100 protein-coding genes, 1 tRNA gene, 1 pseudogene and 2 riboswitches (1 of these 104 running past the window's edge) are annotated in these 114,198 nt (G+C 64.5%); of the genes and pseudogenes, 44 read left to right on the top strand and 58 right to left on the bottom strand.

From position 1 onward, the window contains the following. Positions 1-14 precede the first annotated feature (14 nt). Positions 15-686 carry a GntR family transcriptional regulator gene (locus QRN51_RS09840; RefSeq protein ID WP_059388144.1) on the top strand — a complete coding sequence of 224 codons (672 nt, stop codon included), beginning with the start codon at positions 15-17 and terminating at the stop codon, positions 684-686. A 286-nt stretch (positions 687-972) separates the two neighbouring features. On the opposite strand, the gene QRN51_RS09835 is transcribed toward QRN51_RS09840, so the two are convergent. Next, positions 973-1,710, bottom strand: a complete 738-nt coding sequence (locus tag QRN51_RS09835) for a VOC family protein (RefSeq protein ID WP_284989679.1) — start codon at positions 1,708-1,710, stop codon at positions 973-975. A gap of 105 nt (positions 1,711-1,815) precedes the next feature. Between QRN51_RS09835 and QRN51_RS09830 the strand changes: the two genes are divergently transcribed. Beyond that, complete coding sequence (locus QRN51_RS09830) at positions 1,816-2,640, top strand: IclR family transcriptional regulator (protein WP_059390263.1); 825 nt, start codon at positions 1,816-1,818, stop codon at positions 2,638-2,640. Here the strand turns inward: QRN51_RS09830 and QRN51_RS09825 are convergent. Genes QRN51_RS09825 through QRN51_RS09810 form a run of 4 tightly spaced genes read right to left on the bottom strand, consistent with a single transcriptional unit; the run spans position 2,637 to position 6,801 of the window. Then, positions 2,637-3,278 (bottom strand): MBL fold metallo-hydrolase, encoded by a 642-nt coding sequence (locus tag QRN51_RS09825; RefSeq protein ID WP_284989678.1) that lies wholly within the window; start codon positions 3,276-3,278, stop codon positions 2,637-2,639. The genes QRN51_RS09830 and QRN51_RS09825 overlap by 4 nt on opposite strands. Next, positions 3,275-4,363, bottom strand: a complete 1,089-nt coding sequence (locus QRN51_RS09820; protein WP_284989677.1) for an S-(hydroxymethyl)mycothiol dehydrogenase — start codon at positions 4,361-4,363, stop codon at positions 3,275-3,277. Before QRN51_RS09820 ends, QRN51_RS09825 begins: the two co-directional genes overlap by 4 nt. A gap of 60 nt (positions 4,364-4,423) precedes the next feature. Further along, positions 4,424-5,560, bottom strand: coding sequence for an aromatic ring-hydroxylating oxygenase subunit alpha (locus QRN51_RS09815; RefSeq protein WP_284989676.1), 1,137 nt, complete (start codon positions 5,558-5,560; stop codon positions 4,424-4,426). Positions 5,561-5,604: 44 nt separating this feature from the next. Then, positions 5,605-6,801 carry an NAD(P)/FAD-dependent oxidoreductase gene (locus QRN51_RS09810; RefSeq protein ID WP_059388149.1) on the bottom strand — a complete coding sequence of 399 codons (1,197 nt, stop codon included), beginning with the start codon at positions 6,799-6,801 and terminating at the stop codon, positions 5,605-5,607. 232 nt (positions 6,802-7,033) lie between these two features. Here QRN51_RS09810 and QRN51_RS09805 point away from each other — a divergent pair, with 232 nt between their 5' ends. The 10 genes from QRN51_RS09805 to QRN51_RS09760 all read left to right on the top strand — a co-directional run bounded on the left by QRN51_RS09805 (position 7,034) and on the right by QRN51_RS09760 (position 21,300). Beyond that, positions 7,034-7,384, top strand: a complete 351-nt coding sequence (locus QRN51_RS09805) for a bifunctional 3-phenylpropionate/cinnamic acid dioxygenase ferredoxin subunit (protein WP_059388150.1) — start codon at positions 7,034-7,036, stop codon at positions 7,382-7,384. A 50-nt stretch (positions 7,385-7,434) separates the two neighbouring features. Continuing rightward, positions 7,435-9,942: a GcvT family protein gene (locus tag QRN51_RS09800; protein WP_284989675.1), complete on the top strand. Its 2,508-nt coding sequence runs from the start codon at positions 7,435-7,437 to the stop codon at positions 9,940-9,942. A 56-nt stretch (positions 9,943-9,998) separates the two neighbouring features. Next, entirely contained in the window at positions 9,999-11,747 is a 1,749-nt protein-coding gene (gene betA, locus QRN51_RS09795; RefSeq protein WP_084784710.1) for a choline dehydrogenase, read from the top strand. Next, the gene (locus QRN51_RS09790; protein WP_284989674.1) at positions 11,744-13,264 is read left to right on the top strand and encodes an aldehyde dehydrogenase family protein; all 1,521 of its coding nucleotides are present in this window, start codon (positions 11,744-11,746) and stop codon (positions 13,262-13,264) included. The genes betA and QRN51_RS09790 overlap by 4 nt, the downstream gene beginning before the upstream one ends. After that, on the top strand, positions 13,261-14,295 hold the full coding sequence (locus QRN51_RS09785; RefSeq protein ID WP_284989673.1) for a quaternary amine ABC transporter ATP-binding protein: 1,035 nt from the start codon (positions 13,261-13,263) through the stop codon (positions 14,293-14,295). Before QRN51_RS09790 ends, QRN51_RS09785 begins: the two co-directional genes overlap by 4 nt. Then, complete coding sequence (locus QRN51_RS09780; protein ID WP_284989672.1) at positions 14,295-16,328, top strand: ABC transporter permease; 2,034 nt, start codon at positions 14,295-14,297, stop codon at positions 16,326-16,328. Before QRN51_RS09785 ends, QRN51_RS09780 begins: the two co-directional genes overlap by 1 nt. Positions 16,329-16,366: 38 nt before the next feature. Then, positions 16,367-17,341 carry an ABC transporter substrate-binding protein gene (locus tag QRN51_RS09775; RefSeq protein ID WP_284989671.1) on the top strand — a complete coding sequence of 325 codons (975 nt, stop codon included), beginning with the start codon at positions 16,367-16,369 and terminating at the stop codon, positions 17,339-17,341. A 425-nt stretch (positions 17,342-17,766) separates the two neighbouring features. Next, positions 17,767-19,062: an MFS transporter gene (locus QRN51_RS09770; protein ID WP_284989734.1), complete on the top strand. Its 1,296-nt coding sequence runs from the start codon at positions 17,767-17,769 to the stop codon at positions 19,060-19,062. A 32-nt stretch (positions 19,063-19,094) separates the two neighbouring features. Next, on the top strand, positions 19,095-20,351 hold the full coding sequence (locus QRN51_RS09765) for an aminopeptidase P family protein (protein WP_284989670.1): 1,257 nt from the start codon (positions 19,095-19,097) through the stop codon (positions 20,349-20,351). Positions 20,352-20,472: 121 nt separating this feature from the next. Then, positions 20,473-21,300, top strand: a complete 828-nt coding sequence (locus QRN51_RS09760; RefSeq protein WP_284989669.1) for an IclR family transcriptional regulator — start codon at positions 20,473-20,475, stop codon at positions 21,298-21,300. A gap of 51 nt (positions 21,301-21,351) precedes the next feature. On the opposite strand, the gene QRN51_RS09755 is transcribed toward QRN51_RS09760, so the two are convergent. Beyond that, a complete protein-coding gene (locus QRN51_RS09755; RefSeq protein ID WP_284989668.1) occupies positions 21,352-22,485 on the bottom strand; it encodes an LOG family protein in 1,134 nt (377 codons plus the stop codon). A gap of 63 nt (positions 22,486-22,548) precedes the next feature. Between QRN51_RS09755 and QRN51_RS09750 the strand changes: the two genes are divergently transcribed. The 5 genes from QRN51_RS09750 to iolB all read left to right on the top strand — a co-directional run bounded on the left by QRN51_RS09750 (position 22,549) and on the right by iolB (position 26,147). Then, positions 22,549-23,328, top strand: coding sequence for a gamma-glutamyl-gamma-aminobutyrate hydrolase family protein (locus QRN51_RS09750; protein WP_059388158.1), 780 nt, complete (start codon positions 22,549-22,551; stop codon positions 23,326-23,328). A 127-nt stretch (positions 23,329-23,455) separates the two neighbouring features. Beyond that, the gene (locus tag QRN51_RS09745; protein WP_284989667.1) at positions 23,456-23,860 is read left to right on the top strand and encodes a cupredoxin domain-containing protein; all 405 of its coding nucleotides are present in this window, start codon (positions 23,456-23,458) and stop codon (positions 23,858-23,860) included. Positions 23,861-23,870: 10 nt separating this feature from the next. Continuing rightward, the gene (locus tag QRN51_RS09740; RefSeq protein ID WP_284989666.1) at positions 23,871-24,320 is read left to right on the top strand and encodes a hypothetical protein; all 450 of its coding nucleotides are present in this window, start codon (positions 23,871-23,873) and stop codon (positions 24,318-24,320) included. Between the two features lie 175 nt (positions 24,321-24,495). Next, positions 24,496-25,236, top strand: coding sequence for a GntR family transcriptional regulator (locus tag QRN51_RS09735; RefSeq protein ID WP_059388160.1), 741 nt, complete (start codon positions 24,496-24,498; stop codon positions 25,234-25,236). Positions 25,237-25,253: 17 nt separating this feature from the next. Next, positions 25,254-26,147, top strand: coding sequence for a 5-deoxy-glucuronate isomerase (iolB, locus tag QRN51_RS09730; protein ID WP_284989665.1), 894 nt, complete (start codon positions 25,254-25,256; stop codon positions 26,145-26,147). A gap of 114 nt (positions 26,148-26,261) precedes the next feature. Here iolB and QRN51_RS09725 read toward each other — a convergent pair whose 3' ends face one another. The 9 genes from QRN51_RS09725 to QRN51_RS09685 form a co-directional block, all read right to left on the bottom strand. Beyond that, positions 26,262-27,302 (bottom strand): Gfo/Idh/MocA family oxidoreductase, encoded by a 1,041-nt coding sequence (locus tag QRN51_RS09725; RefSeq protein ID WP_284989664.1) that lies wholly within the window; start codon positions 27,300-27,302, stop codon positions 26,262-26,264. Further along, positions 27,299-28,117 (bottom strand): TIM barrel protein, encoded by an 819-nt coding sequence (locus QRN51_RS09720; RefSeq protein ID WP_284989663.1) that lies wholly within the window; start codon positions 28,115-28,117, stop codon positions 27,299-27,301. The genes QRN51_RS09725 and QRN51_RS09720 overlap by 4 nt, the downstream gene beginning before the upstream one ends. Next, positions 28,117-29,220, bottom strand: a complete 1,104-nt coding sequence (locus tag QRN51_RS09715; RefSeq protein ID WP_284989662.1) for a Gfo/Idh/MocA family oxidoreductase — start codon at positions 29,218-29,220, stop codon at positions 28,117-28,119. Before QRN51_RS09715 ends, QRN51_RS09720 begins: the two co-directional genes overlap by 1 nt. 35 nt (positions 29,221-29,255) lie before the next feature. Beyond that, positions 29,256-30,296: a Gfo/Idh/MocA family protein gene (locus QRN51_RS09710; RefSeq protein ID WP_284989661.1), complete on the bottom strand. Its 1,041-nt coding sequence runs from the start codon at positions 30,294-30,296 to the stop codon at positions 29,256-29,258. Further along, positions 30,296-31,291, bottom strand: a complete 996-nt coding sequence (locus QRN51_RS09705) for a Gfo/Idh/MocA family oxidoreductase (RefSeq protein WP_284989660.1) — start codon at positions 31,289-31,291, stop codon at positions 30,296-30,298. The genes QRN51_RS09710 and QRN51_RS09705 overlap by 1 nt, the downstream gene beginning before the upstream one ends. A 111-nt stretch (positions 31,292-31,402) precedes the next feature. Beyond that, entirely contained in the window at positions 31,403-32,356 is a 954-nt protein-coding gene (locus QRN51_RS09700; protein ID WP_284989659.1) for an ATP-binding cassette domain-containing protein, read from the bottom strand. Between the two features lie 15 nt (positions 32,357-32,371). Continuing rightward, positions 32,372-33,430, bottom strand: coding sequence for an ABC transporter permease (locus QRN51_RS09695; protein ID WP_284989658.1), 1,059 nt, complete (start codon positions 33,428-33,430; stop codon positions 32,372-32,374). Positions 33,431-33,494: 64 nt separating this feature from the next. Next, the gene (locus QRN51_RS09690; protein WP_284989657.1) at positions 33,495-34,490 is read right to left on the bottom strand and encodes a substrate-binding domain-containing protein; all 996 of its coding nucleotides are present in this window, start codon (positions 34,488-34,490) and stop codon (positions 33,495-33,497) included. Positions 34,491-34,661: 171 nt separating this feature from the next. Beyond that, on the bottom strand, positions 34,662-35,672 hold the full coding sequence (locus tag QRN51_RS09685) for a LacI family DNA-binding transcriptional regulator (protein ID WP_284989656.1): 1,011 nt from the start codon (positions 35,670-35,672) through the stop codon (positions 34,662-34,664). 155 nt (positions 35,673-35,827) lie between these two features. Between QRN51_RS09685 and QRN51_RS09680 the strand changes: the two genes are divergently transcribed. The 4 genes from QRN51_RS09680 to QRN51_RS09665 all read left to right on the top strand — a co-directional run bounded on the left by QRN51_RS09680 (position 35,828) and on the right by QRN51_RS09665 (position 40,225). After that, positions 35,828-37,006, top strand: a complete 1,179-nt coding sequence (locus tag QRN51_RS09680) for a Gfo/Idh/MocA family protein (protein WP_284989655.1) — start codon at positions 35,828-35,830, stop codon at positions 37,004-37,006. Beyond that, positions 37,003-38,022 (top strand): sugar phosphate isomerase/epimerase family protein, encoded by a 1,020-nt coding sequence (locus QRN51_RS09675; protein WP_284989654.1) that lies wholly within the window; start codon positions 37,003-37,005, stop codon positions 38,020-38,022. The genes QRN51_RS09680 and QRN51_RS09675 overlap by 4 nt, the downstream gene beginning before the upstream one ends. A 167-nt stretch (positions 38,023-38,189) precedes the next feature. Further along, positions 38,190-38,570 (top strand): ArsR/SmtB family transcription factor, encoded by a 381-nt coding sequence (locus QRN51_RS09670; protein WP_284989653.1) that lies wholly within the window; start codon positions 38,190-38,192, stop codon positions 38,568-38,570. Further along, positions 38,567-40,225, top strand: coding sequence for a SulP family inorganic anion transporter (locus QRN51_RS09665; protein ID WP_284989652.1), 1,659 nt, complete (start codon positions 38,567-38,569; stop codon positions 40,223-40,225). The genes QRN51_RS09670 and QRN51_RS09665 overlap by 4 nt, the downstream gene beginning before the upstream one ends. 22 nt (positions 40,226-40,247) lie before the next feature. On the opposite strand, the gene QRN51_RS09660 is transcribed toward QRN51_RS09665, so the two are convergent. From QRN51_RS09660 to QRN51_RS09600, 13 genes and pseudogenes are all read right to left on the bottom strand, one after another. Further along, complete coding sequence (locus QRN51_RS09660) at positions 40,248-41,120, bottom strand: sugar phosphate isomerase/epimerase family protein (RefSeq protein WP_284989651.1); 873 nt, start codon at positions 41,118-41,120, stop codon at positions 40,248-40,250. An 8-nt stretch (positions 41,121-41,128) separates the two neighbouring features. After that, a complete protein-coding gene (locus tag QRN51_RS09655; protein WP_284989650.1) occupies positions 41,129-42,142 on the bottom strand; it encodes a Gfo/Idh/MocA family protein in 1,014 nt (337 codons plus the stop codon). Between the two features lie 38 nt (positions 42,143-42,180). After that, positions 42,181-43,092 (bottom strand): sugar phosphate isomerase/epimerase family protein, encoded by a 912-nt coding sequence (locus QRN51_RS09650; protein ID WP_284989649.1) that lies wholly within the window; start codon positions 43,090-43,092, stop codon positions 42,181-42,183. A 132-nt stretch (positions 43,093-43,224) separates the two neighbouring features. Further along, positions 43,225-44,736 carry a CoA-acylating methylmalonate-semialdehyde dehydrogenase gene (locus tag QRN51_RS09645; RefSeq protein WP_284989648.1) on the bottom strand — a complete coding sequence of 504 codons (1,512 nt, stop codon included), beginning with the start codon at positions 44,734-44,736 and terminating at the stop codon, positions 43,225-43,227. A 61-nt stretch (positions 44,737-44,797) separates the two neighbouring features. Further along, positions 44,798-46,726 carry a 3D-(3,5/4)-trihydroxycyclohexane-1,2-dione acylhydrolase (decyclizing) gene (gene iolD, locus QRN51_RS09640; protein WP_284989733.1) on the bottom strand — a complete coding sequence of 643 codons (1,929 nt, stop codon included), beginning with the start codon at positions 46,724-46,726 and terminating at the stop codon, positions 44,798-44,800. Between the two features lie 20 nt (positions 46,727-46,746). Then, positions 46,747-47,676 carry a Cgl0159 family (beta/alpha)8-fold protein gene (locus tag QRN51_RS09635; protein ID WP_284989647.1) on the bottom strand — a complete coding sequence of 310 codons (930 nt, stop codon included), beginning with the start codon at positions 47,674-47,676 and terminating at the stop codon, positions 46,747-46,749. Next, complete coding sequence (iolC, locus tag QRN51_RS09630; RefSeq protein ID WP_284989646.1) at positions 47,673-48,698, bottom strand: 5-dehydro-2-deoxygluconokinase; 1,026 nt, start codon at positions 48,696-48,698, stop codon at positions 47,673-47,675. The genes QRN51_RS09635 and iolC overlap by 4 nt, the downstream gene beginning before the upstream one ends. Positions 48,699-48,907: 209 nt before the next feature. Further along, a complete protein-coding gene (locus QRN51_RS09625) occupies positions 48,908-49,312 on the bottom strand; it encodes a tautomerase family protein (protein ID WP_284989732.1) in 405 nt (134 codons plus the stop codon). A 196-nt stretch (positions 49,313-49,508) separates the two neighbouring features. Further along, complete coding sequence (gene sucD, locus QRN51_RS09620; protein ID WP_284989645.1) at positions 49,509-50,411, bottom strand: succinate--CoA ligase subunit alpha; 903 nt, start codon at positions 50,409-50,411, stop codon at positions 49,509-49,511. Positions 50,412-50,425: 14 nt separating this feature from the next. Then, positions 50,426-51,595: an ADP-forming succinate--CoA ligase subunit beta gene (gene sucC / locus QRN51_RS09615; RefSeq protein WP_284989644.1), complete on the bottom strand. Its 1,170-nt coding sequence runs from the start codon at positions 51,593-51,595 to the stop codon at positions 50,426-50,428. Positions 51,596-51,845: 250 nt separating this feature from the next. Next, positions 51,846-54,377 (bottom strand): DNA helicase PcrA, encoded by a 2,532-nt coding sequence (gene pcrA, locus QRN51_RS09610; protein ID WP_284989643.1) that lies wholly within the window; start codon positions 54,375-54,377, stop codon positions 51,846-51,848. 156 nt (positions 54,378-54,533) lie between these two features. After that, positions 54,534-54,701: pseudogene (locus QRN51_RS09605) on the bottom strand (UDP-N-acetylglucosamine 2-epimerase); the annotation flags it as partial. A 66-nt stretch (positions 54,702-54,767) separates the two neighbouring features. Continuing rightward, positions 54,768-55,610 (bottom strand): inositol monophosphatase family protein, encoded by an 843-nt coding sequence (locus QRN51_RS09600; RefSeq protein WP_284989642.1) that lies wholly within the window; start codon positions 55,608-55,610, stop codon positions 54,768-54,770. 33 nt (positions 55,611-55,643) lie between these two features. Between QRN51_RS09600 and QRN51_RS09595 the strand changes: the two genes are divergently transcribed. Then, positions 55,644-56,270: a hypothetical protein gene (locus QRN51_RS09595; RefSeq protein WP_284989641.1), complete on the top strand. Its 627-nt coding sequence runs from the start codon at positions 55,644-55,646 to the stop codon at positions 56,268-56,270. Between the two features lie 63 nt (positions 56,271-56,333). Here the strand turns inward: QRN51_RS09595 and QRN51_RS09590 are convergent, their stop codons facing one another. Further along, positions 56,334-57,359 carry a hypothetical protein gene (locus QRN51_RS09590; RefSeq protein WP_284989640.1) on the bottom strand — a complete coding sequence of 342 codons (1,026 nt, stop codon included), beginning with the start codon at positions 57,357-57,359 and terminating at the stop codon, positions 56,334-56,336. Between the two features lie 171 nt (positions 57,360-57,530). Between QRN51_RS09590 and QRN51_RS09585 the strand changes: the two genes are divergently transcribed. Beyond that, positions 57,531-57,869, top strand: coding sequence for a hypothetical protein (locus tag QRN51_RS09585; protein WP_284989639.1), 339 nt, complete (start codon positions 57,531-57,533; stop codon positions 57,867-57,869). Between the two features lie 76 nt (positions 57,870-57,945). Here the strand turns inward: QRN51_RS09585 and QRN51_RS23465 are convergent, their stop codons facing one another. From QRN51_RS23465 to QRN51_RS09570, 3 genes are all read right to left on the bottom strand, one after another. Continuing rightward, positions 57,946-59,466 (bottom strand): putative bifunctional diguanylate cyclase/phosphodiesterase, encoded by a 1,521-nt coding sequence (locus QRN51_RS23465; protein ID WP_284989638.1) that lies wholly within the window; start codon positions 59,464-59,466, stop codon positions 57,946-57,948. After that, complete coding sequence (locus QRN51_RS09575) at positions 59,456-59,902, bottom strand: DUF7793 family protein (RefSeq protein ID WP_059388180.1); 447 nt, start codon at positions 59,900-59,902, stop codon at positions 59,456-59,458. The genes QRN51_RS23465 and QRN51_RS09575 overlap by 11 nt, the downstream gene beginning before the upstream one ends. A 277-nt stretch (positions 59,903-60,179) precedes the next feature. Continuing rightward, positions 60,180-60,944, bottom strand: a complete 765-nt coding sequence (locus QRN51_RS09570; RefSeq protein ID WP_284989637.1) for a DUF998 domain-containing protein — start codon at positions 60,942-60,944, stop codon at positions 60,180-60,182. Positions 60,945-61,112: 168 nt separating this feature from the next. On the opposite strand from QRN51_RS09570, the gene QRN51_RS09565 reads away from it, so the two are divergent. The 6 genes from QRN51_RS09565 (at position 61,113) to QRN51_RS09540 (ending at position 68,452) form a co-directional block, all read left to right on the top strand. Then, positions 61,113-61,185 (top strand) — tRNA-Arg (locus QRN51_RS09565). Position 61,186: 1 nt separating this feature from the next. Next, the gene (locus QRN51_RS09560; RefSeq protein WP_284989636.1) at positions 61,187-61,642 is read left to right on the top strand and encodes a DUF6314 family protein; all 456 of its coding nucleotides are present in this window, start codon (positions 61,187-61,189) and stop codon (positions 61,640-61,642) included. Then, the gene (locus QRN51_RS09555; RefSeq protein WP_059388181.1) at positions 61,639-62,055 is read left to right on the top strand and encodes an NUDIX hydrolase; all 417 of its coding nucleotides are present in this window, start codon (positions 61,639-61,641) and stop codon (positions 62,053-62,055) included. Before QRN51_RS09560 ends, QRN51_RS09555 begins: the two co-directional genes overlap by 4 nt. Positions 62,056-62,202: 147 nt before the next feature. Then, positions 62,203-64,212, top strand: coding sequence for a glycosyltransferase family 2 protein (locus tag QRN51_RS09550; protein ID WP_284989635.1), 2,010 nt, complete (start codon positions 62,203-62,205; stop codon positions 64,210-64,212). After that, positions 64,209-67,523, top strand: coding sequence for a PAS domain-containing hybrid sensor histidine kinase/response regulator (locus QRN51_RS09545; protein WP_059388184.1), 3,315 nt, complete (start codon positions 64,209-64,211; stop codon positions 67,521-67,523). Before QRN51_RS09550 ends, QRN51_RS09545 begins: the two co-directional genes overlap by 4 nt. Beyond that, the gene (locus tag QRN51_RS09540) at positions 67,520-68,452 is read left to right on the top strand and encodes a GGDEF domain-containing response regulator (protein ID WP_284989634.1); all 933 of its coding nucleotides are present in this window, start codon (positions 67,520-67,522) and stop codon (positions 68,450-68,452) included. Before QRN51_RS09545 ends, QRN51_RS09540 begins: the two co-directional genes overlap by 4 nt. Before the next feature lie 15 nt (positions 68,453-68,467). On the opposite strand, the gene QRN51_RS09535 is transcribed toward QRN51_RS09540, so the two are convergent. Next, positions 68,468-70,381, bottom strand: a complete 1,914-nt coding sequence (locus QRN51_RS09535; protein WP_284989633.1) for an ABC transporter ATP-binding protein — start codon at positions 70,379-70,381, stop codon at positions 68,468-68,470. Then, positions 70,378-72,048: an ABC-F family ATP-binding cassette domain-containing protein gene (locus QRN51_RS09530; RefSeq protein WP_284989632.1), complete on the bottom strand. Its 1,671-nt coding sequence runs from the start codon at positions 72,046-72,048 to the stop codon at positions 70,378-70,380. Before QRN51_RS09530 ends, QRN51_RS09535 begins: the two co-directional genes overlap by 4 nt. Positions 72,049-72,272: 224 nt before the next feature. On the opposite strand from QRN51_RS09530, the gene QRN51_RS09525 reads away from it, so the two are divergent. From QRN51_RS09525 to QRN51_RS09505, 5 genes are all read left to right on the top strand, one after another. Next, positions 72,273-72,998: a hypothetical protein gene (locus QRN51_RS09525; protein WP_284989631.1), complete on the top strand. Its 726-nt coding sequence runs from the start codon at positions 72,273-72,275 to the stop codon at positions 72,996-72,998. Beyond that, complete coding sequence (locus QRN51_RS09520; protein ID WP_284989630.1) at positions 72,995-73,702, top strand: hypothetical protein; 708 nt, start codon at positions 72,995-72,997, stop codon at positions 73,700-73,702. The genes QRN51_RS09525 and QRN51_RS09520 overlap by 4 nt, the downstream gene beginning before the upstream one ends. Positions 73,703-73,958: 256 nt before the next feature. Further along, a complete protein-coding gene (locus QRN51_RS09515) occupies positions 73,959-74,777 on the top strand; it encodes an amino acid ABC transporter substrate-binding protein (RefSeq protein ID WP_284989629.1) in 819 nt (272 codons plus the stop codon). A gap of 15 nt (positions 74,778-74,792) precedes the next feature. After that, the gene (locus QRN51_RS09510; RefSeq protein ID WP_059388188.1) at positions 74,793-75,458 is read left to right on the top strand and encodes an amino acid ABC transporter permease; all 666 of its coding nucleotides are present in this window, start codon (positions 74,793-74,795) and stop codon (positions 75,456-75,458) included. Beyond that, on the top strand, positions 75,445-76,272 hold the full coding sequence (locus QRN51_RS09505; RefSeq protein WP_284989628.1) for an amino acid ABC transporter ATP-binding protein: 828 nt from the start codon (positions 75,445-75,447) through the stop codon (positions 76,270-76,272). Before QRN51_RS09510 ends, QRN51_RS09505 begins: the two co-directional genes overlap by 14 nt. Positions 76,273-76,473: 201 nt before the next feature. Here QRN51_RS09505 and QRN51_RS09500 read toward each other — a convergent pair whose 3' ends face one another. The 10 genes from QRN51_RS09500 to QRN51_RS09455 all read right to left on the bottom strand — a co-directional run bounded on the left by QRN51_RS09500 (position 76,474) and on the right by QRN51_RS09455 (position 88,985). Then, the gene (locus QRN51_RS09500) at positions 76,474-79,500 is read right to left on the bottom strand and encodes an alpha-mannosidase (RefSeq protein ID WP_284989627.1); all 3,027 of its coding nucleotides are present in this window, start codon (positions 79,498-79,500) and stop codon (positions 76,474-76,476) included. 195 nt (positions 79,501-79,695) lie between these two features. Next, positions 79,696-80,595 carry a formate dehydrogenase accessory sulfurtransferase FdhD gene (fdhD, locus tag QRN51_RS09495; protein ID WP_284989626.1) on the bottom strand — a complete coding sequence of 300 codons (900 nt, stop codon included), beginning with the start codon at positions 80,593-80,595 and terminating at the stop codon, positions 79,696-79,698. Position 80,596: 1 nt separating this feature from the next. Next, positions 80,597-82,933, bottom strand: coding sequence for an FdhF/YdeP family oxidoreductase (locus QRN51_RS09490; RefSeq protein WP_284989625.1), 2,337 nt, complete (start codon positions 82,931-82,933; stop codon positions 80,597-80,599). 62 nt (positions 82,934-82,995) lie between these two features. After that, positions 82,996-84,321, bottom strand: a complete 1,326-nt coding sequence (locus tag QRN51_RS09485; protein WP_284989624.1) for a molybdopterin molybdotransferase MoeA — start codon at positions 84,319-84,321, stop codon at positions 82,996-82,998. Then, a complete protein-coding gene (locus QRN51_RS09480) occupies positions 84,318-84,605 on the bottom strand; it encodes a DUF6457 domain-containing protein (protein ID WP_059388193.1) in 288 nt (95 codons plus the stop codon). The genes QRN51_RS09485 and QRN51_RS09480 overlap by 4 nt, the downstream gene beginning before the upstream one ends. Before the next feature lie 31 nt (positions 84,606-84,636). Beyond that, positions 84,637-85,266: a molybdenum cofactor guanylyltransferase gene (gene mobA / locus QRN51_RS09475; RefSeq protein ID WP_284989623.1), complete on the bottom strand. Its 630-nt coding sequence runs from the start codon at positions 85,264-85,266 to the stop codon at positions 84,637-84,639. 37 nt (positions 85,267-85,303) lie between these two features. Beyond that, positions 85,304-85,804 (bottom strand): HNH endonuclease, encoded by a 501-nt coding sequence (locus QRN51_RS09470; RefSeq protein ID WP_028266173.1) that lies wholly within the window; start codon positions 85,802-85,804, stop codon positions 85,304-85,306. 250 nt (positions 85,805-86,054) lie between these two features. Further along, positions 86,055-86,819, bottom strand: coding sequence for an NlpC/P60 family protein (locus QRN51_RS09465; protein WP_059388194.1), 765 nt, complete (start codon positions 86,817-86,819; stop codon positions 86,055-86,057). A 5-nt stretch (positions 86,820-86,824) separates the two neighbouring features. Beyond that, positions 86,825-86,991: riboswitch (cyclic di-AMP (ydaO/yuaA leader) on the bottom strand. 145 nt (positions 86,992-87,136) lie between these two features. Beyond that, entirely contained in the window at positions 87,137-87,955 is an 819-nt protein-coding gene (locus QRN51_RS09460) for a M23 family metallopeptidase (protein WP_284989622.1), read from the bottom strand. Positions 87,956-87,957: 2 nt separating this feature from the next. After that, positions 87,958-88,165: riboswitch (cyclic di-AMP (ydaO/yuaA leader) on the bottom strand. Positions 88,166-88,289: 124 nt separating this feature from the next. Further along, a complete protein-coding gene (locus QRN51_RS09455; RefSeq protein ID WP_284989621.1) occupies positions 88,290-88,985 on the bottom strand; it encodes an iron-dependent transcriptional repressor DtxR in 696 nt (231 codons plus the stop codon). 271 nt (positions 88,986-89,256) lie between these two features. Here QRN51_RS09455 and serC point away from each other — a divergent pair, with 271 nt between their 5' ends. After that, positions 89,257-90,387 (top strand): phosphoserine transaminase, encoded by a 1,131-nt coding sequence (gene serC, locus QRN51_RS09450; protein ID WP_284989620.1) that lies wholly within the window; start codon positions 89,257-89,259, stop codon positions 90,385-90,387. A gap of 21 nt (positions 90,388-90,408) precedes the next feature. On the opposite strand, the gene QRN51_RS09445 is transcribed toward serC, so the two are convergent. The 3 genes from QRN51_RS09445 to QRN51_RS09435 are packed head-to-tail and all read right to left on the bottom strand — an operon-like array spanning position 90,409 to position 92,673. After that, positions 90,409-91,749 carry an MFS transporter gene (locus tag QRN51_RS09445; RefSeq protein ID WP_284989619.1) on the bottom strand — a complete coding sequence of 447 codons (1,341 nt, stop codon included), beginning with the start codon at positions 91,747-91,749 and terminating at the stop codon, positions 90,409-90,411. Positions 91,750-91,793: 44 nt separating this feature from the next. Next, complete coding sequence (locus tag QRN51_RS09440; protein WP_084784410.1) at positions 91,794-92,282, bottom strand: DUF3027 domain-containing protein; 489 nt, start codon at positions 92,280-92,282, stop codon at positions 91,794-91,796. Between the two features lie 7 nt (positions 92,283-92,289). Then, entirely contained in the window at positions 92,290-92,673 is a 384-nt protein-coding gene (locus tag QRN51_RS09435; RefSeq protein ID WP_059388199.1) for a cold-shock protein, read from the bottom strand. A 244-nt stretch (positions 92,674-92,917) separates the two neighbouring features. Here QRN51_RS09435 and QRN51_RS09430 point away from each other — a divergent pair, with 244 nt between their 5' ends. Genes QRN51_RS09430 through QRN51_RS09420 form a run of 3 tightly spaced genes read left to right on the top strand, consistent with a single transcriptional unit; the run spans position 92,918 to position 97,299 of the window. Then, the gene (locus QRN51_RS09430) at positions 92,918-93,133 is read left to right on the top strand and encodes a hypothetical protein (RefSeq protein ID WP_059388200.1); all 216 of its coding nucleotides are present in this window, start codon (positions 92,918-92,920) and stop codon (positions 93,131-93,133) included. A 49-nt stretch (positions 93,134-93,182) separates the two neighbouring features. Beyond that, positions 93,183-95,645, top strand: a complete 2,463-nt coding sequence (locus QRN51_RS09425; RefSeq protein ID WP_284989618.1) for a helicase-associated domain-containing protein — start codon at positions 93,183-93,185, stop codon at positions 95,643-95,645. A 10-nt stretch (positions 95,646-95,655) separates the two neighbouring features. Then, positions 95,656-97,299, top strand: coding sequence for a DNA repair helicase XPB (locus QRN51_RS09420; RefSeq protein ID WP_059388201.1), 1,644 nt, complete (start codon positions 95,656-95,658; stop codon positions 97,297-97,299). 19 nt (positions 97,300-97,318) lie between these two features. Here the strand turns inward: QRN51_RS09420 and QRN51_RS09415 are convergent, their stop codons facing one another. Next, positions 97,319-97,546 carry a hypothetical protein gene (locus tag QRN51_RS09415; RefSeq protein WP_059388202.1) on the bottom strand — a complete coding sequence of 76 codons (228 nt, stop codon included), beginning with the start codon at positions 97,544-97,546 and terminating at the stop codon, positions 97,319-97,321. Positions 97,547-97,638: 92 nt separating this feature from the next. Then, positions 97,639-98,547: a LysR family transcriptional regulator ArgP gene (locus QRN51_RS09410; RefSeq protein WP_284989617.1), complete on the bottom strand. Its 909-nt coding sequence runs from the start codon at positions 98,545-98,547 to the stop codon at positions 97,639-97,641. 69 nt (positions 98,548-98,616) lie between these two features. Between QRN51_RS09410 and QRN51_RS09405 the strand changes: the two genes are divergently transcribed. From QRN51_RS09405 to QRN51_RS09390, 4 genes are all read left to right on the top strand, one after another. Further along, on the top strand, positions 98,617-99,252 hold the full coding sequence (locus QRN51_RS09405; RefSeq protein ID WP_284989616.1) for a LysE/ArgO family amino acid transporter: 636 nt from the start codon (positions 98,617-98,619) through the stop codon (positions 99,250-99,252). An 84-nt stretch (positions 99,253-99,336) separates the two neighbouring features. Then, positions 99,337-100,047, top strand: coding sequence for a response regulator transcription factor (locus QRN51_RS09400; protein ID WP_059388206.1), 711 nt, complete (start codon positions 99,337-99,339; stop codon positions 100,045-100,047). Positions 100,048-100,049: 2 nt separating this feature from the next. Next, a complete protein-coding gene (locus tag QRN51_RS09395; RefSeq protein WP_284989615.1) occupies positions 100,050-101,531 on the top strand; it encodes a sensor histidine kinase in 1,482 nt (493 codons plus the stop codon). Between the two features lie 149 nt (positions 101,532-101,680). Further along, positions 101,681-101,971: a WXG100 family type VII secretion target gene (locus tag QRN51_RS09390; protein ID WP_059388207.1), complete on the top strand. Its 291-nt coding sequence runs from the start codon at positions 101,681-101,683 to the stop codon at positions 101,969-101,971. Between the two features lie 88 nt (positions 101,972-102,059). Here the strand turns inward: QRN51_RS09390 and QRN51_RS09385 are convergent, their stop codons facing one another. From QRN51_RS09385 to QRN51_RS09360, 6 genes are all read right to left on the bottom strand, one after another. Then, positions 102,060-103,163, bottom strand: a complete 1,104-nt coding sequence (locus QRN51_RS09385; RefSeq protein WP_284989614.1) for a ribonuclease HI family protein — start codon at positions 103,161-103,163, stop codon at positions 102,060-102,062. Between the two features lie 165 nt (positions 103,164-103,328). Then, the gene (gene groL, locus QRN51_RS09380) at positions 103,329-104,957 is read right to left on the bottom strand and encodes a chaperonin GroEL (protein WP_059388204.1); all 1,629 of its coding nucleotides are present in this window, start codon (positions 104,955-104,957) and stop codon (positions 103,329-103,331) included. A 295-nt stretch (positions 104,958-105,252) separates the two neighbouring features. Beyond that, a complete protein-coding gene (locus tag QRN51_RS09375; RefSeq protein ID WP_284989613.1) occupies positions 105,253-106,509 on the bottom strand; it encodes an ABC transporter substrate-binding protein in 1,257 nt (418 codons plus the stop codon). Between the two features lie 95 nt (positions 106,510-106,604). Next, a complete protein-coding gene (locus QRN51_RS09370; RefSeq protein WP_059388209.1) occupies positions 106,605-106,808 on the bottom strand; it encodes a cold-shock protein in 204 nt (67 codons plus the stop codon). A 139-nt stretch (positions 106,809-106,947) separates the two neighbouring features. Then, the gene (locus QRN51_RS09365; protein WP_059388210.1) at positions 106,948-107,571 is read right to left on the bottom strand and encodes a LytR C-terminal domain-containing protein; all 624 of its coding nucleotides are present in this window, start codon (positions 107,569-107,571) and stop codon (positions 106,948-106,950) included. A 49-nt stretch (positions 107,572-107,620) separates the two neighbouring features. Then, positions 107,621-107,956 (bottom strand): DUF3263 domain-containing protein, encoded by a 336-nt coding sequence (locus tag QRN51_RS09360; protein ID WP_059388211.1) that lies wholly within the window; start codon positions 107,954-107,956, stop codon positions 107,621-107,623. Between the two features lie 136 nt (positions 107,957-108,092). Between QRN51_RS09360 and QRN51_RS09355 the strand changes: the two genes are divergently transcribed. Beyond that, positions 108,093-108,860: a uracil-DNA glycosylase gene (locus QRN51_RS09355; protein ID WP_284989612.1), complete on the top strand. Its 768-nt coding sequence runs from the start codon at positions 108,093-108,095 to the stop codon at positions 108,858-108,860. A gap of 15 nt (positions 108,861-108,875) precedes the next feature. After that, a complete protein-coding gene (locus QRN51_RS09350; protein WP_284989611.1) occupies positions 108,876-109,715 on the top strand; it encodes a siderophore-interacting protein in 840 nt (279 codons plus the stop codon). 34 nt (positions 109,716-109,749) lie between these two features. Here QRN51_RS09350 and QRN51_RS09345 read toward each other — a convergent pair whose 3' ends face one another. The 3 genes from QRN51_RS09345 to QRN51_RS09335 form a co-directional block, all read right to left on the bottom strand. Continuing rightward, entirely contained in the window at positions 109,750-111,228 is a 1,479-nt protein-coding gene (locus tag QRN51_RS09345; RefSeq protein ID WP_284989610.1) for a threonine/serine exporter family protein, read from the bottom strand. A 96-nt stretch (positions 111,229-111,324) separates the two neighbouring features. Continuing rightward, positions 111,325-112,398 carry a lipid II:glycine glycyltransferase FemX gene (locus QRN51_RS09340; protein ID WP_284989609.1) on the bottom strand — a complete coding sequence of 358 codons (1,074 nt, stop codon included), beginning with the start codon at positions 112,396-112,398 and terminating at the stop codon, positions 111,325-111,327. A gap of 375 nt (positions 112,399-112,773) precedes the next feature. Next, positions 112,774-114,198 carry the 3' portion of an L-serine ammonia-lyase gene (locus tag QRN51_RS09335; protein WP_284989608.1) on the bottom strand. 6 nt of this gene lie beyond the right edge of the window, so only the last 1,425 of its 1,431 coding nucleotides appear in the window; its start codon lies beyond the right edge, outside the window; its stop codon occupies positions 112,774-112,776.

The following is a 114,198-nucleotide window of genomic DNA, read 5'->3' as shown; positions in this document are numbered from 1 at the left end:
AACGGGAGAGGCACATGAGCACTGCACTGGAAGCACCGGACACAGGCACGCAGGGAACGTCCTTGGCGGAAAACGCCTACCTGCTCCTGCGCGACCGGCTCATCATGCTGGACATCAAACCCGGAGACCCCATCAACGACGGGCAGGTCGCCGCGGAGCTCGGCATCGGACGGACACCCGTGCGCGAGGCCATCAAGCGGCTGGAAAGCGACCACCTTGTGGTCTCATATCCCCGCCGCGGAACCTTCGCCACCGGCGTCGACATCACCCAACTCGCGGACGTCTCCGAAATCCGCGAGCTGCTTGAGCCCTTGGCGTCACGGCGGGCTGCCCGCATGGCCAGCCCGAAGCTGAGGGAAGAACTGCGCGAGGTCGCCGCAGCCATCAGCGGCCTGGAGGCACACGACGCCGGCCAGCAGGACCTCATGCGCTACGACATCCAGGTGCACCGGCTCATCTACAGGGCCGCGGCCAATCCGCACCTCGAGGACGTGCTGATCCGCTACGACAACCTGGCAACCCGCATTTGGTGCCACATGCTGGACAAGATGCCTTCAGTGACGAGCCACGTCGCAGAGCACGCAGAACTGCTCAGTGCGATCGCCGACGGCGACGAGGACCGGGCGGCAGCGCTCGCCCTGCACCACGTGGCGAGTTTCGAAGAGTCGATCCGCAAGGTCCTCTAGGTCCGGCACCTACGCTGGCGCCTAGCCGTTCCTCTTCCAATGCTTGGGCCACTTCACGTTCAACAGCAGCAGCCCCAGCAAGAGCGCATCAACCGTCATCACTCCCGCCATGAAGTAAGCCCAACCGATGATCATGGCTCGATCACCACCAGTCGGCGGCCCGAGGTGCGGGGTTGCATCACAACACACATACCAATCTCCTGACCCGGATCCCCCAGTCAATCGATAGTCCACCAAGTGTGGCACGACGGCGCCCAAGAAGGAACGGCTCACAGCGGTTGACGAGTCAGCCGGGGCTGAGAACGCAGAACTCGTTGCCCTCCGTGTCGGCGAGGCACACCCATGGCACGTCGCCCTGGCCGACGTCGGCGTCCGTGGCGCCCAGGTCCCGCAACCGGGCCACCTCCGCCGCTTGATCATCTCCGGGGTACGGCCTCAGGTCGAGATGGACCCGGCCGCGCGCGGCATTCGCGGCGGGAGTCCGGACGAATTCCAAATACGGCCCAACGCCCTTGGCCGAACGCAGCCTCGCAAAATCATCAGTCTCCTCGTGCACAGTCCAGTCCATCGCCCCGCTCCAGAACCGCACCATGGCCCGCGGATCCGCACAACTGACCACCACCGCGGCGATCGGCCCGGTGTCCTGGTAGATCGGCCGAGGCTCCAACACGCAGAACACGTTGCCCTCCGGATCGGCCAGGACCGTCCACGGCACATCGCCCTGGCCGATATCGGCAGGCGTCGCGCCGAGCTTCACCAGGCGCGCCACAAGCTCCGCTTGATGGGCCTCAGAGGCGGTGGCGAGGTCGAGGTGGGCGCGATACCTCACCGTTTCGGGGTCAGGCACAGTGACGACATCGACGCAGACGGCGGCGGGGTCCGGCCCGGTGAAGCCCGCGGGTTCAACATTGCTCACACCGGGGCCTTCGCTGGAAATATCCCAACCAAGCGCCTCCGCCCAAAACCGGCCCAGAGCCGAGTCGTCCCGGGCCTTGAAATTCACTTGAACAAGTCGCAGTGCCATACCGCCCGATCCTATAACCAGGCAATACCCGGCTGAGCGGCAACATCCCAGGACACGCTGACCGGAGAGGCCGCGCATTTGACCGTGTTTGAGACGATGAACCACATGGACGCTGATGCTAGCCCTGCCAACGACCCCGATTCCGATCCGGGCGGTGCGCACCACGCGGGTGTGCAGTCCGTGGACCGGGCCATCACCGTGCTCGAAATCATCGCCCGCAACGGCGATGCCGGCGTGAGTGAGATCGCTGAGGAAATGGGCGTCCACAAGTCAACGGCATCGCGACTGCTGAGCGCCCTGGACGCCCGTGGCATGGTTCAGCAGAACCACGAGCGCGGAAAATACCAACTCGGATTCAACATCCTGCGCCTGGCCAGCGCCATTCCGGCCCGCCTCAGCTTGGTAAAGGAAGCCCGGGAAGATCTCGAAGCCCTTGCGGAGAAGTTCGCCGAGACCGCCAACCTGGCCGTGCTTCGGTCAAATTTCGCGGTCAACGTGGACCAGGCCATTGGCCCCAACACGCTTGGCACGCAGGACTGGATCGGCGGGCTCACCCCGCTCCACGCCACCTCCAGCGGCAAGGTCATGCTTGCAGCGCTGCCGCCTGGGACGCGTGACCGAGTTCTCAGGGAATCCGGCCAGGCACGATACACTCCGCAGACCATCACCGACCGCGACGAGCTGGAGCGGCAAATGCCGGTCATTGCGGAGGCCGGGTACGCCGCCACGTATGAAGAACTCGAGCGCGGACTCAACGCCGTCGCCGTTCCGATCCACAACCACAGCGGCATGGTGATCGGAGCCATCAGCCTTTCCGGGCCGGCCTTCCGTTTCGAGCCGGAAAAAATACCCGGCCTGCTCGATGCGCTCAAGCAAGCCGGGTATTCAATCAGCGTCAAGATGGGTTACACAGCAGCCGGCGGCGCCTAAGCGCCGTCGGCCTGGCGATCCAGCGCTGCCTGGGCGAGGTTTTCCGCCTCGGCTTTGATGGTGGTGTTGTCGCCGTGCCCGGTGCGGACCACGGTTTCCAGCGGAAGCGTCAGGAGGCGTTCCCGGATCGAGGCCAGGATGGTCGGGTGGTCGCTGTGCGACCTGCCCGTCGCCCCCGGGCCGCCGTTGAAGAGGGTGTCGCCAGTGAACACCGTGCCTTCGCTTTCCAGGTAGAAGCACGTGGAACCCGGTGAGTGGCCCGGCGTGTGGAAGGCGTGCAAAGCCGTGCCCGCCACTTCGAAGACGTCGCCGTCCGTGATGTAACGGTCCGGGCCGGCGTCCGGGTACACCTGCTCCCACAGGACCATGTCTGCCGGGTGAAGGTGGATCGGCGCGTTCACTGCCTTCGCGACGTCGAGCGCTGCTCCGATGTGGTCATTGTGCGCGTGGGTGAGCAGGATGGCGCGCACCTTCCGGCCACGGACCTGGCCGATGATTGCCTCCGCGTCGTGCGGCGAATCGATGATCACGCATTCGTCGTCATTGCCGACGATCCAGACATTGTTGTCCACGTCCCAGGTGCCGCCGTCGAGCGAAAACGTGCCCGAGGTGACGAGGTTCTCAATGGCGACACTCATCCGATTTCCACCACCGAACGGAGCACTTTGCCCTCGTGCATCTTGGCGAACGCCTCTTCCACCTGGTCGATGGTGATCCGCTCCGACACGAACGCGTCCAGGTCCAGGTTGCCTTGCTTGTAGTGCGCCACGAGCATCGGGAAGTCGCGGGACGGCAGGCAGTCCCCGTACCAGGAGGACTTCAGCGAACCGCCGCGGCCAAAGACATCCAGCAACGGCAGGTCGAGCAACATGCCCGGCGTCGGGACGCCCACCAGCACTACGCGGCCGGCGAGGTCGCGCGCGTAGAAGGCCTGCTTGTAGGTCTCCGGGCGCCCGACGGCGTCAATCACCACATCGGCACCGTTACCACCGGTCAGGGCCCGGATGGCCTCGACGGGGTCCTCCTGGCTGGAGTTGACACCGTGTGTGGCTCCCAAGGACATGGCCATCCCGATTTTGTTGGCGTCGATGTCCACGGCGATGATCGTCGTGGCGCCGGCCAGCTTTGCCCCGGCAATAGCGGCGATGCCGACGCCGCCGCAACCGATCACGGCCACGGACTCGCCCCGCTTGACCTCGCCGGTGTTGATGGCGGCACCGATTCCTGCCATCACGCCGCAGCCGAGCAGCCCGACGGCGGCGGGATCGACGTCGTCGTCCACTTTGGTGCACTGCCCGGCGGCTACGAGGGTCTTCTCCGCGAAGGCGCCGATCCCCAGTGCCGGGGTCAGTTCCGTGCCGTCCTCCAGGGTCATCTTCTGGGTGGCATTGTGCGTGTTGAAGCAGTACTGCGGCTGGCCCTTGGCACACGCCCGGCATTCCCCGCACACGGCGCGCCAGTTCAGGATGACCCTGTCCCCCGGCGCCACATCGGTGACGTCCGGGCCAACGGCGCTGACCACGCCGGTGGCTTCGTGGCCGAGCAGGATGGGGAAATCATCGGTGATGCCGCCCTGCTTGTAGTGCAGGTCGGTGTGGCAGACACCGCAGGTGAGGATGTCCACCAGCGCCTCCCCCGGACCAGGGTCCGGCACCAGGATGGTCTCCAGCGTGACCGGGGCGTTCTTTTCCTTGGCGATGACCGCTTTTACTTTATGAACCATTGGCTTGCGTCCCTTTCCTAGGTTCCGGGTTACTCGTTACGACGACAGACATTCCTCAGGCTAGCTGTCGGCGGGGACGTCGGCGATCTTGCTCGTGACCCAGCTGTGGAACGCCTCAATGTGGTGCTCGCTCGGTACCAGGACGCCGCCCTTGGCGTAGATCTTGGAGCCCATGGCCGGCTGGCAGCGTTCGCAGGCGTCGAAGTCCTGCTCGTTGACCCGGTGGAAGAGCTCCACCGAAGCGCTCACGTCCTTGCCGGATTCCACGACGCTGGGCAGGTACAGCCAGTCGCATTCGACGATCGTGTGGTCGGCAGCCAGCGGGAACATGCGGTGGATGATGACGTGGTCCGGAACAAGGTTGACGAAGACATTCGGCTTGATGGTCACTGCGTAGTACCGGCGGTCGTGGTCGTCGCCGACTCCGGGAATCCGATCCAGGCCTTCGGAACCATCAATCGTGAAGCCCTTGATGTCGTCACCGAACTCGGCGCCGTGGCCCACAAAATACTGCGCCGCCAGGCCGTCGGCGAACTCGGGCAGGACTTCGGTGAGTTCGGGGTGGATCGTGGCGCAGTGGTAGCACTCCATGAAGTTTTCGATGATGAGCTTCCAGTTGGCCTTCACGTCGTACTTGATGCGCCGGCCAAGGCTCAGGTTCGCGATGTCATAGTCGTCGACAGCCCTCAGATCCCCTAGGCGCTCCTCGATCGCGCCCATGACGTCTTCTTCGAACGACGGCGGCTCATCCGCGAGGCTGACCCAGACGTAGCCCATGTATTCCCGGACGTGGACCTTGACCAGCCCGTATTCGTTTCGATCGATATCCGGCATCTTGGTGAGGTTCGGGGCCGCGATGAGCTTCCCCTCAAGATCGTAGGTCCAGGCGTGGTACGGGCACTGGAACGAGCGGTTGGCCTCGCCGGACTCCTCCATGCACAGCTTCACGCCACGGTGCCGGCAGATGTTGTAGAACGCGCGGATCTCTCCCTTGCGGGTGCGGTTGATGAGTACGCTCTCACGGCCGATCTGCACGGTTTTGAACGAGCCGGCCTTTTCCAGGTCCGCGGTCCGCACAGCGCAGAACCACATTTGTTCGAAGATGTGTTCCTGCTCGGCACGGAAGATGTCTTCACTGACATAAGTGTGGCCGGGGAGAGTGGGGATCAGGCTGGGGGAAACAACTTCAGTGGTCATGCTGACTCCTATTCAGTGATGAACGTGGTTGGCGCTCGAGAGGACTAAGGGGTTGCCAGGACGCGCGGGGCATTGCGGGCGTTGAGTTGCCGGCGCCAACGGGTGAACAGTCGCGGCTGGTTCACACCTAGTACGCCCACTGGTTCCTCGCCCCGGTAGTACACGGCCAGGAAGCTGTGGTTCTCGAGCTGCCCTGCCTCAATTTCGACGCGCTCCGCGTCCCGCGCATGGCCGGCGAACTGGAGCGTTACTCCGTACTGGTCCGACCAGAAGTACGGCAGGTTGAGCGGTTGGGGTGCTGCTGAGTGATCCAAGAGCCCTGTCACGGCAAGGGCGGCACGTTCCTGGGCGCCGCTCCAATGCTCCACGCGATGGTGCTGCCCGCTGCGTTCGTCGTACCAGGCCGCGCAGTCTCCCACGGCGACCACGCCGGGGACGTTTGTCCGTCCCATCGAATCGCACGTGACGCCGTCGTCGATCGCCAGCCCCGAACCGGCCAGCCACCCGACGTTGGGGACCGCACCGATTCCGAGAAGTACGACGTCGGCGGAACGGTACTGTCCATCGCTGAGCCGGACGCCGGTCACATTTCCTTCGTAGCTGTAATACGAGTCGATTCCCGTGTCACAAATCAGTTCCACTCCATTGATCCCATGGAGCGTGGCCATGACGCCAGCCATCTCCGGACCGATCGGAGCGCTTAGCGGGATCGGGCTCTTGCAGATAATGGTCACGTCCATTCCCAGGCCCTTGGCCGTTGACGCCACTTCCGCGCCGATGAAGCCTGCGCCAACCACCAACAGGCGGCCGCCCGGAACGAGTTCCGGAGCCAGGTCCTGCGCATCCTCGAGAGTCCGCAGAGTAAAGACGTTGGATAGGCCCGCAAGTTCGGGCAGGGTGCGGGCCGAAGCTCCGGTGGCGATCACGACGCCGTCGGCCACCACCGTGCGTCCGTTGCCTAGGGTGATGGTCCTGCTGGCCGCGTCAAAGCTCTTCGCAGGCGAGCCCAACAGCCATTCAGCCTGCAGGGGATCCGCCATTCCCCCCTCTTCCGCTTCCAACATCAAGTGCTTGATGCCGATCTTTCCTGCCAGGAACTCCTTGGACAGGGGCGGACGGTCATAGGGCCGCTGCTGCTCATCTCCAATGATGATCAGCCGGCCACAAAAACCCTGCGCGCGGGCAGCGCGGGCGGCGGAAAGTCCAGCCAATGATGCGCCCACGATGGCCAATGTTTCCATGGCTTCCTCCTCGTTGAGCCGTTCGAAATTTTATTGCGCATTACGCAACGAACTTCGTTATGCGAAACAGTGTGACGGCCTTCACATCGCGTGTCAAGCAATCTGCGCAGTAATTTCCACCTCTTGACAAGCCCCTGTGAGGTCCATCACTCTGTTGCGTATTGTGATCTTCGTTGATCATGAAACAACCACCCGCAGGTTTTCGACCAATCCGGTGAAAGAGGTTCGTGAGATGCACAGTGCTTGTCCGCTTAGCTCGTTGGCTCCGGGGGACGCGATTCGACTCGAGACGTCTCCGCCGATTGCCGTATTCCACACCGAAGAAGGCGAACTCTTTGCCCTCGACGACACCTGCACGCACCAAGACGCCTCACTCGCCGACGGCTGGGTGGAGGACTGCTGGGTGGAGTGCCCCCTCCATGCTTCAAAGTTCAATCTCCGCACGGGAGCCGCCGATGCGCCTCCCGCCAAACTGCCCGTCAGGGTCCACGAAGTCCTGGTAGTGGACGGCCAGATCATGGTCAAGGAATCCGAGGACGAGCCCAACCTGCCGCCCGGGTTGACCGTCGACGGCCACGTCTAGCTTCCGGCGAGCCCCAAACTTCGATACGACTTACCTCAGGAGCAACACGCATGTCCACATCACCCCGCGTCGTCATTATCGGAGCCGGCATCGTCGGCGCCAATCTTGCGGATGAGCTGTCCACCCGCGGCTGGACCAACATCACCGTGGTCGAGCAGGGCCCGTTGACGTTGGCGGGTGGCTCAACCTCGCACGCCCCCGGCCTCGTGTTCCAGACCAACGCCTCCAAGGCCATGACCGAATTCGCTTCCTACACCGTGGACAAGCTGCTCTCCCTCAGCGATTCCGGCGTCTCCTGCTTCAACCAGGTGGGCGGCCTCGAGGTCGCCACCACGCCAGGGCGCCTGGAGGACCTCAAGCGCAAGCTGGGCTACGCGGCGTCGTGGGGTGTGGAAGGCCGGCTCATCGATCCGGACGAGTGCGCCAAGCACTACCCGCTGCTCAACCGGGAGAAAGTACTCGGCGGACTCTACGTCCCCTCCGACGGCCTGGCCTCCGCGGCCCGCGCCGTCGGCCTGCTCATCGCCAAGGCGAGCGCCGCAGGCGTCACGTTCCGCGGTTCCACTCCCGTCACCGGCATTGAACAGACAGGCGGCAAAGTCACGGGAGTCGAAACGCCCGACGGTGTGATCCCTGCGGACATCGTAGTTTCCTGCGCCGGGTTCTGGGGACCCAAGATCGGCGCCATGGTGGGCATGTCCGTGCCACTCCTCCCGCTGGCCCACCAATACGTCAAGACCACCTCCGTACCGGAGCTCGTGGGCCGGAACGATGCCTCGCGGCTGCTTGATCCCGCCAACGGCGCGTGGATGCCCATCCTTCGCCACCAGGACAAAGACCTCTATTACCGCGAGCACGGGGACCGGATGGGCATTGGCTCCTACGCCCACAAGCCCATGCCCGTGGACCTCCGGGAGCTCCCCGAGGTTGCTGCGGCGGACATGTCCGAGCACCGCATGCCATCCCGCCTGGCGTTCACCGAAGAGGACTTCCTGCCGAGTTGGGAGGACTCCAAGGAACTCCTTCCGGCACTTGCCGGCGCGGGGATTGCGGATGGCTTCAACGGCATCTTCTCCTTCACCCCCGACGGCGGTCCCTTGGTGGGCGAGTCCAAAGAGGTTGAAGGGTTCTTCGTTGCCGAGGCCGTGTGGGTGACGCACTCCGCCGGCGTGGCCAGGGCAGTGGCCGAGCTCTTGATCGAGGGCCAATCCCGGATTCCGCTCCACGAATGCGAAGTCTCCCGCTTCGAAGAGATCCAGACCGCGGAGAGCTACGTCAGCGAAACCTCCCAGCAGAACTTCGTAGAGATCTACGATGTCCTGCACCCGCTGCAGCCACGCGTCTCGCCCCGCGAACTGCGCGTGAGCCCATTCAATGCCCGGCAGAAGGAGCTCGGGGCGTTCTTCCTCGAAGCCCAGGGTTGGGAGCGCCCGCACTGGTTCGAGGCAAACCGCGGCTTGCTGGAGATCCTCCCGGAAGAATGGCGCGCACCTGAACGCGAACCGTGGGCCGCCATGTTCCATTCCCCCATTTCCGCTGCCGAAGCGTGGAAGACGCGCACCGCCGTCGCGCTCTATGACATGACACCGCTCAAGCGGCTGGAGGTTTCCGGCCCTGGCGCCGAAGCCCTCTTGCAGCGCCTCAGCGCCGGGAAGGTCGACAAGAAGCCGGGTGCGGTGACGTACTGCCTGCTCCTCAACGGCGACGGCGGCATCCGCAGCGACATTACGGTGGCCCGCCTCGACGAAACCACGTTCCAGGTAGGCGCGAACGGCAACATCGACTTCGCCTACCTCACCACCGAAGCCCGCAAACAGACCGCTGGGGACGTCACCCAGTGGGTCCAGGTCAGGGACATCACGGGTTCCACGTGTTGCGTGGGGCTTTGGGGGCCGCTCGCCCGCGAAATCATGGCCAAGGTGAGCGACGACGATTTCAGCAACGACGGATTGAAGTACTTCCGCACCAAGAAAGTCCGGATCGGCGGGATCCCTGTCACCGCGATGCGCCTGTCCTACGTAGGCGAGTTGGGCTGGGAGCTGTACACGACGGCGGAAAACGGTCAAAAGCTCTGGGACCTTTTGTTCGAGGCCGGCCAGGAGCAGGGCATCATCGCGGCCGGCCGCGGCGCGTTCAACAGCCTCCGCCTCGAGAAGGGCTACCGGCTGTGGGGCACCGACATGACCCCCGAGCATGAGCCCTTCCAAGCGGGCCTTGGCTTCTCCGTCGGCAAGGACAAGGAAGGATACATCGGTGCCGAGGCCCTCAAAGCCCGCCGCGAACTGCCCATCAACCGCCGCTTGCGTTGCCTGACGGTCGACGACGGCACGTCCGTTGTGTTGGGCAAGGAACCTGTCTATTTCAAGGGAGAGCCCGCCGGCTACGTCACAAGCGCCGCCTACGGCTACACCGTCCGAAAGCCCATCGCCTACGCTTGGCTGCCCGCCGAAGCGGGCGAGGGTGACACCGTCGAGATCGAATACTTCGGGAAGCGGATCCCGGCCACCATCTCTGCCGATCCCCTCGTGGATCCAACCATGGAAAAGCTACGGGGCTGACGCCCCTCCTGGCTACTCGACACAGCAATGGGGATCACTTCAAAGGAGTTCAAATAATGGCCAACGAAAAGTTTGACTACGTCATTGTGGGTGGGGGCAGCGCCGGATCGGTGCTGGCGGACAGGCTCAGCGCAGACCGCACCAAGACCGTCCTGGTCCTGGAGGCCGGCCGCAGCGACTACCCCTGGGACCTGTTCATCCAGATGCCCGCGGCGCTCACCTTCCCCAGCGGGAACAGGTTCTATGACTGGCGCTACCAATCCGACCCTGAGCCGCACATGCACGGACGCCGGATCGCCCACACCCGCGGCAAGGTCCTGGGCGGCTCCAGTTCCATCAACGGGATGATCTTCCAGCGCGGCAACCCCTTGGACTACGAACGCTGGGGAGCCGACGCCGGGATGGAGACCTGGGACTTCGCTCACTGCCTCCCCTACTTCAACCGCATGGAGACCGCGCTGGCCGCGGAACCCGACGATGAACTGCGCGGACACGACGGACCGCTGGTCCTTGAACGCGGTCCGGCGCGCAATCCCCTCTTCCAAGCCTTCTTCCGCGCGGCCCAACAAGCCGGATTCGCACGGACCAACGATGTCAACGGGTACCGGCAGGAGGGCTTCGGTCCCTTCGACCGCAATGTGCACAAGGGCCAGCGGCTCTCCGCCTCCAGGGCTTACTTGCGGCCGCACCTCAACCGGCCTAACCTCACGGTCAGGACCCGGGCCCTCGTCTCGAAAATCAACTTCGACGGCATTGGAACGTCCGATGTCAGGGCCACGGGCGTGAGCTATCGACGCAACGGCAAGCAGCACAGCGTGGATGCCCAGGAAGTAGTCCTGTGCGGAGGGGCCATCAACACCCCGCAGCTCCTGCAGTTGTCCGGCGTCGGGGACTCCACGCACCTCACGTCCCTCGGCATCAAACCCGTAGTTGACCTGCCCGGCGTCGGCGAAAACCTGCAGGACCACCTGGAGGTCTACATCCAGCACGCCTGCACCCAGCCGGTGTCCATGCAGCCGAGCCTGAGCCTGTGGCGCTACCCGTGGATCGGCCTGCAGTGGCTGTTCGGGCGCAAGGGACCTGCTGCCACCAACCACTTTGAGGGCGGCGGCTTTGTGCGCTCCAACGAGGACGTGGCCTACCCCAACCTCATGTTCCACTTCCTGCCGGTGGCCGTCCGCTACGACGGCCAGAAGGCCGATGCCAAGCATGGCTACCAAGTGCACATCGGGCCCATGTACTCCGATGCGCGCGGCAGCCTGAAGATCACCTCCACGGACCCCACCGTCCACCCGTCCATGAAATTCAACTACCTTTCCACGGAGCAGGACCGGCGCGAGTGGGTCGAAGCCATCCGGATTTCCCGGCAGATCCTCGAGCAGTCGGCCATGGCGCCTTTCGATGGCGGTGAGCTCTCCCCCGGTCCAACCGTCCAGACGGACGAGGAAATCCTCGACTGGGTAGCCCGCGACGCAGAAACCGCGCTGCACCCGTCCTGCACGGCCAAGATGGGCCCGGCCACCGATCCGATGTCCGTGGTGGACCCGCTCAGCATGAGGGTGCACGGCACCTCGGGCCTGCGGGTGGCTGACGCTTCGGCAATGCCCTACGTGACCAACGGCAACATCTACGCGCCGGTCATGATGCTGGCCGAGAAAGCCGCTGACCTCATCCAGGGCCGCGAACCCCTCGCTCCGATCGCCGCCGAGTTCTACCGGCACGGCAGCAGCCCGGTTCCGGACAGCTTGGAAGGCCTGGACAGCCGGCCGCAGGTCACTCCCGCGAGGAACCAAGGAGCGGCATGAACAGCCCACAACTTTCCCAGACCCACACGGTGCGCGGCAGCTACGTTGACGGCGGCTGGCGGCAGTCCGCCGGAGGAATCCGCAGCATCAACTGCCCGGCGGACGGAACGCACGTTGCCGACGTCGCGGAATGCACCTCGGCCGACGCCGAGGCAGCGGTGGCGAGTGCCCGGAAGGCGTTCGACGACGGCGGCTGGCCGGGCACTCCGGAACTGGAACGCGGCGCGATTCTGCTCCGCGTGGCCGGGCTGCTCCAGCGGGACAAAGCCGGCTACGCCGCGGCCGAAGCCCTCGACACCGGCAAGCGACTGGTCGAAGCCGAATACGACATCGACGACGTCATCGCCTGCTTCCGCTACTACGGCAGCGTCGCAGGCACGGACGCAGGCCGCGTGATCGATACCGGCCGGCCCGGCGCCATCAGCCGGGTCGTCCATGCACCCGTGGGCGTCTGCGGCCTCATCACGCCGTGGAACTATCCGCTTCTGCAGGCTTCGTGGAAGGTTGCGCCGGCACTGCTCGCCGGGAACACCTTTGTCCTCAAGCCCAGTGAGCTGACGCCTTCGACGTCGATCCTGCTCATGGACACGCTGCGCGAAGCCGGCGTGCCCGACGGCGTCGCGAACCTCGTGACGGGAACGGGACCGGAAGTGGGGGCTGTGCTCAGTTCGGATCCGCGGGTCGATCTGGTCTCCTTCACGGGCGGACTGGAGACCGGCAAGCGGATCATGGTGGCCGCGGCGGAGACGGTCAAGCGCGTGGCCCTCGAACTCGGCGGCAAGAACCCGAATGTGGTCTTTGCCGACGCTGACCGTGAGGCCGCCATCGACAACGCCCTGACGGCTGTCTTCCTGAACTCCGGCCAAGTTTGCTCGGCCGGGGCGCGGCTCATTGTCGAAGAGTCCATTCACGAAGAGTTCGTGGCCGAGGTGGTTCGCCGTGCACGCCAGATCCGGCTGGGCGGCCCCTTCGACCAGGAGGCCCAGACCGGCCCGCTGATCTCCACGGCCCACCGGGACAAGGTCCACGCCTACGTGCAGGCCGGGGTTGCGGAGGGCGCCCGGTTGCTGTGCGGAGGCTTCATTCCGGACACCCCGGAACTGGGGCGTGGCAGTTTCTACCCGCCCACCGTATTGGACGGGTGCAAGACCTCGATGCGCGTGGTCCAGGAGGAATCCTTTGGCCCCGTCATGACGGTGGAAACATTCACCACCGAGGAAGAGGCCGTCCGGCTGGCCAACGATACCGTCTACGGACTGGCCGGCGCCGTGTGGACGGCAGACGCCTCGAAGGCCCAGCGGGTCTCCGAAGCGCTGCGCCACGGGACGGTCTGGATCAACGACTACCACCCGTACGTTCCGCAAGCCGAATGGGGCGGCTTCGGGCAGTCAGGCAACGGCCGCGAATTGGGGCTCGCGGGCTTGGCCGAATACCGAGAAACAAAGCACATCTGGCAAAACATCAGCCCCGGGCCCAGCCATTGGTTCGAGCCGTCACAGGCAGGAGTACAGCAATGAGCAGTCCTGACATATCAGTGCGCAACCTCTGGAAGGTCTTCGGACCCGGAGGTGAAAAGATCCCCAAGAATCCCGAGCTGTCGAGCTTGAGCTCCGGCGAATTGCTTGAACGTACCGGCTGCAATGCTGCCGTGCGGGACATGAACTTCGACGTCGCCAAGGGCGAGGTGTTCGTCGTCATGGGCCTCTCCGGATCAGGAAAATCCACCCTGATCCGATGCCTCACCCGGTTGATCGAACCGACGTCGGGAAGCGTCCTGGTGGACGGAAAAGACGTGTTGGATGCGGGAACCACCGAACTTCGGGAACTGCGCCGGAGGAAGATGTCCATGGTCTTCCAGCACTTCGGCCTCCTACCGCACCGCACCGTGCTGGACAACGTGTCCTACGGCTTGCAGATCCGCGGGGCGCCGAAAAACGAGCGTTACGCCAAATCCCGCGAAATCATCGAACTGGTAGGCCTCAAGGGTTACGAGCAGCATTTCCCCGATCAGCTTTCCGGCGGAATGCAGCAGCGTGTTGGGCTTGGCCGCGCCTTGGCGGGCGATCCGGACACCATCCTCTTCGACGAGCCGTTCTCGGCCCTGGATCCCCTCATCCGGCGCGATATGCAGGCCGAAGTCATCCGGCTGCACAAAGAGATGGGCAAGACGATGGTGTTCGTTACCCACGACCTATCCGAAGCGCTCAAACTCGGCGACCGCATCCTGATCATGCGGAACGGCGAGACTGTCCAGTGCGGCACCGGCGATGATCTTGTCGGTTCGCCAGCGGACAAGTACATAGCCGACTTCGTCTCGGAAGTACCCCGCGCGGATGTCCTGACGCTCAAATGGATCACCGATCCGGTAGCTTTGGGCACTCCCGGGGATGCTCCCGTCCTGAGCGCAGGCACCATAATCCGCGACGCCATCCCCACGGTCATGAACTCGACGTGTCCCGTGCTCGTGGAAGAGTCCGGCAAAATCACGGGCCAAATCGACCGCGACAGCATCTTGTCGGTCATCCGCAGCACGGAAGTTGCGGCGTGATGTCCACTCTAGTTCGCGATCGCGCCCCGGTTCAGGCCAGCGCCAACACCCTCCGCCCGCCGCGCAAGCGGCTGAGTCGCCGAGTTTTGCTCCTGGGTGCCGCCGGAGTCCTCTGGCTCCTCGGTTTCTTGTTCCTGCACGGCACATCGACCCTCACGCTGCCGGCGTCGGAATTGACTGACCTGCACCGTTCGCTCAACCAATTCAATGCCTGGGTCGCATCGAACCGGGCGGACAATCCCGTTTTCCAGTACGTCTTCACTCCCTTCCGTTCCGCCGTCGATTCAGTCGCAAATCTGTTCACCAGCACTTTTGCCGCCAGCTCTACCGGGCTTCGCCTACCGGAAATCGGCTGGCTGGGAACTGTCGGCCTGCTCAGCTGGATCGCCTTTGCGGTCGGCAATGCCCGGGTGGGATTGCTGACGGCGGCCGCATTCACGTTCTTCGGGCTCCAGGGCCTGTTTACGGAAGCGGCTTACACCTTCGCCCTCGTCCTCACAGCCGTGCTGTTCAGCCTGCTGATCGGCATCCCGCTCGGAGTCTTGGCCGGGATCTCGGGCCGGGTTTCCCAAGTGATCACTCCGGTCCTCGACTTCATGCAAATCCTCCCCACGTTCGTCTATCTGGCTCCTTTGGCCCTCATCTTCCTGATCGGCCCTGCCTCCGCCGTCATCGCCACGGTGATCTACGCGGTGCCTCCTCTCATCCGACTGACGGCACACGGAATCCGGAACATCCCGGAGAACACCAGGGAAGCCTCCGATTCCTTGGGCACCACAGGGTTGCAGCGGCTTCTCACCCTGCAACTCCCCCTGGCACGGCGCACCATCGTGATGGGGATCAACCAAAGCACCATGGCTGCTTTGTCCATGGTCACCATCGCAGCGCTGATCGCGGCGCCGGGGCTGGGACAAGTGGTTGTGCGTGCCTTGCAATCGCTCGACGTTGGGACAGCAGTCAACGCCGGCCTGTCGATCGTCCTCCTGGCCATTGTGCTGGACCGGGTCACCACGGCCGCCAGCCGCCGGGCCGAACCCGGAGCAGCCCGCAAGCGCCGGATATCGCGGAAAAGCCGGTACATCCTGCTCGCCGCCAGCCTCGTCGTTGTCCTTGTCATGGTCCAGCTTTCCCGGACGATGCTCTGGGCCGCAGCCTTTCCGAAGAACCTCAACTTTGGCCCGGACATCGTCAGCGGAGTCAGCGCTGCCAGCGCATGGCTGCAGACAAATCTGTCCCTGTTTACGGTGTCGTTCCGCGAGGCCCTGACCAACGGAATCCTTAACCCGTTCCAATCCCTTCTGACCGAGACCCCCTTCTACCTCCTCGTCGCGGTTGTCCTTGTAGCGGCTTACGCACTTGGCGGTTGGAAACTGGCACTGGTCACCGCCTCATGCCTGGCTGCGATCATTTACCTGGGCCTGTGGAGCGATGCCATGGTCACCCTGGCCAGCACCCTTGTTGCCACGGCCGTGGTCATGGTGCTGGGCATCATCTTCGGTGTGGCGATGGGCAGGTCCAACAAGGTGGACCAGATCATGCGGCCCATGCTGGATGCGGGCCAGACCATGCCTGCCTTCGTCTACTTGGTTCCATTCCTAGGCCTCTTCGGCGCAACGAGATTCACGGCCATCGTCGCTGGAATTATCTACGCAGCGCCTGTGGCCATCAAGATCACGGCCGACGGCATCGCGGCGATCTCCCCGACCGTCATGGAGGCTGCGGTATCCAGCGGGTCAACCCCGTGGCAGGTCATCACCAAGGTCCAGCTCCCCATGGCCAGGAAATCCCTGGCCCTCGCCGCAAACCAAGGCTTGATCTACGTCTTGGCCATGGTAGTCGTCGGAGCCCTGGTCGGTGCAGGCGGCCTGGGATACGACGTCGTCGCCGGCTTTGTCCAGAGCTCGCTGTTCGGCAAGGGCCTCGCCGCCGGCCTGGCCATCGTCTTCCTCGGCATCCTGCTGGACCGCATCACCCAGGCTGCGGCAGCCGACCCGGTCCGCAAAATCCGCTCAGCAAAATCGAGCGCGCACTAGTCCTCCCCGTTCACCGCCCCAACAAGGAGACCCCAACCATGAGTAGAACCAGACAGCTTTTGAAACGAACACTTCCCGTACTGGCCGGAACCGTTACCGCAGCCCTCTTGCTAGCTGGCTGCGGAGGCGCTTCCGTGAACCAAGCGGCAGCCGCAGGCTCCTCGGAAACGCCCTGCGGAACCGTCAATGTCGCCCTCAACGCGTGGGTCGGTTACACGGCAAATGCGGCCGTCTACAGCTACGTAGCCCAAAACAAGCTCGGTTGCACAGTAGTCCAGAAGGACCTGTCGGAGCAGATCTCCTGGCAGGGCTTTGGTTCCGGTGAAGTCGATGTCATCCTCGAGAACTGGGGTCACGCCGACCTCACGAAGCAGTACATCACGGACCAAAAAGTGGCTGTGGACGCCGGCCCGACGGGCAACGAAGGGCACATCGGCTGGTACGTACCACCATGGATGGTCCAGAAGTACCCGGACATCCTGGACAGCAAGAACCTGAACAAGTACGCCTCACTCTTTGCCACCTCCGAATCAGGCGGCAAAGGCCAGGTCCTGGACGGCGACCCCGCCTTCGTGACCAACGACGAAGCCCTGGTCAAGAACCTTGGCCTCGACTACAAAGTGGTCTTCTCGGGCTCGGAAGCAGCTCTCATCCAGTCGTTCCGTACGGCCGAAAAGAACAAGACACCGCTGCTTGGCTACTTCTACGAACCGCAATGGTTCCTCTCCGAGGTCCCCCTCAAGAAGGTCAGCCTGCCCGCCTACACCCCGGGCTGCGATGCCGACGCCGAGAAGGTGGCCTGTGACTACCCCGACTACAAACTGAACAAAGTGATGGCCAAGAAGTTTGCGGACAGCGGTTCTCCCGCGGCGAAACTGCTCAAGGCCTTCTCGTGGACCAACGCCGACCAGGACTCGGTCGCAACGGACATCCAGGGCGGCATGAAGCCGGATGCCGCCGCCAAGAAATGGGTGGATGCCCACCCCGATGTGGTGGCTGCCTGGCTCAAATAGCCCCTGACGTTTGCTTTGAAGCTCCCCGGATCCTGCGATCCGGGGAGCTTCTTTTTTGCCTTTCCGGCCGGGGGCTTCATCCCCGTCGCGCCATTCTATGCAACCACGTTGCAGTGATTGCGCCATCCACCCCACCTAGCTCCCACCCACCCTCCCAACTAGCTAGCACTTGTTGTCGTTTAGCGCCCTCAAAACGACAACAAGTGCTAGTCAGTTGCGCGACAGCCGAAGACCCTTGACGGTGACGCGCAACACATCTATTCTGGTGCAACAGCGTTGCGTTGAATGCAACCCCAAAAGTTCTTGGTGGATTCATGAAAAACGAAACATCCTCCGTGGCAGCCATCCCGGGAAGCGCTCCTGCCGGATCCAAAGGCGGATCCGGCGACCTTCCCGACGAAGCAGCCATCCAAGGCGGCACATCGATGCCAGCCAATAGCCACACAGTCAGCAAAGACACCCGGCGACGGGTCATCACTGCAAGCTTCATCGGCAATTTCGTCGAATGGTTCGACTACGCCGTCTACGGCTACCTTGCCGGGATCATCTCGACCGTCTTCTTCCCCGCCTCGGACCGGCAGACCGCACTGCTCGCCACGTTTGGCGTCTTCGCCGTCTCCTTCTTTGTCCGTCCATTGGGCGGATTCATCTGGGGCCACATCGGTGACCGCCTCGGACGCAAACAAGCGCTCTCCCTCTCGATCGTGCTCATGTCCGTGGCTACGTTCTGCATCGCCCTCATCCCCGGCTACAACACCATCGGCGTCATAGCGCCGGTCCTCCTGCTGCTCGTCCGGGTTGTCCAGGGCTTTTCGGCGGCCGGCGAATACGCAGGTGCCTCAGCCTTCCTGGTGGAGTACGCGCCGGCCAATCGGCGCGGACTCTATGCCGCCGTCGTACCTGCCAGCACGGCGGCAGGCCTGCTGCTCGGTTCCCTTCTGGCGGCACTTCTCAGTTCGGTACTGAGCGCCGAGCAGCTCGGCGAATGGGGCTGGCGATTGCCCTTCCTCCTGGCCGCCCCGATGGGCCTGATTGGCCGCTACATCCGTACCAAACTCGAGGACACCCCGGCCTTCCGCGAAATGGCCGCGAAGGACACCGCAGTCAAGGCTCCGGCCTTCGCGATGTTCAAGACGTACCGCAAGCAGCTGATCATCGCGACGGGCGCGGTGCTGCTCAACGCCGTCGGCTTCTACGTGATCCTCAGCTACATGCCGACGTACCTTTCCGAGGAGCTTCATTTCGGTGCAGCCGAATCGTTCTTGGCCACCACCATTGCCCTCCTCAGCTACATCGGATTCATCTTCCTGACGGGTATCGCCTCGGACAGGTTCGGCCGCAAGCGCATGCTCATCACGGCTTCCGTACTGTTCGTGGTGCTGACCGTTCCGGCGTTCATGCTCCTCGACACCGGCAATTTCCTGGTCATTGTCCTGGTCCAGATCCTGCTGGGCGCCATGCTCACCCTCAACGACGGCACGCTGCCCAGCTTCCTTGCCGAGCTCTTCCCCACGAGGGTCCGCTACAGCGGCTTCGCCGTCAGCTTCAATCTCTCCAACGCCCTGTTCGGCGGCACCGCCCCGTTCATGGCAACACTCCTCATCGGCCTGACCCACAACCAGCTGGCCCCCGGCTGGTACCTCGTAGCAGCCTCCGTCATTTCCCTCATCGCGGTCCTCTTCGCTGTGGAGACTTCCAAGAAGCCCCTCCAGCAGGACTGAAAACAACCCACCCATTGAAAGGAACACCACCCATGACCATCACCGAGAATGAAGCCGTAAGCGACGTCGCCAAGCTTGAGCGCCTCAAGGTCCTCAACAACGGAGAGAAAGTCTCCCTGACGTTCTCCGACACAGAGTTTGAACGACGCCTCGCGGGTCTTCGCCGGATCATGGCCGAGAAGGATCTGGACGCCGTTGTCCTGACCAGCTACCACTCCATCAAGTACTACTCCGACTTCCTGTTCACCTACTTCGGCCGTTCCTACGCCATGGTGGTCACGGCCGACGACACCGTCACCGTTACCGCCAACATCGACGCCGGAATGCCGTGGCGCCGCAGCTACGGGGACAACCTTGTCTACACGGACTGGCGCCGGGACAACTACATCTTCGGTATCCAGGAAGTCCTGCGAACCCGCGGGATCACCGTCCGCCGCTTGGGTGTCGAGGACGATTCCCTTCCCCTGGACAACCGCAACAAGATCCAGGCCGCCTTCTCCGGGGCCACGCTGGTGGACGTCGCCCAGGCCGCCATGCGCCAGCGCATGATCAAATCGGCCGAAGAGATCGAGGTCATCAAGCACGGCGCCCGGATCGGCGACCTCGGCGGCGAGGCCATTCGCAACGCCATCACGGCAGGAATCACCGAGTACGAGGTTGCCCTGATCGGCACCGAAGCCATGGTGCACGAGATCGCCCGGACGTTCCCGGACTCCGAGATCCGCGACACCTGGGTGTGGTTCCAGTCCGGCATCAACACGGACGGCGCCCACAACTGGGCCACCACCCGCAAGATCCAGGAACACGACATCCTGTCCCTGAACTGCTTCCCCATGACCTCGGGCTACTACACGGCCCTGGAGCGCACCCTGTTCTACGGCGAACCCGATGCCCGCTCCCTGGAACTGTGGAACATCAACGTGGAGGTCCACAAGCGTGGCCTCGAGCTCATCAAGCCCGGGGCGGTCTGCAAGGACATCGCTGCTGAGCTCAACGAGATCTATGTTTCGCACGGTCTTCTCGCCAACCGCACCTTCGGCTACGGACACTCGTTCGGGGTCCTCTCGCACTATTACGGCCGTGAAGCCGGACTGGAACTGCGCGAGGACATCGACACGGTCCTGGAGCCCGGCATGGTGGTCTCCATGGAGCCGATGATCACCGTCCTCGATGGCCAGCCGGGTGCAGGCGGGTACCGGGAGCACGACATCCTAGTGGTCGGTGAAGACGGTGCCGAGAACATCACCAAGTTCCCGTTCGGCCCGGAATACAACATCATCGGCGCCTAACCCCCACTTCCCGTGGACATGCCCAGCCTTGCGCCCGAGCAATGGACATATGACTCATATGCTCATTGCTCTCGGCCAAGGCTGGGCATGTCCCCATTAAAAGAGCCATATAGTGACCATCATGACCCCAGCAGAACCGCGTGCAGAACCGCGTGCAACCACCAGCGAAACCCCGGCCAACGGCGATTCCAAAGGCGCTTCGGTACTCGAGAATGCCATTGCCGTGCTCCGCAGCTTCACCGCCGAAGAACCCTTGCTGGGAGTCACCGAGATCGCCGGCAGGATCGGCTTGCACAAGAGCACCGTGTCCCGGATCCTGGCAACCTTCGAACAAGAACATCTGGTGGAGCGCGACCCCGAGTCCCGCCGCTTCCGGCTCGGCTTGGGGATGATCGCCCTTGCCGGCCCCCTCCTTGCCGAACTGGAAGAGCGCCGCGTGGCCTATCCCGTGCTGCGTGAGCTGAGCGAACGGACAGGCGAGACGAGCGCGCTCATGGTGTGGAACGGGAGCGAATCCATGTGCGTAGAGCAAATCGCCAGCCGCCACCAGGTCAAGCACCTCGCCCCGCTGGGTGCCCGCTACAACGAGGCGCTCAGCTCCTCGGTGCAGGTCTTCCTCGCCGCCGAAGACGCCGACCGTGTCCGCAAGCTCCTCCGCAGCGGCTCCATTACATTGCCCGGTCTCGACGACGAAGCAATCGAGGCCTACCTGCTTCGGCTGCAGGAGTCCGTGACCCGGGGCTGGGCCTTCAATTTCGGCGAAACGTCCATCGAAGAAGTCGGCGTCGCATCGCCCGTCTTTGACCACCGCGGAGACATCGTTGCCTCCGTCCTGATCCCGGCGCCGAAGTTCCGGGTCTCGCAGGACACGCTCGCCAGCCTCGGCGAGGCATGCCAAGACGCAGCCCGCAAAGTCACCACGCGCCTGGGCGGCCGCGCCCCGCACTAACTCCCAAGTAGCTCGCATTTGTTGTCGTTATGAGCCACCATCACCAAGCAGTTAGCCCGCGACCACGGCGAGCGCTTCCTCGACGCTGTCCACCAGGAAGATCCGGCCCTCCATCACCTTCCCGGCAGCAAGGCTCTGCAACATGGGCCATGCGGGATACTTGTACTCCCAATGATCGCGCCCTACGAGCACCATGGGCGTGACGGTTTCCGGGGCGCCGTAGAAGTTCTCGCACGCGTCCTGGAAGATTTCCTGCACGGTGCCGGCTGAGCCCGGAAGGAACACGATCCCGCCGTTGCATAGCTCCAGCAGGATCGCTTCGCGCACGGAGTTGGCGAAGTACTTGGCGATGTGGGTGGCGAAGAGGTTGGGCGGCTCGTGTCCGTAGAACCAGGTGGGGATGCCCAGCGACGTCGTTCCGCTCGGATGGTGCCCGACGACGGCGGCCGCCGCCCGCGCCCACGCCGTCACCGAGGGACGGAAACCCGGCACCGCCGCGAGCGACTGCAGCGCGGAGGCGAAGTCGGCGTCGGGCAGTCCGCTCAAGTAGGCGCCCAAATTGGCGGCTTCCATGGCACCGGGCCCACCCCCGGTGGCTACCGTGAAGCCGGACAAGGCCAAGAGCCGGCCCAGGCGCGCCGCGTCGTCGAAGTCCTGTGTTCCGCGTTGCGCGACGTGGCCGCCCATGACTCCCACGATCTTGTTCCCCGCGAAATCCCCGTTGCCCAGGAGCTCGTCCAAGGCGTCCCCGATAGCGTGGTCGTGCAGGGCTGCGGCGAGGGTGGCGTCCAGGCTGGTCCGTTGCCCCGGCACGATGCTCCAGTGGTAGACCTGGGCATCCAAGGTGGCTTCGTATTCCGTGGAGTCAATGTCCTCGTACAGTTCGGCGGCGCTGTAGAGGCTGCCCCGGTACGGGTTGAACGGCACCCCGCGCAGCTTCGGAAAGATGAGTGCGCCGCGGCTCCGCAGGGAGTCCTCGACGCCGTCGTCGAAAGTACAGCCCAGGAAGATGGCGCCCTGGGGATCCAGCCGCTGCAGGTCGGCCCGTCGGCCCCGTAAGTCCAGCGACTGGGCGTGCCAACCGTGCATCGTTGCGGCACCGGAGCTCAGGAGCCTGTCGAAATGGGCCACGCTCTCAATGTCGAGCGTGCGGGGACTGGGAGTCAGTGCGCGCGACGGATTCATGGCATCAGCGTAAGCCCGCGGTTCCCGTTGCGCAGGAGTCTCCCGTCCAGTGCATCATGGAGCATGCAGACTTCCGAACAGCAGAGCAGCGTCCGGCCCCGGATCGGCATTCCCGTCCGCCTCAGCAGCTCCGAAAGCACGGATCCCCGCGTGGGAGAGGCGAATGAACTCTTCGACTTCATCGTCGAACTAGTGCGCGACTCCGGTGCCGAGCCTGTACTCCTGGACGCCTCCTTTACCGACGAAGCCGGTCCGCTGGCCGCCGAGCTTCGCTCCCTCAACGGGGTCCTGCTGCCCGGCGGCGGAGACCTGGATCCGCGACTCTATGGTGAAGAAGCGACTGACGCCTGCTACGACGTCAACCCTGACCAGGATCGCTTGGACTTGGCGGTGGCCCGTGGATCGCTCGACGCCGGCTTGCCCACCCTCGGAATCTGCCGCGGCCACCAACTCCTCAACGTGGTCTACGGCGGGACGCTCATCCAGGACATGCACCCCTCATCGGTCGAGCACAACGGCCTCAGCCCGGCGGAAGGCGAGCTCAGCGCCTGGGCGTGGCACGACGTCGAACTTTCACCGGAATCCAAAGTGGCTGGACTCTACAACGCACGGGGCTCGGTGCGGATTGCTTCGGGACATCACCAAGCCGTGGCCCGGATAGGCGATGGCTTGGTGGTGACGGCGGTCGCGGAGGACGGGACCGTGGAAGCCCTCGAGGATCCGCAGCGCTGGGTGGCATCCGTGCAATGGCATCCCGAGGCCTCGCAGCTGCCCGACGAGGAACGGCTCGCCCCGTTCAAGGCGTTCGTGGAGGTCTGCAGGACGCTGCGTCCGGTGGGGTGATGGAGCGGGACGCCCCCGCTCGCCGGAAACAATTTCCCGCGCCCGTGAACCTGACCGCTCCGGAATTCGTCTCATCAATGTGGCAAGCACCTTCGCGCCACCGGACACGAGAAGCGGGGAACCAAACATGAGGAGCAACCCCAAGGCCATGATGGTCATCGTTGGAGCGGCAGCCCTGATTGCCATGAGCGGTTGCGGGGCGTCCGGAACCGGCTACCAGGGCGCATCGTCGAGCCCACCTTCCGCCGCGTCGTCGACTGCTCCGCCGTCGGGGACCTCGCAATCGCTCACTATCACCATCAAGGACTTCGATTATCAAGGACCTGTCTCGGTCAGCCCGGGCGCCAAAATCACCGTGAAGAACGAGGACACGCAGGCCCACACGGTCACCTCGGACGACGGAAAGGCGTTCGACGCCGCCGTCGACGGCGCAGGCGGAACGGTCCAGTTCACGGCGCCCACCACACCGGGCAGCTACCCCTACCACTGCGCGTACCACTCCAACATGCACGGAACGCTGGTCGTGAAATGAGCACAGCAAAATGAGCACTCGTGAAGCGGCCCGCCGCAAGCCGGCGAGCCGCAAGCCAATGGACATTCTGTTGAGGCTGCTTGTGGCGGCAGCCCTGGTCGTCGACGCCGTGGTGCATTTCGACCTTGCCTCCGGTTACCAGTTGGGTGCCCCTGGCGGAATCGGTGAAGGCAATCTGTTCCGCCTTGAGGGCGCGGTCGCAATCCTCGTCGCCCTGTATGTCCTGGTCCGCGGCAGTCGGCCAGCCTACGCCGCCGGGGTGGTCGTCGCTGGAAGCGCCTTCATTGCGGTCCTCCTCTACCGCTATGTCGACATACCTGCCATCGGTCCGCTCCCGTCCATGTACGAGCCCGTATGGTTTTTCGAGAAGACCCTCAGCGCAGTCGCCGAGGGACTGGGCGCAGTCCTTGCCGGCGTCGGCTACGTCCGTCAACGCAGCAGCGCCCGACGCTCGTCCTGATGTCTGGACATGTCCCAAACAAGACCCCTGAAACGGCGCATTAAACGCGCCTCCAGCACCCTTGACCCGCGCAATGCTCCTGCTATCATCAGTAAAGCAGTATGTCCTATCAAGCGAACATGAGCGGACATGCTTGCAACTTCCAGGACGGTCCTGGAATGCGAGGGAGCATGCAATGGCGAATCAACTTGGCCTCACTATCGACCGTTCTTCCCCTGTGCCTTTGTACCACCAGGTGGTCCAGGGCATCGAGGCCGCCATCCACAGCGGAGTGCTGGAGCCCGGCAGCCGTTTGGACAACGAGATAGACCTCGCCGCCCAGCTCAACCTGTCCCGGCCCACCATGCGCAAGGCCATGGACGAGCTCGTCCGCTCGGGCCTGTTGGTCCGCAAGCGCGGCGTCGGCACACAGGTAGTGTCGAGCCAGGTCCGCCGGCCCCTGGAGCTCTCCAGCCTCTACGACGACCTGACCAACAACGGCAAGAAGCCCACAACGCAGGTCCTGAGCTTCTCGCACATGGAGGCGGACGCTGCGACGCTGACCGCCCTCCAGCTTCCGGCCGGTTCCAAGGTGTACCACTTCACCCGCTTGCGCAAAGTGGGCGGCAAGCCCCTGGCGCTCATGGAGAACTGGGTCCGCGACGACATCGCCACCATGGACGAGGCCATGCTCGCGGAAGAAGGCCTCTACGCCATCCTCCGCCGCGGCGGCGTCAATTTCCGGCTCGCTTCGCAGCGGATCGGCGCCATGATCGCAAATGACTACCAGGCACCGCTCTTGGAGGCGGAAGTCGGCTCGGCATTGGTCACGATGGAACGGACCGCCGTCGACGACACCGGACGCATGGTGGAAACCGGCCACCACGTGTACCGGGCCGATTCCTACAGCTTTGAAATGACACTCGTACAGCGCTAACGCAAGGACACAACTTCATGGCCAACTGGGTCTATCCACTGGGAACCGCCAACGACGGCGATTGGGACATCTCGCTCGGAACCTCCGATTCCGCGTTGACTGTGGACGGGTGGGCCCACACCGGGCTCAAGGTGGCCACGCTCGCCGCGGGCGCCGCCGTCGAACTCCCCGCCGCAACTGAGGAGCGGATCATTGTGCCGCTCAACGGCGCCTTCACGGTGACGGTCGACGACGTCGAGTATCCCCTCGCGGGGCGGGCGTCGGTTTTCCATGGCCCCAGCGATGTCCTGTATTCCGGCACGAACGCCGCGGTCACCATCAGTTCGCCCGACGGCGGCCGAGTCGCCGTCGCGACGGCCCCCGCCAACGCGTCGTACCCCACCAGGCTCGTGACCGCGGCCGAAACCCCTGTGGAGCTGCGCGGAGCAGGCAACTGCTCCCGCCAGGTCCACAACTTCGGCACTCCCGCCGCCCTTGAGGCCGACCGTTTCATCGTCTGCGAAGTGCTGACGCCCGCAGGCAACTGGTCCTCCTATCCTCCGCACAAGCATGACGAGGAAAAGGACGGCGAAACGGAGCTTGAGGAAATCTACTACTTCGAGACCCGCGTGGCTCAAGGCTCGGGCGCCCCTGCCGACGCCGATGCAATCGGCTATCAGCGTGTCTACGCCTCAGATGAACGGCCGATCGATGTGGCCGCGGAGGTTCGCACGGGCGACGTCGTTCTTGTTCCCTACGGCTGGCACGGCCCCGCCATGGCCGCTCCCGGCTACGACTTGTACTACCTGAACGTCATGGCCGGCCCGGGACCTGTGCGGGAATGGCTCATCAGCGACGACCCCCACCACGGGTGGGTGCGGCAGAGCTGGGACGGACAGGACATCGACCCCCGCCTGCCGTTCGGCGCCTAAGGAGCCGCACACCCAATCCCCACCGCCACCCTGGCGGCGTGGGCCCAAGCAGTTGTTGTCGTTCTGGGCCGTCAAAACGACAACAACTGCGAGCTAGTTGGGACCTGTAATCGCCTAACTCGCCTTCGCCCCCACTAGCGCCACTCTGACGGGAACTCCGCTTGCCAGCGACTCCTGCGCGGCATCCGCCACACGGGAAGCTGCGACGGCGTCCTCGGGGGTGCACGGGTTTTCCCGTTGGCCCAGGACCAGTTCAACGAAGGCCGCCATTTCCGAGCGGTAGGCCTGGTCGAAGCGTTCGGCGAAGGTCTTGTGGGGTTCTCCGGACGGGAAGGCGATCCCGGCCTCGGCTGATTCCATGGCTGTCTTGTCGTCCAGGCCAACCATGACGGAACGCTTGGAGCCCTGGATTTCGAGGCGGACGTCATGTCCCGCACCGTTGTAGCGGGTTGCCGAGACCGTGCCGACCGTCCCGTCGTCGAAGGTGATCAGAGCCAAGGCGGTGTCCACATCGCCCACTTCTCCGATGGCGGGATCGCCGTTGTTGGAACCCTTGGCATAGACCTCTACGATCTCGCGGCCGGTCAGCCAGCGCAGGATGTCGAAGTCGTGGACCGAGCAATCGCGGAACAACCCGCCGGACGTTGCCAGGAACTCCACGGCCGGCGGTGCCATGTCGCAGGTCACGGCGCGCAGTGAGTGGATCCAGCCGAGCTCCCCCGCTTGGTACGCACGCCTGGCTTCAAGGTAGCCGGCATCGAAGCGACGCTGGTGGCCGATCTGCACCACGCCATTGTTGGCACGGATATGTTCCAGGACAGGCAGCGAATCGGCCACATTCATGGCTACAGGCTTCTCGCAGAACACCGGGATACCGGCGTCCACCCCAGCTCGGATTAGTTCCGGGTGCGTACCCGTGCCGGTTGCGATCACCAGCCCATCCACGCCGGAGGCGATCAACGCCTCCACCGAGGGCAGGAACTCGGCGCCGAGACCAGCTGCGACTCGACGGGCGTGGTCTTCAGCCACGTCCGTGAGCCGCAACTCCACGTTGATGCCTTGTCCATTCAATTCCCCGTTGAGGGCCGCGATGTTGCTGGCATGCATGACGCCGATCCGCCCTACTCCAACCAGCCCGAGAACGACGTCCTTCATAGTGCTACCTCCGTTGAAAAAGCTGAGCTGTTGCGGGATTCCGCGGCCTCAACCGTGAACGCCCGCCGGAATGCCTCGAGCGCCTCCATGTCGTCTCCGCTGGCCCATGCCTCCATGCCGACGGTGCCTTCGTAGCCCGCGGCGACGAGCGCCCGAGCCACAGCCAGGTAATTGATTTCGCCGGTGCCGGGTTCACAGCGGCCGGGGACGTCCGCCACCTGGATCTCGCCGATGTGCGGCAAGGCGGTACGCACCAGTTCAATGAGGTTCCCCTCCCCCAATTGAGCGTGGTACAGGTCCAGCATCATCTTCACGTTGGGATGTCCGGCCGCCTCCACGAGCGCCAAAGTGTCCTTGGCCCGTGCGAGCGGAATTCCGGGGTGATCCAGCACGGTGTTGAGGTTTTCGAGGCAAAACGTCAGTCCGTGCTTTTCCCCGAGCGCGCCAAGGCGTTCAAGGGTCCGGGCACCCGTGATCCACATACTGCCGTTGGCCCGGTAGGCGGGACGGGCTGCTTTGCCGTCGATCAGCTCCGCCGAGTGCACCACCATGCGGCTGACGCCGAGTTCCAAAGCGGTCGGAACCAGCGTCTCGGCCGTCCTCACCACGTCATCGGCGGTGTCGGCGTCAACCAGGCTCCCGGAGGTGTACCCGGTCATGGAGGAAAAGACCGCGCCGCTCGACTTAAGCGCCGCAATGTCCTTGTTCCTCGAGTCCCAGAGTTCGACGTCGAATCCTGCCTCATGGATCCGACGTACCCGCTCGGCGAACGGCAGTTCCGTGAAGACCATTTCGGCGCAGACAGCCAGCCGCATCAGACACCGGCCTTGCTGTTGCTCGAAACTGCAGGTACCGCCACCGGTCCGCCTTGCTGGACCGATTCGATGCAGGCCAGCGCCACCGCGAGGGCGCGCCGCGCATCCGCGGCTCCCGGGGTGAGGGTGAAAGCGCCCGACGGCGGTTGCGTGCCATCGCGGCGCGCGCGGACTGCCGCCGCGAAGTCCACGAGCTCAGCGGTGTAGGCTTCGCGGAACAGTTCCACGTTGAGCCTCGGAGTCTCAGCGGAAAGGCCCTCTGCCGTGTACCTCAGGGCAGCCGTTTCAGTGGGCCGTCCGGCCTGCACCATGCCCTTGGAGCCGAAGACTTCGCCCCTGACGTCATAGCCGTACAGCGCACTGAAGTTGGCTTCCGCCACCGCCAGGGCGCCATTGCTGTAGCGGATGGTGACCACGGCGGTGTCCAGGAATCCCTGGTCACGAAGGCTCGGCTCAACCAGTGCGTCCGCGACGGCGTAGACCTCCACCGGTTCGGCGCCTTCGTTGAACCAGTTCAGAGTGTCGAAATCGTGGATGAGGGTTTCCAGGAAAATCGTCCAGGCCGGAATCCTGGCTGCATGTCCGATGCTCCCGGTACCCGGATCCCTTGTCAACGAGCGCAAGAGCTGCGGCTCCCCTACAATTCCTTCGGCCAGGTCCTTCTTCGCGGCTTGGAAGTCGGTGGCGTAACGGCGATTGAAGCCGATCTGGAAATGTACCCCGGCGGTTTCGACCGCGAGGAGGGCGGCGTCGAGCTCTTCGAGGCTCTGCGCGGCAGGCTTCTCGCAAAATACGTGCTTGCCGGCGGCCGCGGCCTGGGCGATCAGGGAAGCGTGAAAACGCGCCGGACTGGCGATGATGACGGCATCGATGTCAGGATCGGCCAGGATGTCCGCGGCGTCGGGGGTGACCTTCGCCGTACCAAGCTGGGAAGCCACGGACGCGGCGGAGTCCACGTTGGGATCGGCGACGGCGGCCAGGACCGCACCCGGAACCCTGCGAGCTATGCTTTCGCCGTGGAACGCTCCCATCCAGCCGGACCCTATGAGTCCAAGCCGCACAGGCGTGGGGAGACTGGAGGAGTGCTGTTCGATGTAGGCCATGGGCCCGTCCTTTCGATAGTCAGTACAACAATTGCTCAGGCGGCATTGCCTTCGCCCTGGAATTCAATGCCCACTTGGCGGCGGATTTCATCGGCAACATCCATCGTCCGGATGGAGGAGGCCAGGGGCCGTTGTTGGGTTTCCGTCTCACCCGCGGCGATGGCGCGGGCCACCGTTGCGGCTTCGAAGTGCAAGCCTTCCACATGCCCGCCCGCAGCCTCGTTGTGGCGAAGCCGCGTGCCGTCCGGGAAACGGAGCTCGAAACCGCCGGGCATATTGAAGGGGCCGTCGATGGTCAATGTGGCCTCGGAGCCAACGATCGTCGCCGCGGTGGGGGTGAAATTATGCAAGTGCGTATTCATCACGGCCTGGCCCCCGCCCGTGAATTGCATGATGGCGGAGAGTTGGGCGTTGACACCCGATTCGTGGGGCTCGCCGAAAGCGCTCAAGCGTTCCGGGGCGCCGAGGACTTCGGTGATGAGGGCCAGGGGGTAGGTGCCGAGGTCCAGCAATGGCCCGCCAGCCAGAGCGGGATCGAAGATGCGGTGGCCGCGTTCAAAGTGCTCACCGTATTCCGCCAGGACCGTCGTTACGGTACCCAGCGTCCCGGCGTCGAGCACTTGCCGGATCACGTCGAACTTCGGAAGGAAGAAGCTCCACATAGCCTCGGCGGCGAAAACGCCGGCTGCCTTGGCCCGCGCGGCGATATCCCGTGCCTGCGCGGCATTCAGGCCGATCGGTTTCTCGACCAGGACGTGTTTGCCGGCGTCGATGGCCATCAAAGCAGCCGCATGGTGGAAGTTGTGCGGAGTGCACACGTACACAATGTCTATGTCCGGAGCCGCGGCCAGCTCTTCGTAGCTTCCATAGGCGGCGGGCACGCCGAAAGCATCCGCGAACGCCTTGGAGCGGTCCAGGGAGCGGGAGCCGACGGCGGCGATCACTTGCGTTGAGTGGGCCTGCACCGATTCCGTGAAGCGTTCGGCAATCCACCCCGGACCCATGATCCCCCAGCGCAACGCCGGAGCGTCGCGCGAATCCGGCACCCTTGATACTGGCAGACCGGATGAAACCATCAGTAGATCACCTTTGTGTAGGCTCCGTCGCTGTGGAGCGAGCGGATCATCGCTTGTGCGAGCTGCGACGCGCGCAGGCCATCCTCACCCGTGGCGAGCGGCGCCGGCTCTCCCTTTTCGAGGGCGGAGATCCAGGCCTGAAGTTGCAGGCGGTACGCGTCGGCGAAACGTGGACGCCAGTCTGCGGGGATTTCGGAGCTGCGCTTCCCTTCCTGCCGGACATCGAGGGCGGCCGGTTCCGGGAGCGCGGCAGTGCCGAACTCCGAAACAACCTCGCACCGGGTGGTGTAACCGTACTGGGCGTTGAGGAAGAGTTCGAGCGTTGCCAGGGTGCCGTCGGCTGCGCGTAGGAGCATGAAGGCCGGGTCCCGCAGGTCACCCGTGCTGTACCGGGAGCTCCGCCCCGCTTGCCAGGACACCTCAGTGATGGGCGAATCCAACAGCCAGGGGATGATGTCCAGCTCGTGGATGGCCGAGTTGGTGATGGCGGACTCCGAGCTCGCGCCCGGTCCTGCGGATACGGTCCGGCTGGTGCAGTGGACCTGCAAAGGCTCGCCTTGCGTGCGTGCCCGGGTGGCTTCGCGCAAGGCGACATAGCCGGGATCGAAGCGCCTCATGAAGCCCATCGACAGCAGCCGCGCACCCGTTGCGGCCAAGAGGTCGGCTTCGGCCTCCACCACTTCGCGGCTTTCCAGGAGCGTGGGAGCCAACGGCTTTTCGCACAATACCGGGGTCATCGCTTCGAAGCATTCCAGCACCAGTCCCGCATGGGTGGAGTCATGGGAAGCGACGACGACGGCGTCAACGTCGCTGGAGTTGATCAGCTCGGAGGGGTCGGTGGTGATGCGTGCGGATGGCGGCGCCGCAGCTGCCGCACGTCCGGCGTCGAGGTCTGCCACGAAGGTGACTTCGGCCCCGCTGATGGTGGTGGAGAGGTTCCTGATGTGGTCTGCGCCCATGACACCGGCGCCGATAACGCCAACCCGGATCGGCATGCTGTCTTCCCGTCTACTACTTCGTGCACATTCCCGCAGTGGCATGGCGAGCGGGGGCCCGTCCGGTTTTCCGGCGGACCCCCCTCTCCGTCCGCGCTGTCTCCCCGCGCGCTAAGCGTGCCGCGGGCTGCTTTCCCTTGAATTGTCAGCTGCGCCCGCGACGTCGGTCACTTCGGATACCCCGGCGACTTCGGCTTGGACTTCCTTGAGGGCCTGGGTGTGTCCGCCGAGTTGTTCGAGTTCGTGGGCGAGTTCGGCCAGTTCCGCGCCGCCGGCCATCTGGGCGGTGAGTTCGTCCAGGGTGATGTCCTTCTTGTCGTAGTAGCCGATGGACTTGCCGCGCTTGAGCAGCAGGAAACGGTCCCCGACCGGGAAGGCGTGGTGCGGGTTGTGCGTGATGAAAATGACGCCCAGCCCGCGGTCGCGGGCCTGCAGGATGTAGCGGAGCACGACGCCGGACTGCTTCACGCCCAGCGCGGCGGTGGGTTCGTCCAGGATCAGCACCTTCGCCCCGAAGTACACGGCCCTCGCGATCGCCACGCACTGGCGTTCACCGCCGGAGAGCTGGCCGATGGGTTGTTCGACATCGCGCAGGTCGATGCCCATCTGGGCCAGTTCCTTGAGCGTGATGTCCTTCATCTTCTGGACATCCATGGACTTGAACGGGCCCCAGCCGGTGGTCAGTTCCGAGCCGAGGAAGAAGTTCCGCCAGATCGGCATCAACGGCACCACGGCCAGGTCCTGGTACACGGTGGCGATGCCGGCGTCCAGGGCGTCGCGGGGGGAGTTGAACTTCCGCTCCTCCCCCATGATCTTCAGCACCCCGGCGTCGTGCTGGTGCAGTCCGGCGATGATCTTGATCAGCGTGGACTTGCCCGCGCCGTTGTCCCCCAGCACGCAGGTGACGCGACCGTTGTCCACGGCCATGGTCACGTCCCGCAGGGCGATGATGTTCCCGTAGTGCTTGCCCACCGCGTCCAGGGAGAGCAGGTGCACGGGGGTGTGGGTCAGCGGGTCCTTTTCATCCCGGAGCAGGGTCTGCTGGTCGATCTGTTTGGCATTCATTCTCTTGCGCCCCTTCTACTTGAGCTCTGCGCGGCGTTTGACGATGAGGTTCACGATGGTGGCCAGCAGCAGCATCAGGCCCAGGAAGAACTTGAACCAGTCCGGGTTCCACTGCGCGTACACGATGCCCTTGTTCGCCATCCCGAAGATGAACGCACCGATCGCCCCGCCCACCGCGGAACCGTAACCGCCGGTGAGCAGGCAGCCGCCGATCACCGCGGCAATGATGTACAGGAACTCGTTGCCCACGCCCTCACCGGACTGCACCGCGTCGAACGCGAAGAGGTTGTGCATGCCCAGGACCCAGCCGCAGAACCCCACCGCCATGAACAAGCCGATCTTGGTCTTGGTCACCGGGACACCCACGGCGCGGGCAGCGTTCGCGTCACCGCCGGCGGCGAAGATCCAGTTGCCCACCTTCGTGCGCAGCAGCACCCAGGACGCGATCGCGACCAGGATGATCCAGAAGAACACCGTGATCTTCACCTCGACCCCGCCGATGCTGACCGACGACGCGAACACCGCATGCGCCGACTCGAACCCGTCCAGCTTGGAAATCGACGGCGAGGACACGGACCCGCCGATCAGCCGGGTCAGGGCCAGGTTCAGGCCCGTGAGCATCAGGAACGTCGCCAGCGTCACGATGAAGGACGGCAGCTTCGTCTTGACCAGGATCCAGCCATTGATGAAACCGATGCCGAGCGAAACGACGAGCGCCAGCACGACGCCGACCCACGCGTTCAGCGAGAAGTTCCAGCTGAACAGCGAGGCAGTCAGTGCCGAGGAGATCACGGCTACACCGGTGGAGAGGTCGAACTCGCCGCCGATCATCAACAGCGACACCCCCACCGCCATGATCCCGATCGTCGAAGAACCATACAGCACGGTCGCGAGCGCGTTCGGCTGCGTGAACGTCTGGGACACCGAAGCGAAGAAAATGAAGAGAACAACGGCCCCCACGAGGGCGCCGACTTCAGGCCTGCCCAGAAACTTCTGGACCGGGCTCCGGCGTCCGATCCGCTCATCGCCGGGGGCCGAAGCCGGTGCCGGCGGCAGGGTTGCTGTGTTTGCCATAGGAAGAACTCCTTGTTGGTCAGGCCGCGCGGCGGTCACCCGCCGCGCGGCCAGAATCCTGGATCTAGCGGACGCCCTGCTGGGCGAATTTGAGGACGTCGGAAGCGTTGGACTTGTCCACGATGGTGGGACCGGTCAGAACGGGCTGGCCGCCGCCGAGCTTGAAGCCGCCGCGCTTGGCCTGCCACAGGGAGTCAACGGACATGTAGCCCTGGAGCCACGGCTGCTGGTCCACGGTGAAGATCACAGAGCCGTCCACGATTTTCTGGGCGAGGTCCGCGTTCAGGTCGAAGCTGGCCACCTTTGCAGAGCTGCTGGCGTCCGTGACGGACTTGAGGAGCGTGAGGGTGATCGGCGCGCCCAAGCCGATGATGACATCTGCATCCTTGGCTGCCTGGAGCTTCGCAGTGGCGGTGGACTGGACCGCAGTCATGTCCTTGCCATCGACGTAAAGGATTTCCGTTCCAGGCACTTTCGCCTTGACACCGGCACACCGTGCCTCAAGGCCAACGTGGCCTTGCTGCTGGATCACGCAGACCGGGTGTTTGAAGCCTTGCGATGCAAGCTTGGTTCCGACGGCCTCGCCAGCGAGCTTCTCGTTCGAGCCGAAGTGGGTGAACGCGCCGAGCTGTGCCGAGACGCCTTCGCCGGCGTTGAGGCTCACTACGGGGATACCGGCATCGGTTGCTTTCTTAAGGACGTCCTTGAGGGCATCCGGCGTGGCGAGCGTGACGGCTATGCCGTCAACCTTTTGGTCGATAGCCTGCTGCACGAGCTGGGCCTGGCGGCCAGCTTCGGGGTCGCTTGTGTACAGGAGGTCAACATTGTCCTTCGCGGACGCTTCCTCAGCGCCCTTACGGACGATATCCCAGAATGTATCGCCTGCCGCCGCGTGGGTGATGAGGGCGACTTTCATACGCGGAGTGCTGACGGCTTGACCGCCGCCGGCGGCGTTACCGCTGTCAGCTGGCTTCCCGCCCGTGCTGGAACAAGCGCTTAGAGCCATCATCGGAACGACGGCCGCAACGAGTGCCGCCTTCCGCCAGGAAAACTTCTTCACGATTTATCTCCTTTGATTGGGGTTGTGGCCCTGCCACTCTGCAGGAGCTCAAAGCCCTCTACACAGATCATGGTGACTCGCCTCACAGATGTCAATACTTTGTCCTGACATTAGGATGTTTTTACGTGAGATGGTCACGTGATCTCCCGGGGAACACCGTTCAGATCGGGGCTACGGGGCGGGCCGAGACGTGGTGCTTCGCACCACCAGGACGGGATCAATCAGGGTGCGCTCGGGCTTGATGGCGGGGTCTTCAATCCTGGCGAGCAGCCTGTGCGCAGCATTAATGCCGACAACGTCGCTTCGGTTGTCGACGGAAGTGATGTCCAAGTACCTCGACTTGGCCAGCGGGGAATTGTCGTAGCCGATCACAGAAATGTCGTTGGGCACGCGAAGGCCCCTGGCCTTGAGGACGGCAAAGGCGCCCACGGCCATGGTGTCATTGGCCGCGAAGATCGCGGTGGTGTCCGGATGGTGGTCCAGGAGCCAGGAGGCTGCGGCATAGCCATCTTCCTCCGAAGTACCTTGGGACTCGGCAATCAGGAGGTCGACGCCGGCCTCCTGGATCCGCCGCCGGAAACCGGCGCGCCGATGGGCTGACGCGCCGTCGAACCCTGAGAGATGGCCGATGCGGGTATGGCCCAGCTCCAGCAAGTGGCTCGCGGCCAGGCCGCCTCCGCCGTCGTCGTCGTTGGTAATGAGGTCGGCGCCGCTCGGCACCCCCATGCGCCATCCGGCCACCACCGTGGGTACCCAGGTCCGCGCCAGCATAGGCTCGCTCGGTTCCGCCGCGATCACCAGCGCATCAATGTGCATGGCGAGGAGGCCGTCCGTGGCTTCTTTGATGCGGTGCTCGCCGGGCCGGGAGTCGGCCAGCATGACGTGGTATCCGAGATCGGAGAGGACGGATTCCATGCCCCTCAGCAGGTCCACGAACCAGAGGTTCCGGTAGTCGTCGATCACCAGGCCGATGCTCTTGGTCCGATTGCTCGCGAGGGTGGTCGCGGCCCGGCTGGGCCGGTAGCCCAACTCCGATATTGCGGCCTGGACGGCTTCGCGGCGCTTGTCACTGACCCTCGCCGGCGCTTGGAGGACCAAGGACACCAACGACGGCGAGACGCCGGCTAGCTTGGCAACGTCGTAGATGGTGGGGCGGCGGGTTTTTGGACTGCTGGCACTCATGGTTCGGGAACCTTTCTCCTCTGCTGTCAAGGGTATTCGCAAGACATTGACAGGACATACTCACATGATTACGCTGTAAGTCCAGTGCTAAATTGTAGCGCTCCAAAATGCCCCGGTGTGCTCGACACCCAGGCTGAATTTCGAAGGAGAAATCAATGGCTGAGAGCCTAGGGGTCGCCGTCATCGGCGCAGGAATGGCCGGCAAGGCACACGCGGCGGCCTACCGCACAGCGTCTGCCCTTTATAGCCCCGTGCTTCCGCCGGTGCGCCTCGTGTCGATCGGGGACGTGAACCCGGAGTTCGGGTCCCTCGCTGCCCGGCGTTTCGGCTACGAACGCAATGACACCTTATGGCAGGCGATCGCGGAAGCGGACGATATCGACGTCGTGAGTGTCGTCATCGCGAATTCCCTTCACCGCGAGGTGGTCGAGGGACTCCTGGCCGCAGGGAAGCACGTCCTCTGCGAGAAGCCGCTGAGCGACTCGATCGAGGACGCCCGGGCCATGGCGGACGCAGCCCGCAACGCTTCCAGCATCGCGCGCATCGGCTTCACGTTCCGCCGCACACCGGGCATCGCCTACATCCGCGACTTGATCCGCACCGGCGTCCTCGGCAAGGTGCTGCACTTCAGCGGCCGCTACTGGACCGACTACGGCTTCAGCCCTTCCGCTCCCATGAGCTGGCGCTACAAGGGGGGTCCCGGCTCCGGTGCGCTGGCCGACGTCGGAAGCCACCTGGCCTACGTCTCCGAGTTCCTGTGCGGCGACATCACGTCCATCAGCGGCGGTCGCCTGAGCACCGTCATCGACAAGCGCCCTGTGCCCCTTGGCGCGGTCATGGGCCACGACCACGCCGCTGTCAGCGACATCTTCGAGGCCGTAGAGAACGACGACTACGCTGCTTTCAACGCAGCATTCGAGAACGGCGCGGGCAGCTTCGAAGTGTCCCGCGTTGCAGCCGGCCACGCCAACAGCCTCAACTTCGAAGTGTTCTGCGAAAACGGTGCGGCGAAGTTCGACCAGCGCCGCCCCTCCGAAATCCAGCTCTTCCTCAACGATGGCTCCGGCAACGAGAACGGCTACCGCCAGGTCATCCTCGGCCCGGGCCACCCCTACATCGCCGGCGGCCTCGCCATGGACGCCCCCGAAGTGGGCTTCGGGCAGAACGACGCCTTCGGTTACCAGGCCCGGGCGTTCCTCGAGGAGGTCGCCGGACTTCCGGAATCCGAGTCACTCCCCCGCTGCGCCACGTTCGACGAAGGCGTCCGCAACATGGAACTGCTCGGCGCCGTCACCGAATCCGCACTCAACAACGGAAAGACCATCACGCTATGAAACTCGGCGTCTACAACGCAATCCTGCACGACAGGCCGCTTCCCGAGGCCTTGAAGGTCATCGCGGACCTGGGTCTGACGGGCATCGAGATCAACACCGGCGGCTTCCTCCCCGCGGTCCACGTCCCCACCTTCGACGACATTCTTGTCTCGGATGCCGCCCGCGACGACTACCTCGCGATCTTCGAGGGGACCGGCGTCGCGATCGCAGGACTGAACTGCAACGGCAACCCCTTGCACCCCAAACGCGAGATCGGCGAGAAGCATGCCGAGGACATCCGCCGCACCATCCGGCTTGCAGAGCGCCTCGGCCAGAACCGGGTAGTGACCATGTCCGGCCTGCCCGGGGGAGAGCCGGGAGCCACCACAGTGAACTGGGTGGTCAATGCCTGGAACTCGGCGGCCTTGGATGTACTGGACTACCAGTGGGACGTCGCGGCGAAGTTCTGGCGCGAGACAGACCGACTGGCCGCGGACCATGGCGTCAAGGTGGCCCTCGAGCTGCACCCGCAGAACATCGTGTTCAACACCGCAGATGTCCACAAGCTCATCGAGCTTACGGGCGCCACCCACGTCGGCGTCGAACTGGATGCCTCGCACCTGTTCTGGCAGCAGATGGATCCAGTAGCCGTGGTCCGCGAACTCGGACCCCTGGTCTTCCAGGCAGCCGCGAAAGACGTGCGCATCAACACCGCGAACGCAGCCCTCTACGGGGTGCTCGACAACAGCTTCCGCCGGCTCTCCCCGGAGGAAAGCCGCACCAACCTCGGCGGCGACGAATGGGCCAACGAGTGGCCCAAGAACTCCGCGTGGGACTTCGTTGCCCTCGGCCGCGGGCACGACACCGCCTACTGGACCGAGTTCCTGCGTGCCCTCTATGAAGTGGACCCGAACATGCTGGTCAACATCGAGCACGAAGACACTTCCCTCGGCCGGATCGAAGGACTCGAAGTGGCAGCCAAGGTCCTGCGGGATGCCGACGCAGCGCTGGAAGCGTCGCTGAAGGTGACGGCGTAGGGGGTTCCTCGCTAGCCGGTTCACCGAACCACAGAGGAGGGCCTCATCCGAGATGGGGCCCTCTTGTGTTGGCCTGCAGTGCTCTCTATTCCCACCCTTGTTACACTGGATGATGAATCCATAAAATAGTCAAGCAAAGACTCGTGGTGTGGGCCAGGGAGGCAATCATGGAAGAGTTCGCGGATTTCCGGGCACCGCTATACGAGGTGAAGGCCAATCTGTTCAAGGGGCTGGCCCACCCGGTCAGGATCCGGGTATTGGAGCTGCTGTCGGCCGCGCCCGAAGTGTCGGTGACAGAGCTTCTGGCCGCAACGGGCCTGGAGGCCTCGCACCTGTCCCAGCATCTGTCGGTGCTGCGCCGATACCACCTCGTCAAGGGAGAGCGACGGGCACTGCAGATGTTCTACACCCTCGCTTACCCGCAGGTTGCGGAACTCCTCTCCGTTGCCAGACTGCTGCTCAACGACATTCTGCACACCACCCGGGCGCAGCTTGAGTCCTCAGAGGCGACTGCATCCGCGTCAGCCGCAGCGGCCAGCACCCGGTGAAGCTACTGGTCGCGGTCCGCGCCTTGCTGCCCGGGCGGCAGGATTACGCGCTATTGCCCGGTACCTGGAAAGGAGACTTGGTTGCCGGGGTCACGGTCGGCATCGTCGCGCTGCCGCTGGCCCTGGCATTCGGTGTCAGCTCCGGCGCGGGTGCGGCCAGCGGATTGATCACCGCGGTGATCGCCGGCGTGATCGCGGCCGTCTTCGGTGGTTCCAACATCCAGGTCTCCGGACCCACCGGAGCCATGGTCGTGGTTCTGGGCCCCGTGATCGCGGCCCACGGGCTCGGTGCCCTGGCGGCGGTCTCGGTCCTTGCCGGGGTGATAGTGGTGGCCGCCGGGCTACTCAAACTCGGGCGGGTCGTGACGCTCCTACCGTGGCCGGTGATCGAGGGCTTCACCGTCGGAATCGCGGTGATCATCTTCCTTCAGCAGGTCCCTGCCGCGTTTGGCACCAAGCCGGGACCCAGCAGCAACGCCGTCATCTCTGCCGTCCAGGCCATCGGCACCGTGTCCCCTGCCTCGTTCCTTGCGCCGGTTGCCGTTGTGGCTCTGGTGGCGGTCATCATGATTGCGTCACCGCGGATCCACCCCCGGATCCCGGGCTCGCTCATCGCGATCATCATTGCCACTGTGGCCGCGCAGTTCCTCGACCTGCCTGTGACCCGGATCGGAGCCCTGCCCGATTCCCTGCCGGCCCCGATGATCCCCTCCCTGGACCTGGGGACGATCACCGCGCTGGCCGGGTCCGCGGCTACGATCGCAGCCCTGGCCGCGATCGAGTCGCTGCTCTCGGCACGGGTCGGGGCGTCGATCTCCGATACCGGCCCCTATGACGCGGACCGTGAGCTCCTGGGCCAGGGCCTCGCGTCCGTCGCGTCCGGATTCTTCGGCGGCATGCCGGCCACTGGTGCCATCGCCCGCACAGCGGTCAACATTCGTTCCGGGGGCCGGACACGCCTTGCCGCCATTACCCATGCGCTGGTCCTGCTTGCCGTGGTGTACCTGGCCACCGGCCCGGTTTCCCGCATCCCCCTTGCTGCCTTGGCCGGGGTCCTGATGGTCACCGCGACTCGCATGGTCTCCCTCAAGACGCTGCGCAGCGTGATCGGATCGACCCGCGCCGACACGGTCGTGTTCTTCGTCACCGCACTGATCACCGTTTCCTTCGACCTGATCGAGGCCGTGGAGATCGGGATCGCCGTCGCTGCATTCTTCGCCTTGCGTGCTTTGGTCCGGTCCAGCGGTGTGCACCGGGAAGAAATCCCCGGCCCGGTCCACGAAGGGGACGAGCACATCGCCGTGTTCCGGCTCGACGGGGCACTATTCTTCGCCGCTGCCGAGCGCGTCCTGGAGCGGGTCAGCGCCATCCGGAACGTCGACGTCGTGATCATCCGCATGTCGCAGCTGCAGATCCTGGACGCAACCGGTGCCAGAACCATCACAGACATCGTCCAGGCCCTGGAACGCCGCGGAATCACCGTGCTGATCAAAGGGATCCAGGAACGCCACCTTCGGCTCGTCACCCAGGTGGGGGTCCTGGACTCCCTTCGCCACCACAAACACCTCTTCACCGAACTGGGCCCAGCCGTCGAACACGCCCGAAGCCACGTCGCCCGCGCCGCCAGCGCACGCAACCCCGGCAAGACCCCGTAAACCGGTCCAGCCGCGGCCGCCCTTATTGGACCTTCGCGATGTATTTGCCCATGGTTTCCAGCTGGTAGCGGGACACCTCGTTGGCGTTGTCGTCCTCGGCGAAGACGCTGGACACCATGACGGTGTTGTCCTTGTCCAGGAAGCCGATTTCCTTGAGTCCGCCGAAGAACTCGTCCCAGTTGACGTCGCCGTCGCCGATCTTGAGGTGCTGGTGGACGCGCACGGCGTTTCCCGGCGGGTTGGTGATGTAGCGCAGCCCGTGGGAGGCGTGGTGGTCCATGGTGTCGGACACGTGGACCAAGCGCAGCTTGTCCCCCGCGGCCCGCATGATGTCGAGCGGCTTGTTGCCCATGTGAAACGTGTGGGAGGCAACGTAGACCATGCCGATGTTGGGCGAATTCACGCCACGGATGACACGCAGCGCGGCGAGTCCGTCCTCCACGAAGTCGTCCGGGTGCGGGTCGATGAGGACGTCCAGGCCTTCGCGCTCGATAATCGGCAGCAGCTCTTCCATGGAACGGTAGAAGGCCCTTTCGGACTCCTCCGCCTTTTCCGGGCGGCCGCTGAATTCGGTATTCATCGTCTGCACGCCAAGATCGACCGTGATCTGGATGGCGCGCTTCCAGTAACGGACAGCGGCCTCGCGGGCGTCTTCGTCCGGTCCGGACCAGCGCAGCACCGGGAGCACCGAGGCGATCTCGACGTCGGCGTCCTTGCAGGCTTTCTTCAGCTGGCCGACCAATTCGTCGTCGGCCTTCGGGTGGTTGAAGAACGGGATGAAGTCCGCGTGCGGGGTCAGCTGGAGGTAGTTATACCCGAGATCGGCGGCCAGCCGCGGAAACTCCAGCAGGCCGTGGCTGTGGTGGAACGGGGTGGGATCGAGGGCAATCTTCATGGCCACTCCTACTTGTACAGCTCAGGCTTGGTGTTGAGCTGTACCGCGACCTTCTCGCCCGACTTCTGGGCCTCAACGCCGGCTTCGCAGCACGCAGCGGTGGCATAGCCGTCCCAGGCGGTGGGGCCGCCGATTTCGCCGCGGCGGGCGGCGTCAACCCAAGCCTGGACCTCGACGTCGTACGCGGCACCGAAACGCTCTTCGAAACCTGGCGTGACCTTGCCGCCCCAGCGGCCGGCGCTGCGGACGTAAGGACCGCCGTCGCCACCGATGCTCACAATGCCGTCCTCGAAGGACGCCTGGGTGGCGACTTCGTAGCCGAACTTGGCGTTCACGTAAATTTCGACGTCGGCCAGGACACCGGACTCCGTCTCGATCAGGACGTGCTGCGGGTCGTGCTGGCCGTTCGGGGCGTTGCGCGTCGCCTTGCCCAGGCGGACCTGCACGGAGGTGATTTCCTCACCGGTGAAGAAGCGGATGGCATCGAATTCGTGGACCACGGAGTCGTTGATGAGCATCTCGTTGGTGAAGCCCTGAGGAGTGTCCGGGTTGCGGTGCTGGTGGTGGAGCATGAGCAGCTCGCCGAGTTCACGATCGCGGATCACGGAACCCAAGGCGGCGTATTCGGCGTCGAAGCGGCGCATGAAGCCCACCTGGATGCGCTTGTGGCCGGTTGCCGTTTCGGCCTGGACAACCTTCCAAGCGCTTTCGGCATCCGGGGTGAGCGGCTTCTCGCAGAGGATCGGGAAGTCCTTCTCCAGTGCCTTGTACAGGATTTCCTCGTGCAGGAAACCGGGCGTCGCGATCAGCACGGCGTTGACGTCGCCGTTGTTGAGGGCATCATCGGCGCTGGCGAGGGCGACGGCGCCGTCGATCCCTGCGATGGCGGCCTGCGCACGGGCGAGGTCGACGTCGACGACGGCGGCCACCTCGGCGCCGTGGATGCGGGTGCTGAGCCGCTTGATGTGGTCGGCGCCCATGCGGCCTGCGCCGATGACGGCCACGCGGAGAATGTCAGTCATTGTTTCTGTCCTTGGTTGTTTGTGCTTGAGAGGCAGCGTTAGTTGACAACCGTGCGGGAGCCGCACGAGAGCAGGTAGTTTCGGGTGCGCTTGGCGATGGGCATCGGGACGTCGAAGGCCACGGGGTACATGTCCTGTTCCACAATGCCAAAGATCGGGCGGTTAAGTCCTTCAACGGCTTCGATGACGGCGCGAAGATCCGGCAGTCCGTTCGGCGGTTCGGTCATGACGCCGGCCAGGTTTGCTGCCGCCCAGGTCATGTTTTCCTCATTGACCTTCTTCAGGACATCCGGGTTGATCTGCTTCAGGTGCAAGTAGCCGATGCGGTCCGGGTAATTCTTGATCAGTTCCAGGCTGGAGGCTCCGCAGTATTCCGCGTGCCCGGTGTCCAGGCACAGGTTCAGGTACTGGGGATCGGTCTCGGCGAGCAGGTGCTCGATATCCGACTGGGCGCCGACGTGGGAATCTGCGTGGGAGTGGAATTGCTGCTTGAGGCCGAAGTCTTCCAGCAACACCTTGCCCATGCGGTTGTGGCCGGCGAACAGATCGTTCCACTGATCCTGGGACAGCTCCCCGCTCTCCACGGCCTCGCCGGTGACGTCGTCGCGCCACATCGCCGGAATGACCACGATGTGTTCGCCGCCCATGGCTGCAGTCAGCTCAGCCACCTTGCGTGCCGGCTCCCAGGCTTCCTCGTACTGTGCGGCACCGCGATGGAAGGCCGTGAAGACCGTTCCCGCCGTGACCTTGAGGTCACGCTGCTTGAGCTCCTCGGCGAGGCGGGCAGGGTCGTTCGGCAAGTATCCGTAGGGGCCCAGCTCGATCCACTTGTAGCCGGACTCGGCCACTTCGTCCAGGAAGCGTTCCCACGGGGTCTGCTTGGGGTCATCCGCGAACCAGACGCCCCAGGAGTCCGGGGCCGTGCCGATGATGAGTTTGTTCTCTGTCATTGCTCAATCCTTAACGTTGATTGCTCCCCACCGGGGGCCGCAGCCCAACTAACTCGCATTTGTTGTCGTTATGAGGGCCCAAAACGACATCTATTGCGAGTCAGTTGGGTGGGAGAGGTCAGCGGGTGGCGACTAGTTGGAGGGGAAGTTGTAGGAGGCGCCGGAGGCGTGGGTGGGTTCGGGCCAGCGGGAGGTGATGACCTTGCCGCGGGTGTAGAAGGAGACGCCTTCGGGTCCGTAGATGTGCTTGTCGCCGAAGAGCGAGGCTTTCCAGCCGCCGAAGGAGTGGTAGGCCACGGGTACCGGCAGGGGCACGTTGATGCCGACCATGCCCACGGTGACGGAGCGCTGGAACGTGCGGGCGTTGGCGCCGGAGGAGGTGAAGATCGCGGTGCCGTTGCCGTAGGGGTTGGAGTTGATCAGCTTGATGCCTTCATCGAGGTCCTCGACGCGGACGACGACGAGGACGGGTCCGAAGATTTCCTCCGTGTATGCGGTCATTTCGGTCTTGACGTGGTCGATCACGGTGGGGCCGACCCAGAAGCCTTCTTCGTGGCCGGAGACCACGAGATCTCGCCCGTCCACGACCATCGCCGCGCCGGCGGCTTCGGCTTCGGTGACGATCCGCACGATGCGTTCCTTGGAGGCGGGGGTGATGACCGGGCCCATTTCGGCGTCGGGCTCGGTGCCGTTCTTGACCTTCACGGCCAGGGCGCGTTCCTCGACCTTCTTGACCAGCAGCTCCGCGGCATCGCCGACGGCGACCGCGACCGAGATGGCCATGCAGCGTTCCCCGGCGGACCCGAACGCGGCGGCGGCCAGGTGGTCCGCGGCGTTGTCCAGGTCGGCGTCGGGCATGATGATCGCGTGGTTCTTCGCCCCGCCCAGGGCCTGGACCCGTTTGCCGTGCCGGGTGGCGGTTTCGTGGACGTACTTCGCGATCGGGGTGGAGCCGACGAAGGAGATGCCGTCCACGTCCGGGTGGGTCAGGAGCCCGTCGACGGTTTCCTTGTCCCCGTGCAGGACCTGGAACACGCCGTCGGGCAGCCCGGCCTGCTTCCACAGCTTCGCGAGCAACATCGAGGCGGACGGGTCGCGTTCGGAGGGCTTGAGGATGAAGGCGTTGCCGGTGGCGATCGCCATCGGCGCCATCCAGAGCGGCACCATGACGGGGAAGTTGAACGGGGTGATGCCGGCGACGACGCCGAGGGGCTCGCGGAAGGAGAACACGTCGATGCCGGTGGAGACCTGGTCCGAGTAGTCGCCCTTGAGCAGGGTCGGGATACCGCAGGCGAACTCGATCACTTCGAGGCCCCGGCCGATCTCGCCCTTCGCGTCGGAGATGACCTTGCCGTGCTCGGCCGTGACCAGAGCGGCGAGCTCGTCCACGTGGGCAGCCACGAGTTCGCGGAACGTGAACAGCACGGCCGTGCGCTTGGCCAAGGAGAAATCGCCCCACTTCTCGGCCGCGGCCTTGGCTGCGGCAACGGTGGCGTCCAGGTCCGCCCGGTTCGCGAGCCGAAGCTGGGCGGTCACGGCCCCGGTGGCCGGGTTGTAGACCGGCTGGCTGCGGTCGCCGGCCCCGGCGGTTTCAACACCGTTGATGAAATGCTTGATGGTGGTCAGGGTGGTCGTCGTCGACATGTGCGGACTTCCTTGTCTGGTGCTTGAAGAGGTCTGTGGCTTGAAGCGAGCTTGAGGGGGTCTAGCCGAGCAGCTTGCGCTGGCGGTTCTTGTGGTCTGTGTACGTCTGGTAGGCCTGCTGGGTGGATTCGAGTTCGGAGACCTGCGAAACGGGAACGTCCCACCAGGATTCGGAGCTCGGGGCATCCAGCAGGGGGTCCGATTCGACGTGGATCACGATCGGTCCGGTGTCTTCCGGTGCCGCTTTCGCGTCGCGGATGGCTTGTTCCAGTTCGGCAATGACCTTCTCCCCCGGTTCGATCCGGATGACTTTCGCGCCGAGGGACTCGGCGTTGAGGGCCAGGTCGATGGGCAGGTTCTCGCCGGCGTCGAAGGAGTGTTGTTCCTTGTCCAGGACGCGGTACTGGGTGCCGAAGCGCTGCGAGCCCAGCGACTCGGAAAGCGAGCCGATCGAGGCGTAGCCGTGGTTCTGGATAAGGACCACGATCAGTTTGATGCGTTCGGCGACGGCGGTGACCAGTTCGGTGTGCATCATTAAGTAGGAACCGTCCCCCACCATGACCACGACGTCGCGATCCTTGCCGCCTGCAGCGGCCTCGGCCAGGGCCGCGCGCTTGACGCCCAAGCCGCCGGGGATCTCGTAACCCATGCACGAGTAGGCATATTCGACGTGGTAACCGAACGGATCCCGGACACGCCACATCTTGTGCAGGTCGCCCGGCAGGGAGCCGGCGGCGCAGATGACGACGTCCTGCTCATCCATGGCCCGGTTGGTGGCGCCGATGATCTCGTTCTGGGCCGGCAGCGGGGTGTGCCGGGTATCGAAGGCTTCATCCACGATGCCGTTCCAGCGCTTCTTCTCGGCCGCGATCGTTTGCTCGAGGTCCGCGCCGACACGGTAGCCGCCGAGGGCTGCGTTGAGCTTGACGAGGGCCTTGCGGGCATCGGCGACGATCGGCAGTACGGTGCCGTGCTTGTACGCGTCGATCGCGGCCACGTTGATGTTGACGAACTTCACGTCGGGGTTCTGGAAAGCAGTGCGCGACGCCGTCGTGAAGTCCTCGTAACGGGTACCGATGCCGATGATCAAGTCAGCTTCGGCCGCGATGGCGTTCGCCGCCGTCGTGCCCGTGGAGCCGATGGCTCCGAGCGAGAACTTGTGGTCCCACGGAAGGACGCCGACGCCGGCCTGGGTGTTGCCCACCGGGATTCCGGTCAGTTCGGCGAACGTGGCGAGTTCCTCGTTCGCGAAGGCGTACAGGACGCCGCCGCCGGCAATGATCAAAGGGCGCTTCGCGGCACGGATGGCCTCGGCGGCGCGGCGGATGTCGTCGTCGTCGGCCTCGGGGCGGCGGATCCGCCACTCACGCTCGGCGAGGAATTCCTCCGGGACATCCAAGGCTTCGGCCTGGACGTCCTGCGGCAGCGAAATGATGACCGCGCCGGTCTCGGCCGGGTCCGTCAGGACGCGCAGGCCGTGGTGGAAGGCCGAGAACAACTGCTCGGGCCGGGACACCCGGTCGAAGAACTTGGACAGCGGACGGAAGGCGTCGTTGACCGTGATGTCGTAGGCGTACGGCAGCTCGAGCTGCTGCAGCACCGGGTCCGCGGCCCGGGTGGCGAAGGTGTCGGACGGCAGAAGCAGGACAGGCAGCCGGTTGGTGGTGGCCAGCGCCGCGCCGGTCAGCAGGTTCGAGGAACCCGGGCCGATCGAGGTGCTGATCGCGAACGTCTGGCGGCGGCGGGTGTGCCGGGCGTAGCCGACAGCCTGGTGCGCCTGGGCTTGCTCGTTGCGGCCCTGGTAATACGGCATGATGCTCGGATCGAGCTGCTGGTACTGCTTGAGGGCCTGCCCCACACCGGCGACGTTGCCGTGTCCGAAGATCCCGAAGGTGCCCGGGATCAGGCGTTCCCGGTACTCGCTCCCGCCGACGGTGTCCACCGTGTACTGCTTGGACAGGAACTCGACAACCGCCTGGGCGACCGTCATTCTGCGCGTTGACATTACTCTTACTCCGATACTTTCGCAGGTGTCTTCAGCAGCTCTGGCGTCTTCAAGAGCGAGGCGGCGGTGGCAACGGCCCCGGCCACGTCCCCGTCGGCCGGATACAAAAGGGTCCGTCCCACAGTCAATCCCTGGACTCCCGGCAGGGCAAGGGCGGCCTGCCAGCTGGCGAAGACCTCGTCCTGGCCCGCATCCGGGTCCCCACCCAACAGGACCGTGGGCAGCGTGGTGGCCGCCATGACCCGTTCCATCTCCGCCACGACAGGCAGCTTCATCCACGTGTAGGCGCTCGTCGAGCCCAGTCCTTCGGCAATCGCGATCGACTTGATCACGGCATCCGGGGAAAGGTCGTTGCGGACCCTGCCGTTCGCCTCCCGGACAGACAGGAACGGCTCCACCATGGCGATCAGCTTGCGCGCGGCGAGGGAGTCCACCGCCTTGGCCGTGGCTTCCAGGATGTTGGCGGTGTCCGGATCCCCGAGGCAGATCCGGGTCAGCATCTTCCCGCCGTCGGCGCCCAGGGCGTCAAGGGCCGCTGCGGTATGGCCCGTGAAACGGTCGTCGATCTCGTTGACCAGCCCGGCCAGCCCGCCTCGGTTCATCGAACCGAAGACAAGCTTGCCCTCAAGTGCCCCCAGCAGGAGCAGGTCGTCCATGATGTCCGGGCTCGCGAGCACACCGTCGACGGCGGGATTCGCCAAAGCGATCTGCAAGCGGTCCAGCAGAGTCCGGCGGTCAGCCATCGCTGTCGGATCCGAGCCGACGCTCAGCGCGCCGCGGGCCGGGTGGTCGGCCGCGACGATGAAGTTCTGGGTCCCGTACTTCAGCCCCGGGTGGCGGCGACGTGCGGCGGCGGCGCGGGCAACGGCGTCGGGATCTTCAAGCCGGATGGCACTCAGGTGCTCGTAACGGCGGGGGTCGTCATTGAAGCTCAACGTGTTGCTCCTTCGGAAACTGGCGCGTGGGAAGCTGCTGCGTCGGTGCCGGCGGGCGTCAGGCGGCCGCGTTCGGCGAGCAACGAGGTGACCTCCTCCGGCGTCGGCATCGCGTCCGCGCACGAGAGGCGTGAGGCGACAATCGCGCCGGCGGCGTTCGCGTAGTCCAGGACCTGGGCCAAAGGCCAGCCGGACAACAATCCGTGGCAGAAGGCCCCGCCGAAGGAGTCGCCCGCGCCCAGGCCGTTGACGGTCTCCACCGGGACCGGCGCGGAAACGACGCGTTCGGTACGGGTCTTGGCCATGACGCCTTCGGGGCCGAGCTTGACGACCGCGATCTCGACGCCGGCCGCGAGGAGGCGATCAGCCTGCTCGTCCGGGGTTCCTTCACCTACGGCGACAGCGCATTCCTTGTCATTGCCGATGGCCACCGTGACGTGCGGCAGGATCTTGGCGACCTCGGCCCGGGCCTCGTCCTCGGAAGCCCAGAACATCGGCCGGTAGTCCAGGTCCAGGATGGTGTATTGGCCCTCTTTGAGTCCGGTGCGGGGGCGCGCTTCGTGGGCCGCGAGGTGGGCCGAGCGGCTCGGTTCCTGGCAGAGACCGGTCACGGTGGACCAGAAGATGCCGGCGTCCTTGATGGCCTCCAGGTCCAGTTCCTCGGCCTTGATCTGCAGGTCCGGCGCCGTCGGGAAACGGCCGTAGAAGTAGAGCGGGAAATCGTGCGGAGGCTGGATCGCGCAGAACGTGGCCGGGGTCTGAAGGCCCGGCACCGGGGTGACGAACACGTCGTCGACCTTGAACTTGCGCAGTTCGCGGTGCAGGTAAATGCCGAAGGGGTCATCACCGGTGCGCGTAATCACGCCGGAACAGCGGCCGTGGCGGGCAGCGGCAACAGCCACGTTGGAGGGCGAGCCGCCAAGATACTTGCCGAAGGACTGCACATCCTCCAGTCCCACACCGATGTCGTTCGGGTAGATATCAACGCTGATGCGCCCGATGGTGAGCAGTTCGTGGGTCACGGTGATCGCGGACCTTTCTGTAGTGAACTCTTCTTGCGGGACGGTGAGAGCTCCAGTGCTTTTGCCGGCCCGCAGTGAGCGGGGCCACAACCACTACTTTGCACCAGAATTCATGTCCTGTCAAAGGTTTGTACTGACATATTTACAACGAAACGTAATGGCCTAAATTACGCGGTGATGTGGGCTTGAGTCCGCTCCAAAACACTGAGTTACCGCGCGGGAACGGCAAGTTCGCCGGTGACATACTGGGCCCTGCCGAAGCCAAAGGACCAGTCATCGGCAGTGTTTTCGACGTACCCCAGGAAGACATCCTCCCCAGGGACGCCGATCTCGCCGAGCTGGGCGGCGATGGCAGCGAACAAGGACTGCTTGGCTTCGCGACTTCGACCGACCTGGGTGAAGATCTGGATCATGACCACGCCGGAACTTCGCTCGAAGCCGAGTCCGGCATCCTGCGCAACGATCTGACCCACGGGATGCTCGGTGATGATGTGGAAGTAGTCGCGCTCGGGGATGCCGTACTCGGCGAGGATGGCGTCGTGGATTCGCTTACTGAGTTCACCGAGCTGCTCCGGCGTACGGCCTTCGTTGACGTCAATGCGGACGAGGGGCATCTGCTCTCCTTCGATAGTTTGTCCTGACATACTAACAAACTATCGAATCGCGCCACAAGCTCTAGCGACAATGACACCCCTCCCCACCGACGCCCGGACCCCAACGGTTAAACAACGACGGCGCCCGTCACCTTCACGTGGAAGGTGACGGGCGCCGCCGTACTTCAATCGCGCGGAAACCCTGCGCGGGGCATTGCTAGAGGGCTGCGAAGACCTCGCGGAGGAGCTTGGCGGTCTCGGACGGCGTCTTGCCGACCTTCACGCCTGCAGCTTCGAGAGCTTCCTTCTTGGCCTGTGCCGTACCCGCGGAGCCGGAGACGATGGCGCCTGCGTGGCCCATGGTCTTGCCCTCGGGGGCGGTGAAGCCTGCAACGTAGCCGACAACCGGCTTGGTGACGTTTGCCTTGATGAAGTCGGCTGCGCGCTCTTCGGCGTCGCCACCGATTTCGCCGATCATGACGATTGCCTTGGTCTCCGGGTCAGCCTCGAACGCGGCCAGGGCGTCGATGTGGGTGGTGCCGATGACGGGGTCGCCACCGATGCCGATCGCGGTGGAGAAACCGAGGTCACGCAGTTCGTACATCATCTGGTAGGTCAAGGTACCGGACTTGGAGACCAAGCCGATGGGGCCCTTGCCCGTGATGTTTGCCGGGGTGATGCCAACCAGGGCTTCGCCCGGGGTGATGATGCCGGGGCAGTTCGGGCCGATGATGCGGGTGATCTGCTTGCCGTCAGCGTCCACCGTGGCCTGGGCGAGTGCCCAGAACTCGGCGGAGTCCTGAACCGGCACGCCTTCGGTGATGACAACAACCAGGCCGATTCCTGCTTCGATGGCTTCAACTACGGCGGCCTTGGTGAATGCCGGCGGAACGAAGACGATCGAGACGTCGGCGCCGGTCTCCGCAATGGCTTCCTTGACGGTGCCGAAGACGGTGATTTCCTTGTTGCCGTGCAGCACCGTGGTGCCGGCCTTGCGGGCGTTGACGCCGCCGACGATGTTGGTGCCGGCCTTGAGCATCAGGGCGGTGTGCTTGGTGCCTTCGCCGCCGGTGATGCCCTGGACGATGACCTTGGAGTCCTTGTTGAGGTAGATAGACATAGTCTTGCGTCCCTTTACTTAGCTGCGTTGGCGAGCTCGGCGGCCTTGTCGGCGCCCTCGTCCATGGTGGCTGCCAGGGTAACCAGCGGGTGGTTGGCCTCGGCCAGGATGCGGCGGCCCTCTTCGACGTTGTTGCCATCGAGGCGGACAACCAGCGGCTTGTTGGCGTTGGAGCCAAGCTCGGCCAGTGCACCGACGATGCCCTTTGCCACAGCGTCGCACGCGGTGATGCCACCGAAGACGTTCACGAATACGCTCTTGACCTGCTCGTCACCAAGGATGACGTCCAGGCCAGCGGCCATGACCTCAGCGGAAGCTCCACCGCCGATGTCCAGGAAGTTGGCCGGCTTGACGTTGCCGTGGTTCTCGCCTGCGTAAGCGACGACGTCGAGGGTGGACATCACAAGACCGGCGCCGTTGCCGATGATGCCGACCGAGCCGTCAAGCTTCACGTAGTTGAGGTCCTGAGCCTTGGCCTTGGCCTCGAGCGGGTCGGCTGCGTCCTTGTCCTCAAGTTCGCCGTGGTGAACGTGGCGGAAGCCGGCGTTCTCGTCGAGCGAGACCTTGCCGTCAAGGGCAACGATGTCGCCAGCGCCGGTCTTGACCAAGGGGTTCACCTCGACAAGGGTTGCATCTTCCTTCTTGAAGACGTCCCAGAGCTTCAGGATGACGGAAGCAACCTTGCCACGCAGTTCTTCGGAGAAACCGGCAGCGGCGACGATTTCGTCGGCCTTGGCCTGGTCGATACCGACGGCGGGATCGATGGCGACCTTGGCGAGAGCCTCGGGGCGCTCAACAGCAAGCTGCTCGATTTCCATGCCGCCTTCAACCGAGCACATGGCCAGGTAGTTGCGGTTGGCCCGGTCCAGCAGGACGGAGAAGTAGTATTCCTCAGCAATGTCGGCGCCCTGGGCGATCATGACCTTGTTGACGGTGTGGCCCTTGATGTCCATGCCAAGGATGTTGGTGGCGTGTTCAAGCGCTTCGTCAGCGGACTTTGCGACCTTGACACCGCCGGCCTTGCCACGGCCACCGACCTTTACCTGCGCCTTGACGACGGTTACGCCGCCGATGCTCTCGGCAGCAGCCTTTGCTTCTTCAGGAGTGTGCGCCACGATGCCGGCGAGCACGGGTACACCGTGCGCTTCGAACATATCGCGCGCCTGATATTCAAACAGGTCCACGGTTTAGTGTCCTTCTACGTCGAAGTAGTTTCTGTACAGCCGGAAACCACGGTGACCGCGAAAACCGGCTGCGGATAGGTGCGCATCGAACGGCTGCCAAGCAGCCGGTCACATTGCGCAAGTTCCTCTCGAACTTTAGCCCCCCGGGGAGGCCAGCCGGTTCTACAGTACCTGTTAAGTGAGTAAGCACACACTTCTATCGACCGTAGAAAAACCCCTATATGACGCGGTTTTCCGGCTTCAAGAGCCGCTACGAATCCAGTTTGGTCAGCGGCGCGTAACGCAAGAGCAGCCGTTTCTCGCCGACGTCGAACTTCACCTTCGCCACGGTCTTGTCCCCGGCGCCTTCGACGCCGATCACGGTGCCGTTGCCGAAGCTCGTGTGGTTCACTTTGTCCCCCACGACGACGGCGACCACTTCCTTTTGCGGCTGGACACGGTTGCGTACGACGGCGGCCGGCACGTCCGCGTTGAAGCCCGCCGTATCGCTGGCTGCGGCCCCGCGCGAGGTTCCGGCACCCCAGAAGGAGCCCCCGTAACGCCCGGAACCGATGGGGGCGTTCCCCCAGCCGCTCACTTGGCGGGAGGTGCCCTCGCGTTTCCACTCCACGAGACCGGTAGGGATCTCCTCGAGGAACTGGCTGGCAGGGTTGTATTGGCTCTGGCCCCACATGCTGCGAACTTCCGAGCGGGTCACGTAAAGGCGCTTCCGTGCACGGGTGAGGCCCACATAGGCCAGGCGACGCTCTTCCGCCAGTTCCTTGGGATCGGTTGCGGACCGCTGATGCGGGAAAAGTCCGTGTTCCATACCGGTCAGGAAGACAACGGGGAATTCCAAGCCCTTGGCCGTGTGGAGCGTCATGAGCGTGACGACGCCCATCCGCTTGGCCTCTGCGACGGCGGCGGCTGCGTCCTCGGAGGATCCTTCGGGAGCGTCCGGGATCTGGTCGGCGTCGGCTACGAGGGAGACTTGCTCCAGGAATTCACCCAGTGAGCCTTCGGGGTTGTCGCGCTCGTATTCCCGCACCACCGCCACCAGTTCGGCGAGGTTTTCCACGCGGGATTCGTCCTGCGGATCGGTGCTGGCGCGGAGCCCGGCAAGGTACCCGGTCTGTTCCAGTACTGCTTCCAAAGCTGCCGCAGCCCCGGAACCCGAAGCCACTTCGGCCAGGTCATCCAGGAGTTTCACAAAGCCTAGGACCGCGTTCACGGAGCGGGTGGCCATGCCGGGAGCCTGGTCCGCCTTGCGCGCCGCAGTCATGAACGACGTGCGTTCGCGCTCGGCGAGCGCCGCGACGGCGCCTTCGGCACGATCACCGATTCCCCGCTTGGGTTCGTTGAGGACGCGACGCAAATTGACGTCGTCGTCCGGGTTCACCAGGACGCGAAGGTACGCGAGGGCGTCCTTGATTTCCTTGCGCTCGTAGAAGCGGGTGCCGCCCACCACTTTGTACGGCAGTCCGACGCGGACCAGGACGTCTTCAATGGAGCGGGACTGGGCGTTGGTGCGGTAGAAAATGGCGACGTCGCCGGGACGCAGGCCTTCCTCGTCCTGGAGCCGGTCAATCTCCTTGGCGATGAACTGGGCTTCGTCGTGCTCGTTCTCGCCTACGTAGCCGATGATCTTCTCGCCGTCGCCCTCGGCCGTCCAGAGTTTCTTGTCCGGGCGGTTGGGGTTGCGCGAAATAACGGAGTTCGCCGCGCTCAGGATGTTCTGGGTGGAGCGGTAGTTCTGCTCCAACTTGATGGTGCGGGCTTCCGGGTAGTCCTTCTCGAATTCGACGATGTTGCGGATGTCCGCACCGCGGAACGCGTAGATGGATTGGTCGGAGTCGCCGACGACGGTCAGCTCGCTCGCCTGGGGACCCTCACCGACGATTTCGCGGACCAATGCGTACTGTGCGTGGTTGGTGTCCTGGTATTCGTCCACGAGGACGTGGCGGAATCGACGGCGGTAGGACTCCGCGAGCGCGGGGAAGGCCCGGAACATGTAGACGGTCTGCGCAATGAGGTCGTCGAAGTCCATGGCGTTGGCCTGGCGCAAGCGCTGGGTGTAGCCCTTGAAGACCTCGGCAACGGCTTGTTCGAAGGGTTCGTTGTAGTTGGCGCTTGAGGCGAACGCGTCGTCGTCGATGAGCTCGTTCTTGAGGGCCGAGATCTTGTGCTGGATCGCTTTGGGCGCGAACTTTTTGGGATCGAGGTCCAGGTTCTTCGCTACGAGCGTGATGAGCCGCAGGGAGTCTGCGGAATCGTAGATGGAGAAGTTGGAGTTCAGCCCCACGTTGGTAGCTTCACGGCGCAGGATACGCACGCAGGAGGAGTGGAACGTCGAGATCCACATGGACTTGGCACGGGCACCCACCAGGGCTTCGATGCGTTCCCGCATTTCCGCGGCCGCCTTGTTGGTGAAGGTGATAGCCAGGATCTCGCCGTGATGGGCCCGCCTGGTGGCGATCAGGTACGCAATGCGGTTCGACAGCACGCGGGTTTTGCCCGAACCGGCCCCGGCCACGATCAGCAAAGGGCTGCCGGCATGTTTGACGGCTTCCTCCTGCTGGGGGTTCAACCCTTCGAGCAACGCCTCCGCAGACGGCAGGCCCGAGTGGCCGCCGTCTTGCCCACCGCCGGGCTTGCCGGCCCAGGACGCACCCCCACCGGGCGCACTACCACCGGGCGCAGCGCCGCTTCCGGCGCGTGAAAGCATGGCCGGAGCGGCCTTGGTGGCAGCTCGGCTTGCCGCTTTGAAGGGGCCATCAGCGTACGGGTCAAACAACATATCCATGGTGTTTACCAGTCTAGGCGGTGGCCCTGACACTGATGGACCCGCATGCCCTTCCCCGGGCTGCGTCAAAAAAGTGTTCGGTCGGAAAATACCGCGGCTCCGAAGTGCCCTCCCAATGATGCTTCTTAGGAGCTACAAGTTCGCTGGCTCGCCGGTTTCCTCTGGAAAGGGTGAATTCAGGTTGCCGCTACGCAGTCCGGCCTTGAGGTGGACCACCGGAATTCCCTGGTAGAACGCCGCCAGCCCCGCGGCATGCTGCCCGGTCACTGCTACTGGCGCCTTGTAACGGCCGGTTGCACGCAAGGCCTGGACCAGCGGCGCCATCTTGATGGCCTCCGGACGGGTCCCGTAAACGAGCAGGACAGTGCGGTTGCCAAGGGAGGCGCATCCTCAAGCGAATTGCGGCACCGAGGTGAGCGCCGCACGCAACTCCCGGACCGCCGTCGGGCCCCCCGCGAGGAACCAGTCCAGGCCGTTGACGCGCACGACGTCGGTGTCCCCGCCGGCCGCGCGGACGATCGCCTTGCCGGGGAGCCAGTCCCACTCGGGGCAGCTGTGTTGGAACCAGCAGCCCAGTTCGCCGTCGGCCACCCGGCCGAGATCGCAAGAGCCGGAACCGAACATGCGCAATGAAGCTGCCGACACCGCTGCAGCATGCCAGGGCATGGCGGCTCGGGGATCGGCGAGCCACGTGGGGTGGATGTAGGTCGCGGCACCGAGTTCACTTAGGGCAGCACCCGACGGTCCCGGAATCCGTTCGTCGTTGAGGGTCGCGGGATGCCCTTCGCCGCCGGTCCAAAGCTTGTCGAGCTCCGGTTGATAGATGGCCCCGAGAATGACGTCGGCATCCGAGGCGGTCCCGGGTGATGCCGTGCCCTCGCGTTTCAAGGCGATCGCGGAGCACCAATAGGTGGAGCCGTGCAGGAAATTGTAGGTACCGTCCACGGGATCGATCACCCAGGTGCGGCCGCTTCTTCCAGCCACCGAGCTTCCTTCTTCACCCAGGATGCCGTCGTCGGGGCGGCAACGGCGCAGTTGCTCAAGGACGTAGGCCTCGGCCGCATGGTCCGCGGCGGTCACCACGTCCGAAACCGAGGTCTTCCGTTCCCCTTGCAGGCCGCCCATCCGCATCAGCAGGGCAAGCTGCCCGGCTTCCCGGACCAGGGCGGCAGCGAGTTCGTAGTCGTCGAGCGATGGATCAAGTTCTGTGGCGGAGTGCCTGCCAGTGGTCATGGGTCCAGCTTATGTGGCGGGATAATGAATGACATGGCCAAGACCCCAGCCCAACGCATCAAGAAGCACGGCGCCAATGCCGCTCTCCCCCAGCACCACTTGCCGTCGGTGATCAATCCCACCACCCAGCGGTCGCCCGAGAAGGCCCAGAACAACGGCCGCCTCATAGTGATTGCCGGGGTCGTGGCCAGCCTTTTCCTGTTTTGGTATGTGCACCTGCTGACCCTGAACCAGATGACCCAGTTGTCCGGCGGCATGGCCATGCCCGATTCCCTCATCGGCGGGTTCTCCACCGATTACGTCCACCAATTGCATGGCGCCATGACGGACGACGCCCGCGGACAGCTCAGCTACATCCACAAGACCGCCGGAACCCTGTTTCCGCTGATCTTCGGTTTCACCTGGCTTCTGCTCATCGGCACCAATGTGGCCGGAAAGGCACTGCGCTGGACGCTGTGGGCTGCCCCCCTGCTGTTCGCCGTGGTCCGTTTGTGGAGCAACGTGGCGGTGGACGCCGCGCTGGGATCGGCAACGCCCGACGCCGGCCAGGTGGCTTTGGCTTCCACGCTCACCGTTGTGGGCTGGGTACTGTTCCTGCTGAGCCTTGCGGCCGGCGGTGCGGCTGTGTTTGTGGGGCGGCGGCGTTCGAAGAGCGCCTAGCAGAAGCGCCGAACGCAGCCAACGCCCGCACGCGCTACCCTGGCCCAGAATCGGGCTTCCGAATCAGGCCCCCGGCTCAAGCATCTCCCGGGCTTGGAGGGCACGCTGGTGGGCGCCGGCTTTCTCGAAGCGATCGGCCGCTTCGACCAGGCTTTCTTTCGCCGCCTGCTTGTTCCCGGTACCGGCTTGGGCCCGCGCCATCAAGAGGAATACCTCGCCTGCCATCTGCGCGGGCAGTTGGTCAGCGCTGCGACTGATTTCGTTCAGCAGCTCAAGCGCCGCCCCGGCGTCTCCTGCCAGGTAGTTCCAATGCGCGCGGTTGAGGCGAAGCAGGAGAATTTCCTCTTCGCTGCCGCCGACGACATCCGTGGCAAGCTCCGCCCGTTCAATGCACCGAAGGGTGGCCGCATCGGCCACTTCAGCGGCCAGCCTCATCGCGGCCGAGGCTTTGTTGAACTTGGCCCAGACATCAAGGTTCCGCGAAGGGGAAAAGGTTTCCGCGGCAAGCTCATGGTAGTGGAGGCCTTCAGCTACCTTGTCGCAGAGGAACGCCACATTCCCGATGACCCAGTACGCCTTGCCGGCCAACTGGTCATCCATTTCATCAGAAATTCTCGCCGAGAGGGACAGGCACTCCTCCCACGCCTCCTCCAGTTTGCCGGACTCGCCAAACGCGGCGATCAGTGCCTGCCGCGCATGGACGTCGATTTCCATGTCTGCGTCATCATCGACCAGTCCAACTGCCGACGCCGCAGCCGAGGTGGCCATCTCCAACAGCCCTTCACCCCGAAGGGAGTTCGCCATCAAGATGAGTGCCCGGGCCCGGTGCTGGGGTGAGGCGACAGCCAACGATGCCTCGGAAAGGGATCTCGCCAGCGCAGTGCTGGCAGCGAAATCACCTGCGTCGAGAAGATTCTCCGCTTGGAGGAAAGTCATGTTCCACCATCCGGCGGAATCGCCCTCATCGAGGGCAATATCGGCGGCCGAGCGCGCACCATCGGCAGCCTTGGCGAAGTCATGGCTGGCCCGGTGACCCCTCGCTTGCAGTTCCGCAGCGGCGTACGACGGCGCAACCTTCTTTTCTCCCATGGCTCCATTATGTCCCTGAGACACTCCGCCCATGATTCGGGCGAGCGTTTAGCATGTTTCTCCACCGTCCGGACGGACACTGATGACACGGCGTGTCGTTACTCTTATAATGAGCGTGCTTCACTTCGTTCACTCCAGTCGCATCAGTCACATATCATCAGGAGCTTTCGCATGAAAAGAACTCTCGCCGCGCTCCTCGCGGCAGCAGCAATCTTGCTCGCAGGAATTACCGGCTCGGCAGCTGTGTCCGCCAGCAGCCAGAGCCCCTCACAGGATTCGTCCATAGCCACGGGCTGGTGGCCGAACTTCGCACAGAACTCGGCGGAGGCTACCGGCTGGTGGCCCAACTTCGCACAGGATTCGGCCCAGGCCACCGGCTGGTGGCCCAACGCCACCACCCAGAACTCGGCAGAGGCCACTGGCTGGTGGCCGAACTCCACCACTCAGGGTTCGCCTCAGGCGACTGGCTGGTGGCCGAACTCCGCCACCAACTCCGCTCCCTCCAACTAGCAATACCTGAAGGGCACCGGACCTAAGGTCCGGTGCCTTTCCGCTGCCCGTCTTCCGTTGCCGGGAGGAGGCATGCTCAGGTGCCTCGCAACAGTTCCGCGAATTTATCCGCCGCCATGGGCCGGCCAAAGTAATACCCTTGGCCACTGGCGCAGCCCAGGCGGGCAAGCTCAGCCGCCTGCTCCGCCGTTTCGATACCCTCGGCAACAGCCTGCATCCCGCAGGCGTGAATGAGCTGGAGAACAGCCGCCACAAAGGCCCGCTCCTTGTCGTCCGTGCCCAGCCCTTGGATGAGGGAGCGGTCAATCTTGACCACGTTGACGGGAAGGCTGCGCAGGTAGCTGATGGACGAATAGCCAGTCCCGAAGTCGTCGATTTCCAGCCGGATACCGAGTCGCCGGAGGCCGGTCAGAGAGTATTTGTCGATGTCGCTTCCGTTCACGGCCATTGACTCCGTGAGCTCGATGACCAGCTTGGATGCCTCCACTCCGGTTTCGGCGAGCACTTCCCGCACATGCTCGATCAATTCCAGGCTTTGCAATTCGGTGGTGGAAATATTGACCCGCATGCTGAAGTCTTCGTCCATGCCCGGACCGTCCTGCCACTCGCGCAATTGCTGCATCGCCCGCCGGAGAACCCAATAGCCAAGATCGATGATGATGCCGGTTTCCTCGGCCAACGGGATGAATGCATCCGGCATCAACAATCCCCTATCGGGGTGGTTCCACCGCACCAGCGCTTCAGCGCCTTCAATCCGCCCCGAGGCCAACTCGACAACAGGCTGGAAATGGAGGACCAGCTGATCTGTCCGGATGGCTTCACGCAGTTCCGAGATCATGAGTCCTTGGAGCCGGCGCGCGTACAACAAAGCCGGTTCGAAAACCCTGACGCTGCTCCCCTGCTCGGCCTTTGCCGCATACATGGCCGTGTCGGCTTCCATGACGAGGTCGTCCACGGACTGCCCTGGTTCGGCGACCCGGAGCCCGATGCTGGTTCCACAGATGATCCGGACTTCGCCGATGTCGATGCTCTCACCGACGGCCCGAAGGATCCGCTTGGCAACGCCACGCGCATGCGCCGCATTGGATTTGGGCAGCATCACGGCAAATTCGTCCCCGCCGAGCCTCGCCACCATGTCAGTGTCGCGGACCGCTGCGAGCAAGCGCCTGGCGGTAACCTTCAAGACGGTATCCCCGGCGCCATGCCCCAGAGTGTCGTTGATCCCCTTGAATGAGTTCAAGTCCAAAACGAGCAACGCGGGCGGGAGCTCACCCCGCTCGGATTCGACGAGTTCATGGTTCAGCGCCCTTTCGAGTGCCGTGCGATTCGCCAACTGGGTCAGCGGATCAGTGAGCGCCATCCTTTCGAGTTCGATCTGGGCCTCGCGCAGCATGGCTGTCCGGCTTTCGACCCGCTCCTCGAGCTCCTGGTAAATGGCTTGAAGATCGTCGGCCATGAGGTTGATCCCGGTGATGACTGCAGCCACTTCGTCCCGCGGGCCGGAGACCGGGATCCTCGTGCTGAGGTCTCCGTCCGCGATCCGGACCACCCCTTCAACGAGGGCAAGCAGCCGCGGGTCCTGGGGCTCATGATTCACGGTGGTGCTCTCTCAACCAGTCACGGGCTTCCGCCTCGGACGTGAAGAACCGTCCCGGAAGGGAGCCTGGCTTCGCGCGAAGGAGAAAGTGTGCAATCACCCGGTCCACCGGGCTCTCCCCCAAGAGGGCGCAGGCCGAAATAGCCACGGAATTCGTGTAGGTCAGGCGCGCGTCGTCGGTGACGGACAGTACTCCGGTCACCCTGAGCAGAAGCGGGAGCCGCCGTCCGTCCGCAAACATACGAACAGCCGCCGCGGCCGCCTGGGCTTCGGGTGAGCGGACTACGCTGTTCGGTGGCAGGGTGACCTCGATAATGCCGTCCTCCGCCAAGTCAACGGTGATCTGATCGGCAGGGACCATCACGTCTTCAGGCGAAGCATCCAGGGCATCATCGGGAATCCGCGAATCCCGGGCGGGGAGTGTCTGGGAGCTCATCGCCGCGCCACCTGCCGCCGTCGGGCGATCGGCCCGCGGAGGTCCCGAAGGCCATTACCCGAGGGGTGGGATGCTGCCTTTATGGGGGATGTATCGCCTGCGTGTCCCGGACGACGCAGAACAAGCTGATGAGTCATGGGTCCTATGTTCTGCCGTGTCGGTCAATCTAATCTGCGCCAAGACTGCATGGAACCCTCAGCCCGGCGCCATTCCGGTGAGTGCACTCATGATAATGCAAAGATTGCCCACCCGCTGACATGAGGCTACCCGCGAAAACTCATCGTTTCGCAAGCCGCGCCGCCGTTCGCCGTACTTCCCGGACCCGTTGCGCCACCACAAGTCCCGCGGCGGAAAATCCGATCGTGACCGGATAGGCCATCAGTCGTTCCAGGGTTCCCGGTTCGGGGACATCCATCCGTGTCAGGCCGCCGACCACCAGGGCGCCCAGCGTCAACGTCCCGCACGCCAGGATGAACCAGCTCATCGCTGTATGCGGCAGCCAGAGCAGCCCGAGGAGCAACAGTGCGAATGCTCCACCGATAAAGAACATCAGGGCGCCCGCAAGATGGAGGGGAGAACCCAGGTCTTCCGGCACAAACCCAACAACCACAGTTCCCAGCCCGGAGATACCTGCCAGGAACCGGACCGCGACGGCGGTGGGCCGCGCTTTGCGGTAGGCGGCACCCTGCAAGATCCGCACGCCGGGACGGGCCGCAATGCACAGGAGCGCCGAACTCAGCAGGATCGCCCCGAAAAGCATGCCCAGGCCCTGCACTACGAAGGAGGCATTCATGAGCAGATGCAGGGGCGAACAGACGTCGCGGTGCTCGTAGACCCCGCACTTGAGCGCGCCAAGATCACTGATGAACCCGGTCCGGCGGTCGTAGGGTCCGGGGCCCCGCCAGGCTTCGATCACCGCCGATTCGGCCACGAAATACTGCACCACGCTCAACTGGGCCCAACCGCCGATGTTCGAGCGGATGGTGCCGAGCTCCGGGAGGTGGCCGCCGTGGGCGGCCGCCACGGTCATTTGCTCTCTCATGCGGGCCAGCCTAACGCCAGCACCCGCATGCGGTGCCGCGTGCGCCGCCGCCGGTGTTGCCGGGCAGCGCGTGTTGCCGGCGTCGGTGTTCGAGGGCCGCCCCGGCAGCTTGTATGCTTGTATGCGTGCCCGGCGAGCGGCTCCCAGGAGCTTCCAGCACGCGCACAGGCCCTCGTAGCTCAGTGGATAGAGCACGGCTCTCCTAAAGCCGGTGTCGTTGGTTCGATTCCAATCGAGGGCACTTGAAAGACCAGCTGCGCGAATCGTCTCCGACGCAAGACCTGCCGGCTTACCTGCTGGGCAGCTGGACCGTGGAACGGTCCCTGTGGGACCGGGCGGGCGGCACCCGCGGTACCTTTGCCGGCGTCGTGCGCTATTCGGAAACCCCCGACGGCGGTCTCTTCCTTCGCGAAGACGGCACCATGACCTGGCCCACCCACACCGGCCCCGCCTTCCGCGAATACCTCCTGCGGCCTTCCGACTCCCCCGAAGCCATGGATGTCTACTTCCCTGATGGGAAACCGTTCCACCGCATGAGCTTCCGCGACCACGCCAACGAGGACACCCACTGGTGCGATCCCGATGACTACAAAGTCAATTACCTCTGGGGCGGGCCGGATGCCTTCAGCTACGCCTGGGACGTGCACGGACCAGCCAAGGACTTGCTGCTCGAATCCCGGCTAAGGAGAGAGACATGACCAGCAACAGTCCAGCCAAGGACCTGATAGTAGTCAGCGCGGTCTGCGTCTACGACGACGCCGGACGGCTGTTGACCGTGCGCAAGCGCGGCACGGACAAGTTCATGCACCCCGGCGGCAAGCCCGAGCCAGGTGAAACCGCGGCGGAGACGGCATCCCGCGAGCTGGCCGAGGAAGTCGGAATCGAGATCGACCCGGCCGACCTTGAGGCCTTGGGGAGTTGGCTCGCCGTCGCCGCCAATGAGGCCGCGACTGACATCGAGGCCACCGTCTTCACCGCACCGGGCACGTGGGAAGCCCGCCCTTCGGCCGAGATCGCAGAGATCCGGTGGTTGGATCTCTCTGCTGAACTTCCGGACGATTTGGCTCCGCTCCTGACGGACCACGTCCTGCCCCTGCTCGCGAAAAAGTAGGCCTTCCCGCTCCCGGAAAAGCCATGCGTGTCGGGGCCTAAACTTCCCTGTTTTGCCATGAAAATCCGGTGAGAACTGGCTATAGTGATCGCACAGTTTGTTTTAACTTGATACAGGCTGCATTGTCAGATCCAGCTGGGGGATCGCATGCAATCTCTTGAACAGCGCCGACGCGTCCGGGGGGACGTCGGCGGAGAACGTCCGCAGTTCCGTGACACTCCTGTGGAGGTCAAGGCGTACTCGACGGCCGGAATGGCCGGCTGGGCGGCGCAACTGGGTTCTCCCGCGCCCGAAGCTCCCCGTTCCCGCAGAATGGCCAGGACCGGCGGGATAGCTGCGATAGCAGCGTTGTTGCTCTACCTGACGTGGCGGGTCGCATTCACCATGCCGCTTGGTGGCGGGGATCTTGTCATCGCGTGGACGCTGGTGACGTTTGAGGCCCTTCCCCTGATAGGGCTGGTCCTGAAATCCATCACTCTGTGGAACATCGACTGTTATGCGCCTGAGCCGGTTGCCCAAGCTCCCAATGGCATGAAGGTCGCCGTGCTGATCCCCACGTATAACGAGCCGGTCGAAGTCCTTGCGCCCACCATCGCCGCGGCCTGCGCGCTTCAACCGCGCCACGAAACGTGGGTATTGGATGATGGAAGCCGCCCGTGGGTTGCCGAGATGTGCGCATCCTTCGGTGCAAGAGTGGTCACCCGCGCCGAGCACGACCATGCCAAGGCGGGCAACATGAACCATGCATTGGATTTGATGGCTGCGGAGGAAGCAGCCGGAAAAGACCCAATAGACATCATTGCCGTGCTCGACTGCGATCACGTGCCCCTCCCGACATTCCTGACGGCCACCTTGGGTTGGTTCGCCGACGAGGAAATCGCCCTCATCCAGGGGCCGCAGGCGTTCTACAACTCAGGAGCCTTCGACGACGACGGCATCTCCGGCGAACAGGGATTGTTCTTCAACGTCCTGATGCCTTCGCGCAATGTTCCCGGTGCAGGACCTTTCTGGTGCGGTTCAACCTCGCTGCTCCGGATCAAGGCGCTTCGCGAGGTAGGTGGAGTAGCCACCGAGACCATCACCGAAGACATGCACACCACCCTCAAGCTCATTCGGCTCGGGTGGAAGACCGTGTACCACCACCAGACCCTGGCAGTTGGCCTGGCCCCGGCAACGGCCGATCAATACCTGCTGCAGCGCAGACGCTGGGGCATGGGCGCGATGCAGATCCTGACCTACGAGCGCCTTTGGGCGGCCAAGAGCTGGATGACCTGGCGAAACTTCCACGAATACATCAACGGAACCTTATGGTGGCTTGAGGGCATTGCCACCTTGATTGCCTTCATCATCCCCATGGCGGTCATGGTCTCCGGCGCGCAGACCTCCACCGCCGGGCCCGTTGAGTTCACCCTTGCCTTCGCCGCCATGTTCTGGGTGCGTTTGTGGGGCGCCAAGAGGCTCATGCGCCACCAGATCCACTGGCCGACGGCGTTTGCCCTGCGGATTTTCCGGGTTCCTGTCGGGATGGCCTGCCTTTGGTGGCTCGTTTCCCGGAAGTCCTTGGAGTTTCAAGTCACCCCGAAAGGCGCCGCGGAACTTCGACTCCGCGGAAGGGCCCCGCGGATCCTCATTGTGCTGATTGTCATCGTGGGCGCGATTATTCTCTATGCGACGGCCGGAGTCCTCGGTTGGGTGCCCTGGCGGACGAGTCCTGGCTCCACGATTGCCGCCGGAGTCTGGCTGGTGCTGGCGGGGGTTGTCTTGGTGCTGGGGACGCTCCGGATCAGGGCCGCCGAATTCGCCACATCACGCAGGAGCGCCCACCGGGTCACCGTCAAGGTACCTGTCACGGTTTCCGGGGTCCCGGGCCAACTGCTGGACATTTCCATGGGAGGCGCCGCAGTCCGGGTCGGGGCGGACGCGCTGCCGGAATCAGGCCGCGTACTCTTGGAACTCCCGGGAGACGCACGGATCCCCCTGGATATCGTCCGGGTGTGGTCTAGTTCGAAGGGAGAATACACTGCTTCGCTACGGGTTCGTGACCGCGACTGGGAGGCGTACCGCAGGCTCTCGCTCTGGCTGTTTCATACTCCCGATAACGCACTGCCCGGCTTTCCTCCCGGGGTCCCTGCCGTCGCAACCCGCGAGTCGGCATGAACGGCCACGCCTTGCGTAGGCCCGCCCTCGCCTGGACTGTTATCGTCACCGCTGCGGCAGTGGCCATCCTGGCGGCGATCCTCGGCGCAAACCAAGGGACGTCCGGGGCCCAGTCAGCCGGTGACCTCGCCATCCTGGCAGCATCGCTGCTCGCCACAGCCAGTTGTGCATGGGCGGGGCGGCGCAAGGATGAAAGCGCCCGTGCGTGGCGGGTCATGGGCCTAGCCACGCTGATCTGGACCACCGGACAAGCGATCTGGACCTTCTACGGCTTGACGCTCGATCACGACTACCCCTACCCCTCCGTGGCCGACGCCGCTTTCGTCGGCTATTCGATCCCTGCCGCCATAGCCCTCTACTTGTTCCCTCGTCCCCGGGTCTCCTCGGTTGCTTTCCTGCGTGCACTCCTGGATTCGGCAGTGATTGCGTCCGCAGTGCTGTTCATGAGCTGGGCTACCGTCCTCGGCTCCATGTACAAGGCCGAAGGGCAGGAGACCCTCGTCCACCTCACCGGCCTCGCGTATCCGGTTGCCGACATTGCGATGGTCTCCATCGTCCTCATGCTCACCATGCGGAGGGCACCAGGGGAACGCCTCAGGTGGGTCTGCCTGGGTGGCGGACTCCTCGTCCTTGCGATCACTGACAGTACGTACGTGGACCTGACGTCCGAGGGCGTCACAGGTCTCACCGGAACTCCCCTGGCGGCAGGCTGGATCACGGCGTTCCTGCTGATAGCCCTCGCCCCGCTGGTCCCCTACGCCCCGCGTCCCCGGACGGAGCGGCGCCTCTACACCTTGGCCCTGGAACTGCTCCCCTACGTCCCTGTCCTGGGTGCCGTGATGGTGGCGCCCATACGGGTCGGGCGTCCCGGGGACCCCTTCCTCCAGGCCGTGGGGCTCACTGCCCTGGCCCTGGCCATCACCCGCCAGATTCTGATCATCCTCGAGAACATCAACCTCACGCGGGATCTCGAATCCAAGGTTGCCGAGCGTACAGCGGAACTTGAAGGTCTCGGCGCGATCGTCAACTCCTCAGCGGATGCAATCGTGGGCAAGTCACTGGACGGTGTCATCACCAGCTGGAATCCCGGAGCCGAACGGATCTACGGATACAGCGCCGCCGAGGCAATCGGCAGGCATGTTTCCTTCATCATTCCGGACGAACTTCAGGAGGAGGAAGAAGAGCTCTTGGCGGGCATCCGGGCCGGCGGGGAAACCCACAGCTACGAAACAGCACGGGTCCGCATCGACGGCTCCATCGTTCCCGTTTCCCTGACGATGTCTCCGATCCGCGGCACCGGCGGCATCCGCGGAGTCGCCACGATCGCCCAGGACATCACCGAACGCAGGATCGCCCAGGCCGAGTTGGTGACCGCCCGGGAAGCCGCCGAGGAAGCCAGCCGCTTGAAGTCGGAGTTCCTCGCGACGATGAGCCATGAGATACGCACGCCGATGAACGGAGTGATCGGGCTGACCGGATTGTTGCTGGACACCCCCTTGGAGGAAACCCAGCGCCAATATGCCGAAGGCGTCAAGGGCGCGGGCGAATCCCTGCTGTCCTTGATCAATGACATCCTGGACTTCTCGAAACTCGAAGCAGGCAAGGTCGATCTGGACCCTGCTCCCTTCAATCCACGCACCTTGGTGGAGGAACTCGCGGTCCTCCTTGCCGAGGCCGCACAGGCCAAAGGCCTGGAGCTGATTGCGTACTGCCGCCCGGAGGTTCCGGCGATGCTGGTGGGCGACGCCGGCCGCATCAGGCAGATCCTGCTCAACCTGGCCTCGAACGCCGTGAAGTTCACTCCCTCAGGGGAAGTTGTCATCAGCGTGAAGCTCGTGAAGCAAGAATCCGCGAACGTTCGTGTACGCTTCGAGGTCCGCGACACCGGGATCGGGATCGATGCGGCAGACCACCACAGGCTCTTTGAGTCGTTCTCGCAGGCCGATGCCTCCACTACCCGGCGGTACGGCGGGACCGGCCTTGGACTGGCGATCTCACGGAGGCTTACAGAGGTAATGGGCGGCGAAATCGGGGTGGACAGTTCCTTGGGCAACGGGAGCACCTTCTGGGCCACCCTTCCCTTGGCAGTGAGCGAAGCTGCGGCAGCTCCGGCGTCGATCTCGCCCGACCAGCTCACGGGACTCCGGGTCCTTGTGGTGGATGACAACTCGACCAACCGATTGGTGCTCGAGGGGCAATTGGCTGGCTGGCGGATGAAACCGGAAGCTGTCAGCGACGCCCAACAGGGCCTGGACCGCTGCCGCGAAGAGGCCGCCGCCGGACGTCCCTTCGACATTGCGGTGCTCGACATGTGCATGCCGGACATGAACGGCTTGGAGTTGGCACACCAGCTGAGCACCGACGTCGCGCTCGCATCCACCCGGATCATCATGCTGACGTCCACCATGAATGTGGACAAAGCCGAACTCGTGGCCGCCGGGGTCCAGGAATGGCTGACCAAGCCGGTGCGCAGCTCCGAGTTCTACGACCGCCTCATGCGTCTTGTCGCGGCCCGCCCGCTCGCGGCTCCCGTGGTCCTTCCAGCCATCCCGGTGACCATCAGCCAGCCTTCGCGCGGCCTGATTCTCGTCGTCGAGGACAACGAGGTCAACCAGCTCGTGGCCCGCAGCATGGTTGCGAAGCTCGGGTACGAGGCCGACGTCGTAGCTGATGGCAGCGAAGCAGTTGCCGCCACTGCAGCCACAGAGTATGCCGCGGTCCTGATGGACTGCCATATGCCCGTCATGGACGGATTCGAGGCCACCAAAGCCATCCGGGCACGGCACGATGGGCGCAGGCGGCTGCCGGTCATTGCGATGACGGCAGGCGCACTCGATGAGGATCGTGAGCGCTGCCTTGCGGCCGGCATGGACGATTATCTGACCAAACCGGTGGACGTGGACAAATTGGAGCGGGTTCTCTCGCGATGGATACCGGAAACATCGAAGGAAGGCGGCGGCACTGTCCTCGACCCCGCGAGGCTGGAAACGTTGCGTGACCTCGGTCCGGCAGACGGGCTCGGGTTGCTGCCCGCCGCCGCCCAGGCCTTCAGGCAAGACATCCAACCGAGCTTGGAGGCACTCCGCCACGCTTTGGACAACGGAAGCCGAGACACTTTCAGGCACGTTGCCCACAAGCTAAAAGGAGCCGCAGCCAACATCGGGGCCGCGCGCGCGGCACGGATGTGCGAGGAATTGGAACGCAGCTCATCAAGCGGCGGGCCCGTCGATCCCGCGCTCCTGGCCGGCCTTGAGGCCGAACTGGGACTTGTTGACAAAGCGTTGGACCACGCCCTGTCGGTGGCCTCGTGAAGGTCCTGGTGGCGGACGACGATTTCGGTTCGCGTCTCGTAGCGAAGGCGGCAGTGGAGCAGTCCGGCCACGAATGCATCGTGGCCGCGGACGGCAACTCCGCTTGGGAGCTGTACAGGCAACACCGGCCGCAAGTTGTGGTGACTGACCTGATGATGCCCGGGCTCAACGGACTGGAACTCTGCCGCGCCATCCGCAGCGCGGAAGAGGACTCCTACACCTACCTTGTCCTTGTCACCTCGAAAGATTCACGCGAGGACGTCGTCGCGGGCATGCAGGCCGGTGCTGACGACTACGTGGCCAAGCCGCTTGACCCGTTCGCCCTGCATACCAGGCTGCTCGTGGCTCAGAGGGTGACTTCGCTGCACACCGATCTTGCACGCTACCGTGCCGCGCTCGCGGAGCAAGCGCGCACCGATCCCCTGACGAAGCTCCACAACCGGCTGAAGCTCTCGGAGGACCTGGAACAGCTGCACCACAGGTGCGCCCGTTACGGAACGGACTACAGCCTGGCGATCTGCGACGTGGACAACTTCAAGAGATATAACGATCTTTATGGCCACCAGGCCGGAGATCTCGCATTGCAGTCGGTTGCGGCCTCCCTTGCCGCCCAAGGGCGCGAAAGCGACGGAATCTACCGCTTCGGCGGGGAGGAATTCCTCTTCCTGCTGCCGGGCCAGACGGTATCCGGCGCAGAAGCCAGGCTCGCCCGCGCTCTGGAGGCCGTGCGGGAGCTGGGCATCGCGCACTCAGGTAACCCCTCGGGTACCCTGACCTTGAGCGCCGGTCTCTCGGCCTTTGTGCCCGGCCATCGAGTCAGCAGCGAGCGGCTCCTCAAAGAGGCCGATATGGCGCTGTACGCGGCCAAGTCCGCCGGCAGGAACCGCGTGGAAGTGGCCCCGGAAGTCCGTCAACACACCAGGAGCTGAAGCCCGGCACCGCGCCTACAGCTCCGGAACAGCTTCCTGTGCCACAGCCGTCGCCTCAGCGAACTGAGTGTTGTACAACTCTGCGTAGCGCCCGTCTGCGGCGAGGAGCTCTGCGTGCGTGCCGCGCTCAATGATCGATCCGTCCTCCACCACCAGGATCACGTCGGCGGCCCGGATGGTGGAGAGCCGGTGGGCGATCACGACGGCGGTGCGTCCCTCGAGTGCCTCGCCCAAGGCCGCCTGGACCGCGGCTTCGCTGGTGGAATCCAAGGCTGCCGTTGCTTCGTCGAGGATGACGACCCTGGGTTGGGCGATGAGGAGGCGTGCGATGGTGAGCCGCTGGCGTTCTCCTCCGGAAAGGCGGTAGCCGCGCTCCCCCACCACGGTCTCCAGGCCATCCGGCAAGGAACGGACCATCGCTTCGAGCCTGGCGCGCCGGAGCACGTCCCACATTTCCTCGTCCGTCGCTCCCGGCCGGGCCAACCGCAAGTTGGAGGCGATGCTTTCATGGAAGAGGTGGCCGTCCTGCGTGACCATCCCCAGGGTCGCCCGGAGGGAATCGAACGTTGCGTCCCGGATATCCAGGCCGGTACCTCGCCCATGCCCGCCCAATCGCACGGCGCCGGAGTCGACGTCGTACAGCCGGGACAGCAGCTGGGCCACGGTGGACTTGCCCGCGCCGGAGGACCCCACGAGCGCAACGGTCTGCCCGGGCTCCACGCGGAAGCTGATTCCGTGGAGGACCTCCTCGCCGCCGCGGGTATCAAGCGTCGCCACTTCCTCCAACGAGGCAAGGGACACCTTGTCCGCGGACGGATAGGCGAAGCGGACGTCGTCGAACTCCACCGCAACAGGGCCCGAAGGCACCGCGACGGCGTCGGGCTTCTCCTGGATGAGCGGCTTGAGGTCCAGGATCTCGAAGACCCGCTCGAAGCTGACCAGCGCGCTCATGACCTCAACGTGGGCACTCGACAGCGCGGTAAGCGGCGCATACAGGCGGGTAAGCAGCAGCGCCAGTACGACGACGTCGCCCGCGGCCAGCTGCCCGCTCAGCGCAAGCCAACCGCCCAGTCCGTAAACGAGTGCGAGGGCCAGGGCGGAAACGAGGGTCAGTGCGGTGATGAACGTGAACTGCAACATGGCGGTGCGGACGCCGATGTCACGCACACGGCCGGCGCGCAGGGCGAACTCGGCGGACTCTTCGTCCGGGCGGCCGAACAGTTTGACGAGCGTGGCGCCGGGTGCGGAGAACCGCTCCGTCATTTGGGTTCCCATGGCCGCGTTGTGGGACGCGGCTTCACGACGGAGGTCGGCCAGCTTGGAGCCCATGCGGCGTGCGGGAATGAGGAAGATCGGCAGCAGCACCATCGCGAGGACGGTGACGAGCCAGGACGTGTTGAGCATGACAATGAGGGTCAGCGCCAAGGACACGACGTTGCTGACTACACCGGAGAGAGTGCCCGCGAACGCCGACTGGGCTCCGATGACGTCGTTGTTGAGCCGGCTGACGAGGGCTCCGGTACGGGTCCGGGTAAAGAAGGCGATGGGCATGCGCTGCACATGGTCGAACACCCGCGTCCGCAGGTCGACGATCACGCCTTCGCCGATCACGGAAGACAGCCACCGGGTCAGTAGTCCCACTCCGGCGTCGGCGACGGCCACGGCAGCGATGAGCGCGGCCAGCCCGACCACGACGTCCACGCCCGCATGGGCGATGATCGCGTTCACCACTTTGCCGGCCAGCACCGGGGTGGCCACGGCAAGGAACGCACCAGCGATGGAGGCCAGCACGAAGGCGATCAGCTTGTTGCGGTGCGGTTTCGCGAAAGCGAGCACGCGCCGGATGGTTTCCCGCGAGAACGGCTGGGAGCCGCTCTTGGCGCGGGTGATGTTGTAGAGCGAGCGCCAGGCGACGCCATCCATGCTCATGGCTTGTGATTCCCCATTCCGGAAGTGTGGTGCAGTTCGGTCACGGTGCCGTTGTCAAGGTGCCAGCGGGAATCGAGCCGGACGTTTTCGAGCAAGCGGCGGTCGTGCGTGACCAGCAGGAGCGCGCCTTCGTAGCCGTCAAGCGCATCCTCGAGCTGTTCGATCGCCGGCAGGTCGAGGTGGTTGGTGGGTTCGTCCAGGACAAGCAGGTTGACGCCGCGGGCCTGCAGCAGCGCGAGCGCCGCGCGCGTGCGTTCGCCCGGGGACAAGGAATCCACGGTCCGGGAGGTGTGGTCCGCCTTGAGGCCGAACTTGGCCAGCAGGGTACGCACATCCGCGGAGTTCCAGTCGACCAGGACGGCTTCGACGGCGTCTGCCAAGGTGAGGTGCCCGGCCAGCAGTCCGCGGGCTTGGTCGATCTCGCCGATCGCCACGGATGCACCCATGGAGGCATCTCCGGCGTCGGGCTGTTGAATCCCGAGCAGCAGCCGCAGGAGGGTGGACTTTCCCGCGCCGTTGGGTCCCGTGATGCCAATGCGTTCGCCGGCGTTGAGCTGGAGGTTGACGGGTCCCAGCGTGAAGTCGCCCTGGTGTGCCACGACGTCGCGCAAGGTTGCGACGACGGAGCTGGAGCGCGGAGCCTGGCCGATGCTGAACTGCAGCTGCCATTCCTTGCGCGGCTCTTCCACCTCGTCGAGCCTGGCGATGCGGGATTCCATCTGCCGGACTTTCTGGGCCTGCTTTTCCGAAGACTCAACGCTCGCGGCCCTGCGGATTTTGTCGTTGTCCGGGCTCTTCTTCATGGCGTTGCGGACGCCCTGCGAGCTCCATTCGCGCTGCGTCCGGGCCCGGGATACGAGATCCGCCTTGGTGTTGGCGAATTCCTCGTAGCGTTCGCGGGCGTGCCGCTTTGCTACCGCCCGCTCTTCGAGGAAGGAATCGTAACCGCCGTCGTAGACGGCCACGCTGTTCTGGGCCAGGTCCAGTTCCAGCACCTTGGTGATGCAGCGCGCCAGGAACTCGCGGTCATGCGAGACCAGCACCGCGCCGCCTCGAAGGCCTTGGACGAACGATTCAAGCCGGGCCAGTCCGTCGAGGTCCAGGTCATTGGTGGGTTCGTCGAGCAGCACGACGTCGAAGCGGCTCAGCAGGAGCGCAGCCAAGGCAACGCGGGCGGCTTGCCCGCCGGACAGGCCCGTCATAAGCGCATCGGGACCCGATTCGAGGCCAAGTTCCGCTAGCACCGCGGGGATCCGGTCTTCCAGGTCCGCGGCACCCGATGCCATCCAGCGGTCAAAAGCCAGGGAGTACGCGTCGTCGGCCTCCGCGGTTCCGGCTGCGAGCCCCTCGGCTCCGGCCTCCATCTCCTCAGTGGCCTGGGCGCAACCAGTGCGGCGGGCAATGTAGGCGGCGACGGTTTCGCCCGGGGTGCGTTCGTGTTCCTGGGGCAGCCAGCCGACAAAGGCGTCGCTCGGAGCGAGGCTGACCGTGCCCTCCTGGGGACGGTCGGCTCCCGCGAGGATGCGCAGCAGGGTGGATTTCCCGGCGCCGTTGGCGCCGACGACACCCACGACGTCTCCTGGCGCGACAGTGAGTGAGAGCTTCGAGAACAAGGTGCGGTGACCGTGGCCGCCGGAGAGCTCTTTGGCGACAAGCGTTGCAGTCATTGGTCTATCCTCTCACTGCTCCGCTCCTGAGCGGAAAGGCCGGCCACGCGAAAGGGCGGCCGTGCGTATACCCTGCCGTCCGAAAGACCGGGGCATGGAAGAACCCGCTGGTCCGTACTTGGGGGGTGTGCGGACCAGCGGGTTCGAGAATCAAGCATAATTCAATGTGCCTGCATCGTAAAATCGACTTCGCAGACCTGAAACCGTCTAGCAGAAAGTGGTTCATGTCCCTCCCCTCCAAGGCGTTCCAACGCTGGCTGCACGGGATCGCCCCGAACACCAGCACGGCCGATGTCTGCCGCTTTTCGGGAGTGAAACGCACCACACTGGCCCAGCAATTGGTTCGCGGCAAGGTGGCCGAGAGTTCGCTCGTGAGCATCAGCCGGGCCTTCGACATGAATCCCTTCGATGCTTTGGCACAATTCGAGGCCTACGCGGCGCTTCGCGGAACCCCGGTTCCCCCCACTGATGCGGAACTCGTCAGCCAGGTGTCCACCATGGATCTGCTGCGTGCGGTCGTCGAGCGCTCCGATCCCGGCGAGGGCGTCCCGCCCCTGGTCCTGGCGGAGACCCCGCACGGTAGTTCAGTCAGGAACTGGGTGGACGCGATCGACGACGGCGAACTGCGCCACCGGGTGAGCGGCTCCACCGGGATCGCACCGCAGAACTTCTCCGCGCACCTGACCGCCAACCGGCTGCCCCCGGAACTGGCCTTGGCAACGTCCCGGGCGGCCGGCGTCGGACCGGCCGGAGGCCTTGTGGCCAGCGGCCTCGTCACCGAGGCCGAGGCAGGATGGCCCCCCGCGGCGCGGCGGGACGCCCTGGACAGGATGACGGACGGCGAACTGGCCCTGCTGGCCGGAGAGCGGCTGCAGGCCCTGGGCAAGGCCCTGCGCCGCCATGAGCACGAGCTCGACCACAGCAACAGAATCTGGGAGAACCTGGGATGACCACCGTGTTGGCGTGGGCTACGCTCTCCATTTGCCTCATTTTGACGGCCATTCGCATCCCCAGCGCCGTTCGGGGCGAGAACCGCATGATGTTCGTCTTGTTCGCACTGATTTCCCTCGACATCCTTCTCAGCATCGAGGGTCCCTATGTGCTGATTGACGGGTGGCTGGGCAACTTCAACCTCGGCAACCTGCTGCTCCGGTTCCTGCTCTACGGAACGTTCCTGCTCATGGGCATCAAGGTGGCCAGGGCCTTTGGCTCAGCTGGCGGAGAACGCGCCATCCGCGGGCCGATCGGCTTGGCCGTTTTGGGAGCAACCGCGGTCCTCACGGCCTTCTTCTTCTTCTCGATGGACACCCGGGACTCCACGGTTGGCCTGAATGACCTTGACCCTGGGCCGGCCCTTGATCTGTATGCGGCCTTGGGCAGGTTCTACCCGGGCTACGTTGCCGTATGCCTCATCCCGGGCATCTGGCGATCGGTCCGAGGTTCGGGTCCCGTTCTGCTCCGGGCCGCCTCAGCGACACTGCTCCTGGGCCTTGCCTTGCTAACGGTTTCACAGGTCTTTCCGCTCATCCCGCCAACGAATATGTGGCTGCGGCCGCTCATCAATTACTCTGCCGCTTTGGCCACTGCACTTGGCCTGGGAGGCATCTGGCTGTCCAAAACCGTTGCCAGCCGGACTAGCCGCACGGTAATTTAAAAACATACCGCGTAACCTCTTTCATAAATCCATTATATCGTGCCATAATTATGAATGTGTGAAGGCGACGCAGCCTGACCTTTGAATCAATGAACGGGTTTCCAAGGTTCGTGGCGCGTGCGGGAGCACTTTTGGGGGGATGAGTGGTGGCGGGCTGTTGGGGACCGCCCCCACTCAGCCTTTTTAAGCGTCCTCCCGTGTACGCCGGACACCGCCCGAAGCACCCCAGTCCGGTCCCGTGACTAAGATGGCTTTCATGAAGAGCCTGCCCACCCGCCGCACAGCACTGTCCGCAACCCTGGCCGCCGTCGCGCTGGCACTGACCGCTTGCGGCGGTGGTTCCTCGCCGTCGTCGACGTCGGGTGGAGATACCTCGCTGTCCGCCATCAAGTCCAAGGGCGAGATCGTTATTGCCACGGAAGGCACCTACCGGCCGTTCAGCTTCCACGAGAACGGGGCCGGTCCGCTCACGGGCTTCGACGTCGAGATCGCCCAGGCCGTCGCTGCCAAGCTCGGAGTGAAGGCGACCTTCCAGGAAACCCAGTTCGATGGCATCTTCGCGGGTCTTGATTCCAAGCGCTTCGACATGATCGCCAACCAGATCTCCATCAACCCCGAACGCACGGCCAAGTACGATTTCTCGGCGCCGTACACGATCTCCAATGGCGTCGTCGTGACCAAGTCGGACAACAACTCCATCAACAGCTTCGCCGATCTCAAAGGCAAGACCACCGCGCAGTCGCTGACCAGCAACTTCTACAAGATGGCAGTTGACGCAGGCGCCGACGTGCAGTCCGTCGAAGGCTGGGCGCAAGCCGCAACCCTGGTCCGCCAAGGCCGCGTCGACGCAACCGTCAACGACAAGCTGACCTACCTCGACTACGCCAAGAGCACTCCGGACTCCGGCTTGAAGATCGCCGCGGAGACCACCGACAAGACGCAAAGCGCCATGGTCTTCCGCAAGGGATCCGCCGAACTCAAAGCCGCGGTCGACAAAGCGCTCACGGACCTTCAGGCCGATGGCACCCTCGCCAAGATCTCCCAGAAGTACTTCGGCGCAGACGTTACCAAGTAGCCGGCGGCCAATCAGATGACCTTCAACTGGGACCTCGTCTGGAGTTCCTTCGGGCCAATCGTCGGGGGCGCCGTCACAGGAACCATCCCCCTCACCCTGGCTTCGTTCGCCATTGGCCTGGCGTTGGCGCTGCTGGTCGCCCTCTTGCGCTTGAGCCCCAACAGGCTGCTCTCCGGCGTCGCACGCTTCTACGTCTCCGTGATCCGTGGGACTCCCCTGTTGGTGCAGTTGTTCGTGATCTTCTACGGTCTCCCGAGCATCGGCGTGAAGCTGGAGCCGTGGCCGAGCGCCATCATCGCGTTTTCGCTCAATGTGGGCGGCTACGCGGCCGAGGTCATCCGCGCCGCGATCCTGTCGGTGCCCAAGGGCCAGTGGGAGGCCGGGCACACCATCGGAATGTCGCGTCCACAGACGCTCGTGCGGATCATCCTCCCGCAAGCGGCCAGGGTCTCGGTACCTCCACTGTCCAACACCTTCATTTCCCTCGTGAAGGACACCTCGCTGGCTTCGCTCATCCTGGTCACCGAGCTTTTCCGCAACGCCCAGCAGATCGCCGCATTCAGCCAGGAATTCATGATCCTGTACCTCGAGTCCGCCCTGGTTTACTGGGTCATTTGCCTCGTCCTCTCCACGGGCCAGTCCGCCCTGGAGCGCAGATTGGACCGTTATGTCGCCCACTGAGCCCAGCAACGCCCCCCACGGGAACTCCGGGCTGGTGCTGTCTGCCCGGGACCTCGCCAAAGCCTTCGGCAGCAACAAGGTGCTGCGCGGAATCGACATCGACGTCAGGCGCGGGCAGGTGGTCGCGTTGATCGGGCCGTCCGGTTCGGGAAAGACCACCGTCCTGCGCTCACTTAACGGCCTCGAAGTGCCCGACGCCGGAACGGTCACCTTCGGGGACGCCGACGCGGGGACGGTCCGGGGCTCCGGCGCGGGACTGACCCTCGATTTCGCGGGCAGCGTGGGCAAGCGGGAGATCGCCGCCCTCCGGGATCGCAGTGCCATGGTGTTCCAGCACTACAACCTGTTCCCGCACATGACGGTGCTCAAGAACATCATCGAGGGACCGCTCCAGGTCCAGAAGCGTCCACGGGCGGAAGTGGTCGCGGAGGCCGAGCGGCTCCTGGCCCGGGTGGGCCTCGCGGACAAACGCGACGCTTACCCCTTCGAGCTGTCAGGCGGCCAGCAACAACGGGTGGGAATCGTGCGCGCCTTGGCCCTCAAACCCCAACTGCTGCTCTTCGACGAGCCAACCTCTGCCCTGGACCCGGAACTCGTGGGCGAAGTGCTCGGTGTCATCAAGGAACTTGCCGACGAAGGCTGGACCATGGTGATCGTGACGCACGAGCTCGCCTTTGCCCGCCAGGTTGCCGACGAAGTCATCTTCATGGACGGCGGCGTAGTGGTGGAGCGCGGACCAGCAGCGGATGTCTTGCGCGAGCCGCGGGAGGAACGCACCAAGCAATTCGTCAAGCGCCTCCAGCACGACGTCTGACCCCCAACTGATCCCCACCGCCACCCTCGCCTCGCAAGTCCCCACCGGCTCCCAGCCTTCGCAAGCTCAGGCAGGGACCCTCGCCGGTGTGGCCCCACGGCCAGGGAACCCTGGCGGCGTGGGCCCAGCATTTGTTGTCGTTTTGGGCCCTCATAACGACATCTACTGCGAGCTAGTTGGGTGGGCCGGGCACGCAACCGTCTAGCGGCTGAAACGCAAGGTCACCAGCTGGAACGGGCGCAGGGTCAGTTCGGCAGCTCCCACTCCGGGCTTCACTCCGGGAGCCTCGACGGGACGTTCCAACAGGTCCACGGATTGCACCATCCGGGAGTCGAAGTTGGCTGTGATGAGGCCCGTGGAGCGTTCTCCCAGAGATTCATAAAGCCGCACGATGACGTCTCCGGAGCCGTCCTCGGCAAGCTTGACGGCCTCGATGACCAGCGCTTGGTTGAACACCGTGAAAAGCGGCTCAACGGGGTTCGCCCCTGCCAGCAACCTCGGTTTGAGGTTGGTCCGGTAGCCCTCTTCCACGGCCCCGCCGATGCTGGCGCCGGGCCGGATGCTCAGATCCAGGACGTGAACCCCAAGGTCGGCTTGGGGGTCCGGGAACTTGGGCGCCCGCAGCAGTGACACACGCACATTGGTGGTGGTCCCGCCGTCGTCACGGATGGTCCGGGTGACGTCGTGCCCGTAACTTGAGGCATTGGAGATTGCGACTCCGTAACCCGGCTCCGCCACGTGGATCCAGCGGTGGGCGCAGAATTCGAACTTGGCGGCTTCCCAGGACGTGTTCGTGTGCGTAGCCCGGAAGACATGCCCGAATTGGGTCTCCGAGGCGGAACGGTCCGCACGGACATCCAGCGGGAAACCGATCTTGAGCAGTTTCTCGTGTTCCTGCCAGTCCACCGTGGTGGAAATGCCGAGGGATTCCGCGCCCGCTTCGAGGGAAATGCGCTGCGTGATGGTGGAGGAGCCCACCGTCCGCTCCACCACGACGACGACGTCCCAGCCCGCACGTTCCAGCGTCACCGATCGCGCGTCGACCACCGGGACGACGTTCCGGCGATAGAACTCGTCGATGTCCCAGGCATCCCATTCGTTCGGCGTATCCCGGTGGAGTTCAAGGTGGTTGCCGAACGTCCCTGGCGCAATGGCTTCCCGGCCCGTTGCGTAATCGGAGAGGGAGGTCAGCAATCCATTGGCGTCCAGCACCGCCCGGATGATGCCGTTGTCCAAAACATAACCGCCGGCGCGCTCTGTGACACTGACTGGACTATCCGAGTGGACCGGCTCGGCAGCGGCGAGCGCCGGAACACCGTTGCGCTCGTGCGGCGCGGCATTGAGCAGGAACGTGGTGTCTCCCTCGCCCAGAACGGCTGACGCGGCACCCGCTATGATGCCTTCCAACTCCCGGGCGATCGCGGCATAGTTCCGCTCCGCATCCTGGTGGACCCACGCGATGGAACTGCCCGGCAGGATGTCGTGGAACTGCTGCAGGAGTACAAGCCGCCACAACCGCTTGAGGTCCGCCGCGGGATAGGTGAACGAACCCGCAGTCCGTACTGCCGCCGTCGAGCACCAAAGCTCGGCCTCGCGCAGCAGGTGTTCCGAGCGGCGGTTGCCTTGTTTGGTATTGGCCTGGCTCGTGTACGTCCCCCTGTGCAGCTCAAGGTACATCTCCCCTACCCAGACCGGGAGGTTGTGGTACTCGGCCTCGGCCTGGGTGAAGAACTCCTTCGCGGTTCCCATGCGCACCTTCGGCGAGCCTTCGAGGTCCGCCGTCCGGTGGGCGGCGGCAACCATTTCGCGCGTGGGTCCGCCACCGCCGTCGCCGTAACCGAAGGGGACCAGCGAAATGGTGCCGCGGCCATGCTCCCGGTAGTTGCGCTGGGCATGGGCCAGTTCGCGGCCGTGGAGCTCTGAGTTGTAGGTGTCCACCGGCGGGAAGTGGGTGAAAAGCCGCGTGCCGTCGATGCCCTCCCAGTTGAAGGTGTGGTGCGGCATCTTGTTGACCTGGTTCCAGGAGATCTTCTGGGTCAGGAACCACCGGGAACCAGCGGACTTGACGATCTGCGGGAGGGCCCCGGAATATCCGAAGGAGTCAGGCAGCCAGGCCTCCTGGCAGTCGATCCCGAACTCCTGCAGGAAGAAGCTCTTGCCCTCGACGAATTGGCGGGCCATTGCCTCGCCACCGGGCATATTGGTGTCGGATTCCACCCACATGCCGCCAACCGGCACGAATTGCCCGGCCTTCACCTTCTCCCGGATCCGGATGAACAGCTCAGGATAGAACTCCTTCATCCATGCCAATTGCTGCGCCGAGGAGCAGGAGAAGACGAAATCGGGGTTCTCATCCATGAGGGCGACAACGTTGGAGAAGGTGCGGGCGCATTTGCGGATGGTTTCCCGGACCGGCCATAGCCAGGCCGAGTCAATATGGGCGTGGCCAGTGGCCAGAAGTTCGTGGGCCGAGGCGTAAGCGGGCCGGCTCAAGACCTCGGCGAGGGCTTCCCTGCCGGCGGCTGCGGTACCGGCAACATCGTCCGGGTCCATGATGTCCAGCATGCGCTCGAAGGCGCGGAGGATCTCATGCCGCCGCGGCAGTTCGAAGGGCAGTTCGTGCATCAGCCCGCTAAGGGTCCAGATGTCCTGGTGGAGCTCCCAGACCACCTCATTGAGTTCGGCAATGGCTATGCGTCCGAGCCGGTAGCGGAGCTCGTCTCCGGAGGTGGACTTGTCCCCCAGGGGGGTTGCCGCGAAGGTCCAGCTTTGGCTGAGATCCGGATTGGCCGCGGCTTCCACGTAGAAGTCCACCGAGAGTCCGCCACCCAGAAGCTTCAGCGGGACATGCTGGTTGCGCGGAGAGATGGCCTTGATGATGGTGCCGTCCGGGCGCCAGGCGATGCCCTCGCACTGGAATCCGGGTGCGTCGATGCTGAACCCGAGATCGACGACGATCTCCACCGTGGTGCCATCGGCGACTCCCCACCCCTCCGGGACTTCGCCCCGAAGCCGCAGCCACTTGGTGCTCCAGGCCTTGCCCCAGGCGGCACCGTGTTCCTGGGGTTCAAAGACCTGGCGGAGTGCTTCCGAGACCGGAACCGGCTCCCCCGGGGCATCCCAGCCGCTCAGTTCAAGAGGCAGCGCACGGCCATAGATGGCGGGGGCTATCCGCTCCCGGACAAAACGTTCGAGCCGCTTCTCAGTGATCCGGCGGTCGTCGTGCAATTGAAGTCCCCTTTGGCGGTGGGCTAGGTTGATTGCTTCCTTACCGTTATGAGCAGCCTAGTAGGCAGATCACTGTCCGGAGGAACCAGATTCCATTCGATGGATAAAATCTACGTCTTTCCCGAACAATAGCCAAGTGATTGGCGGCTATCCCTGCAGGTCCCTACTCCCCACCGACTCCCAGCCTTCGCAAGCTCAGGCCGGGGCCCTCGCCGGCGTGGGCCCCCCACCGGCTCCCGCCGGAACTCCGACCCGGTCGCTGCCCGCGTAGACGTTCAAGCTGGTCCCCCGGCTGAAGCCCACCAGCGTCAGGCCGGTCTCCTGTGCGAGCTCCACTGCGAGGCTGGAGGGTGCGCTGACGGCGGCCAGGACCGGGATCCCTGCGAGCGCCGCCTTCTGGACCAGCTCGAAGGATGCCCTCCCGGAGACCTGAAGGACGGTGCCGCGCAGGGGCAGCATTCCTTCGCGCAGCGCCCAGCCCACCACTTTGTCCACCGCATTGTGCCTCCCCACGTCTTCCCGCAGGCACAGCAGCTCGACAGCACCGTCGTCGTGGATCCGGAAGAGTCCGGCGGCGTGTACTCCCCCGGTTTTGTCGAAGACCGCCTGTGCTTCACGGAGACGGTCAGGCAGCGCGGCCAGAACCTCCACCGGGACATTCAGGGGGTCGTCCTCGGGGCTGAAGTGTGAGGATTTACGCACTGCCTCGATGGAGTCGGTGCCGCAGATCCCGCACGAGCTGGAGGTGTAGACGTTGCGCCCGGTCTCCGGCAGGACGACGTCGGGACGCAACTGAGCTTCCACCACGTTGAAGGTCTGAACGCCGTTCTCGTCCTCGCCGGCACAGAAGCGCAGGGAAATGAGCTGGGCCGGGTCCCAAATAACACCTTCGGAGACCAGGAAGCCCGCCACGAGGTCGAAGTCGTCGCCAGGGGTCCGCATGGTCACCGAGAAGGACATGTGCCCCAAACGCACCTCGAGCGGTTCCTCGACGGCCAGGAAGTCCTCGCGGTAGCGGACCGGGTGCTCCAGGGCCTGGGCGGAGCCGTCCAGGACGAATTTGTGCACCTTGCGGCGCTGGGTCACCCGTCCCATCTCAGCTACCCACCTTCCCGGCGGGTTCCGCATGCCCGGCGGCTTCCCCGTGTCTGACGAACCGCACCGTCATGGCCTTGTAGCCGGGGGTATTGGATTCACGGGCAACGAGCTCCCGGTGGACCAGGGCGTTGGCCTCGGGGAAGTACGCGGCGGCGCAACCCTTGGCCGTTGGGTAGGCAACCAGCCGGAACTTGTCCGCCCGGCGCTCCGTTCCGCGGAAAGTGGAGATGACGTCCACCATGTCCCTGTCTTCGAAGCCGAGTTCGCCGAGATCGTCCTCGTGGACCAGGATCACGCGGCGGCCTTCGGAAATGCCCCTGTATCGGTCGTCGAGCCCGTAAAACGTGGTGTTGTACTGGTCATGGCTGCGGACTGTCTGCAGGATCAGGTGGCCGGCAGGGGCTTCGAGGTACTCCAGTGGGCTCACGGTGAATCGCGCCTTGCCGATGTCCGTGGCGAACGTGCGGGTGTCGCGTGGCGGGTTCGGCAGCACGAAGCCGTTCTTGGTCCGCACCCGCGCGTTGAAGTCCTCGAAGCCGGGGATCACCCTGGAGATGTGGTCGCGAATGACGTCGTAGTCTTCGGCCATGGCCCGCCAATCCACGGGGTGGTTGTCCCCGAGGACCGCCTGCGCCATGCGTGCGACGATGACGGGTTCGCTAAGCAAATGCTCCGAAATCGGAGTCAACCGGCCCTGCGTGGAGTGGATGACGGACATGGAGTCTTCAACGGAGAGGATCTGCCGTCCGCCCGGGTGTTTGTCGTCCGTGTCCGTGCGGCCCAGGGTGGGCAGGATCAGGGAGGTCTTGCCGTGTACAACATGGGCGCGGTTGGGCTTGGTGGAGATATGGACCGTCAGCCCGGCTTTCTTGAGCCCTTCCTCCAGGGCGACGGTGTCCGAACCTGCCGCGGCGAAGTTGCCGCCCATGGAAACGAAGACGTCCACCTCGCCCTTCTCCAAGGCGTGCTGGGTTTCCACGGAGTCGTATCCGTGGACCCGCGGTGTGGTGAATCCAAACTCTTTGTCCAAGGCTGCCAGGAAGCCTTCGGACGGTTTCTCCCAGATGCCCATCGTGCGGTCGCCCTGTACGTTGGAGTGGCCGCGCACGGGACAGGCGCCGGCACCGCGTTTGCCGAAGTTTCCCTGCAAGAGCAGCAGGTTGATGATTTCCCGCAAGGTGTCCACGGAGTGCGGCTGCTGGGTGAGGCCCAGCGCCCAGCAAATGATGGTGCCCTTTGACGCGGCGAGCATGCCGGCCACCTTGGTGATTTCGATACGGCTCAGGCCCGTGGCGCGTTCCGTCTCTGCCCAGTCCAGGGTAGCCCGGGCTTCGGCGTAGGCCTCGAAACCGTCGGTCTGCGCCTCGATGAAGGCGCGATCAACCACGGTTCCCGGCTTCCGCTTCTCCTCCTCCAACAGGAGGTGGCCCAGCGCTTGGAACAAGGCAAGGTCGCCACCCACCTTGATCTGGAGGAATTCATCGGCGATGTCCGTGCCGCCGCCTACCACGCCGTTGAGCGACTGGGGGTCCTTGAAGTTCAGGAGCCCGGCTTCCGGCAATGGATTGACGGCTACGACCTTGCCGCCGTTGTTCTTGCAATCACGCAGGGCTGAGAGCATGCGCGGATGGTTCGTGCCGGGGTTCTGCCCCACAACGAACACCAACTGAGCTTCATGGATGTCTTCCAGGGAGACAGTGCCCTTGCCGATGCCGATGGTCGGGTTGAGGGCGCTTCCGGAAGACTCGTGGCACATGTTCGAACAATCGGGCAGGTTGTTCGTGCCCAGGCTGCGGGCGAACAGCTGGTACATGAAGGCTGTCTCGTTGGCCGTGCGCCCCGAGGTGTAAAAAACGCAGCGGTCCGGCGTGGTGGCATTCACGTGCTCGCCGATCAGGGCGAAAGCATCCGTCCAGCTGATCGGCGAATAGTGCGTCTCGCCAGGGCGGATGACGACGGGCTCGGCAATGCGGCCTTGGCTGCCGAGCCAGTATTCGGTCTTGTCCCCAAGCTCGGCCAGGGAGTGCCGGGCCCAGAACTCCGCGTCGACCACGCGTGTGGTGCTCTCCTCGGCGATTGCCTTGGCCCCGTTTTCGCAGAACTCGGCGGGACTGCGTTTGCCCGTGATGGACTCCGGCCAGGCGCAGCCGGGACAATCGAAACCGTCCCGCTGGTTGACGCGAAGCATTGACTTGACGGTCCGGCCGACACCCGCTTGGGACCAGCCCCGTTCCAATGCCACGGTGACAGCTTTGACGCCCGCCGCGGAGCGCTTGGGTGGGTGGATCTGGAGGTCATCTTCATTGATGTCCTGCTCGGGAGCATGCCTGTTCATGTCCCCATCATTGCAAGGCCTGACTCTCTAATCCACCCGCGTCCATCCCGCACCTGAAACTCTCAGCCCGTCAGGGCGCTCCAGTCCACCGGACCGGACGAAACCTTCCGTGCTGGCTTGGCAGGAGTCTTCTTGGCCTTGTCCTCCGGTGGCTTCGGCCGGGGAAGCGGCGGCCCCCACGGCAATGGAAAAGCTGGCACTGCCTCTCCAAGTTGTACGCCGTGCGGCGGCACCACCATGATTCCGTCCGCACTGGCGAGGCCGCGCATCATCCCGGGCCCCGCGTGCTGGGCCGGCGACGCCAAACCGTACACAAACCTGAAGGGAAGCAAGCGCGTGCGCCCGGGATCGGCGTCGAGCATTGCACCGCAAGGAACCTCGCCCACCTCGGGCAGTGTTCCGTGACCCAGACCCGCGAGGAGCGGCGCGCCGATCGTGAAGAGGACCATCATGGCCGCGAGCGGATTGCCTGGGAGACCCAGCACGAAGCGACCGTCCGGCAACTCGGCCAAAACGCCGGGATGTCCCGGACGCATCGCAATTCCATCAATCAGCAAGCGGCCACCCAGCTCCGCAATGGCCCGACGGAAGTGGTCCGTTCCCGAACGGCCGGTACCCCCGGTGGTGATGACGACGTCGGCGGGTGGCGCGTCCGGCGACAGCTCACCTTCCTCAAGGGCCGAGAGCCATTCGTCATAGGAGTCGCCCACCTTGATTTGCTCGCCGCGAATGCCGCCAAGGAGCTCGACGACGGCGCCAAGCTGGGGACCGAAGGTATCCCTCACGCGCCCGGGGGCCGGGACACCCGTGGTCACCACCTCGGCGCCGGTCAGCACCATTTTCACGAGGGGCTTGCCCAGGACGTCCAGTTCATCACGTCCGGCCAGGGCGGCCAGGGCGAGATGGGCCGGGTTCAGGACGACGCCTGATTTGATCAGCAGCTCGCCCGCCGCGGCTTCCTCTCCCGCGTCGCGGATGTGTTGCCCGTTGCGCGGTTCGCCGGGCTTCGCGTTCCCGCCGAGCGCGAGCAGTGGTAAGCCGTCTTCGTCCGTGGTCAGGACCCCGCTCTCCCTCCGCAGAACGGCCTTGGCCCCGGGCGGGATCAGGCCACCGGTGGCGATCGGGCTGGCTTGGTGCGGTGCAAGCCGATGGCCGGGTTCGGCGAGGATCCATGGACCGCTGCCGTTGACTGCCCAGCCATCCATCGCAGAGGACGCGTAGTGCGGCAGATCCTGCAGGGCGTGGACATCCGAGGCCAGGGTCCTGCCGATGGCGTCCTTCAGGGCAACGGCTGCGGCGGGAATGGGCGTGGCGCTATCGAAGGCAAGTTGCCGCGCCTCGGCCCACAAGTGGTCGGCATGCTGGACATGCCCGGCGGCTTCCGTCATCCGGCGTCGGTTCCGGGGTTCGTATAGTCCTTCGCGAGCGTGCGTGCCAGGCCAAGTGCTGCATCCATCGACGCTGCCTGGGTGGCTTGTCCCGAGCCCGCGGCAAGCCCGGCCGCAAAGCCCGCAATGAAGGTTGTCAAAGGAGCCGCCGGCCGGACCACCGAATGGGCTGCGACGCCCGCCAGGGACAGGATCTCGTTGATGTCGATCTCGACGTCGTCCAACTCATACGCTTGCAGCAGGCTCCTGCACCATTCCTCGAGCGTTTCTTCCTGGCTCTTCACGATCCGCCTCCACTGTCCGGTACAGCTGTTGTCACGGCAGGTCGCCGTCCACTCCAAGCGCCGCGGCGTCATCCCAGGTATCCACGTCATCAGTGGACCCTGCGGGGACAGGCACGGCCAGCAGATCAAGCCTAGCAAGCAGGCGGAAAACCGCGGCGTTGACCAGGCCACGTTCTTCTCCGGCAGCTTGCACTTCGCGCTGCAAAGCAGATACGCGGTAGATCCCGAGCAGCGGCTGCTTCCTACCGTCGCCGGATACGGACATGGCCCCATCCGTGTCCTGGTGGCCTGTAACTTCCCGGAGCAGGACCGGAACCGCGGCGGCGGCCAGGGGCATATCGCAGGCCAAGACGAGAACCCAGGGCGCGTGCTTCGTGGACGGCTCCTCGCCGTTTTGCGTTTCGCCTTCGTGCCCCAGGGCGAGGAGTCCGGCGGCGATCGCGGCTGCGGGTCCGGCGAAGGGCGGCTCCTCCCGCGCGGTCAATGTGCCGTCCGGCAGAGTGCCGGGATCCGGGCCGACGACGACGACGCTTCCCGCACCGCGTGCGGCCGCCACGGCGCGCTCAAGGAGTGTGGCGCCGTCGTATCTCAACTGGGCTTTGGGCACGCCGCCGAGGCGGGAGGACTTGCCACCCGCCAATATCACCGCATCAAAGTCCACCCGCCCAGATTACCCGGGAAGCGGGCTCAATTCCGGTTCAGGCCGCCGACTCGGGCAGGAGGAAGGGATCCCATGCGGGCGCAGGTTTCTCAAGCTCCTTGATTTGCCAGATAGTCCCGGTGGGCGCCGCCGGAGTGAACCTCAGTTTCCAGCCCATCTCGGCTGGGGTGTGGTCACTCTTGGCGTTGTTGCAGCGCAAGCACGCTGCCACCAGGTTTTCCCAGGAATCCGCGCCGCCCCTGGATTTGGGGTGGACGTGGTCAATGGTGTGCGCTGCTTTCCCGCAGTAGGCGCAACGGTGACCGTCGCGGCGCAAGACGCCGCGGCGTGTGACCGCCGTGATGGTGTTGTACCTCGGCCGGATGTAGCGATTGAGCAGAATCACGGAAGGACGTCCGAGAATCTCTTGTGGCCCGACGACAGGCTCGTCGCCTTCGGCCACTACGCTCGCTTTTCCGGTGAGCACAAGGACCAGCGCCCGGCGGAAGGTTACTACCGCCAGCGGTTCATATCCAGCATTCAGAACGAGTGTGCGCATGCACGTACCTCTTCACGGCCGCACCCGTCAGGGGCGCGAGGGCCGGCTGCCCTCTGCATGTACGGGCTGTGGATCGACAACCTAAGAGTAAACACCAGAAGGCCAGATCAACGAATCCATGCGGGGGTTCCAGCGCAGTGTCGGTCAAAGTTCATGTGCCGGACACGTAAGCGCACGCTCGTTAAAACAGGACATCCCCACCGGCGGACCAGCGGGGATGTTCCAGTGAAGCTATGTAACCGGGGGCTATTTAGCCACCAACGCGGATGAAGACCGGGCCGGAGCCGACATTGACGCTGTAAAGGGCGGTGGTGCCACCGTTCCAGCCGCCGTGGACTGCCATACCGTTGCCGACGTAAACAGCGATGTGGGCCATGCCCATGCCACCGTTCTGGTAGTAGACCAGGTCTCCCGGCTGCGCTTCAGCAGCGCTGACCGTACGGCCAAGGGAGAGGTAGTCTGCCGGCCAGCCGTGGAAGTTGATGCCAACAGCGGCCAGGGAGTTCGAGGCCAGGGCAGTGCAGTCCTGGGCAACGCCAAGCTGAGCGTAAGCTGCGGCAGCAATCGCTGCGCCCTTGCCGCTGGCAACCTTCGTGGCGGGCGAAACAGCAGCGGTCACAGAAAGCGTCGAGGAGCCGGTAGCGGCACCCGTGGCAGCCTGCGAAGCCGGAGCGGCTTCCTGGGTGGCAACCGGAGCTGCGACAACCGGAGCAGCTTCGGTTGAAACCACCGGGCGTTCGTACTTGATGGCGACGGAGGAGTCGGCCGAAATGCTGGCTTGGGCGATGGACTGGACTTCCAGGGCGGAGGTCGAAGTGGACTCGCGGGGAACGTTGGTTTCTGCAGCGTTGGCTGCGATACCGCTAGTGAGCACCAGACCGGAAGCAGCTGCGATAACGGCTGCCTGACGGCCTACGCCACCGGCGTTGCTGCCGACAGTCTTAGCGATAACGGCAAGCGAGTTGGTCTTGGTGACCGCGGCACGGTGGCGCGCAACAGTAGAGCGTGAAGACACGTTAAGAGGCCTCTCCCTATGCCCGCGAGGTAAGCTGTCGGATTCGGATGGGAGTCATCCGGCCACACTCCTCCCTCTCGGAAGTCGTGCGACTTAACCCCAAGGCCATCGGTGAAGATGACCAAAAGTGGGTCCCCCGCCTCTGCCAGACGATGTTTTGCGAACGGAACCTCGGGCAGTGGCAGAGCTAGGCAATCCACCCGAGTGCATCAACTCTCTAAAAGTTGATGCGAGTTAGACGGTACATGAGTTTTGGCTGAATGTCACATTCAGGTCACGGAGCGTGACAAGCATGCGAGAGACTTCCATCGGATTGGCTACAGCCAGCCCAGGGGGTCAACGACGTCGCCGTTGACCATGACTTCAAAGTGGAGGTGGCAGCCCGTGGAGGCGCCCGTAGTGCCGCTCAATGCGATGACATCGCCTCGGCCAACCGTTTGGCCCACCTGGACGTTGAACGACGACAAATGGTTGTACGTGGTTTCCAGGCCGTTGCCATGGTCCACCACAATGCGGTTTCCGCCGCCATACGGATGCCAGCCGGCGAAGGTGACCTTGCCGGCCGCGGCAGCATGGACCTGGGTGCCGCACTGGGCCACGAAGTCCTGTCCGCGGTGGAACTCCCCCAACCCGCCCGTGATGGGATTCACGCGGTAGCCGAAAGGCGAGGCCGTGGTCAGGGTGTCCAGGGGCGCCCCCAGGGTGCCCTTGGAGGACGAGGTCTTGATGGTGCCGACGGACTGTGCGCTCAAGAGCTGCTTGAGCTTGCTATCCGGATCCGCAGTGGTTGACACTGCGGCACGGCTGAAGTCGATCGTGGCGCTTGCCGCGGCCGGAATCTCGGGCTGGGTGCCCACAGCCGAGGCGGCCTGGCTTGAATCCGCCGCGGCAGTCATGGCGCCGGTGCCCGGCATGGCGACTGTCAGGATGAGGCCCGTCGTAGCGAGGGCCACTCCGGCCTTCTGTCCTGCTCCGCTCGCGGCGGCGAATTCGGCCATCTGCCGCAAGGGACCCTTGCGGCGGCGAAGTTCGCGATGGGGATCGCGCGGCCGCTCGTGCTCGACGGCGCTTGTGCTCCGCAGCTCAGCAGTAGGACCGGACGCGCGCCTGCGGCCCCTGGTGTTCTGCGTGGTCAAGGTTTTCCTCTCTGGCAAGCCTGCGAAGTTAGCTGTCGGATTCGGGCCAGAGAGATCGTGGACCCGGTCCGCGCGAAGGGCACGAAACGCAAGGTACCCGGAGGGGCCTTGCGTTGTTTGCACTTCCGCTACGGACTTCACCCCAAGGCCGTCTTTCGACAGCCGATGGTGGTTCCTCCGTTTCTGCCAGTGAATGGACTAATCCACCTGATCCGCTGGCAGAACTCGGCTTCGGATCAGGTAACGCTTTGGTATCGGCGCCAGTATTTAACTATAGGGGATTAAGCCCCACGGTAATAATTTCGTTATCTTTGCGGGCGACCCCGCCGGGCGGCTAGGCGACCGTGACAAACACGTGCGAGGCGACCTCAGGCGGCAGCTCCAGCGCGCCCTCGATATTGGGCACGCGAACGGAAATGTACTCCCCCACGCGCTCCAGGGACACCCTGGCGCCCGGGCGGATTCCGCCCTCGTCCAGCTGGACCAGAAGTTCCGGTTCCACCTGGATCGGTTCAGCCAGCCGGCTGACGGTGACCCGGTTTTCAGGTGAATATTCGTTCATCGCGTCAACAAGGTTGACCACGCCATCCGTAAAGGCGTGGGACGCGGCTCCACCCAGCGCTTCGAGTCCGGGAATGGGGTTGCCATAGGGCGATTCCGTGGGGTGGTCCAGCAACTCATAGAGCCGCCGTTCCACGCGCTCACTCATGACATGCTCCCAACGGCACGCTTCATCGTGCACGTAGGCCCAGTCCAGTCCAATGACATCTGCCAGGAGCCGTTCGGCGAGCCTGTGCTTGCGCATGACCTCGGTGGCGCGTTTCCGGCCCGTTTCAGTCAGCTCAAGGTGCCGGTCGTTGGACACAATCACCAGGCCGTCGCGCTCCATCCGCCCGATCGTCTGGGAAACGGTGGGGCCGGAGTGCCGCAAGCGCTCGGCGATGCGGGCGCGAAGAGCCACGATGTTCTCTTCTTCAAGCTCCAAAATGGTCCGAAGATACATCTCAGTGGTATCGATCAGATCCGTCATCCAGCTCAGCTCCTCGAGCGCAGTATCTTGCGTATTTTCGCCAGCTCCAAGCTTAGCTTATTTGGAATTACTCCGGATAATTCCGGCGCTTGTCCACCGCCCGGTCCGCCGTCCTCTCCTGAGCCGGCGGAACAATGGTTTCCACGTGGCGGACTATGACACCTTCGGTTCTGCCCCCGACTGCGGCGTCAGGCAGAATTGGGGAGTCGAAGGGGCAGCTTGCCACCTGCCACGACCCATCTAGGCCGCTACTTCACCATTGGAGCATCCCGTGAGCGACAACAGCATCACCATCCCCGCCGATTTGCTGCCCAAGGACGGCCGCTTCGGCGCCGGGCCCTCCAAGGTCCGCCCGGAGCAGATCGAGGCCCTCTCCGCCGCCTCGACAACGATCCTCGGCACCTCCCACCGCCAAGCACCCGTCAAGAACCTGGTGGGCTCCGTCCGCGAGGGACTTAGCCAGTTCTTCCGTGCGCCCGAGGGCTACGAGGTGATCCTCGGCGTCGGAGGCTCCACCGCGTTCTGGGACGTCGCCAGCTTCGGCCTGGTCGAGAAGAAGGCCCAGCACCTCTCCTTCGGTGAGTTCGGTTCCAAGTTCGCTTCGGCGACCAACAAGGCACCGTTCCTTGAAGCTTCCTCCATCATCACGTCCGAGCCTGGTACCCGGCCGGTTTCCCAGGCCGAAGCAGGCGTGGACGTGTACGCGTGGCCACAGAACGAAACCTCGACGGGTGTCGCCGCTCCGGTCAAGCGGGTTCAGGGCAGCGACGACGGCGCCTTGGTCCTGGTGGATGCGACGTCCGCAGCCGGCGGCCTGGATGTTGATGTTGCCGAAGCCGACGTCTACTACTTCGCCCCGCAAAAGAACTTTGCGTCCGACGGAGGCCTGTGGCTGGGACTCTTCTCCCCCGCCGCCCTGGAGCGCGCGGCCCGTATCAAGGCAAGCGGCCGCTGGATCCCAGATTTCCTGGACCTGCAGACGGCTATCGACAACTCGAAGCTCAACCAGACCTACAACACGCCGTCCCTGTCCACCTTGGTGACATTGGATGCCCAGGTCCAGTGGCTCAACAAGAACGGTGGCCTGGATTTCGCTTCCGGACGCACCGCGGACTCCGCAAGCCGTATCTACAGCTGGGCAGAGGCTTCCGAGTACGCCACCCCGTTCGTGGCAAAGGCCGAGGACCGCTCCAACGTCATTGCCACGATCGATTTCGATGACTCGATCGACGCCGCGGCCATCGCCAAGGTGCTCCGCGCCAACGGGATCGTGGACACGGAGCCCTACCGCAAGCTGGGCCGCAACCAGCTGCGCATCGCTACCTTCGTTGCCATCGAGCCGGACGACGTCTCCGCATTGCTCGCCAGCATCGACTTCGTGGTGGGCGAACTGAAGAAGTAAGGGCCTGCCGCATTCCCGCGGTCAGGACTGGTCGGCGTCGTCCGGGTGGGGATCCCGGGCGGCGCTGTCCCTTTTAACGGCGTCCCTATTAGCTGGACCCGCGCCTTGGGACTCAATCCGGAAGAACCGCATCCCGCCGGCGCTGCGGTCGAAGCGGAGCCGCAACTGGCGCGCGCGGATGATCCACACGATGCCGACGACGGCGGTGCTGGCGCCCGCGGCGGCGGCCACTCCCACTGCCCACCGGGGTCCGGCGACGTTGGACACCCAGCCGACGAACGGTGCGCCGATGGGCGTTCCACCCATGAAGATGGCCATGTAGAGTGCCATGACCCTGCCGCGCATGACAGGTTCGGTGGTGGACTGCACGTAGCCGTTGGCGCTCGTGATCATGGTCAGGGCAAACAGTCCGCAGGGAATCAGCGCCAAGGCAAACATGGTGTAATTCGGCGCGAGGGCGGCCAGCCCGCTCGCGAGGCCGAACCCGCCTGCCGCTGCGAAGATGAGCCGCATGCGTGGCCTCCCTCGCCGGGCGGAAAGCAATGCTCCTGCGACGGAGCCGATCGCCATGACCGAGTTGAGCAGCCCGAATGCCCCCGCGTCCATGCCGAACTCCGTGCCGACCATGGCCGCGATGAAGAGGACGAAGTTCAGTCCGAACGTGCCCATGATGAAAATCGCGACGAGGACAACCCCAATGTCCGGGCGATTGCGGACGTAGCGAAGCCCTTCACGGATGCGGCCTTTGCCCGCGGCGGCGCGGGGTTGGACGCGCAAGGAGGAAAGAGGGATGGCCCGGATCGCGCCAAGCATCGCGAGGAAGGTCAGGGTATTGATCATGAATACCCAGCCCGGCCCCACGGCCACCGTCAACACGCCGGCCACCGCGGGACCGATCATGCGGGCGACGTTGAAGGACGCGCTGTTCAGCGCAACGGCGTTGGAAAGATAGTCGTCCTTGACCAGCTCCGAGACGAACGTCTGGCGGACGGGGGCGTCAAGTGCCGAGACGACGCCAAGCAACAGCGCGAACACGTAGACATGCCACAACTGCGCCGCACCGCTTAGGACCAGGAGTCCCAAGCCAGTGCTCAGGACCGCCATGGCCGATTGCGTCATGACGAGGAGCCTGCGCCGGCTGTAGCGGTCGGCAAGCAGTCCGGCCCACGGCGCCAGGAAAAGCTGCGGACCCAGTTGGAGGGCCAAGGTCACGCCCATCGCACCGGCATCGTGGTTGCTCAGATGGGCGAAGACCAGCCAGTCCTGGGCAGTCCGTTGCATCCACGTGCCGATATTGGAAACGAGCGCACCGATGAACCAAATGCGGTAGTTAAGGACACCGAGCGATTTGAAGGTGGACATCAGTTGCCACCTTCACGAAATTCACTCGCCGGGTCCGCCAAGGGCTAGTCAGCCTCGATGTCGTCGGCGTCGTCGCTCTCTTGTTCGTCACCCGGGGCGGCGACGTCCTCACGGGAAGGGTCGCCGTCGTCGTCCGCGTCAACGGGGACGCCGGCTTCCTCCGCCTCCTCGGCCGCGGTAGCCTCGTCCTCCGGACGGACGCGCTTTGCCCAAGGCACCCATTCAGGAGCGAGGATGGAGTCCTCGGACGGCAGCAAGCCAAGCTCGCTGACGGTGACCACTTTGGAGCGCGAGTTGCGGGTCACGACGGCGTACCACTGCCACCCGCCGTACCCGGCCAGCCGCGATTCGAACAGGTGCGTGACGACGCGTTCGCCTTCCGAGCGCGCGGCAATATGCGGCCCGATTTCTGCCGGCTTGGCAATGGTCTCCACCGCATTGCGGGCGACGTCGACGGCGGCCGCAAGGAAAGCGTCCGGCTTGCCGACGCGCCACACAGGAATGCCGGTGCGGGGTTTCGCCGTTGATGTCATGGCAGGTTTAGGCTTCCAGCTCGTCGGCAACCTTGCGCAGGGCTGCTGCGATGGCTTTGCCCTTGGCGCCTTCAGGGTACTTGCCGGCGGACAACGTGCCGGAGAGGTTGTCCAGTACAGATACGAGATCCTGGACTACCGGAGCGAGCTCGCGGGCGTTCATGCGCTTGGCCTTGGCGATGGAAGGCAACTTGTCCAGGACCCGGAGGCCCAGCGCCTGGGCGCCCCGGCGACCGTCGGCGACGCCGAACTCAACCCGGGTTCCTGCCTTGAGATCCGCTACGCCTTCGGGCAGTGCGGATTTGGGCAGAAACACTTCCTGGCCGTCCTCTGCTGCGAGGAATCCGAAGCCTTTTTCCTTGTCATACCACTTGACCTTGCCGGTGGGCACGTAATCAACCTTCTTCGTTCTTACTTGCGAGACACAGCCGGCACGCCACCGCATCCGCAGGAGACTGCGGGAATAGGGGTGACTGCCTGGACCATGTTGGTCTATTGCTTCAAGGTTATCCTGCCCGGCCACCGATTCGCGCTTTGAGACCCCCGCAGGCAGGTCCCGCCGCCTTTTGCCCGCGGCCAGGCTGCACCCTTGCCTGGAACAGGGGATGCCGCCCGGGACTGTTAGCGTTGCTTCCATGATTCCCCACGACTTCCGCCGCCCGCTCACGATCGTTGCCGCCGTCGTCGCAGTCCTGTCCCTGGCTTCCGTAGCCGCCGTCATGGGGATCGCTTTCGCCAACGGAGTGGCACCGGTGTGGGTCACGTCCACCGCTCTCTACGGGCTGCCGCTCGCCTTTATTTTGATGGCCGCGCTGGTGGTGGACGCTGTGTGGGCGCGGCGTCGGCAATGAGCAGCCGGAAAGCCCGACGGCGGACCCGGCTGGCTGTAACGTTGAATTGATGTCCCTTATTCGCGCGCTCAGCAAGGAACTGGAAGCGCGCAGCGATGATTCGCTGCGGGCCCTGTTTGCCGCGCGGCCGGACCTCATCTCCCCGGTGGTCCCGGACTTCGCTGCGCTCGCGGCGCGGGCAAGCGCCCGCGTCAGCGTGCAGCGCGCCTTGGAACGGCTCAACAAACCGGAGATGCAGGTACTGGAGACACTCCACCTATGCACCAACACGGACACGGGCCACAGCGTGTCGGCGGCGGGACTCAAGAAGTGCATCAATGGCGCCACCCTTGCCGCGCTCGAGCCGATCCTGAACAAGCTCCAGGAACTCGCCCTCATCCACCGGGCCGATCCGCCGGCCACGGTCCACAATCCGGGGCGGCAGCGGTTCTACTTGCCGGTGGGCAGCCTCAAGGACGTCATCGGCATCTATCCGGCCGGTTTGGGCCGCAGCTACACCGAGTTGGTTCGGCTGCAACCGGCCTTCGCCCAGCGCGTGGTGCATCTCGTTGCCGAACTCCACCAGAGCGGCGCCGATATCCTGGCCGCCACGACGCCCATGGATGCTGCGTTGGCGCTGCAACGCTGGACCTCGACGCCGGAGAACCTTCAGCACATCCTGTCCGAGGCACCCGTACGGACGCGTCCCCTTTTGAACAAGTTCGGCAGTTGGGCCATGGGGGCCGTTCCCCAGGCCCAGCGCAAGGCTTCCGTGCTCCATGAAGGCCGCGACGTCGGTCCCGTGGACTGGCTCCTGGCCCGCGGTCTGCTTGTCCCCTTGGACGCCGGCCACGTTGAGCTCCCGCACAGCGTGGGCCTGTCCCTGCGCGGCGGCGCAATCGTGGACCACTTCACCTTGAAGCCTCCCGTTCCTGAACTGGGCCAGACGAGTGCCGCGTTGCGCCGGAACGCCGCCATGGGTGCCATCGCAGAAGCGCTCCGGTTGGTGGGTGAACTCCTCTACGCGGTCCGCGAGCAGCCCGTGGTCACCCTGCGCAGCGGAGGGGTGGGCGTGCGCGAGCTCAAACGCCTTGCCGACAGCCTCCGCCTGGGCTTGTCCGAGACCGCCCTGATCCTCGAGCTCAGTGCCTTGTCAGGATTGCTGCGGCTCGATGTGGACAGTTCCACCTGGGTGCAGCCGCCATCGCTGGAATGGCTCACGCTCCCCCGCCAGGAACAGTGGCTCTGGCTGGTCAACGCCTGGCTCGCGAGCGAGCGCGCACCCTCCCTTGTGGGCCAAACCCTTCCCGGGCCCGCCACCACGGCACCGCGATCCGGCTCTCCGGCAACCCCCATCAATGCCCTGTCCGCAGAGGCCCAACGCCCTGACGCTCCGCTGGTCCGCAAACGGATCCTGGAGATCCTCGAAGAGCTCACCCTCGAGGTGGAAGCACCGGACGGCAAAGCTCCAGTGCTGAACGCCGAGGCCGTCATGGAACGCGCGGAATGGTCCCAGCCCCGGATGTCGCGGCGGTTCAGCTCCCTTGTCCGCGGGATCCTGCACGAAGCCGAACTCCTAGGGCTCATGGGCTCCGGCGCCCTGACCCAGCTTGGTTCGGCGATCGCCACCGAACAGCCCGAGTTGGCCCTCAGCATCCTCGGCGAACATCTGCCCGCCGCCGTCAACCACGTCCTGCTCCAAGCGGACCTGACCGCCGTCGCGCCGGGGTACCTGGCACCTGAACTGAGCGAAAAACTGCTCTTGATCGCCGACGCCGAAGGCCAGGGCCCGGCCACGATCTTCCGCTTCTCCGGAGATTCGATCCGGCGCGCGCTGGACGCCGGCCAGGACGCCGAAACCATCCTCGCGTTCCTGCGCACCCACTCTGCCACTGACGTTCCGCAGCCGCTCCGCTACTTGATCAAGGACATTGCCTCGAGGCACGGCCGGCTGCGGGTCGCGAGCAGCCCCAGTTTCATCCAAAGTGACGACGAGGCCGCCATCGCCGAGCTCGTCCGCGAGCCCGGGGCCGCAAGCCTGGGGCTTGTCCGGATCGCCCCCACGGTACTGACCTCCAGCGCGAGCCCCCGGGAGACCGTGAGGGTGCTGCGCGAGCTGGGACTCTCGCCTGCCGTGCAGGAGGCGGAGACCGCCGTCGTGCGCTATAAGAGGACGGCGTCGGTGGCCGCTGGCGCCCGTCCCGTGTATACGGCGCCCCGCACCGCACCACCGGACGACGACGTCGACGCCCAGCTCGCGGTGTTGAGGCACCATCGGGCGGTCCACGGCGAGGTGACCGGCGAGGCGGCGACGCAACTGGGCCTCGAAACCCTGCAGAGGGCCATCCGGCTGAAGCAAGCGGTCACCATGAACGTGGTTGACGGCTTGGGGAATTCCAACACCGAAACCGTTGTTCCGGTATCGGTGTCCGGAGGGCGCGTCCGGGTGTTCGACGCCGCCAGGGACACCGAAAGGGTCTTGTCCATCCATCGCATCATCGATGTGGAACCTGCGGGCGAGCCGCACAAGTGAGGAAGCAATAGTGAGCGACGGTCCGCTGATCGTACAGAGCGACAAAACCATCCTGCTGGAAGTCGACCACGAGCTCGCCACCGAGGCACGGCATGCGATCGCGGCGTTCGCCGAGCTTGAGCGCGCCCCCGAACACGTCCACAGCTACCGGCTCACCCCTTTGGGCCTGTGGAATGCGCGCGCGGCGGGACTGGACGCCGAAAAAGTCCTCGACACTCTCCTGCGCTATTCCCGTTTCCCGGTGCCGCACTCCTTGCTGATCGACATCGAAGAGACCATGTCCCGCTACGGCCGCTTGCGCCTGGAAAAGGACCCGCAACACGGATTGGTCATGCGGACCACCGACTACCCCGTACTCGAGGAAGTCAGCCGGGCCAAGAAAATCGCGCCGTTGCTGGGGCCCAGGATCGACGGCGAAACCGTCGTGGTGCATTCCTCCCAGCGGGGACAGCTCAAGCAATTGCTGCTCAAGCTCGGATGGCCGGCCGAGGACCTCGCAGGCTACGTGGACGGCACGCCGCACCTGATCGCCTTGAACGAGGACGGTTGGCACCTGCGGCCGTACCAGAAGCTTGCCACGGAGAACTTCTGGGCGGGCGGCAGCGGCGTCGTCGTGCTGCCCTGTGGCGCGGGCAAGACCTTGGTGGGGGCCGCAGCCATGGCTACGAGCTCCACCACCACGCTGATCCTGGTGACCAACACGGTCGCGGCCCGGCAATGGAAGGACGAACTCCTCAAGCGGACGTCGCTGACGGAGGAGGAGATCGGCGAGTATTCGGGCGCGGTCAAGGAAGTCCGGCCCGTCACGATCGCCACCTACCAGGTCCTGACCACCAAGCGCGGAGGCCTTTACCCGCACCTGGAACTCGTGGACGGGCACGATTGGGGACTCATCATCTACGACGAGGTCCATCTCCTCCCGGCTCCGATCTTCCGGATGACCGCGGACCTGCAGGCCCGGCGGCGCCTGGGACTCACGGCGACGCTTGTGCGTGAGGATGGCCGCGAGGGCGAGGTCTTCAGCTTGATCGGTCCCAAACGCTACGACGCACCGTGGAAGGACATCGAAGCCCAGGGCTACATTGCGCCGGCGGACTGCGTGGAGGTCCGGGTAGACCTGCCTAGGGACGAGCGCGTGGCCTACGCGATGGCTGAGGATGCGGACAAGTACCGGCTCTGCGCGACGTCCGAGACCAAGACCCACTTGGTGGAGCAGCTCGTTGCCCTGCACCAAGGCGAGCCGCTGCTGGTGATCGGCCAGTACATCGACCAGTTGGATGAGATCGGCGAGCGTTTGGATGCTCCCGTGATCAAGGGCGATACGACAGTCAAGGTGCGGCAGAAGCTCTTCGACGCCTTCCGGGCCGGTGACATCAAGACCCTCGTGGTATCCAAGGTGGCCAACTTCTCGATCGACCTACCCGAGGCATCCGTGGCGATCCAAGTGTCGGGGTCTTTCGGTTCCCGCCAGGAGGAAGCTCAACGCTTGGGGCGCCTGCTTCGGCCCAAGCAGGACGGCCGCGCGGCACGCTTCTACTCCTTGGTGGCCCGGGACACCCTCGACCAGGATTTTGCGGCCAAACGGCAGCGCTTCCTCGCCGAACAGGGCTACGCCTACCGGATCATGGACGCCAAGGACGTACCCGCCGGGTAAGGCGCGTCATTTTTTCTGGCTAGGCAACCAGCTGTTGTGCGTGTTCCTGGGGCTGCGCTCCTTGCCGCACGACGACGTCGACCACAGCCCAGGACTCCTCGTCCTTGAGCTGCGCATCCGCGAAGCGTTCGGCGGCGCGGCGGTCGCTGAAGTCCTCGTGCTCGATGCGTCCGGAGAGCGTGTCCAGGTAGCTGACATGGAATTCGACGTCTTGAATTTCAACGCGTGATTCTTGTTTGTTTTCCATGGCTCAAGTGTGAATCCGGGGTCCGACAATTTAGGACTGTGCCCGCGGCGTGTTGGCTTTTGGCCGGATTGCCGAGGCCTGCGCAGCACCATTCAGGCCCTGCGCAGCACTTCCGCGGCGGTGCTCCGGACCGCCTCGGTCACAGCGTCCAATATGCGCGACGGTGTCCGCCACCTTTGCCAGTACAGAGGCACGTCCAATGGCCGCTCAGGCGCGAGTTCCGCCAGGGATCCATCGGCTATGTCCCGGCCGCATTGCGGTTCAGGCAGCAATCCCCACCCGAGCCCCAAACGAATGGCCTCGGCAAACTCCTGGCTGGACGGAACAAAGTGGCGCGGGCCTGCAGGCTCCATCCCACGAGCCGCACCGCCCAGGAGTTCCAGGAAGCGGTGCTGGTACTCGTCCTTGCGGTCGAAGTCGACGGCGGGAGCAGCGCAGAGCGAGGCGACATCGACGCCGTCGGGAAGCCACCGTGCCCTGAAGCCCGGAGTGGTGACGGCACGGTATCGCATGCTCCCGAGCGGCTCCACCCGGCATCCCTGCACCGGCTCAGGAGTCGCGGTCACTGCGGCCATGACAGTTCCGGCGCGCAGCATGGACGTGGAATACTGCTCGTCGTCGCGGTGAAGATCGAAGACAGCGTTCAGCTCCGCGGGAACCCTTGTCAGGGCCTTGAGGAACCAGACGGACAAGGAATCCGCGTTGACGACGATCGGAACCGAGACCATCGGGGATTCGCCGGGCAGGCCCAGTTCAAGTTCGGCGTCGGCCTCCAATTGGGCGAGCTGCCGCGCCAATCTGAGCACCACATGTCCCGACTCCGTGGCCTGGACCGGATTGCTGCGCTGCAGCAATACCCTTCCGGACGCTTGTTCAAGCGCCTTGAGACGCTGGGAGACCGCCGACGGCGTGATGTTCAGTGACCGGGCGGCGGCGTCGAGCGTGCCTTCCGTGAGCACGGCGGCGAAGGTGTGCAACTGTTCGGAGGAGAATCTGGCCATAAGACAATCTTACGATGCTTAAGAATAATTAGCTGGACTAATGACAAAGGTGGAACTTAGCCTCGAAGAATGAACTCCCCCGACGTCTTCCACGCCGCCGGCTTGGGCCTCGGCACAGGCCTGGCCCTCATTGTCGCGATTGGCGCCCAAAATGCCTTCGTCCTCCGGCAGGGCATCCGCGGCGAGCATATCGGTGCGGTCGTTGCCGTGTGCGCCATCTCGGACGCCGTGCTCATCGCGGCCGGGGTACTCGGCACAGGCGCCCTGCTCGCCGCGGCGCCTGCCGCCGTCGTCGTTCTCCGCTATGTCGGTGCGGCATTCCTGGTGACATACGGCGTGATGGCGGCACGGCGCATCCTAAGGCCGCAAGCGCTCGTCTCCGCGGAGCCTGGACCGTCGGGGGCCGGCCGAAGCGGACTGGCGTCAGCACTGGCGACTGTCATGGCGCTGACATGGCTCAACCCCCACGTCTACCTGGACACCGTATTGCTCCTGGGATCCGTGGCGAACGCGCAAGGACCCGGGCTGCAGTGGTGGTTCGGCGCCGGAGCCATGCTGGGCAGTATCCTATGGTTCTGTTCCCTCGGCTTCGGCGCGAAACTGCTGCGCGGATTCTTTGCGCGACCGGCGTCCTGGCGAATCCTTGACGGCGGAATTGCTGTCACCATGGTGGGACTCGGCGTCGGGCTGGCTCTCGGCAGTTAGCCCGGGCCCACAACCACGACACCCCGATAATTCTCACAACAAGCGTCCAGTCAACTCCCAGAAACTGGGAGCATCATGAATGGTATGAAAAAGAACGGCCCCGAAGCCAAGCTCCTCGTCGTCGACGACGAACCCAACATCCGTGAGCTGCTCTCCACCTCGCTGCGCTTTGCCGGCTTTGAGGTCGTTGCGGCGTCGAACGGCCGCGAAGCGCTCGCTGCCGCCGATCTTCACGCCCCGGACCTCGCGGTCCTGGATGTCATGCTCCCCGACATGGACGGGTTCACTGTCACCCGCCGCCTTCGCGCCGCCGGTAAGCACTTCCCTGTCCTGTTCCTGACTGCCAAGGACGACACGGAGGACAAGGTCACGGGCCTGACCGTGGGCGGCGACGACTACGTCACCAAGCCTTTCAGCCTGGATGAAGTGGTGGCGCGGATCCGCGCCGTGCTTCGCCGCACGCAGCCGATGGAAGACGACGACGCCGTCATCCGCGTGGATGACCTGGAGCTCGACGACGACGCGCACGAGGTCCGCCGCGGCGGCACCATCATCGAGCTGTCGCCCACCGAGTTCAAGCTGCTCCGCTATCTCATGCTGAACCCCAACCGGGTGCTTTCCAAGGCGCAGATCCTGGACCACGTCTGGGAATACGACTTCAATGGCGACGCCTCGATCGTGGAGTCCTACATTTCCTACCTCCGGCGCAAGGTGGACATTGATCCGGATGCCACTGCCTTGATCCAGACCAAGCGCGGCGTCGGTTACGTATTGCGGACGGCCGAGAAGCGCTGACTTTGTTCAACCGTTGGAAGTCGGCCTCCCTCAGGTCGCAGCTGGTCGCCATCATCATGGGGCTGCTGCTCCTTGCCTTGGCCGCCACTGGCGCCGGGACGCTGACGCTCGTCAAGAGCTACCTCCAAGGGCAAGTGGATGACAAGCTCAGGGCTGCCGTCCAGATCGCCCAGCAGCAGCAATCCTTTGCCAACCTGTCTGAGGCGAGCCCCGCCGTGCCCACGGACTATTCCCTGACGCTCTACGTCCAGGGCCAGCCGCCCTATCCGTTCGGCGGAAGCAAGACGGATCGGCCGAGCATCGCCAACATCACCCCGGTTGAGGCCAAGAACCGCAATTACGCACCCTTCCAGGTGAACGGCACCGCTGGCGGCGATTGGCGTGTGGTGGCGGTCAACGTAGTGGACAACCGGACCGGGCAGAACGCGGTGGTGATCGTGGGCCTGCCGCTGTCCCCCGTGGACCGAGTCATGGAACACGCCACGCTCGTGGTGGTCGGCGTCGGACTCTTGACCCTGGTGCTCGCGTTCTTCATCGCGACATGGACCGTTGCACGTTCCTTCCGCCCCCTCGCCCGCGTTGAGAAGACGGCGGCCGCAATCGCTGCCGGTGATCTCTCGCGTCGCGTGGATATCGAGAATCCGGTCACCGAGGTCGGCCGCCTGGGCGCCTCCCTCAACGCCATGCTCGCGCACATTGAATCGTCCTTTGCGGCGCGTGCCGCCTCCGAGGCACGGATGCGGCGATTCGCCGCCGACGCCTCCCACGAGCTGCGCACGCCCTTGGTCACCATCCGCGGCTTCTCCGAGCTTTACCGCCACGGCGCCCTTGCCACGCCGGAAGACGTGGGTACCGCCATGGGCAGGATCGAGAGCGAAGCCAAGCGCATGGGATCCATGGTGGAAGACCTGCTGCTGCTGGCCCGCCTGGACGAACAACGGCCTTTGCAGCTCAAGCCGGTGGATCTGCACCTACTGGCGAATGACGCCGTCGTAGACTCACTCGCAACGTCGGGCGAGCGGAAGATTTCGCTCACAGGGCTCGACGGCGGAGCGGCAGCGCCCGCCCCGGTCCAGGGTGACGAGGCCAAGCTTCGTCAGGTCCTGGGGAACCTGGTGGGTAACGCCTTGCGCTACACCCCCGAAGGAACGCCGATTGAGCTCGCCGTCGGGGTCCGGAACACGCCCGCCGGCCCGTTGTCCGTTCTCGAGGTGCGGGACCACGGCCGCGGCATTCCGGCCGAGGAACTGCCCCGGATTTTCGAGCGCTTTTACAGGGCGGACACTTCGCGCACGCGGGAAACGGGCGGCAGCGGGCTCGGTCTCGCGATTGTGGCTGCAATTGTCGGATCCCACCGCGGTACCGTCCGGGTCGAAGAGACCGACGGCGGCGGAGCCACCCTGGTTGTCAGCCTCCCCTTCCAGGACGAGCTGTCCGAGATGCCCGAAGATGCGGGCATCGCCGAGGCGGAGATCTCCGACTAGCAGTTTTCTATGCCTGGCGGCTTGATTGAGCGAGTTGTCCACATAGGGAGATTCGGCACTGTCCGGGCCATGTGACGGCTTCTAGGCTCGTGGTGTGGACCACAAGCCAGCCGCACCTGCGGATCTCTTTGATTGAAAGGCAACGCCCCATGAGCGTCATCTCCGTCGATACCGAACTGCTCCAGCTCAAGTCCGCCAACGTCAAGGCCACCGTGGATCGGATCAGCGCCGACGTCCAAGCGATGAAACGGGGCCTGGACGAGCTCCAAGCTACGTGGAAGGGATCAGCGGCCAACAACTTCCAGGCCCTCGTCTCGGAGTGGACGCTGACCCAGAACAAGGTGGAGGCTTCGCTGGCATCCATCAACCTCGCGCTGTCCTCCGCGGCGGCAAGCTACCTCCAAACCGAGCAGGGCAACACCCAGCGGTTCAGTTACTGACAGCTGGGCCCGGGTTCCCGGCGGTGCAGCCAATCCGCCGTCCCGCCGGGGTCCAGCCGCTTTCCAGGGTCTGGTTGCTTCTGAGCCGCTACTTCTCCGGCGTCGACTGGTGGAAGCGCAACCGCCATCGGCCGTCGTCGAGCAACCAGATCGAGCTCCGCAATGCGGAGCCTGTGCGCCCATAACTTCTATAACTGAGCAGCATGGTGTTACTGGAGAGGCGTTCAGCGGAAATTACTTCTACTTCCGCGCTTTCCCCGGGATCGCCCTCCAACGCCATCATGAGTTCGTCCCGGGACCAGACGCGTCCGGAGCTGCCAATCTCGGTAAAGTCCGGGTGCAGCAGGATCCCTGTGCGCCCGAGGTCTCCCCTCACGTCGGGCCTCAGGAGCTCCCTCTCAAGGAGAATGACCGTTTCCTCGTCCGAGCGTCCGCCGGCCTGGCCAAGGACCCCTTCGTCGTCGCCGGCGAGCAAAGTGGGCTCGATGAACGTCTCCTGCTCCGTGAACGCCCCCGCCGCGTTCGGCAAGGACGACCCGGTTGGGAGGTCCTGACCGCCGAACAACGTGAGGTCTTCATCCTCGGCATCCGCGTCGTCGTGGTCGTCGTCGAAAAGCGAGGGCGCCTCCATAGGCGCTGTACGGGCTGACGGCGTGCCGACTGATGGTGTGCCGACTGATGGTGTGCCGACTGACAGCGTGCGGGACAAGGACCGTGCGGCTTCAGCTCCCGGATAGCCCGGCCCGGCAGGCGCGGCTATTCCCTGCTGGAACGCTGTGGCGACCGCACGCGCGCGATCGTCGGCCGCCTCGTTGAGGTCGTGGCCGGCATGGCCTTTGACCCACTCGAACGAGTACTTGCGGCCGACAATAGCCTGGTCGATGTCCTTGAGGAGATCGACGTTCAAGACGGGCTTCCCGTCCGCTTTGCGCCAGCCCTTGCGCTTCCATCCCGGCATCCACTTGGTGATGCAATTGATGACGTACTGGCTGTCGCAGAGAATCTTCAGCTCTTCATCGGGAACATGTGCCGTGGACCGGAAGAGGTCCAGCACCGCCATGAGCTCGCCCTGGTTGTTGGTTCCGTGCGGCCACCCCCCGGCCCTCCAGCAAGAGTCGTTCACGTACCAGGCCCAACCGGCAGGCCCGGGATTGCCGAGGGCAGAACCATCGGCGGCAGCAATAATCGTCATGGTTTCCATCCTGCCAGACCACCCCGACACTCCTTGACCCCAGAACTGAGCGAGCGTCCGCCCAAAACCCGACATACGTGAGCGAGCGTCGTTAAACGGCGACGACGGCCCCCACCTGAAGTGGGGACCGCCGTCGTGCGTGTGGCTGGTGGGCTACAGCGGGGGCTAGAAGCCGCCCATGCCGCCCATGTCGTCGCCGCCACCCATAGACGGAGCGTTCTTCTCCGGCTTGTCGGCAACAACGGCCTCGGTGGTCAGGAACAGACCAGCGATGGAGGCAGCGTTCTGGAGAGCCGAGCGGGTGACCTTTACGGGGTCGTTGACGCCGGCAGCCAGCAGGTCCTCGTAAACGCCGGTTGCAGCGTTCAGGCCGTGACCCGACGGCAGGCCGCGGACCTTGTCGATAACAACGCCCGGCTCGAGGCCAGCGTTGTAAGCGATCTGCTTGAGCGGAGCGTCGATGGCAACGCGGACGATGTTGGCGCCCGTTGCTTCGTCGCCTTCGAGCTGCAGGTTGGCGAATGCCTTGGCACCGGCCTGGATGAGGGCAACGCCACCACCGGCGACGATGCCTTCTTCAACGGCAGCCTTCGCGTTGCGGACTGCGTCCTCAATGCGGTGCTTGCGCTCCTTGAGCTCTACCTCGGTTGCGGCACCGGCCTTGATGACTGCAACGCCACCGGCCAGCTTGGCCAGGCGCTCCTGCAGCTTCTCGCGGTCGTAGTCGGAATCGGAGTTCTCGATCTCGGCACGGATCTGCGCCACGCGGCCGGCGATGGCGTCGGCGTCGCCGGCACCTTCGACGATGGTGGTCTCGTCCTTGGTGACAACAACCTTGCGGGCGTTGCCGAGCAGTTCGAGGGTTGCGTTCTCGAGGCTGAGGCCGACCTCCGAGGAGATGACCTGGCCACCGGTGAGGATGGCGATGTCGGCGAGCTGTGCCTTGCGGCGGTCACCGAAGCCCGGAGCCTTGACGGCAACGGACTTGAAGGTGCCACGGATCTTGTTGACGATCAGGGTGGCCAGGGCCTCACCCTCGATGTCTTCGGCGATGATCAGCAGCGGCTTGTTGGACTGCATGACCTTCTCCAGGACCGCAACGAGTTCCTTCACGTTGGAGATCTTGGAGTTGACGATCAGGATATACGGGTCTTCAAGGACCGTTTCCTGGCGCTCTGCGTCGGTGACGAAGTAAGCGGAGATGTAACCCTTGTCGAAGCGCATGCCTTCGGTGAGCTCAAGCTCCAGGCCGAAGGTGTTGGACTCCTCGACCGTGATGACGCCTTCCTTGCCGACCTTGTCCAGGGCTTCAGCAATGAGGTTACCGATTTCGGTGTCGCCGGCAGAGATGGAAGCCGTGGCTGCGATCTCTTCCTTGGTCTCGATCTCCTTGGCGGAGGCGAGCAGCTCGCGGATGACGGCGTCAACAGCCTTCTCGATGCCGCGCTTGAGGGACAGCGGGTCGGCGCCGGCAGCTACGTTGCGCAGGCCTTCCTTGACGAGGGCCTGGGCCAGGACGGTGGCGGTGGTGGTGCCGTCGCCAGCGACGTCGTCCGTCTTCTTGGCAACTTCCTTGACCAGCTCGGCGCCGATCTTCTCGTAAGGATCGTCCAGCTCGATCTCCTTGGCGATGGAAACACCATCGTTGGTGATCGTGGGGGCGCCCCACTTCTTTTCGAGGACGACGTTGCGTCCACGCGGGCCGAGGGTGACCTTGACGGCGTCGGCGAGGATGTTCAGACCCCGCTCGAGACCGCGGCGTGCCTCTTCATCAAATGCAATGATCTTGGCCATAACGGCGGTAGTCCTTTCGGGACAGTCGTTAAGAAGGTGCCTTCACTGCGGTGCCCGCGACGGACGATCCTTCACATTCGGCCTCTGTACGCCGCGTGCTCCGGATCTCACCCCAGCAAGGTTTTCTTTGTTCCCCCAGGCACCGCCACCATTCCACACGGCCGAAGCCGTGAAGGATTAGCAGTCAATGCCTGAGAGTGCTAATCAATAATTAGCACTCACCCGAGGAGAGTGCAAGCAGGAAGAGCCGGAAACTACTCGCCACGCCCAGGGAATTCGCTACGGGCACAAGCCGTCACGGAGTCCGGGAGGCCGTCTCTTTGCCACTGACCCGCGCAGTGTTGTCAGCCCCGTAGGTGAAGACCATGTAATTGGACGAGGTAACGTCCCCGTTGGCGTCGAACCCGATGGTGCCGGACTCGCCGTCGTAATCCGGGAGCTTGGCCCCCTTCAGCACCTCGACGCAGTCCTTGTATGAGGCACAAGACGTACGTTCTTTCGTTGCCGCATCGCCCGACGCCGGACGCACTCCGCCGGACACAGTGGTGAGCCAGGCCGCGATCGAGCCTCCCGCATCGTCGCCCGCCGTTGAGGCGGCAAGCGCCGCGAGGGTGACGGCGTCGTACGTCTCGGCAGCGTACGTCGTGTCCTTGAGCTTGGGGTCGATGCCCGTCAGCTCGGCTTGGAACTCCGCATTCGGGAAGACGCCCGGAAGAATTCCCCGCGCGCCGTCGAGGCCACCTGCACCGAGCGCGGTTCCGTATTGGCGGATCGCGCCGTCGCTCAAGATCAGGCTCTTGCCGCTCAGCCCCGCATTCAGGAGCTCAGCCAGGGCGCCTTGGGCGCCATCACGGGCAACCACGACGACGGCGTCCGGCGTACCGGACTTGATGCCCGCCGCGGCGGGAGCTGCTTTGCCTGCCGCGAATTCCTCGTTGGACACGGCGTCCATTCCGAGGCCGCGGGCAGCGTCCAGGACCGCTCCCGAGACGCGCGTACCGTAATCCCCGGCTTCGTGGAGGACCGAAATGCGCCTGGCGCCGGCGTCGCGGGCAAGCTTCGCCAGGACGCTGCCCTGTGCGGCATCAGCGGCAGACGTGCGGAAGTAGAAGCCGCCATTCTTGTAGCTGCTCAGCCCCGACGCCGTGTTCGCCGGCGAGATGAGCGGAATCCGGGCGGGAGAGAGCACATCGATCGCGGCGGGCGCATGGCTCGAATCGCTCGGCCCCACGACGACGTCTGCGTGGGCGGACATCAACGCCTTGGCTTGTGCAGCCGTGTCGGCGGTGAAGGCCGCCGCGCCGGCCCCTTGGCTAGCGCCACTGCCTTCACCGGCCGCCGTCGCCGGAAGCAACTCGACGGGACGGCCCTTGTATCCGCCGGCGTCGTTGATTTGTTTGACAGCCAACTTGGCGGCAGCCAGCTCGGACTCGTTGAGGAATGCGGAACCACCGGTATTGTCCAGGATCACGCCGATGCGCAGGACGCCGTCACCGCTCGGCGTAACCGAGGCAAGCCTGGCGTTGCCGACGGGGGCGGAACATCCGGCCACTCCAAGGGCCAAGGCTGCCGAAGCTGCAAGAAGAGAAACTACCCGGGACCGGCGCGCTCCGAGGGGCCAGGACAGCTCTGTTGCCGCAACACCCACTAGATAAGCCGCACGCTTTCTGCCTGCGGGCCCTTCTGGCCCTCGCCCAGTTCGAAGTCGACGCGTTGTCCTTCTTCGAGCGCACGGAAGCCATCCATCTGGATGGCGGACCAATGCACAAAGATGTCGTCACCGGACTCATCCACGGTGATGAATCCGTAGCCCTTTTCGGCATTGAACCATTTGACGGTTCCCAAAGCCATGATCCCCACACTTTCAACTAGCAGTGGCCGGCTTCCGGGATCTCCGGGCCAGCTCACAACTACTGTAACCACAGTCACGTTGCCGTAGCGCAACCTTGGGTGCGGGTGGCCGCAATGTTATTGAGGCGTAACCGAGTTGCTATTTGTAACCGGGGCCCAGAACCACAACCACGGGCTGCTGGAACTCCGCGCTGTCCACGAGGTTGGAAATGCCCAGCAATTTGCCGAGGGCTTCGGCATTGCCCTTCTGCGCCGCGCCTTTGTAGAAGACCGACGACGTCTGCTGGGGCATGCCGCCCCAATTTGCGACAGTGGACAACGGCCATCCTCCGCCTTGCACCATGCCGGCCACACGCGCAGCCAGGCCACCGGTGGTGGTGCCGTTGTAGACCGCTACTGCCGCCGTCTTGTCCAATGGCGCCGTGGTCGGCGTCGGCGTCGGCGTGCTGGACGGAGTGTCGCCCGGGCTCGGCTGGGTGGACGGCTGGCTGGATGCCTGCGCAGAGCTGTTCGCCGAAGGTGGCGCCGCGGCGCTTTGCTTGGAAGTGTCAGCGGTGACGACGGCTTGCGGCGTCGTCGACGAGGTGAAGCCAAGCTTCGGAAGGATCAGGAAGGCAACGAGTCCTACGGCAAGTGCGATGCCGCCCAGCAGCAGCACCGGCCACAGGGCCGGCCGGGAAGCAGACGCGACGAGCCTGTGGACACCTTGCCGCGATGAGCTCTGCGGGACACGGTCGAATTCATCCCGGGCAAATTTGGTCATGGTGAAGCCTTGTCCTTGCTGCTTGCTGGCTGGGGGATCAGCGGGTGCTCTATGCGTCGGAACCGAGACGGCGCGCTGTGCGGGCCCTCTGACGTGACATACGTAGTCTACGCAATCTCTTGACCAGCATAGGATCGTGCGCCAATGCTTCCTCGGTGTCTATGAGGGCATTGAGCAGCTGATAGTAGTGGGTCGCGGAGAGATCGAAGAGTTCCCGGACGGCCTGTTCCTTGGCCCCGGCGTACTTCCACCATTGCCTCTCCAGGGCGAGCATCTGCTGTTCACGCTCGCCGAGCGGCGAATCACTGCGGAGTCCGGCGGACAGGTCTTCGAGCACCAATCCAGTTGCTTCGGACGCCATGGGTTCCCGTGCGGGTTCTGCCACGACACACTCCTTCGACGCATTGACTGAAAAATGTCCCCCGCCCATGGTAACGGGCGAATAACACCGATGTCATTTGCCCCGCCGCCTTGAGGGCCGGCGCTTTCCCCCGGACCGCGAGGACAGGGACAATGGCTGGGTGGCAGGCGAAGAAGCGTTATTTGAGCTTGAATCCGAAGATCACTCCGCCGGGTTCGAGGCACTACCCGGAATGGCCTTGGAGGATCTCATGGCGCCGGACTGGGCGGGCGCGCTCTCCGGCATCGAGGACGAGTTGCGCTCGGTGCTCGCCTTCGTGGCGGCCGAGGCCGGCCGCGGAGCGCACGTGCTGCCTGCGGCGTCCAACATACTTCGTGCCTTCCGGCAGCCGCTGGCCGACGTGAAGGTGCTGATCCTGGGCCAGGACCCCTACCCGACGCCGGGACACGCCGTCGGGCTCTCTTTCGCGGTTTCCGGACAAACACGGCCCATCCCCCGCAGCCTCTCGAACATCTACCGGGAGATGGAAACCGATCTCGGGCTCCCGCCGCGGGTCCACGGCGATCTTTCGGCCTGGACGGGCCAAGGAGTACTCCTCCTGAACAGGGTGCTCAGCGTCGCGGCCGGTGCTGCCGGCTCGCACCGGGGCAAAGGCTGGGAGGCCATCACGACGGCGGCGGTCACCGCCGTCGCCCGCCGACGAAATGCTGCCGGGCAGCAGAGTCCGCTCGTCGCGATCCTGTGGGGCAAGGACGCTGAAGCCGTACAGCCGCTGCTTGAAGGCGCCCCCGTGATCTCCTCCGCCCATCCCAGCCCGCTCTCCGCGTCGCGGGGCTTCTTCGGCTCTCGCCCGTTCAGCCGCGCCAACGCCCTGCTCCGGATGCAAGGCGCGGATCCCGTCATCTGGGAGCTTCCACCGCTGCCCTAGCTTAGGCTTGCCTACATGACATCTTTGCCCGCCACGTCGTCTGCATCCCGCAATACCCGCCCCCAAGTGAACCTGACTGTGCTGCGCACGGAACAGCTTTCGCCCCACATGGTGCGGATCATTGCTGGTGGACCCGGATTTGCCGGTTATGCGAACAACGGCTTCGTGGACCGATATGTGAAGATCGTGTTCCCGCAGCCCGGCGTCGAGTATGAGTTGCCGCTGGATCTGTGGGCCATCCGCGACACCATGCCGCGCGAACAATGGCCGTACACCCGCACCTACACCGTCCGTTGGGTGGACGAAGCTGCGCAGGAACTGGCAATCGACTTCGTAGTCCACGGCGACGAAGGCCTTGCAGGCCCATGGGCCCTGGCGGCCCAGCCCGGCGACACACTTGTCTTCACGGGCCCCGGCGGCGCCTACAACCCGGCGCCCGACGCCGACTGGTACCTTTTCGCCGGCGACGACGCCGCGCTCCCGGCGATTGCCGCCGCGATCGAATCCCTGCCGGCCGACGCGAAGGGCCTTGCTTTCCTCGAAGTCGATAGCGACGCGGACATCCTTGATATCGCCGCTCCCGAGGGCGTGGAGCTGCGCTGGCTCCTTCGCTCCGGAGTCCCGGCCGGATCAAGCTCGATCCTGCTCGATGCCTTGGGCGAAGCCGAGTGGCTGCCCGGACGCGTAGACGTGTTTGCGCACGGTGAACGCGGCTACATGAAGGGCCTGCGCGACATCTTCTTCAAGCAGCGTGGGCTCGAGCGGTCCCAGGTATCGCTTTCCGGATACTGGGCCCAGGGGCGTGTGGAGGACGATTTCCAGGCGGAGAAGAAACTCCCTATCGGGCAGATCTAGCGGCCCTTACCGCTTGGCGGCCCAGCGGACGCGGCTAGCGCCGGCGTACGCGGCGGCGCTCGTTGCTGGCCAGTCCCTTGGTCAGTGGCCGGGCAAGGTTGTCCCCCAGCACGATTCCCGCGGCCACACCCAGCACGATTGCTCCGGCGTTGAGCATGCCTCCCGAACCCACCAGTACATCTGCTTCTTGCACCGTCAATACATACATGGAACGGAATATCTTCAGGCCCGGGAGCAGGATGAGGGCTGCCGGGACGGCGACCACGAGCTGCGGGGCTCCGAGCCTGAGCGCCACCATCCGCGCGAGCAGGCCGATGACCACGGCGGAAATCGCCGGCGAGAGCCGGTCTCCGAAACCAAGGCTGGAAGCCCCCCACAAGACGAAGTAACCCACCAAACCCACTGCCGCCGTCGGGAGCAGAAGTTTGAGCAGGGTCTGTTCGGTGATGCCGATGGCAATCACGGCTACGGCTATCAGGATGGCCTGGCCCCACAATGGATACGCCTCGGGGAATGTTTGCGTGACGTCGATCGCGACGCTGCCGATGAGGTCACCCACAACTACCGCGACGGCGATGCCCGCAACGATCGCGCCGAAGGTCAGGATCGTGGACAGGAATCGTCCGGCCGCAGTCACGGGGAATCCGTTGATGGCGTCTTGCACGGAAGAGACGAGCCGCCCGGTTGGCAACAGCAGGAGAATGCCGCCCGCCACGACGATGGACGGCGGGATGTCCGCCCCGGTCCAGTGGAGCATGAGCGCGATGAACGTGACCAGGAAGGAGCAGGCCGCTGTCACGAAGAAGTCGGGCGTGCGCCACTTGCCCAATTGCCGGGCCACGAGATTGACAAGCATGTTGGAGACGAAAGCCAGGGCGGAAGCGCCAAGTCCCCCGCCCAGGACTCCGACGAAGACAGCAGAGAAGACGCCGAACGCCATGGTGACCATCCACCGTGGGAAGGGCTTGCTGCTGCGGATAATGTCATCCAGCCGGTTCACCGCTTCCGACCTGCCTACACCGCCAGCCACGATATCCGTGACGAGTTGGTGCACCTGGGCCAGGCCTGCGTAGTTGTTGGTCCAGGAGCGAACAACCCGGAGCAGTGTGATGGGGGTCTGGTCCTTGGGCGCATAGTTGAGCGCGACCGACTGGTTGGTGATGTCCACTTCGATGTTCTTCAAGCCGAGCGCAGCCGTGACCGCGATGATGCTGGTCTCCACTTCCAGGGCACCTGCCCCGTAGCGGAACATCGTTTCGGCCATATGCAGGGCGAAGTCGATGGTCTTGCGGGCCGATGCGTCAACACCGCCCACATGGATGATGGGGTTGGCGTAGGGACTACCCGCCAGGCGGTCGACGATGCTCATGGGGGCAGTGGGAGGGTTCTCCCCCTGCACCAGCCTGCGAAGCATGCGCTTGGCGTTGACATTCTGGCGCACCTGGGATGGCTTGAGCGGCTGCGTCTTGGGCAAGCCGTCCGTGTTGGGCCTGTTGTCGGGGCGGTCAGTCACGCGGGTGTTCCTCCAAAGGGCGTGGTTCCTCCATATACGGGGTAGTGCAACATGCGGTAGGCGGGGTGGCGCTGCGAGCCTTCTGGAACTGCTGGCCTAGTAGAACTGTTGACCCGTGCGACGGGTGTAGATCTGCCGTGCGATACGTTCGCCCGCAGCAGTCCAGAGCTTGTACTTCAGCGGGCTGATGACTTGGTCATAGCAGCCGACGAAGTCGGTGACGGTCTTGCTGAAGCTGGTCTTGAACAGGCCAAGTCCGTGGAACGGGTGCGAGGTGTCTTTGAGCCGGTCCGCGGGCGGAGTGCCGCAGAAATCGTACTCCGTGCAACCCAGTTCCTTGACCTGGTTGATGGCCGTCCACTGGACCAAGTGCGAATCGCCGTACTGCGCGCGCTTCTGCAGCGATCCGCCGTCCTTGTAGGTGCCTTTCCGGCCATAGTTGATGACGAAGGCTCCGACCGATGGCACACCGTTTTCAAAGACAAAGAGGAGCCTGCCCTGGCCACGCTCGATGAAGTTGGTCCAGAACTGGCGATAGTACCCGAATTCACGGACCCGCACTTGGGACTTCGCCTCAACCGTGTTAGTCATCAGCGCATACATCGAACGGAAGTTCTCTTCCGTGGGTTCCATGGTGTGCACTTCAACGCCTTCGCGGATGGCCCGGCGAACGGCGTTGCGGCCGCGGGAATGCAGGTTGCGCAGCAACTGGTTCTCCTCGGGAGAGATGTCCAGCAGGGCTGTGGAGTCGTTCGGCTGCAGGTTGGGGGTCTTGACCACTCCGGTGGCCTCGATCGCGTCCCGGGCTTCGCCACTGAGGACAATGTCCGGCTCGATCTTAACGGCGAAAACCCCGAGCTTGTCCCGCTTCACGAATTCCCGGTTTGCCTTGATGATCCCCGGAATGTCCTCGACGCCGGCAACGTCGGGGCCCTTGATGAGGTACCAGAGCTTGCCGAGCAGTGGAAAGCTCTTCTCCAGGACCAGGTTGTAGCTGCTGTAGTCCGCGGTCTCGTAGACGAGATGCAAGGGCTTCCAGCCAAAGTGTTGCTTCACGTCCGCGAAGGCCTCGGATTGGAGGAGGTTGCCGCCGTTGGGGTTGGCCGTGACGTGTTTGTCCCAGTGTTCGATTTCCTCGGCGGTGGCAAAGCGTGCGGTAAATTCTCGCAAGGGGGCCGTGTCCAATCAGTTGCGTACGTGAGGCAGCAGGCACCGGTGTGCGGCGCAGGCGTTCAGCTCCAAGTCTATCGGCCCTCACAGCGAGCTACTGCGTGGTCCGTTTCCAACGCCTTGGGCTGGGTCCCTTCGATTTCTCACAGCCGCGGCAAAGGTTCGCCAAAGTCCGCAGCTATCCGGGCAACGGAAAGTGGTTATAACGAAAGCCGAACCAGGAGGATCCGTTGATCGTCTACCGCCCCCTTCCGCCGCTCACCACCGGCCGCGGCAACAGCTGCTGGTCGGTATTCGCCGCCATGGCATCCGCAGCATTGCTGGGCCCCGCTTGGCCATCCGGTGGCCGCCGTCTCGAATATCAAGAAGCGGCGGTCAGCACTCCACGACGTTGACGGCAAGGCCGCCCATGGCGGTTTCCTTGTATTTGGAGGACATGTCCTTGCCGGTCTCGCGCATGGTCACGATGACCTCGTCCAAGGAGACGCGATGGGTGCCGTCCCCCCAGAGCGCCATCTTCGCCGCGTTGATGGCCTTCGCCGCTGCGATCGCGTTGCGTTCGATGCACGGGATCTGCACGAGTCCGCCGATCGGGTCGCAGGTTAGTCCGAGGTTGTGTTCCATTGCGATCTCGGCAGCGTTTTCCACCTGTCCCGGGGAGCCGCCCATGACTTCGGCCAATCCGGCGGCGGCCATCGAGGAAGCGGAGCCGACCTCGCCCTGGCAGCCCACTTCGGCGCCGGAGATCGAGGCCTGCTCCTTGTAGAGCACCCCGACGGCGCCCGCGGCGAGCAGGAACTTCACCACGACGTCGTCGCGGTCCTGTTGGGTGGCCTTGTCCATGCCGGGGGCGAAGTGCAGGGCGTAGTACAGCACAGCGGGGATGATCCCGGCGGCGCCGTTGGTGGGCGCGGTGACCACGCGGCCGCCCGAGGCGTTTTCCTCGTTCACGGCCAGCGCGATCAGGTTCACCCATTCCTGCCAGTACTTCGGATCCCGGTAGTCAGGGTCCTGGTCTTTGGTTTCCTTCAGGAGACGCTCGTGCCAGTCCGGGGCCCGACGGCGGACCTTCAGTCCGCCGGGCAACACGCCTTCGCGCTTGAGGGACGTTTCAACACAGGCCTCCATGACGGACCAGATGTGCAGCAGGCCTTCGCGGATTTCCTCTTCGGTGCGGGAGGCGCGTTCGTTGATGAACATGATGTCCGAGATGCCAAGCCCCTTGGAGGAGCAACGGCCCATGAGTTCAGCGGCAGTACGGAAGGGCAGCGGGAGTTCCTTCTTGGACTCCTCCAGTTCCTTCTGGGCCGCGTCCTCTTCACCCTCCCGGACGATGAAACCACCGCCCACGGAAAAGAACGTGGCCTCGTGCAGCACCTCGCCGTCGGCGTCGGACACGGAGAACTTCATCCCGTTCGTATGCCGGGGAAGAACCGTGAGCGGGTGCAGGATCATGTCCGCTTCCCCGTACGGCAGCGACACCCCCGATTCGGGATCGACAGCGCCGCAAAGGCTCAGCAGACCGGTCTCCGCGATCGACGCGAGCCGTTCCTCCACTTCCTCGGGGAGGATCTCCTCGGGGTGGTAACCCTCCAGGCCCAGCAGCACCGCGGTCATGGTGCCGTGCCCCCGGCCCGTGGCAGCCAAGGAACCATACAGATCAACGCGCAGCGACGCCACCCGTTCCAGGGCACCGGAATCCTTCAGCTCACCCGCAAAGACCGCAGCAGCCCGCATCGGCCCCACGGTATGCGAACTCGAAGGACCAATCCCAATAGAGAAAAGATCGAAGACGCCAAC

The sequence above is a fragment of the Arthrobacter sp. efr-133-TYG-120 genome, from assembly GCF_030209785.1.
Classification (GTDB): Bacteria; Actinomycetota; Actinomycetes; order Actinomycetales; family Micrococcaceae; genus Arthrobacter.
Note: the sequence above shows the minus strand (reverse complement) of the source record. Positions and strands in the feature narration are given on the sequence as shown.

What these genes read in the sequence shown, in the direction of transcription:
- QRN51_RS09840 (WP_059388144.1), top strand. Translation starts at nt 15, where the DNA reads ATGAGCACTGCACTGGAAGCACCGGACACAGGCACGCAGGGAACGTCC.
- QRN51_RS09835 (WP_284989679.1), bottom strand. Translation starts at nt 1,710, where the DNA reads ATGGCACTGCGACTTGTTCAAGTGAATTTCAAGGCCCGGGACGACTCG.
- QRN51_RS09830 (WP_059390263.1), top strand. Translation starts at nt 1,816, where the DNA reads ATGGACGCTGATGCTAGCCCTGCCAACGACCCCGATTCCGATCCGGGC.
- QRN51_RS09825 (WP_284989678.1), bottom strand. Translation starts at nt 3,278, where the DNA reads ATGAGTGTCGCCATTGAGAACCTCGTCACCTCGGGCACGTTTTCGCTC.
- QRN51_RS09820 (WP_284989677.1), bottom strand. Translation starts at nt 4,363, where the DNA reads ATGGTTCATAAAGTAAAAGCGGTCATCGCCAAGGAAAAGAACGCCCCG.
- QRN51_RS09815 (WP_284989676.1), bottom strand. Translation starts at nt 5,560, where the DNA reads ATGACCACTGAAGTTGTTTCCCCCAGCCTGATCCCCACTCTCCCCGGC.
- QRN51_RS09810 (WP_059388149.1), bottom strand. Translation starts at nt 6,801, where the DNA reads ATGGAAACATTGGCCATCGTGGGCGCATCATTGGCTGGACTTTCCGCC.
- QRN51_RS09805 (WP_059388150.1), top strand. Translation starts at nt 7,034, where the DNA reads ATGCACAGTGCTTGTCCGCTTAGCTCGTTGGCTCCGGGGGACGCGATT.
- QRN51_RS09800 (WP_284989675.1), top strand. Translation starts at nt 7,435, where the DNA reads ATGTCCACATCACCCCGCGTCGTCATTATCGGAGCCGGCATCGTCGGC.
- betA (WP_084784710.1), top strand. Translation starts at nt 9,999, where the DNA reads ATGGCCAACGAAAAGTTTGACTACGTCATTGTGGGTGGGGGCAGCGCC.
- QRN51_RS09790 (WP_284989674.1), top strand. Translation starts at nt 11,744, where the DNA reads ATGAACAGCCCACAACTTTCCCAGACCCACACGGTGCGCGGCAGCTAC.
- QRN51_RS09785 (WP_284989673.1), top strand. Translation starts at nt 13,261, where the DNA reads ATGAGCAGTCCTGACATATCAGTGCGCAACCTCTGGAAGGTCTTCGGA.
- QRN51_RS09780 (WP_284989672.1), top strand. Translation starts at nt 14,295, where the DNA reads ATGTCCACTCTAGTTCGCGATCGCGCCCCGGTTCAGGCCAGCGCCAAC.
- QRN51_RS09775 (WP_284989671.1), top strand. Translation starts at nt 16,367, where the DNA reads ATGAGTAGAACCAGACAGCTTTTGAAACGAACACTTCCCGTACTGGCC.
- QRN51_RS09770 (WP_284989734.1), top strand. Translation starts at nt 17,767, where the DNA reads ATGCCAGCCAATAGCCACACAGTCAGCAAAGACACCCGGCGACGGGTC.
- QRN51_RS09765 (WP_284989670.1), top strand. Translation starts at nt 19,095, where the DNA reads ATGACCATCACCGAGAATGAAGCCGTAAGCGACGTCGCCAAGCTTGAG.
- QRN51_RS09760 (WP_284989669.1), top strand. Translation starts at nt 20,473, where the DNA reads ATGACCCCAGCAGAACCGCGTGCAGAACCGCGTGCAACCACCAGCGAA.
- QRN51_RS09755 (WP_284989668.1), bottom strand. Translation starts at nt 22,485, where the DNA reads ATGAATCCGTCGCGCGCACTGACTCCCAGTCCCCGCACGCTCGACATT.
- QRN51_RS09750 (WP_059388158.1), top strand. Translation starts at nt 22,549, where the DNA reads ATGCAGACTTCCGAACAGCAGAGCAGCGTCCGGCCCCGGATCGGCATT.
- QRN51_RS09745 (WP_284989667.1), top strand. Translation starts at nt 23,456, where the DNA reads ATGAGGAGCAACCCCAAGGCCATGATGGTCATCGTTGGAGCGGCAGCC.
- QRN51_RS09740 (WP_284989666.1), top strand. Translation starts at nt 23,871, where the DNA reads ATGAGCACTCGTGAAGCGGCCCGCCGCAAGCCGGCGAGCCGCAAGCCA.
- QRN51_RS09735 (WP_059388160.1), top strand. Translation starts at nt 24,496, where the DNA reads ATGGCGAATCAACTTGGCCTCACTATCGACCGTTCTTCCCCTGTGCCT.
- iolB (WP_284989665.1), top strand. Translation starts at nt 25,254, where the DNA reads ATGGCCAACTGGGTCTATCCACTGGGAACCGCCAACGACGGCGATTGG.
- QRN51_RS09725 (WP_284989664.1), bottom strand. Translation starts at nt 27,302, where the DNA reads ATGAAGGACGTCGTTCTCGGGCTGGTTGGAGTAGGGCGGATCGGCGTC.
- QRN51_RS09720 (WP_284989663.1), bottom strand. Translation starts at nt 28,117, where the DNA reads ATGCGGCTGGCTGTCTGCGCCGAAATGGTCTTCACGGAACTGCCGTTC.
- QRN51_RS09715 (WP_284989662.1), bottom strand. Translation starts at nt 29,220, where the DNA reads ATGGCCTACATCGAACAGCACTCCTCCAGTCTCCCCACGCCTGTGCGG.
- QRN51_RS09710 (WP_284989661.1), bottom strand. Translation starts at nt 30,296, where the DNA reads ATGGTTTCATCCGGTCTGCCAGTATCAAGGGTGCCGGATTCGCGCGAC.
- QRN51_RS09705 (WP_284989660.1), bottom strand. Translation starts at nt 31,291, where the DNA reads ATGCCGATCCGGGTTGGCGTTATCGGCGCCGGTGTCATGGGCGCAGAC.
- QRN51_RS09700 (WP_284989659.1), bottom strand. Translation starts at nt 32,356, where the DNA reads ATGAATGCCAAACAGATCGACCAGCAGACCCTGCTCCGGGATGAAAAG.
- QRN51_RS09695 (WP_284989658.1), bottom strand. Translation starts at nt 33,430, where the DNA reads ATGGCAAACACAGCAACCCTGCCGCCGGCACCGGCTTCGGCCCCCGGC.
- QRN51_RS09685 (WP_284989656.1), bottom strand. Translation starts at nt 35,672, where the DNA reads ATGAGTGCCAGCAGTCCAAAAACCCGCCGCCCCACCATCTACGACGTT.
- QRN51_RS09680 (WP_284989655.1), top strand. Translation starts at nt 35,828, where the DNA reads ATGGCTGAGAGCCTAGGGGTCGCCGTCATCGGCGCAGGAATGGCCGGC.
- QRN51_RS09675 (WP_284989654.1), top strand. Translation starts at nt 37,003, where the DNA reads ATGAAACTCGGCGTCTACAACGCAATCCTGCACGACAGGCCGCTTCCC.
- QRN51_RS09670 (WP_284989653.1), top strand. Translation starts at nt 38,190, where the DNA reads ATGGAAGAGTTCGCGGATTTCCGGGCACCGCTATACGAGGTGAAGGCC.
- QRN51_RS09660 (WP_284989651.1), bottom strand. Translation starts at nt 41,120, where the DNA reads ATGAAGATTGCCCTCGATCCCACCCCGTTCCACCACAGCCACGGCCTG.
- QRN51_RS09655 (WP_284989650.1), bottom strand. Translation starts at nt 42,142, where the DNA reads ATGACTGACATTCTCCGCGTGGCCGTCATCGGCGCAGGCCGCATGGGC.
- QRN51_RS09650 (WP_284989649.1), bottom strand. Translation starts at nt 43,092, where the DNA reads ATGACAGAGAACAAACTCATCATCGGCACGGCCCCGGACTCCTGGGGC.
- QRN51_RS09645 (WP_284989648.1), bottom strand. Translation starts at nt 44,736, where the DNA reads ATGTCGACGACGACCACCCTGACCACCATCAAGCATTTCATCAACGGT.
- iolD (WP_284989733.1), bottom strand. Translation starts at nt 46,726, where the DNA reads ATGACGGTCGCCCAGGCGGTTGTCGAGTTCCTGTCCAAGCAGTACACG.
- QRN51_RS09625 (WP_284989732.1), bottom strand. Translation starts at nt 49,312, where the DNA reads ATGCCCCTCGTCCGCATTGACGTCAACGAAGGCCGTACGCCGGAGCAG.
- sucD (WP_284989645.1), bottom strand. Translation starts at nt 50,411, where the DNA reads ATGTCTATCTACCTCAACAAGGACTCCAAGGTCATCGTCCAGGGCATC.
- pcrA (WP_284989643.1), bottom strand. Translation starts at nt 54,377, where the DNA reads ATGGATATGTTGTTTGACCCGTACGCTGATGGCCCCTTCAAAGCGGCA.
- QRN51_RS09600 (WP_284989642.1), bottom strand. Translation starts at nt 55,610, where the DNA reads ATGACCACTGGCAGGCACTCCGCCACAGAACTTGATCCATCGCTCGAC.
- QRN51_RS09595 (WP_284989641.1), top strand. Translation starts at nt 55,644, where the DNA reads ATGGCCAAGACCCCAGCCCAACGCATCAAGAAGCACGGCGCCAATGCC.
- QRN51_RS09590 (WP_284989640.1), bottom strand. Translation starts at nt 57,359, where the DNA reads ATGGGAGAAAAGAAGGTTGCGCCGTCGTACGCCGCTGCGGAACTGCAA.
- QRN51_RS09585 (WP_284989639.1), top strand. Translation starts at nt 57,531, where the DNA reads ATGAAAAGAACTCTCGCCGCGCTCCTCGCGGCAGCAGCAATCTTGCTC.
- QRN51_RS09575 (WP_059388180.1), bottom strand. Translation starts at nt 59,902, where the DNA reads ATGAGCTCCCAGACACTCCCCGCCCGGGATTCGCGGATTCCCGATGAT.
- QRN51_RS09570 (WP_284989637.1), bottom strand. Translation starts at nt 60,944, where the DNA reads ATGAGAGAGCAAATGACCGTGGCGGCCGCCCACGGCGGCCACCTCCCG.
- QRN51_RS09555 (WP_059388181.1), top strand. Translation starts at nt 61,639, where the DNA reads ATGACCAGCAACAGTCCAGCCAAGGACCTGATAGTAGTCAGCGCGGTC.
- QRN51_RS09550 (WP_284989635.1), top strand. Translation starts at nt 62,203, where the DNA reads ATGCAATCTCTTGAACAGCGCCGACGCGTCCGGGGGGACGTCGGCGGA.
- QRN51_RS09545 (WP_059388184.1), top strand. Translation starts at nt 64,209, where the DNA reads ATGAACGGCCACGCCTTGCGTAGGCCCGCCCTCGCCTGGACTGTTATC.
- QRN51_RS09535 (WP_284989633.1), bottom strand. Translation starts at nt 70,381, where the DNA reads ATGAGCATGGATGGCGTCGCCTGGCGCTCGCTCTACAACATCACCCGC.
- QRN51_RS09530 (WP_284989632.1), bottom strand. Translation starts at nt 72,048, where the DNA reads ATGACTGCAACGCTTGTCGCCAAAGAGCTCTCCGGCGGCCACGGTCAC.
- QRN51_RS09525 (WP_284989631.1), top strand. Translation starts at nt 72,273, where the DNA reads ATGTCCCTCCCCTCCAAGGCGTTCCAACGCTGGCTGCACGGGATCGCC.
- QRN51_RS09520 (WP_284989630.1), top strand. Translation starts at nt 72,995, where the DNA reads ATGACCACCGTGTTGGCGTGGGCTACGCTCTCCATTTGCCTCATTTTG.
- QRN51_RS09515 (WP_284989629.1), top strand. Translation starts at nt 73,959, where the DNA reads ATGAAGAGCCTGCCCACCCGCCGCACAGCACTGTCCGCAACCCTGGCC.
- QRN51_RS09510 (WP_059388188.1), top strand. Translation starts at nt 74,793, where the DNA reads ATGACCTTCAACTGGGACCTCGTCTGGAGTTCCTTCGGGCCAATCGTC.
- QRN51_RS09505 (WP_284989628.1), top strand. Translation starts at nt 75,445, where the DNA reads ATGTCGCCCACTGAGCCCAGCAACGCCCCCCACGGGAACTCCGGGCTG.
- fdhD (WP_284989626.1), bottom strand. Translation starts at nt 80,595, where the DNA reads ATGGGACGGGTGACCCAGCGCCGCAAGGTGCACAAATTCGTCCTGGAC.
- QRN51_RS09490 (WP_284989625.1), bottom strand. Translation starts at nt 82,933, where the DNA reads ATGAACAGGCATGCTCCCGAGCAGGACATCAATGAAGATGACCTCCAG.
- QRN51_RS09485 (WP_284989624.1), bottom strand. Translation starts at nt 84,321, where the DNA reads ATGACGGAAGCCGCCGGGCATGTCCAGCATGCCGACCACTTGTGGGCC.
- QRN51_RS09470 (WP_028266173.1), bottom strand. Translation starts at nt 85,804, where the DNA reads ATGCGCACACTCGTTCTGAATGCTGGATATGAACCGCTGGCGGTAGTA.
- QRN51_RS09455 (WP_284989621.1), bottom strand. Translation starts at nt 88,985, where the DNA reads ATGACGGATCTGATCGATACCACTGAGATGTATCTTCGGACCATTTTG.
- QRN51_RS09445 (WP_284989619.1), bottom strand. Translation starts at nt 91,749, where the DNA reads ATGTCCACCTTCAAATCGCTCGGTGTCCTTAACTACCGCATTTGGTTC.
- QRN51_RS09440 (WP_084784410.1), bottom strand. Translation starts at nt 92,282, where the DNA reads ATGACATCAACGGCGAAACCCCGCACCGGCATTCCTGTGTGGCGCGTC.
- QRN51_RS09430 (WP_059388200.1), top strand. Translation starts at nt 92,918, where the DNA reads ATGATTCCCCACGACTTCCGCCGCCCGCTCACGATCGTTGCCGCCGTC.
- QRN51_RS09425 (WP_284989618.1), top strand. Translation starts at nt 93,183, where the DNA reads ATGTCCCTTATTCGCGCGCTCAGCAAGGAACTGGAAGCGCGCAGCGAT.
- QRN51_RS09415 (WP_059388202.1), bottom strand. Translation starts at nt 97,546, where the DNA reads ATGGAAAACAAACAAGAATCACGCGTTGAAATTCAAGACGTCGAATTC.
- QRN51_RS09410 (WP_284989617.1), bottom strand. Translation starts at nt 98,547, where the DNA reads ATGGCCAGATTCTCCTCCGAACAGTTGCACACCTTCGCCGCCGTGCTC.
- QRN51_RS09405 (WP_284989616.1), top strand. Translation starts at nt 98,617, where the DNA reads ATGAACTCCCCCGACGTCTTCCACGCCGCCGGCTTGGGCCTCGGCACA.
- QRN51_RS09400 (WP_059388206.1), top strand. Translation starts at nt 99,337, where the DNA reads ATGAAAAAGAACGGCCCCGAAGCCAAGCTCCTCGTCGTCGACGACGAA.
- QRN51_RS09390 (WP_059388207.1), top strand. Translation starts at nt 101,681, where the DNA reads ATGAGCGTCATCTCCGTCGATACCGAACTGCTCCAGCTCAAGTCCGCC.
- QRN51_RS09385 (WP_284989614.1), bottom strand. Translation starts at nt 103,163, where the DNA reads ATGACGATTATTGCTGCCGCCGATGGTTCTGCCCTCGGCAATCCCGGG.
- groL (WP_059388204.1), bottom strand. Translation starts at nt 104,957, where the DNA reads ATGGCCAAGATCATTGCATTTGATGAAGAGGCACGCCGCGGTCTCGAG.
- QRN51_RS09370 (WP_059388209.1), bottom strand. Translation starts at nt 106,808, where the DNA reads ATGGCTTTGGGAACCGTCAAATGGTTCAATGCCGAAAAGGGCTACGGA.
- QRN51_RS09365 (WP_059388210.1), bottom strand. Translation starts at nt 107,571, where the DNA reads ATGACCAAATTTGCCCGGGATGAATTCGACCGTGTCCCGCAGAGCTCA.
- QRN51_RS09350 (WP_284989611.1), top strand. Translation starts at nt 108,876, where the DNA reads ATGACATCTTTGCCCGCCACGTCGTCTGCATCCCGCAATACCCGCCCC.